This is a genomic window from Streptomyces sp. NBC_01546 (genome assembly GCF_045208355.1).
Classification (GTDB): domain Bacteria; phylum Actinomycetota; class Actinomycetes; order Streptomycetales; family Streptomycetaceae; genus Streptomyces.
The window spans coordinates 4,470,173-4,584,675 of sequence record NZ_CP109379.1; the positions used below are offsets into that span (position 1 = coordinate 4,470,173).

The 114,503-nt window shown below is 71.4% G+C and carries 100 protein-coding genes, 1 tRNA gene, 1 rRNA gene and 3 pseudogenes (2 of these 105 running past the window's edge); 53 read left to right on the top strand and 52 right to left on the bottom strand.

Going from position 1 to position 114,503, the window contains the following annotated elements:
- The 5 genes from topA to OHA89_RS20510 form a co-directional block, all read left to right on the top strand.
- A protein-coding gene (gene topA / locus OHA89_RS20490) for a type I DNA topoisomerase (protein ID WP_257555623.1) crosses the window boundary here: on the top strand, positions 1 to 1,646 show its 3' portion. Its footprint begins 1,177 nt before the window's first position; the window shows 1,646 of its 2,823 coding nt (coding positions 1,178-2,823); its start codon lies beyond the left edge, outside the window; the stop codon is at positions 1,644 to 1,646.
- 135 nt (positions 1,647 to 1,781) lie between these two features.
- Positions 1,782 to 4,958: a dTMP kinase gene (tmk, locus tag OHA89_RS20495; RefSeq protein WP_406366785.1), complete on the top strand. Its 3,177-nt coding sequence runs from the start codon at positions 1,782 to 1,784 to the stop codon at positions 4,956 to 4,958.
- 76 nt (positions 4,959 to 5,034) lie between these two features.
- Complete coding sequence (locus OHA89_RS20500; RefSeq protein WP_266609243.1) at positions 5,035 to 6,246, top strand: DNA polymerase III subunit delta'; 1,212 nt, start codon at positions 5,035 to 5,037, stop codon at positions 6,244 to 6,246.
- Positions 6,247 to 6,445: 199 nt separating this feature from the next.
- Positions 6,446 to 7,975 (top strand): alpha/beta hydrolase, encoded by a 1,530-nt coding sequence (locus OHA89_RS20505; RefSeq protein WP_406366787.1) that lies wholly within the window; start codon positions 6,446 to 6,448, stop codon positions 7,973 to 7,975.
- A 180-nt stretch (positions 7,976 to 8,155) separates the two neighbouring features.
- Positions 8,156 to 8,229 (top strand) — tRNA-Thr (locus tag OHA89_RS20510).
- Between the two features lie 103 nt (positions 8,230 to 8,332).
- Here the strand turns inward: OHA89_RS20510 and OHA89_RS20515 are convergent.
- The 15 genes and pseudogenes from OHA89_RS20515 to OHA89_RS20585 form a co-directional block, all read right to left on the bottom strand.
- Positions 8,333 to 8,620 carry an immunity 49 family protein gene (locus OHA89_RS20515; RefSeq protein ID WP_266609267.1) on the bottom strand — a complete coding sequence of 96 codons (288 nt, stop codon included), beginning with the start codon at positions 8,618 to 8,620 and terminating at the stop codon, positions 8,333 to 8,335.
- Between the two features lie 85 nt (positions 8,621 to 8,705).
- A pseudogene (locus OHA89_RS20520) lies at positions 8,706 to 8,873 on the bottom strand (hypothetical protein); the annotation flags it as partial.
- Positions 8,874 to 8,914: 41 nt separating this feature from the next.
- Positions 8,915 to 9,778 carry an immunity 49 family protein gene (locus OHA89_RS20525; RefSeq protein WP_266609268.1) on the bottom strand — a complete coding sequence of 288 codons (864 nt, stop codon included), beginning with the start codon at positions 9,776 to 9,778 and terminating at the stop codon, positions 8,915 to 8,917.
- A gap of 160 nt (positions 9,779 to 9,938) precedes the next feature.
- Entirely contained in the window at positions 9,939 to 10,814 is an 876-nt protein-coding gene (locus tag OHA89_RS20530) for an immunity 49 family protein (protein ID WP_266609269.1), read from the bottom strand.
- Positions 10,811 to 13,633 (bottom strand): hypothetical protein, encoded by a 2,823-nt coding sequence (locus OHA89_RS20535; protein ID WP_266609270.1) that lies wholly within the window; start codon positions 13,631 to 13,633, stop codon positions 10,811 to 10,813. The genes OHA89_RS20530 and OHA89_RS20535 overlap by 4 nt, the downstream gene beginning before the upstream one ends.
- Complete coding sequence (locus OHA89_RS20540) at positions 13,630 to 14,058, bottom strand: DUF6507 family protein (RefSeq protein WP_266609271.1); 429 nt, start codon at positions 14,056 to 14,058, stop codon at positions 13,630 to 13,632. Before OHA89_RS20540 ends, OHA89_RS20535 begins: the two co-directional genes overlap by 4 nt.
- Before the next feature lie 48 nt (positions 14,059 to 14,106).
- The gene (locus OHA89_RS20545) at positions 14,107 to 14,418 is read right to left on the bottom strand and encodes a pore-forming ESAT-6 family protein (protein WP_266607827.1); all 312 of its coding nucleotides are present in this window, start codon (positions 14,416 to 14,418) and stop codon (positions 14,107 to 14,109) included.
- A 57-nt stretch (positions 14,419 to 14,475) separates the two neighbouring features.
- The gene (locus tag OHA89_RS20550) at positions 14,476 to 14,808 is read right to left on the bottom strand and encodes a hypothetical protein (protein ID WP_266609272.1); all 333 of its coding nucleotides are present in this window, start codon (positions 14,806 to 14,808) and stop codon (positions 14,476 to 14,478) included.
- Between the two features lie 118 nt (positions 14,809 to 14,926).
- Positions 14,927 to 16,345: a DUF6177 family protein gene (locus tag OHA89_RS20555; RefSeq protein WP_266609273.1), complete on the bottom strand. Its 1,419-nt coding sequence runs from the start codon at positions 16,343 to 16,345 to the stop codon at positions 14,927 to 14,929.
- 92 nt (positions 16,346 to 16,437) lie between these two features.
- On the bottom strand, positions 16,438 to 20,412 hold the full coding sequence (gene eccCa / locus OHA89_RS20560; RefSeq protein WP_266609274.1) for a type VII secretion protein EccCa: 3,975 nt from the start codon (positions 20,410 to 20,412) through the stop codon (positions 16,438 to 16,440).
- 2 nt (positions 20,413 to 20,414) lie between these two features.
- Entirely contained in the window at positions 20,415 to 21,419 is a 1,005-nt protein-coding gene (locus OHA89_RS20565; protein ID WP_406366789.1) for a MinD/ParA family protein, read from the bottom strand.
- Positions 21,420 to 21,637: 218 nt separating this feature from the next.
- The gene (gene eccD, locus OHA89_RS20570; protein ID WP_266609275.1) at positions 21,638 to 22,993 is read right to left on the bottom strand and encodes a type VII secretion integral membrane protein EccD; all 1,356 of its coding nucleotides are present in this window, start codon (positions 22,991 to 22,993) and stop codon (positions 21,638 to 21,640) included.
- Positions 22,994 to 23,101: 108 nt separating this feature from the next.
- On the bottom strand, positions 23,102 to 23,497 hold the full coding sequence (locus OHA89_RS20575; RefSeq protein WP_266609276.1) for a hypothetical protein: 396 nt from the start codon (positions 23,495 to 23,497) through the stop codon (positions 23,102 to 23,104).
- A 164-nt stretch (positions 23,498 to 23,661) separates the two neighbouring features.
- Entirely contained in the window at positions 23,662 to 24,468 is an 807-nt protein-coding gene (locus tag OHA89_RS20580) for a hypothetical protein (protein ID WP_266609277.1), read from the bottom strand.
- Between the two features lie 8 nt (positions 24,469 to 24,476).
- Positions 24,477 to 26,006 carry a PQQ-binding-like beta-propeller repeat protein gene (locus OHA89_RS20585; protein WP_406366791.1) on the bottom strand — a complete coding sequence of 510 codons (1,530 nt, stop codon included), beginning with the start codon at positions 26,004 to 26,006 and terminating at the stop codon, positions 24,477 to 24,479.
- Between the two features lie 140 nt (positions 26,007 to 26,146).
- Here OHA89_RS20585 and OHA89_RS20590 point away from each other — a divergent pair, with 140 nt between their 5' ends.
- Together OHA89_RS20590 and OHA89_RS20595 are read left to right on the top strand one after the other, a co-directional pair.
- Entirely contained in the window at positions 26,147 to 27,364 is a 1,218-nt protein-coding gene (locus OHA89_RS20590; RefSeq protein WP_266609279.1) for a serine hydrolase, read from the top strand.
- Positions 27,365 to 27,441: 77 nt separating this feature from the next.
- Positions 27,442 to 27,915, top strand: coding sequence for a GNAT family N-acetyltransferase (locus OHA89_RS20595; protein WP_266609280.1), 474 nt, complete (start codon positions 27,442 to 27,444; stop codon positions 27,913 to 27,915).
- A 14-nt stretch (positions 27,916 to 27,929) separates the two neighbouring features.
- Here the strand turns inward: OHA89_RS20595 and OHA89_RS20600 are convergent, their stop codons facing one another.
- Positions 27,930 to 29,600, bottom strand: a complete 1,671-nt coding sequence (locus OHA89_RS20600; protein WP_406366793.1) for a bifunctional 3'-5' exonuclease/DNA polymerase — start codon at positions 29,598 to 29,600, stop codon at positions 27,930 to 27,932.
- Between the two features lie 71 nt (positions 29,601 to 29,671).
- On the opposite strand from OHA89_RS20600, the gene OHA89_RS20605 reads away from it, so the two are divergent.
- Both OHA89_RS20605 and OHA89_RS20610 read left to right on the top strand, forming a co-directional pair.
- Positions 29,672 to 30,850 (top strand): DUF2786 domain-containing protein, encoded by a 1,179-nt coding sequence (locus OHA89_RS20605; RefSeq protein ID WP_215141634.1) that lies wholly within the window; start codon positions 29,672 to 29,674, stop codon positions 30,848 to 30,850.
- Positions 30,851 to 30,985: 135 nt separating this feature from the next.
- The gene (locus OHA89_RS20610) at positions 30,986 to 31,231 is read left to right on the top strand and encodes a DUF397 domain-containing protein (RefSeq protein WP_266609281.1); all 246 of its coding nucleotides are present in this window, start codon (positions 30,986 to 30,988) and stop codon (positions 31,229 to 31,231) included.
- A gap of 123 nt (positions 31,232 to 31,354) precedes the next feature.
- Here OHA89_RS20610 and OHA89_RS20615 read toward each other — a convergent pair whose 3' ends face one another.
- On the bottom strand, positions 31,355 to 31,843 hold the full coding sequence (locus tag OHA89_RS20615; protein ID WP_406366794.1) for an ATP-binding protein: 489 nt from the start codon (positions 31,841 to 31,843) through the stop codon (positions 31,355 to 31,357).
- Positions 31,844 to 32,191: 348 nt separating this feature from the next.
- On the opposite strand from OHA89_RS20615, the gene OHA89_RS20620 reads away from it, so the two are divergent.
- From OHA89_RS20620 to OHA89_RS20660, 9 genes and pseudogenes are all read left to right on the top strand, one after another.
- Entirely contained in the window at positions 32,192 to 33,070 is an 879-nt protein-coding gene (locus tag OHA89_RS20620; protein ID WP_215141630.1) for a helix-turn-helix transcriptional regulator, read from the top strand.
- Between the two features lie 89 nt (positions 33,071 to 33,159).
- Positions 33,160 to 34,617 carry an aldehyde dehydrogenase family protein gene (locus OHA89_RS20625; protein WP_215141628.1) on the top strand — a complete coding sequence of 486 codons (1,458 nt, stop codon included), beginning with the start codon at positions 33,160 to 33,162 and terminating at the stop codon, positions 34,615 to 34,617.
- A 41-nt stretch (positions 34,618 to 34,658) separates the two neighbouring features.
- Positions 34,659 to 36,740: pseudogene (gene mrdA / locus OHA89_RS20630) on the top strand (penicillin-binding protein 2); the annotation flags it as partial.
- A gap of 94 nt (positions 36,741 to 36,834) precedes the next feature.
- Positions 36,835 to 37,347: a DinB family protein gene (locus OHA89_RS20635; RefSeq protein WP_406366795.1), complete on the top strand. Its 513-nt coding sequence runs from the start codon at positions 36,835 to 36,837 to the stop codon at positions 37,345 to 37,347.
- A gap of 24 nt (positions 37,348 to 37,371) precedes the next feature.
- Positions 37,372 to 38,007: a PadR family transcriptional regulator gene (locus OHA89_RS20640; protein WP_266609283.1), complete on the top strand. Its 636-nt coding sequence runs from the start codon at positions 37,372 to 37,374 to the stop codon at positions 38,005 to 38,007.
- 53 nt (positions 38,008 to 38,060) lie between these two features.
- Positions 38,061 to 39,026, top strand: a complete 966-nt coding sequence (locus OHA89_RS20645) for an ATP-binding cassette domain-containing protein (protein WP_406366798.1) — start codon at positions 38,061 to 38,063, stop codon at positions 39,024 to 39,026.
- A complete protein-coding gene (locus OHA89_RS20650) occupies positions 39,023 to 39,823 on the top strand; it encodes an ABC transporter permease (protein WP_266609285.1) in 801 nt (266 codons plus the stop codon). Before OHA89_RS20645 ends, OHA89_RS20650 begins: the two co-directional genes overlap by 4 nt.
- A 95-nt stretch (positions 39,824 to 39,918) precedes the next feature.
- Positions 39,919 to 40,677 (top strand): MerR family transcriptional regulator, encoded by a 759-nt coding sequence (locus OHA89_RS20655; RefSeq protein ID WP_257555649.1) that lies wholly within the window; start codon positions 39,919 to 39,921, stop codon positions 40,675 to 40,677.
- 119 nt (positions 40,678 to 40,796) lie between these two features.
- Positions 40,797 to 41,453, top strand: a pseudogene (locus tag OHA89_RS20660) (DedA family protein); the annotation flags it as partial.
- A gap of 108 nt (positions 41,454 to 41,561) precedes the next feature.
- Here the strand turns inward: OHA89_RS20660 and OHA89_RS20665 are convergent.
- Together OHA89_RS20665 and OHA89_RS20670 are read right to left on the bottom strand one after the other, a co-directional pair.
- Positions 41,562 to 43,205 (bottom strand): threonine/serine exporter ThrE family protein, encoded by a 1,644-nt coding sequence (locus OHA89_RS20665; RefSeq protein WP_406366800.1) that lies wholly within the window; start codon positions 43,203 to 43,205, stop codon positions 41,562 to 41,564.
- A gap of 142 nt (positions 43,206 to 43,347) precedes the next feature.
- A complete protein-coding gene (locus OHA89_RS20670) occupies positions 43,348 to 43,842 on the bottom strand; it encodes an inorganic diphosphatase (protein ID WP_008742522.1) in 495 nt (164 codons plus the stop codon).
- 169 nt (positions 43,843 to 44,011) lie between these two features.
- On the opposite strand from OHA89_RS20670, the gene dacB reads away from it, so the two are divergent.
- The 6 genes from dacB to folE all read left to right on the top strand — a co-directional run bounded on the left by dacB (position 44,012) and on the right by folE (position 51,525).
- Positions 44,012 to 45,475 (top strand): D-alanyl-D-alanine carboxypeptidase/D-alanyl-D-alanine-endopeptidase, encoded by a 1,464-nt coding sequence (gene dacB / locus OHA89_RS20675; protein WP_406366801.1) that lies wholly within the window; start codon positions 44,012 to 44,014, stop codon positions 45,473 to 45,475.
- 38 nt (positions 45,476 to 45,513) lie between these two features.
- Positions 45,514 to 46,653: a zinc-dependent metalloprotease gene (locus tag OHA89_RS20680; protein WP_266609288.1), complete on the top strand. Its 1,140-nt coding sequence runs from the start codon at positions 45,514 to 45,516 to the stop codon at positions 46,651 to 46,653.
- Positions 46,654 to 46,897: 244 nt separating this feature from the next.
- Positions 46,898 to 47,968: a tRNA lysidine(34) synthetase TilS gene (gene tilS / locus OHA89_RS20685; protein WP_406366803.1), complete on the top strand. Its 1,071-nt coding sequence runs from the start codon at positions 46,898 to 46,900 to the stop codon at positions 47,966 to 47,968.
- A 65-nt stretch (positions 47,969 to 48,033) separates the two neighbouring features.
- Positions 48,034 to 48,594 carry a hypoxanthine phosphoribosyltransferase gene (gene hpt / locus OHA89_RS20690; RefSeq protein WP_406366805.1) on the top strand — a complete coding sequence of 187 codons (561 nt, stop codon included), beginning with the start codon at positions 48,034 to 48,036 and terminating at the stop codon, positions 48,592 to 48,594.
- 209 nt (positions 48,595 to 48,803) lie between these two features.
- Positions 48,804 to 50,840, top strand: coding sequence for an ATP-dependent zinc metalloprotease FtsH (ftsH, locus tag OHA89_RS20695; protein WP_257555655.1), 2,037 nt, complete (start codon positions 48,804 to 48,806; stop codon positions 50,838 to 50,840).
- A 76-nt stretch (positions 50,841 to 50,916) separates the two neighbouring features.
- Complete coding sequence (gene folE, locus OHA89_RS20700) at positions 50,917 to 51,525, top strand: GTP cyclohydrolase I FolE (protein ID WP_215141601.1); 609 nt, start codon at positions 50,917 to 50,919, stop codon at positions 51,523 to 51,525.
- A 23-nt stretch (positions 51,526 to 51,548) separates the two neighbouring features.
- Here folE and OHA89_RS20705 read toward each other — a convergent pair whose 3' ends face one another.
- The 6 genes from OHA89_RS20705 to OHA89_RS20730 form a co-directional block, all read right to left on the bottom strand.
- The gene (locus OHA89_RS20705; protein WP_257555657.1) at positions 51,549 to 52,037 is read right to left on the bottom strand and encodes a DUF3180 domain-containing protein; all 489 of its coding nucleotides are present in this window, start codon (positions 52,035 to 52,037) and stop codon (positions 51,549 to 51,551) included.
- Positions 52,038 to 52,091: 54 nt separating this feature from the next.
- Positions 52,092 to 52,700, bottom strand: coding sequence for a 2-amino-4-hydroxy-6-hydroxymethyldihydropteridine diphosphokinase (gene folK / locus OHA89_RS20710; protein WP_215141597.1), 609 nt, complete (start codon positions 52,698 to 52,700; stop codon positions 52,092 to 52,094).
- The gene (gene folB, locus OHA89_RS20715) at positions 52,697 to 53,056 is read right to left on the bottom strand and encodes a dihydroneopterin aldolase (RefSeq protein WP_215141595.1); all 360 of its coding nucleotides are present in this window, start codon (positions 53,054 to 53,056) and stop codon (positions 52,697 to 52,699) included. The genes folK and folB overlap by 4 nt, the downstream gene beginning before the upstream one ends.
- Positions 53,057 to 53,187: 131 nt before the next feature.
- A complete protein-coding gene (locus OHA89_RS20720) occupies positions 53,188 to 53,631 on the bottom strand; it encodes a nuclear transport factor 2 family protein (protein ID WP_215141593.1) in 444 nt (147 codons plus the stop codon).
- A 22-nt stretch (positions 53,632 to 53,653) separates the two neighbouring features.
- Complete coding sequence (folP, locus tag OHA89_RS20725) at positions 53,654 to 54,526, bottom strand: dihydropteroate synthase (protein ID WP_266609292.1); 873 nt, start codon at positions 54,524 to 54,526, stop codon at positions 53,654 to 53,656.
- Positions 54,527 to 54,609: 83 nt separating this feature from the next.
- Positions 54,610 to 56,460 carry a phosphatidylglycerol lysyltransferase domain-containing protein gene (locus tag OHA89_RS20730; RefSeq protein ID WP_266609293.1) on the bottom strand — a complete coding sequence of 617 codons (1,851 nt, stop codon included), beginning with the start codon at positions 56,458 to 56,460 and terminating at the stop codon, positions 54,610 to 54,612.
- A 154-nt stretch (positions 56,461 to 56,614) separates the two neighbouring features.
- Between OHA89_RS20730 and OHA89_RS20735 the strand changes: the two genes are divergently transcribed.
- Entirely contained in the window at positions 56,615 to 57,724 is a 1,110-nt protein-coding gene (locus OHA89_RS20735; protein ID WP_257555660.1) for an esterase family protein, read from the top strand.
- A gap of 100 nt (positions 57,725 to 57,824) precedes the next feature.
- Here the strand turns inward: OHA89_RS20735 and OHA89_RS20740 are convergent, their stop codons facing one another.
- Positions 57,825 to 58,793 carry an ABC transporter ATP-binding protein gene (locus OHA89_RS20740; RefSeq protein WP_257555661.1) on the bottom strand — a complete coding sequence of 323 codons (969 nt, stop codon included), beginning with the start codon at positions 58,791 to 58,793 and terminating at the stop codon, positions 57,825 to 57,827.
- Between the two features lie 162 nt (positions 58,794 to 58,955).
- Between OHA89_RS20740 and OHA89_RS20745 the strand changes: the two genes are divergently transcribed.
- The 4 genes from OHA89_RS20745 (at position 58,956) to OHA89_RS20760 (ending at position 62,490) form a co-directional block, all read left to right on the top strand.
- Entirely contained in the window at positions 58,956 to 59,678 is a 723-nt protein-coding gene (locus OHA89_RS20745) for an ABC transporter permease (protein ID WP_266609294.1), read from the top strand.
- Between the two features lie 4 nt (positions 59,679 to 59,682).
- On the top strand, positions 59,683 to 60,357 hold the full coding sequence (locus tag OHA89_RS20750) for an ABC transporter permease (protein ID WP_215141581.1): 675 nt from the start codon (positions 59,683 to 59,685) through the stop codon (positions 60,355 to 60,357).
- 46 nt (positions 60,358 to 60,403) lie between these two features.
- On the top strand, positions 60,404 to 61,390 hold the full coding sequence (locus OHA89_RS20755; protein ID WP_266609295.1) for an ABC transporter substrate-binding protein: 987 nt from the start codon (positions 60,404 to 60,406) through the stop codon (positions 61,388 to 61,390).
- A 98-nt stretch (positions 61,391 to 61,488) separates the two neighbouring features.
- Complete coding sequence (locus OHA89_RS20760) at positions 61,489 to 62,490, top strand: hypothetical protein (protein WP_266609296.1); 1,002 nt, start codon at positions 61,489 to 61,491, stop codon at positions 62,488 to 62,490.
- 52 nt (positions 62,491 to 62,542) lie between these two features.
- Here the strand turns inward: OHA89_RS20760 and OHA89_RS20765 are convergent, their stop codons facing one another.
- The 3 genes from OHA89_RS20765 to OHA89_RS20775 are packed head-to-tail and all read right to left on the bottom strand — an operon-like array spanning position 62,543 to position 64,819.
- Positions 62,543 to 62,758 carry a hypothetical protein gene (locus tag OHA89_RS20765; RefSeq protein ID WP_257555666.1) on the bottom strand — a complete coding sequence of 72 codons (216 nt, stop codon included), beginning with the start codon at positions 62,756 to 62,758 and terminating at the stop codon, positions 62,543 to 62,545.
- Between the two features lie 28 nt (positions 62,759 to 62,786).
- The gene (locus OHA89_RS20770; RefSeq protein WP_266609297.1) at positions 62,787 to 63,629 is read right to left on the bottom strand and encodes an arylamine N-acetyltransferase; all 843 of its coding nucleotides are present in this window, start codon (positions 63,627 to 63,629) and stop codon (positions 62,787 to 62,789) included.
- A gap of 47 nt (positions 63,630 to 63,676) precedes the next feature.
- Positions 63,677 to 64,819, bottom strand: coding sequence for an NADH-quinone oxidoreductase subunit D (locus OHA89_RS20775; RefSeq protein WP_215147912.1), 1,143 nt, complete (start codon positions 64,817 to 64,819; stop codon positions 63,677 to 63,679).
- A 31-nt stretch (positions 64,820 to 64,850) separates the two neighbouring features.
- On the opposite strand from OHA89_RS20775, the gene OHA89_RS20780 reads away from it, so the two are divergent.
- Together OHA89_RS20780 and OHA89_RS20785 are read left to right on the top strand one after the other, a co-directional pair.
- Positions 64,851 to 65,342, top strand: coding sequence for a PH domain-containing protein (locus tag OHA89_RS20780; protein WP_266609298.1), 492 nt, complete (start codon positions 64,851 to 64,853; stop codon positions 65,340 to 65,342).
- The gene (locus tag OHA89_RS20785) at positions 65,339 to 66,670 is read left to right on the top strand and encodes a PH domain-containing protein (protein WP_406366812.1); all 1,332 of its coding nucleotides are present in this window, start codon (positions 65,339 to 65,341) and stop codon (positions 66,668 to 66,670) included. The genes OHA89_RS20780 and OHA89_RS20785 overlap by 4 nt, the downstream gene beginning before the upstream one ends.
- A gap of 49 nt (positions 66,671 to 66,719) precedes the next feature.
- Here the strand turns inward: OHA89_RS20785 and OHA89_RS20790 are convergent, their stop codons facing one another.
- Together OHA89_RS20790 and OHA89_RS20795 are read right to left on the bottom strand one after the other, a co-directional pair.
- Positions 66,720 to 67,394, bottom strand: a complete 675-nt coding sequence (locus tag OHA89_RS20790) for a response regulator transcription factor (protein ID WP_215147906.1) — start codon at positions 67,392 to 67,394, stop codon at positions 66,720 to 66,722.
- 17 nt (positions 67,395 to 67,411) lie between these two features.
- Positions 67,412 to 68,614 (bottom strand): sensor histidine kinase, encoded by a 1,203-nt coding sequence (locus OHA89_RS20795; RefSeq protein WP_215147904.1) that lies wholly within the window; start codon positions 68,612 to 68,614, stop codon positions 67,412 to 67,414.
- Between the two features lie 107 nt (positions 68,615 to 68,721).
- Between OHA89_RS20795 and OHA89_RS20800 the strand changes: the two genes are divergently transcribed.
- On the top strand, positions 68,722 to 69,711 hold the full coding sequence (locus OHA89_RS20800; protein WP_266609300.1) for an SAM-dependent methyltransferase: 990 nt from the start codon (positions 68,722 to 68,724) through the stop codon (positions 69,709 to 69,711).
- A 69-nt stretch (positions 69,712 to 69,780) separates the two neighbouring features.
- Here OHA89_RS20800 and OHA89_RS20805 read toward each other — a convergent pair whose 3' ends face one another.
- From OHA89_RS20805 to OHA89_RS20840, 8 genes are all read right to left on the bottom strand, one after another.
- Positions 69,781 to 71,331, bottom strand: coding sequence for a M28 family metallopeptidase (locus OHA89_RS20805; RefSeq protein WP_215147893.1), 1,551 nt, complete (start codon positions 71,329 to 71,331; stop codon positions 69,781 to 69,783).
- A gap of 129 nt (positions 71,332 to 71,460) precedes the next feature.
- Positions 71,461 to 72,585 carry a DUF5937 family protein gene (locus OHA89_RS20810; RefSeq protein WP_266609301.1) on the bottom strand — a complete coding sequence of 375 codons (1,125 nt, stop codon included), beginning with the start codon at positions 72,583 to 72,585 and terminating at the stop codon, positions 71,461 to 71,463.
- A 153-nt stretch (positions 72,586 to 72,738) separates the two neighbouring features.
- Positions 72,739 to 73,473, bottom strand: a complete 735-nt coding sequence (locus OHA89_RS20815) for a GntR family transcriptional regulator (RefSeq protein ID WP_266609302.1) — start codon at positions 73,471 to 73,473, stop codon at positions 72,739 to 72,741.
- 87 nt (positions 73,474 to 73,560) lie between these two features.
- Positions 73,561 to 74,370, bottom strand: coding sequence for a type III pantothenate kinase (locus OHA89_RS20820; RefSeq protein ID WP_215147887.1), 810 nt, complete (start codon positions 74,368 to 74,370; stop codon positions 73,561 to 73,563).
- Between the two features lie 3 nt (positions 74,371 to 74,373).
- Entirely contained in the window at positions 74,374 to 75,345 is a 972-nt protein-coding gene (gene nadC / locus OHA89_RS20825) for a carboxylating nicotinate-nucleotide diphosphorylase (protein WP_266609303.1), read from the bottom strand.
- A gap of 2 nt (positions 75,346 to 75,347) precedes the next feature.
- Positions 75,348 to 77,108, bottom strand: coding sequence for an L-aspartate oxidase (locus OHA89_RS20830; RefSeq protein ID WP_266609304.1), 1,761 nt, complete (start codon positions 77,106 to 77,108; stop codon positions 75,348 to 75,350).
- Complete coding sequence (panC, locus tag OHA89_RS20835; protein ID WP_257555676.1) at positions 77,105 to 78,097, bottom strand: pantoate--beta-alanine ligase; 993 nt, start codon at positions 78,095 to 78,097, stop codon at positions 77,105 to 77,107. The genes OHA89_RS20830 and panC overlap by 4 nt, the downstream gene beginning before the upstream one ends.
- Positions 78,094 to 79,005: a Rossmann-like and DUF2520 domain-containing protein gene (locus OHA89_RS20840; RefSeq protein ID WP_266609305.1), complete on the bottom strand. Its 912-nt coding sequence runs from the start codon at positions 79,003 to 79,005 to the stop codon at positions 78,094 to 78,096. Before OHA89_RS20840 ends, panC begins: the two co-directional genes overlap by 4 nt.
- 99 nt (positions 79,006 to 79,104) lie before the next feature.
- Between OHA89_RS20840 and OHA89_RS20845 the strand changes: the two genes are divergently transcribed.
- The 7 genes from OHA89_RS20845 (at position 79,105) to OHA89_RS20875 (ending at position 83,271) form a co-directional block, all read left to right on the top strand.
- Positions 79,105 to 80,271, top strand: a complete 1,167-nt coding sequence (locus OHA89_RS20845; protein ID WP_266609306.1) for a low specificity L-threonine aldolase — start codon at positions 79,105 to 79,107, stop codon at positions 80,269 to 80,271.
- 322 nt (positions 80,272 to 80,593) lie between these two features.
- On the top strand, positions 80,594 to 80,782 hold the full coding sequence (locus OHA89_RS20850; protein ID WP_266609307.1) for a DUF397 domain-containing protein: 189 nt from the start codon (positions 80,594 to 80,596) through the stop codon (positions 80,780 to 80,782).
- Between the two features lie 67 nt (positions 80,783 to 80,849).
- Positions 80,850 to 81,446 carry a hypothetical protein gene (locus OHA89_RS20855; RefSeq protein ID WP_215147873.1) on the top strand — a complete coding sequence of 199 codons (597 nt, stop codon included), beginning with the start codon at positions 80,850 to 80,852 and terminating at the stop codon, positions 81,444 to 81,446.
- Between the two features lie 14 nt (positions 81,447 to 81,460).
- Complete coding sequence (locus tag OHA89_RS20860) at positions 81,461 to 81,628, top strand: hypothetical protein (protein ID WP_215147871.1); 168 nt, start codon at positions 81,461 to 81,463, stop codon at positions 81,626 to 81,628.
- A gap of 108 nt (positions 81,629 to 81,736) precedes the next feature.
- Positions 81,737 to 82,225, top strand: coding sequence for a BlaI/MecI/CopY family transcriptional regulator (locus OHA89_RS20865; RefSeq protein WP_266609309.1), 489 nt, complete (start codon positions 81,737 to 81,739; stop codon positions 82,223 to 82,225).
- A gap of 11 nt (positions 82,226 to 82,236) precedes the next feature.
- Positions 82,237 to 82,767: an amino-acid N-acetyltransferase gene (locus tag OHA89_RS20870; protein WP_215147867.1), complete on the top strand. Its 531-nt coding sequence runs from the start codon at positions 82,237 to 82,239 to the stop codon at positions 82,765 to 82,767.
- Positions 82,768 to 82,932: 165 nt separating this feature from the next.
- A complete protein-coding gene (locus tag OHA89_RS20875; RefSeq protein WP_215147865.1) occupies positions 82,933 to 83,271 on the top strand; it encodes an Lsr2 family protein in 339 nt (112 codons plus the stop codon).
- Here OHA89_RS20875 and OHA89_RS20880 read toward each other — a convergent pair.
- Entirely contained in the window at positions 83,250 to 83,837 is a 588-nt protein-coding gene (locus OHA89_RS20880; protein WP_266609310.1) for an SCO3374 family protein, read from the bottom strand. The two genes, OHA89_RS20875 and OHA89_RS20880, sit on opposite strands and share 22 nt — an antisense overlap.
- A gap of 462 nt (positions 83,838 to 84,299) precedes the next feature.
- Between OHA89_RS20880 and OHA89_RS20885 the strand changes: the two genes are divergently transcribed.
- Together OHA89_RS20885 and OHA89_RS20890 are read left to right on the top strand one after the other, a co-directional pair.
- Positions 84,300 to 86,825, top strand: coding sequence for an ATP-dependent Clp protease ATP-binding subunit (locus tag OHA89_RS20885; protein ID WP_215147861.1), 2,526 nt, complete (start codon positions 84,300 to 84,302; stop codon positions 86,823 to 86,825).
- Positions 86,826 to 87,364: 539 nt separating this feature from the next.
- Entirely contained in the window at positions 87,365 to 88,027 is a 663-nt protein-coding gene (locus OHA89_RS20890) for a M23 family metallopeptidase (protein WP_406366820.1), read from the top strand.
- 22 nt (positions 88,028 to 88,049) lie between these two features.
- On the opposite strand, the gene OHA89_RS20895 is transcribed toward OHA89_RS20890, so the two are convergent.
- From OHA89_RS20895 to OHA89_RS20925, 7 genes are all read right to left on the bottom strand, one after another.
- The gene (locus OHA89_RS20895) at positions 88,050 to 89,255 is read right to left on the bottom strand and encodes a LamG-like jellyroll fold domain-containing protein (protein WP_266609312.1); all 1,206 of its coding nucleotides are present in this window, start codon (positions 89,253 to 89,255) and stop codon (positions 88,050 to 88,052) included.
- A 70-nt stretch (positions 89,256 to 89,325) separates the two neighbouring features.
- Positions 89,326 to 90,642, bottom strand: coding sequence for a two-component system sensor histidine kinase CseC (gene cseC / locus OHA89_RS20900; protein ID WP_215147855.1), 1,317 nt, complete (start codon positions 90,640 to 90,642; stop codon positions 89,326 to 89,328).
- Positions 90,639 to 91,352: a two-component system response regulator CseB gene (cseB, locus tag OHA89_RS20905; protein ID WP_266609313.1), complete on the bottom strand. Its 714-nt coding sequence runs from the start codon at positions 91,350 to 91,352 to the stop codon at positions 90,639 to 90,641. The genes cseC and cseB overlap by 4 nt, the downstream gene beginning before the upstream one ends.
- A 67-nt stretch (positions 91,353 to 91,419) precedes the next feature.
- Complete coding sequence (locus OHA89_RS20910) at positions 91,420 to 92,061, bottom strand: hypothetical protein (protein ID WP_215147920.1); 642 nt, start codon at positions 92,059 to 92,061, stop codon at positions 91,420 to 91,422.
- 38 nt (positions 92,062 to 92,099) lie between these two features.
- Positions 92,100 to 92,660: a SigE family RNA polymerase sigma factor gene (locus OHA89_RS20915; protein WP_215147851.1), complete on the bottom strand. Its 561-nt coding sequence runs from the start codon at positions 92,658 to 92,660 to the stop codon at positions 92,100 to 92,102.
- Between the two features lie 195 nt (positions 92,661 to 92,855).
- Positions 92,856 to 93,758: an A/G-specific adenine glycosylase gene (locus OHA89_RS20920; protein WP_263862069.1), complete on the bottom strand. Its 903-nt coding sequence runs from the start codon at positions 93,756 to 93,758 to the stop codon at positions 92,856 to 92,858.
- Between the two features lie 42 nt (positions 93,759 to 93,800).
- The gene (locus tag OHA89_RS20925) at positions 93,801 to 94,409 is read right to left on the bottom strand and encodes a phosphatase PAP2 family protein (protein WP_266609314.1); all 609 of its coding nucleotides are present in this window, start codon (positions 94,407 to 94,409) and stop codon (positions 93,801 to 93,803) included.
- Positions 94,410 to 94,568: 159 nt separating this feature from the next.
- On the opposite strand from OHA89_RS20925, the gene OHA89_RS20930 reads away from it, so the two are divergent.
- Positions 94,569 to 95,363 carry a hypothetical protein gene (locus tag OHA89_RS20930; protein WP_257555685.1) on the top strand — a complete coding sequence of 265 codons (795 nt, stop codon included), beginning with the start codon at positions 94,569 to 94,571 and terminating at the stop codon, positions 95,361 to 95,363.
- A 205-nt stretch (positions 95,364 to 95,568) separates the two neighbouring features.
- Here the strand turns inward: OHA89_RS20930 and disA are convergent, their stop codons facing one another.
- The gene (gene disA, locus OHA89_RS20935) at positions 95,569 to 96,693 is read right to left on the bottom strand and encodes a DNA integrity scanning diadenylate cyclase DisA (RefSeq protein WP_215147836.1); all 1,125 of its coding nucleotides are present in this window, start codon (positions 96,691 to 96,693) and stop codon (positions 95,569 to 95,571) included.
- Between the two features lie 138 nt (positions 96,694 to 96,831).
- Positions 96,832 to 98,232 carry a DNA repair protein RadA gene (gene radA, locus OHA89_RS20940; RefSeq protein WP_257555686.1) on the bottom strand — a complete coding sequence of 467 codons (1,401 nt, stop codon included), beginning with the start codon at positions 98,230 to 98,232 and terminating at the stop codon, positions 96,832 to 96,834.
- A 170-nt stretch (positions 98,233 to 98,402) separates the two neighbouring features.
- Here radA and OHA89_RS20945 point away from each other — a divergent pair, with 170 nt between their 5' ends.
- Positions 98,403 to 100,130 (top strand): BACON domain-containing protein, encoded by a 1,728-nt coding sequence (locus OHA89_RS20945; RefSeq protein WP_266609315.1) that lies wholly within the window; start codon positions 98,403 to 98,405, stop codon positions 100,128 to 100,130.
- Here the strand turns inward: OHA89_RS20945 and OHA89_RS20950 are convergent.
- Positions 100,127 to 101,044 (bottom strand): hypothetical protein, encoded by a 918-nt coding sequence (locus tag OHA89_RS20950; protein WP_257555688.1) that lies wholly within the window; start codon positions 101,042 to 101,044, stop codon positions 100,127 to 100,129. The two genes, OHA89_RS20945 and OHA89_RS20950, sit on opposite strands and share 4 nt — an antisense overlap.
- A gap of 63 nt (positions 101,045 to 101,107) precedes the next feature.
- On the opposite strand from OHA89_RS20950, the gene OHA89_RS20955 reads away from it, so the two are divergent.
- From OHA89_RS20955 to ilvD, 4 genes are all read left to right on the top strand, one after another.
- On the top strand, positions 101,108 to 102,046 hold the full coding sequence (locus OHA89_RS20955) for a Ppx/GppA phosphatase family protein (RefSeq protein ID WP_266609316.1): 939 nt from the start codon (positions 101,108 to 101,110) through the stop codon (positions 102,044 to 102,046).
- A 125-nt stretch (positions 102,047 to 102,171) separates the two neighbouring features.
- On the top strand, positions 102,172 to 103,005 hold the full coding sequence (locus tag OHA89_RS20960; RefSeq protein WP_257555690.1) for a sugar phosphate isomerase/epimerase: 834 nt from the start codon (positions 102,172 to 102,174) through the stop codon (positions 103,003 to 103,005).
- Entirely contained in the window at positions 103,002 to 103,619 is a 618-nt protein-coding gene (locus OHA89_RS20965; RefSeq protein WP_215147803.1) for a TetR family transcriptional regulator, read from the top strand. The genes OHA89_RS20960 and OHA89_RS20965 overlap by 4 nt, the downstream gene beginning before the upstream one ends.
- A 127-nt stretch (positions 103,620 to 103,746) precedes the next feature.
- Complete coding sequence (gene ilvD, locus OHA89_RS20970) at positions 103,747 to 105,597, top strand: dihydroxy-acid dehydratase (protein WP_257555691.1); 1,851 nt, start codon at positions 103,747 to 103,749, stop codon at positions 105,595 to 105,597.
- Between the two features lie 34 nt (positions 105,598 to 105,631).
- Here the strand turns inward: ilvD and OHA89_RS20975 are convergent, their stop codons facing one another.
- Positions 105,632 to 107,785, bottom strand: a complete 2,154-nt coding sequence (locus OHA89_RS20975; protein ID WP_406366826.1) for a protein kinase domain-containing protein — start codon at positions 107,783 to 107,785, stop codon at positions 105,632 to 105,634.
- Positions 107,786 to 107,890: 105 nt separating this feature from the next.
- Between OHA89_RS20975 and OHA89_RS20980 the strand changes: the two genes are divergently transcribed.
- From OHA89_RS20980 to proC, 5 genes are all read left to right on the top strand, one after another.
- The gene (locus OHA89_RS20980; protein WP_257555693.1) at positions 107,891 to 108,193 is read left to right on the top strand and encodes a peptidase; all 303 of its coding nucleotides are present in this window, start codon (positions 107,891 to 107,893) and stop codon (positions 108,191 to 108,193) included.
- 59 nt (positions 108,194 to 108,252) lie between these two features.
- Entirely contained in the window at positions 108,253 to 108,780 is a 528-nt protein-coding gene (locus OHA89_RS20985) for a hypothetical protein (RefSeq protein WP_257555694.1), read from the top strand.
- A gap of 54 nt (positions 108,781 to 108,834) precedes the next feature.
- Positions 108,835 to 109,635 (top strand): ABC transporter ATP-binding protein, encoded by an 801-nt coding sequence (locus tag OHA89_RS20990; protein ID WP_406368538.1) that lies wholly within the window; start codon positions 108,835 to 108,837, stop codon positions 109,633 to 109,635.
- Complete coding sequence (locus OHA89_RS20995) at positions 109,632 to 110,369, top strand: ABC transporter permease (RefSeq protein ID WP_215147792.1); 738 nt, start codon at positions 109,632 to 109,634, stop codon at positions 110,367 to 110,369. The genes OHA89_RS20990 and OHA89_RS20995 overlap by 4 nt, the downstream gene beginning before the upstream one ends.
- Before the next feature lie 127 nt (positions 110,370 to 110,496).
- Positions 110,497 to 111,306 carry a pyrroline-5-carboxylate reductase gene (proC, locus tag OHA89_RS21000; RefSeq protein ID WP_215147790.1) on the top strand — a complete coding sequence of 270 codons (810 nt, stop codon included), beginning with the start codon at positions 110,497 to 110,499 and terminating at the stop codon, positions 111,304 to 111,306.
- 59 nt (positions 111,307 to 111,365) lie between these two features.
- Here proC and trpS read toward each other — a convergent pair whose 3' ends face one another.
- A complete protein-coding gene (gene trpS / locus OHA89_RS21005; protein ID WP_266609320.1) occupies positions 111,366 to 112,364 on the bottom strand; it encodes a tryptophan--tRNA ligase in 999 nt (332 codons plus the stop codon).
- 916 nt (positions 112,365 to 113,280) lie between these two features.
- Between trpS and OHA89_RS21010 the strand changes: the two genes are divergently transcribed.
- Positions 113,281 to 114,503, top strand: a 16S ribosomal RNA gene (locus OHA89_RS21010) (it continues 302 nt past the right edge of the window).

The following is a 114,503-nucleotide window of genomic DNA, read 5'->3' on the forward strand; positions in this document are numbered from 1 at the left end:
CGGCCGAGACGGGCCTGACGGGTGACCAGTTCCGCCTGTACGAGCTGATCTGGAAGCGGACCGTCGCCTCCCAGATGAAGGACGCGGTCGGCAACAGCGTCACCGTGAAGATCGGCGGCCGGGCGAGCGACGGTCGGGACGCCGAGTTCACCGCCTCCGGCAAGACGATCACCTTCCACGGCTTCATGAAGGCCTATGTGGAGGGCGCGGACGACCCGAACGCCGAGCTCGACGACCGCGAGAAGCGCCTGCCGCAGGTCGCGGAGGGCGACGCGCTCGCCGCCGAGGAGATCACGGCGGACGGCCACTCGACCAAGCCGCCGGCCCGCTACACCGAGGCCTCGCTGGTCAAGGAGCTGGAAGAGCGCGAGATCGGCCGCCCGTCGACGTACGCGTCGATCATCGGCACGATCCTCGACCGCGGCTACGTCTTCAAGAAGGGCACGGCGCTCGTGCCGTCCTTCCTGTCGTTCGCCGTGGTGAACCTCCTGGAGACGCACTTCGGCCGGCTGGTCGACTACGACTTCACCGCGAAGATGGAGGACGACCTCGACCGCATCGCGCGGGGCGAGGCCCAGTCCGTGCCGTGGCTGAAGCGGTTCTACTTCGGCTCGGAGGACGCGACCGAGGTCGTGCCCGCCGACGGTGACCACCTCGGCGGTCTGAAGGAGCTGGTCACGGACCTGGGCGCGATCGACGCCCGGGAGATCTCCTCCTTCCCGGTCGGCGAGGGCATCGTGCTGCGGGTCGGCCGCTACGGGCCGTACGTCGAGCGGGGCGAGAAGGACGCGGAAGGCCACCAGCGGGCCGACGTACCGGACGACATGGCTCCGGACGAGCTGACGGTCGAGTACGCGGAGGAGCTGTTCGCCAAGCCGAGCGGCGAGTTCGAGCTCGGCAAGGACCCGGTCAGCGGGAACGAAATCGTCGCCAAGGACGGTCGCTACGGGCCGTACGTGACGGAGATCCTTCCCGAGGGCACGCCGAAGACGGGCAAGAACGCGGTCAAGCCGCGGACGGCCTCGCTCTTCAAGTCGATGTCCCTGGACACGGTCACGCTCGACGACGCGCTGAAGCTGATGTCGCTGCCGCGGGTGGTCGGCGCGGACGCGGAGGGCGTGGAGATCACGGCCCAGAACGGCCGCTACGGCCCGTACCTGAAGAAGGGCACGGACTCGCGGTCGCTGGAGACCGAGGACCAGCTGTTCTCGATCACGCTGGACGAGGCGCTGGCCATCTACGCGCAGCCCAAGCAGCGGGGCCGGGCCGCGGCCAAGCCGCCGCTGAAGGAGCTGGGCACGGACCCGGTCAGCGAGAAGCCGGTGGTGGTCAAGGACGGCCGCTTCGGGCCGTACGTGACGGACGGCGAGACGAACGCGACGCTGCGGCGGGACGACGACGTCGAGACGATCACGCCGGAGCGGGGCTACGAGCTGCTCGCGGAGAAGCGGGCGAAGGCCCCGGCCAAGAAGACGGCGAAGAAGGCCCCCGCCAAGAAGGCCCCGGCGAAGAAGGCGACGGCGACGAAGGCCGCTGCCGCGAAGAAGACGACGGCGGCCAAGAAGACGACGACCGCGGCGAAGAAGACCACGGCCAAGAAGACGGTCGCGAAGAAGGCTGCGGCCGCCCCGGCGGCGGACGAGTAGCCTCCGCACCCGGCCCCCGAACCCCTCCCCGGGGTGCGGGGGCGGGGCGGAGCCCCGGAGAGGTGGGGCCGGGGTCACACCGGACCTTGTCCACAGGCCTCCGCAACGGCCAAGCGCAGCGGATAGGCTGGGCGGATGACGCGAGCCGAGCAGCCAACGGTCGTGACCGCCCCGGCGAACCCCACCTACGACGAAGCCCTAGCCGCGGATTCCCGCGAGCGTGCGGTGCGCGCACTGCTGCGCACCCCCAGGCTGCGCCGGCTGTGGAGCGCCCAGCTGGTGAGCGGCATCGGTGATGCCCTCGCCCTGCTGGTGCTGGTGCTGCTGGCCCTTCAGGCAGCCGTCTCCGAAGGAGCCTTCGGCGGCGGCTACCGGGGCGCGGCCCTCGCCGTGGCCGTCGTCTTCGGGGTCCGGATCCTCGCCACCCTGTCCTTCGGCGCGGTCCTGCTGGGCCCGCTCTCCGGTCTGCTCGCCCCAGGCGGCAAGCTGGACCGCCGCTGGACGATGATCGGCGCCGACGGGGTCCGGCTCGGGCTCTTCGTCGTCGCCCCGCTGTGGCTCGACTGGATCCCGGCCCACGCCCTCACCGCGCTGCTGGCCACCGTCTTCGTCGCCGGCGCCGCCGAGCGGCTGTGGACCCTGGCCAAGGAGAGCGCCGCTCCCGCCCTGCTGCCCGTGCCGCCGCCGGAGGGAGCGACCGTACGGCCGCTGCCGGACCACCTGGACGCGCTGCGGCGGCTGACCCTGCGTACTTCCTTCGCGGCGCTCCCGATCGCCGCGGCCGCGCTGCTCGCCGCCACCCTGGTCGGCAAGGCCCTCGGGCTCGGCGTCGACTGGTTCGCCGCGAACCAGGCCGCGCTCGGCTCGTACGTGGCCTCCGGCCTCTTCGCGGCGTCCGTGTCGCTGCTGCTGCCGCTGGTGCTGCCGGGGGCGAAGACCCCGCGGCCCCGTTCGCCGCTGGAGGGCCTGCGTGCCCCCAAGACCGGCGACCGGCCCGACAAGGGCCGTACCGGAGTCATCCCGCTGCTGGTCCTGGCCTGCGCGGCGGTCGCCGGAGCGGTGTCCTGCGCCGTGGCCGTGGCCGTACTGCACGCCCTCGACCTCGGCGGAGGCCCGGCGGCCTTCGCGCTGCTCGTCCTCGCGCTGGTCGGCGGCACCGCCGCCGGCATCCGGGCCACCCAGGCCGGCAAGGTGCTGCCCGCCCTGTCCCGGCGCCGCCTGCTGGCCCTCGCCATAGCGGTGGCCGGGCTCGCGCTGCTGCTGACCGGACTGGTCCCCGACACGGCGACCGTGCTGTTCCTGTCGCTGCTCGCCGGCACCGCCGCGGGCGTCGCCGCCAACACCGGCCACACCCTGCTGGACCAGGAGACCGAAGAATTCCGCCGGGCCCGGGTCACCGAGCACCTGCACGCGGTCGTACGGGTGGCCGTGGCGCTCGGGGCCGTCGTCGCCCCGGTGCTGGCCGCGCTGATCGGGCCGCACCGGCTGGGCGGGGGCGAGGTCGTCTTCGCACACGGCGGCGCCGCCTTCACCCTGATGCTGGTCGGCGCGCTGCTGCTGCCGGTCGCGGCCGTGGTCCTGGCCAAGGCCGACGACCGCGGCGGCGTCCCCCTGCGGCGCGACCTGCGCGAGGCGCTGCGCGGCGGGGAGCCGGTGCAGGCGCCGTCCGGCACCGGGTTCTTCATCGCCCTGGAGGGCGGCGACGGAGCCGGCAAGTCCACCCAGGTCGAGGCGCTGGCCGACTGGATACGGGGCAAGGGCCACGAGGTCGTCGTGACCCGCGAGCCGGGGGCCACCCCGGTCGGCAAGCGGCTCCGCTCGATCCTGCTCGACATCTCCTCGGCCGGGCTGTCGAACCGTGCTGAGGCACTGCTGTACGCCGCCGACCGCGCGGAGCACGTGGACACGGTGGTGCGCCCGGCCCTGGAGCGCGGCGCGGTGGTCATCTCGGACCGCTACATCGACTCCTCCGTGGCCTACCAGGGCGCGGGCCGCGACCTCTCCCCGACCGAGATCGCCCGGATCTCGCGCTGGGCCACCGGCGGGCTCGTCCCGAACCTGACCGTGCTGCTCGACGTATCGCCGGAGGCGGCGCGCGAGCGGTTCACGGAGGCTCCGGACCGGCTGGAATCGGAGCCGGCGGAGTTCCACCAGCGGGTGCGGTCCGGATTCCTGACCCTGGCCGCCTCCGACCCAGGCCGCTACCTGGTGGTCGACGCGGGCCAGGACCCGGACTCGGTGACCACCGTCGTACGGCACCGGCTGGACCGGATGCTCCCGCTCTCCGAGGCCGAGGTGGCCGCCCAGGCGGAGGCCCGGCGCCTCGCCGAGGAGGAGACCCGGCGCAAGGCGGAGGCGGAGGCCGCGCGCAAGGCGGAGGAAGCCCGGCTGAAGGCCGAGGAGGAGGCCCGCCTCGCGCGTGAGGCCGAGGCGGCCCGGATCAAGGCCGAGGCGGAGGCCGCCCGCAAGGCGGAGGAGGAGCGGATCCGCGCCGAGGAGGAGGCCCGGGCCCGGGCCGAGGCCGAGCGGCTGCGCGCGGAGGCCGAGGAGAAGGCACGGGCGGCCGAGCAAGAACGGCTGCGCCGGCAGACCGAGGAGGAGGGCCGGCTGCGGGCCGAAGCCGAGGAGCGGCGGCTGGAGAAGCAGCGGCGGGCCGAGGAGGCCCTGCTGAAGGCCGAGGAAGCGCGTCGGCTGGCGGCGGCAGCGGCTGCCGAGGCGGCGGCCCAGGCGTCGGCTGCCGCGGCGGCTTCGGCGGCTGCTGCGGCTCCGGCTCCGGCTGCGGCTCCGGCTCCGGCTGCGGCTCCGGCTGCTCCTGCTCCTGCCGAACCGGCTCCGGCTGCTCCGGTTGCTCCTGCTCCGGAGGCGGACGGTCCGCATCCGGACGACGCCGTCACGCTCGAGACCCCGGCGCTCAGGCGGGTCGTCCAGCCCGACGACATCACGCAGACCGTCCCCGTCCCGAAGGTCGACACGACGAAGCCGCCGGTGCGGCCGACCGACGAGACGGCCGTACTGCCCCCCGTACGCCCGCAGGCCTCGCGGCCCACGGCGCGGCGCACCGAGGAGAACCCGGCCGACCGGGTGCCGCCCGGCATCTTCCGGGACTCCGGCAGCGCCGGCGCCCCCGGCGAGGACCGGACGCGGGAGCTCCCGCTCCTCGGCGACGACGGCCGCCCCCGTAGGCCGCGTTCGGACTGGGCCGAGGAGACCCCGCTGGACGATCTGCCGACGCTGGCGGACGAACTGCTGGGCCGCCACCGGGACGACGAGTACGGCGACGACGGTGAGCGGGGCCCGCGCCGCGGGCGCTGACCTGGGCGGGACCGGATTGTCAGTGCCGCGCGCCACAATGGGTGCACGCAGAGTGAAGTGAAAGGTGGTGGGCGGGATGCCCGTATGGGACGACCTGGTGGGACAGGAGCGGGTCCAGAAGCAGCTCGCCGCCGCCGCCCGCGATGCCGACGCCCTGGTCACGGCGATCACGGACGGGACGGCGCCGCCCGCCGCGTCCAAGATGACCCACGCCTGGCTGTTCACCGGGCCGCCCGGCTCGGGGCGGTCCACCGTCGCCCGGGCCTTCGCGGCCGCCTTGCAGTGCACCAGCCCGGACCGCGCCCTCGGGGGCGAGCCGGGCTGCGGGTTCTGCGACGGCTGCCACACCACCGTGATCGGCACGCATTCGGATGTGGAGATCGTCCGGACCGATCTGCTGTCGATCGGTGTGAAGGAGACCCGCGAACTGGTGCGCCGGGCACAGCTTTCCCCGGCCGTGGGCCGCTGGCAGGTCATCGTCCTGGAGGATGCCGACCGGCTCACCGAGGGTGCGGGCAACGTGATCCTCAAGGCCGTGGAAGAGCCCGCTCCGCGGACGGTGTGGCTTCTGTGCGCTCCCTCGCTGGAGGACGTGCTGCCCACGATCCGCTCCCGCTGCCGGCACCTGACCCTGCGCACCCCACCGGTCCACGCCGTGGCCGAGGTGCTGGTCCGGCGCGACGGCATCGAGCCTTCCGTCGCCGCGGCCGCCGCCCGCGCGACCCAGGGGCACATCGGCCGGGCCCGCAGGCTCGCGACCGACGAGGCCGCCCGCTCCCGCCGCGCCACCGTGCTGAAGCTCCCGCTCCGCGTCGATGACGTGGGCGGCTGCCTCAAGGCGGCGCAGGAGCTCGTCGACGCCGCCGCCGAGGACGCCAAGCAGGTCGCGGAGGAGGTCGACACCAAGGAGACCGAGGAGCTGAGGGCCGCGCTCGGCGCCCAGGCGGGCGCCGGCAGCCGGATGCCGCGCGGCACGGCGGGTGTGATGAAGGAGCTGGAGGACCGGCAGAAGCGCCGCCGCACCCGGACCCAGCGCGACAGCCTGGACCTGGCGCTGACCGACCTCACCGGCTTCTACCGGGACGTGCTGGCCCTGCAGCTCGGCTCGTCCGTGGCCATCGCCAATGAGGAGATACGGCAGGACCTCGACCGGATCGCCCGCGCCTCGGGTCCCGAGCGGACCCTGCGCCGGATCGAGGCGATCATCGCCTGCCGGGAGGCCCTGGACCGCAATGTGGCCCCCCTGCTCGCGGTCGAGGCGATGACGATGTCCCTGCGCGCGGGCTGACCGGTACCGGCCCAGACGTCCACTTCCGGTTGACCGGCTCACCCGTACGGGCGGACCGGCCGCCTGAGCCGGGACAGGCCCCGTCCATGCCCGCTCCGAGCCCGGTCCGTGCCCCGCCCGGTACGGGCCGCGAATGGCGCGGGGCCGCCCGGTGCAGGGCCGCGGCCTGCCCTCCGCCGACAGGACGTAGGCTCCGGGGATGGACACCAGGCGCCTGCTGCGTACCACCGGGACCGTGATCGCAGCCGCCGGGCTGCTGCTCGCCGGATGCACCTCCGGCGAGTCGGCGGAGCCCCGGGCGTCCGCATCCTCCGATCCGGCGGCGCTGCGCCCGTACTACGAGCAGAAGCTGAGCTGGCGCGACTGCGGTGTCCCCGGGTTCCAGTGCTCGACCATGAAGGCCCCGCTGGACTACGCGAACGCCGGCTCCGGCCAGGACGTCGACATCGCGGTGGCCCGCCGCCAGGCCACCGGTCCGGGCAAGCGGCTCGGTTCCCTGGTGGTCAACCCGGGCGGCCCGGGCGGATCCGGCATCGGGTACCTCCAGGCGTACGCGGGGATCGGCTATCCCGCGCCCGTCCGCGCCCGGTACGACATGGTCTCCTTCGACCCGCGCGGGGTGGACCGCAGCAGCCCCGTCGAGTGCCTCACCGGCCCGGCGATGGACAAGTACACACAGGTGGACCAGACGCCGGACGACGCGGCCGAGCGGGCCCAGCTGGTGGCGGCCTTCAAGGAGTTCGCCGCCGGCTGCCAGGCGCGCTCGCAGCGGATCCTGCCGCACGTTTCGACCGTCGACGCGGCCCGCGACATGGACCTGCTGCGCGCGGTGCTCGGTGACGAGAAGCTCACGTACGTCGGCGCCTCGTACGGCACCTTCCTGGGGGCCACGTACGCGGATCTCTTCCCGGGCCGGGTCGGCCGGCTGGTCCTGGACGGCGCGATGGATCCCGCCCGCCCGGCGGTCGACCTGAACCGGGACCAGACGGCGGGCTTCGAGACGGCCTTCACCGCCTTCGCGAAGGACTGCGCGAAGCAGCCCGGCTGCCCGCTCGGCAAGGGCAGCCCGGACCAGGTGGCGGCGCGCCTCAAGGAGTTCCTCCGCAAGGTCGACGCCCAGCCCGTTCCGACCGGGGAGGCGGACCGCCCGCTGGGCGAGGCCCTCGCGACGACGGGGGTGATCGAGGCGATGTACGACGAGGGCGCCTGGCCGCAGCTGCGCGAGGCGCTGACGGCGGCGATGGACGGCGACGGGTCGTCCCTGCTTGCCCTCGCCGACAGCTACTACCAGCGCGAGCCGGACGGCAAGTACCCCAACCTGATGTTCGCGAACGCCGCCGTCAACTGCCTGGACCAGCCCCCGGCCTTCACCGGCCCGGATGCGGTCGAGTCCGCCCTGCCGTCCTTCGAGAAGGCCTCCCCGGTCTTCGGGGAGGGCTTTGCCTGGGCCTCGCTGAACTGCACGTACTGGCCGGCGAAGGCCACGGGCACGGCGAAGCCACTGACCGCGAAGGGCGCCGCGCCGATCCTGGTGGTCGGCACCACCCGCGACCCCGCGACCCCGTACAAGTGGGCCCAGGCCCTGGCGGGCCAGCTCGAGTCGGGCACCCTCCTCACGTACGACGGCGACGGCCACACGGCGTACGGCCGCGGCAGCGACTGCATCGACACCTCGATCAACCAGTACCTCCTGGAGGGCAAGGTCCCGGCGGACGGCAAGAAGTGCTGAAGCCGCTCCGCTCCCAGTGCCCGGCCCCTGTGGTCCCTCCGGGGCCACAAATATGTCCAAATATGTGATGTACCTCCCACCCCGCAGAACCCGGTTCAGGGCACCCTCCGACACCCTGTAGACTTGGCGCCGCTGCTGATGAGAGCACCTCTTCGAGGGAATACTTGTCTGACCAGCGGTGCCGCCTTAGCTCAGTTGGCCAGAGCAACGCACTCGTAATGCGTAGGTCTCGGGTTCGAATCCCGAAGGCGGCTCTGTAGAAGCCCCAGGACTCACTCGCCGTGACCTGGGGCTTTTGCTATTTCCGGGTACGGAGGCCGGGCCCACCGGGCGAGGGAGGCCGCTCGGGGGCACCCGTCAGGCGTCCACCTCGCTGGCCCAGTCGAACTCCAGCAACTCCTTCGGCTCCTTCGGCAAGTACTCGGACTCGACCTCGATCGGCATGCCGGCGTCACGGGCCATACAGGCGATGGCGAGCGGGCCGAGGGCGACCAGACCCTCACCGCTCCGGGACCGGGCCTCGATCGCGGCCCAGTACTCCTTGTGCCACGTGAGAGCCTCGGCCAACGCCTCGTTGAACAGCTCGCTCTCCTGGCTCAGATAGCGGTGGAAGAGATTGAGCGGCGGATACAGGATCTTCAGCATCAGCTCCTTGTCCGCGATCCGTATGTGCGCGGTCCGTGCCGTCGACAGCGCGGACCAAGGTGTCCCATGTCTCCTGCCGGCCGAACCAGCGGTTCTGGAGCGTCTCGATCCAGGCGTAGGGGTACTCGTCGAACTCCGCCGCGGACTCCCGGAGGAACGAGACGGGGACCCGCGCCAGCTGGTTCACCCGGTCGTCCTCCGACGTCTCGAGCCCTGCCAGCGCCTCCTCGGCGCTCTCGGCGACCGGTGCCATGGCCTCGGCCGCGTTGTCCGTGCGGATCGCGTGGCGGGGGATCACGTGGGGAACTCGCCGCCCCAGCTGCGCTGGAGGAGGTGTTTGGGGAGGTAGTCGGATTCGACTTCGATCGGGATCTTGCCGTCGTGGGCCAGGCAGGCGATGGCGAGGGGGCCGAGGGCGATGGTGCCGTCGATGTCGGCTTTCCGGTCCTCGTTGAGGGTCCAGTAGGCCTTGTGCAGCTTCAGTGCGTCTGCCAGGGCGGGGCTGAAGCCTGCCTCGTCTTTGCGCACGAAGTGGTAGAAGAGGTTGATCGGCGGATAGAGCACGCCTTGCAGCAGGTCGCGTGGAGCGACTCGTACCACTTCGGGGTTCGAGGCCTCGATCGTGGCGATGAGCTTGTCCACGAGGCCCGGACGCTGGAGCCAGTAGGTCTGCAGCACATCCACCCAGTGGTAGACGTACTCGTCGTACTGCCCCTCCGGGGAACGCAGTCGATCCAAGGGGATCTCGCACAACTGTGTCATCCGCGTCTGGTCACGGCAGATGACGGCCAGCCAGAATGCCGTCAGCCAGTTCCCCGCATCGGCCGGCGGCAGAGGGCCGACCGCCGGAAGGGTCCGCAGCTTGCGGTTGATGCGGCACTCGACGGAACCCTCGCTCACACCCGTCACGGCAAACAGGGCCGAACCCAGCTGCATCGCGTTGACCATGGCTTCCCACGTCTCCACAGCCGCCGCCCGCGGGTCGATGACACAGCGAGCGCGCAGAGCCAGAAGAGAGGAGTTGAACGCGAAATCGATCACGCCGGTTGACTCTTCGAGACTGTCGATTCGCCGGGCCATCCGCTCGCCGAGCCGCTCGGCAAACTGCTCGGCATCGGGGCCGCCCGGTATGGCGTGTCGGTGAACGCTTGCGGTCACGTGTCGAACTCTCCCACCCAGGAACGGTCCAGGGGCCGGAGCGGAAGGTAGTCGGACTCGACCTCGTCCGTGCGGAATGCGTGGCGTGCGACGGCGGTGGTCATTTGGGTGTCTTCCGTGGGTTGTGGCGTCAGGTGTGTGCTGCCCGCGGGTTTGCGCGTTACGCGTCGAACTCGCCGCGCCAGGCGAAGTCGAGGAGGGCCTCGGGGAGGTAGTCGGTCTCGACCTCGACCGGGATGCCGTTGGCCTTGGCCAGGCAGGCGATCGCCAGCGGAGCGAGGGCCACGATCCCCAGGATGTTCTCGGTGCGGTCCTCGTCGGCGGTCCAGTACTCCTTGTGCCAGCGGACGGCGTCGGCCAGGGCGTCGTTGAAGCCGGCGGTGTCGTTGCGCAGGTAGCGGTAGAGCATCATGATCGGCGGGTACCGGAGCTTGGTCATCGTCTCCGCGTCGACGACGCGGGCGTGCTCGGGAGCGCTCAGGTCCACGGCGCGCACCAGGTGCGTGCGCAGGTCGTCACGGCGGAGCCAGAAGCTCTGGAGGGTCTCCACCCAGGCGTAGGTGTACTCGTCCAGGGCTCCGCCGAAGTCGCGCAGCAGAGACACCGGGATCCGGGCCAGCATGTCGAGGCGGGCTGCTTCACGGCAGATGATCGCGAGGTAGAAGGCGTTGAGCCAGGTGTTCGCGTTGAGGTAGGTCTGCGGCCCGGTGGTGGCGAGGTGGCGCTCCTCCTCGCGGATCTTGCAGGTGACCGTTTCCCGGTCAGGAGCGGCGGCGGCGAAGACGGCCGAGTGCACCTGCATGGCCAGCAGCCAGGACTCCCAGGTCTCCAGCATGACGGCACCGGGGTCCCCGACACAGCGGACGAATGCGACGTTCAGCGACCTCATGACTGCGCCCGACCTGGAGTTGTGCGAGGTCTCGAACTCCTCCAGCGAATAGGACAGCGACCCCTCCATGGCGGGAACCACCGCCGCCATCTCGTCCTTCTGATAGTCCTGGCGCGGCACGATCACGGACGCTGTCTCCTTTGTCATATCTTGAAGAATTCGAGGACGGCCCCAGCGTACTTACTGCCGCCGTCCGTGGCCTTCACCATGGCGTACTCCAGGTTTTTGCCGTCCAGGGCCCTCGTGAGCTCATCGGCAAGGGCCTGGTTCGTCCATACCTTGCCCGAGGCATCGGTCACCTTCAGATTCGGCCGGAGTTCCATCTCGGCGATGATGGTCCGCAGGTACGGCTCGGTGCCCTGCTTCACCATGAAGCCTTCGGCCGGACCGACGCCCTTGCGCCAGAGGAGGCCGGAAGAGGGCGCCTTCGCCTCGATGATCATCAGCTTGCCGTCCGGACGACGGTACAGCTGGTCGAACATGTTGGCGCCGTTGGGCGTCTTCGGCAGCGGCTGCTCCACCGAACCGGGGAACTTCTCCGGGACCACGTGCAGCCGCGCCGCGTCCTCGCCCAGGCGCTCCGAGAACGAGGTGTTGTTGGAGGTGTTCTCGCCCCACCGCGGGGTCATGCGCGTGTCGAAACGCTCCTGCGCTTTCGCCAGATCGTCCAGCGTATCGGCGGTGGGCGAGGCCTTGTGCGCGCGCTCGGCGTTGGCGAGTTCCACCGAGGCCTTGCGGTCCTTGGCGACGTCGTCGAGGTGGTCGATCGCGGGATGGGCCTCGTCGCGGACGAATGGATCACGGCCGAACTTGGTCTCGGAGCCGAGGGACGGAAGGCTGTTCTTGGAGATCCAGGCCCCGTCGCTGTCCTTGGCCAGGATCGGCAGCTCGACGCCGTCGATCTTGGTGTGGATGCTGTGACGGTGCCCGTCCGACCGGTAGTACTGGTCGAACCAGCTCTTGTCGGGGTCGTTCGCCCTCTGTATGAACTCGTCCTGCTTGGCCTTGACCTGCTCGGGCGTCATCTGCTGCCCGGAACCGGGGTGCGTCGGCTGGCCGTCGTGACCACCCGCCGGGGTCGTCCCGTCACCCGCCCGGGCCGCGTCGTCACCGAAGCCCGGGATGTCGTCGAAGCCGCCGGGTCCGTGGCCGCCCAGCGGGCTGTGGGTGCCGCCCGCACCAGGGCCGTCCGGGTGGGTGGCGCCTGAGCCCGGGCCGTCCGGGTGGGTGCCGGCTGTGGACGGGGTGTCCGGGTGGGAGCCGCCGGTGGGCTGGTTCAGGTCGTTGCGCGGCATGTTGTCCGGGGCGTGGCCGCCGGGGGTGCCGTGGTCGCCTGCGCGGCCCGTGGGGGTGTTGTCGAAGCCGCCCGTGCCGTGTGCGCCGTTGTCCATCGCGTGGACCGGGTCGGAGATGTTGCTGCCGAGGTGGATGTCGCCGCCGCGGCCGCTGACGCCGACGAGTTCGCGTTCCGGGACCTTGGCCGTGGCCGGGGAGTCCGTCTTCGGGGCGTCGACGCGCGGGGTGTCCGCGCCTGCGCCCGGGGTCTTCTCGGGCGGGGATTCCTCGCCGCGCTGGAAGAGGCTGCCGTCTTCCTTGTACAGGTTGCCGGCACCGTCGACGTACTTCGCCGGGGTGTCGTCGAAGGGCAGCTTGACCGTGCCCGGCGGCAGGGTGGCGGTGCCCTCGGGGAGCTTGATGTTGCCGTCCGGGAGCTTGATCGCGCCGTCCGGGATCGCCGTGCCGTTGGGGAGGTGGATCGCCCCGTCGGGCAGCATCACGGCGCCGTCGGGCAGGGCGACCGCGCCGTCCAGGTTGATGTTCGGCGCCTCGATCTTGCCCATGCCCTTCAGGCTGGCCATGACATCGCCGATCTTCGAGATGCCCGCGCCCGCGCCCTTGAACATGTACGTCATCGGGTCGATCGCCCGGCCGGCCTTGCCCGCGAAGGACAGCGCCTTCGCGACCGCGCCCGCCTTGCCGGCGCCCGAGGCCGCGCCGCCCGCGCCGCCGGTGAAGACCGTGGTCAGGACGTTGAAGGTGACCGCACCGGCAGCCCGGGACGGGTTGGAACCCCACTGGTCCCAGGCCAGGAGCGCTTTGCCGGTCTCCTTCATCGCCGTGCGGGAGTCGCGCAGCCAGGAGGGCAGTTTGTCCTCGGGGGCCGCCATGAAGAGCGGGCCCACACCCGGGATCATGGCGATCCCCAGACCGGTGCCCAGCTTGGCCAGACCCGTCCAGGACTGTTTGAAGGTGTCCCAGCCCTGAAGTCCGACGAGGCCGCCCAATCCCTTGAGGGTGCCCCACACGCCGTCGACGATCACGCCCTTGCCGAACTCCCAGGCGTGCTCCCACACCTGCCACGCGGGGATGGACTCCTCCACCGCGTCACCCCAGGGCAGGGACTTGGACTGCTTCAACGCCTCCGCGTCGTAGCCGTACATGTCCTTGGCGTTGGAGCCGTCGTTCACCTTCAGCGGCGCGCCGCCGACCAGGGCGACGATCTTCGCGTAGGCGGCCCGTTCCACTTCCTGGAACTGGGTCCACACCTCGGCTATCTCGTTGCGGCGATCGAGGTTCTCGTCGATCAGATCGCCGTCTTCACGCCACTTCTTGTCCTTGTCCGTCTTCTCGCGGAACGTTTCCGCTTCCCGCTTGAGGTTCTCGAGCTTCTTGATGATGGGTGCGGCGTCGCGGGAGTACGTGCCGAGGGCGCCGGCGATCGTGCACATGTCGGAGCTGAGCTTCAGGCCCAGGTCGGAGACCGGCTTCGTCGTCGCGAACAGCTGGTCGGCTTCAGGCGCCTGGTAGAACGCCTGGATCCCGCCGAAGCTGGTGTGGACGTCCGACGCCTTCGTCGAGACGGCGGCCCCGCCCGACGAGATCGCCTTCACCTTCTCGTCGAGGGTCGGCAGATGGCCCGTGAAGACCGGCACCTCAGCCGGGTCGACCGGCGCGTTCCCGCTCACTTCTTGGCCCCCGTCTTCTCACGCAGGAATTCAAGGTTCACGGACTTGGCCGCGTCCTGCGCCTCCTTGGCCTGGTCGAGATCGCCTTCCAGGTACTCGTTCGTCGCCGTCACCGCGCCGAGGATGCACGCCTCGATCCGCTCCGCCATCGACTTGAACTCCGGCTTGCGGACAGTCAGGTACTCGCCCAGCGCGGCCGCGACCGGGCCCAGCGCCTTCTGCGTGAGGTGCGGCTGGCCGACCGGAACGGGGCCCGCCAGTTTCGTCTCCGCCTGAGAGCCAGGGACGGCGGTTCCCGCGGCCTGCGCCGCCTCCGACATGGCGGTGAGCAGGGCGTTCAGGGCCGTCTCGAGCTCGCCGGCGTTCGTGCCGACGGTCTTCAACTGGCCCTGCACACCCTGCGGCTTAATGTCCCACGACGTCATCAACGACCCCCCGTACAACCAACCAACTGACCTACGTCACCGGCCTGTTCAGCCGATCTTGTCGACCGCGGCCCGCGCCCGCTGAAGCGTCTGCTGCGCCGTCACGTCGTTCTTCTCCAGCGTCGTGTTCAGCAGCTGGATGATGTTCTTGACCTCCTGCGAGGCGTTCTTCCACCGCAGCTCCTTGGCGTGGTAGTCATCCGCCACACCATCCGCCGCGAAGTCCGTCATCGCCGCCGCCACCTGCGCCTCACGCGCCGCGATCACCTGCTCCAGCTGACCGATGACCGCCTTGATACCGCCCTGCACCTCCGTCGAGGCACCCAGGTCATACGCCCGACGATCCGTCCCACTCGCCATCACAACCACACTCCCCGCGAAGACAACTCAAAAGACCCAGAAGAAGACGAGCAGGGCTCAGCGGCCACGGAAGCGGGCGCCGTCGAAGTTCGCCGCGCCCTGCTGCTGCCGCGCGTTCTCACCCTGCTCCTGGTCACCCGACCCGAACGCCTGCTCCATCCCCGACTGACCGCCGAGAATCGCCGCCAGCGAAGCGTTCAGCTCCTTCGCGATGCCATCCGCACGCAGCTTGAACGAGTCGAACGCCACCTTGCCCTGCCCCTGGAACTTGCCCTCCAGCGGCTGCGCCGCAGCCACCAGCTGCTTGATCAGCGACCCCAGGTCCGTATTCGAATTACGTGACCCGGACATCAGGTTCGTCAGAACCTGCGTCCCCATGTCGAACTTCATCCCACTCCCCCGTACTCTCGAACGCTCTTACGTATGTCCAGTTTCCATCAACTCACATCGCTGCTGCAACCAGCAACGGGCCACCTGTGACCCACCCATGACAAACCACCAGGGCTCTTCACGCGCCCTTCAGATGCCTGACCAGCTGCTCGAAGACGCTCCACCCCGACAGGTCCGACGGGTCCCCCGGCAGCGGGTAGTAGTAGGCGGGGCGGGTCTTCGGCCCCAGCCGCACCGGCTGTTCGGCCAGCGGCGTACGCCGGGCCCGGTCGTCCGGCATCCCCCGGACCTCCTCCGCACCCAGGACGAAGGCCAGCGGTACGCCCGGCCCCTCGAAGCGCGGCGGCACCAGCAGGTCGCGGCGTGCTTTGCGGAGCTGTACGAGCATGGACTGGAGGTGGTGGCGCGTAACGAGCGCTTCCGCGGTGCGCTGAAGCGCGTCCAGCGGCAGTTCCTCCCCGGCGCCGTAGCCGAGCGCCAGCGTCACGTCCTCCTCGACGCCCGCCTTCGTACGGCTGACCCGCACCGTGGCCAGGCCGGGCCGGCCGGGGCTGCCCACCACCACGAACCATGTCGGCTCGGGGGCCCGCGAGAACGCCACATCGGTCAGCCGGCCGGGGGACCAGGGCAGGTTGGCCGGTTCGGCCGTCCCCCACCCCGCCGGGGGCTCGCCGGTCAGCTCGCGCCACACCGTCTCCAGGGCCCCGCCGAGGACCAGCCGGTCGTCCGCGGGGTGGATGGTGCGGAAGGTGACGGCCAGCTGCCGCTCGGCCGTGTTCACGGCCTCCTTGTAGGTGGCGGCGACCTGGGTCCGCGGGTCGTCCTCGGTGGCGTCCTCGGACACCACGGTGGCGAACATGCCCTCCTGCCAGCGCAGCACCGCGCCCGAGAGGCCGTCGTAATAGCCCTCCCGCCCGTCCTGCACGACCCACCGCGACGGCCACTCCGGCATGTTCGCCAGTACCGCCGGGGACAGCATCGTCCCGGGCGGGGTGACGACCTGCAGGCCCCGCTCGGCGGCCGCGGCGGCCCGGAAGGCGTCGGAGAGCCAGGCCGTCATGGCGACGACCGGGCGGTCCATGATGACCACGGCGACGCTGTGGGTCAGCACGTCGACGGCGGGCTGCGCGGCGGCCGGCGTCGGCGCGACGCTGACCCCGTCGGTCTGCACCACGCCCAGGTTGTGCGCCGCCTCCGGCGGCCAGGCGGTCCCGCCTGCCAGGGTGGTGAGGCGGGCCGCGAAGGTCCCCGCGAGGCGCTCGGCGTCCGGGACGCCGGTGGTGGCGCGGGCCTCCGTCCACCAGTACGGAACCCGGGGCGCGGTGGCGCCGAGCAGCCGCTCGGCTTCCCCCTCGACCTGCACCAGCAGCGGCGCCTCGACCGAGACCAGCGGCCGCCCCTGCTCGTCGCAGAGCTGTACGACCGCCCCCTCGCCCGTCGTGTTCACCAGCTTGTCCGGGCCCCCGGAGAGGAGGCCCGTGAGCACCGCCCACGGGTCGGGCATCTTCGGGGTGAGGGCTATGACGTCCTTGGTCATGAGGTCGTACGGTCCTTCGCAGTCCGATATACGGGGGACGGGGCGGGGGCAGGGGTGGTCGCGGGAGCGGGGGCAGGGGCGGTCGCGGGGCGCTATTCGGGCGTGTACACGGTCTGGATCAGGCGGTTGGACTGACCCCGGCGGATGAGCACACCGCGGCCGGCGGGCTGCTGGGAGGCGTACACCCCCGGGAACAGCTGGCCCTCGCCCCGGTCGCCCGCCATGACGACCGCCGAGGCCCCCGATTCGCGCAGGCCCTGCACCAGCGGCTCGTACATCCCGCGCGAGGCGCCCGCGACGCGGCGCGTCAGGACGAAGTGCAGCCCGATGTCCGCCGCCGACGGGATGTACGGGACGAACGGGGCGAGCGGCGTCTGCCCCGCGGTGGTGAGCACGTCGTAGTCGTCGACGAGGACCACGATCCGCGGTCCGCCGCCCCAGCTGCCCGGCTCCAGGTCCTCCAGGGGGGCGCTGTCGTCGGGCATGCGCCGTTCCAGCTCGGTGGCGATGCCCGCGGCCAGCCCGGCGCACATCTTGGCGTTGTAGGCGTAGCCGCCGTTGAACTCCTCCGGGACCACACCGCGCAGGCTGCGCCGCGGGTCCATGATGGCGAAGACCAGCTCGTCCTCGCCGTAGCGGTCGATGAGACCGCCGGCGATCGTCTTCAGCAGGTTCGTCTTGCCGCACTCGCTGTCGCCCATGACCAGCAGGTGCTGGTCGTGCTGGAACAGGTCGAGGAGTACGGGCGCCAGCGCGGTCTGGTCCAGGCCGATCGGCACCCGCTTGGGCTCGGAGACCGGGCCCGGCAGCAGGTGCGGCTCCAGCAGGTGCGGCAGCACCCGTACCGGCTGGGCGGCGTCGCCGCTCCAGGTGGCGCGGATCGTACGGGCCGTGCGCTCCAGCACCGCGCCGAGCTCGGAGGTGTCGCGGAGGCCGTCCGTACGGGGCAGGGCCACCTGCGCGAAGAGCTTGCCGTCGGTGAGGACGCGGCCGGGCTCGTCGGGCGACAGGGTCTCGGCGAGCTTGCGCTCGATGCTGGACTCGCCGGGGTCGTTGAGGCGCAGCTCGACGCGGGTGCCGAAGTTCGACTGGGTGGCGATGCGCACGTCGTTCCAGCGGAGCATGCCCGCGACGACGTGGATGCCGTAGCCGCCGCCGCGCTTGAGGATGTCGACGACGGCGTCGTCGAGCTCCTCGAAGTCGTCGCGCAGCGCGCCGAAGCCGTCGATGACGAGGACGATCTCGGCGGAGGCCAGCTGGGGCAGCCGGCCGCTCGCGTGCAGGGTGCGCAGCTGCTCGACGGAGTCGATGCCGTGCTCGCGGAAGAGGTCCTCGCGCAGGGCGAGCATGGTGCGTACCTCTTCGACGGTACGGGCGGCGCGCTCGCGGTCGGCGCGCCCCGCGATCCCGCCGACGTGCGGCAGGCCGGACAGGGCCTGGAGGCCGCCGCCGACCAGGTCGAGGCCGTAGACGCCGACCTCCTGCGGGGTGTGGGTCAGCGCGAGCGAGAGGACCAGGGTGCGCAGCAGGGTGGTCTTGCCGGACTGCGGGCCGCCGATGACGGCGGCGTGGCCGCCCGCGACGGTGAGGTCGAGGTACCACTCGCCCTGCCACTGCTTCGTCGGGTCGTCGAGCAGGCCGAGCGGCACGGTGAGCCGTCCGCGCCGCTTGGAGAGCTGCATTCCGCGCGCGCCCACGTCGAGGGGGCCGGCGACCGTGTCCAGGGAGATCGCGTCCGGCAGCGGGGGCAGCCAGATGCGGCGCACCGGAGCGGCGGCGTTCTCCAGCTGTTCGACGATGACGCCCATCTCGGTCGGCCCGGTCTCGCGGCGGCGTGCGGAGGGCTCCTGACCGCCCGTGCTCTCCGGCTTGGACAGGGTGTTGAAGGCCTCGTACTCCAGGGCGAGGGGGCCGGTGTCCTCGTCCTCGGCCCGCTGTACGGGGCCCCGGTAGGCGCCGGAGACGTAGCTGGCCTTGAACCGCTCGTAGTGGCTGGTGTCGACCTTGAGGTAGCCGAAGCCGGGCAGCGGCGGGAGGTGGAAGGCGTCCGTGGTGTCCAGGACCGTACGGGACTCGTCGGCGGAGAAGGTGCGCAGGCCCAGCCGGTAGGAGAGGTACGTGTCCAGGCCCTTGAGCTTGCCGCCCTCGATGCGCTGGCTGGACAGCAGCAGGTGCACGCCGATGGAGCGGCCGATGCGGCCGATGGACAGGAACAGGTCGATGAAGTCGGGCTTGGCGGTGAGGAGTTCACCGAACTCGTCGATGACGACGAACAGGTGCGGGAGCGGGTCCAGGTCGGGCCGGCGTTCGGCGCGCAGCGCGGCGTAGTCACCGATGTCGGCGATGTTGCCCGCGTCCTTGAGGACCTGCTGGCGGCGCTTGACCTCGCCGGCGAGCGAGGCGTGGACGCGCTCGACGAGACCGGCCTGGTTCTCCAGGTTGGTGATGACTCCGGCGACGTGCGGCAGGTCCGCGAACGGTGCGAAGGTGGCGCCGCCCTTGTAGTCGACGAGGACCAGGGCGAGGTCCTCCGGCGGGTGCGTGGCCACCAGGGCGAGGACGAGGGTGCGCAGCAGCTCGGACTTTCCGGAACCGGTGGCGCCGACGCACAGGCCGTGCGGGCCCATGCCCAGCTCGGAGGATTCCTTCAGGTCCAGCAGCACGGGCTCGCGGGAGTCGCTGATGCCGATGGGCACGCGCAGGAAGGCGCGTTCGCCGCGCGGGGCCCACATGCTCGGCAGGTCGAGGCGGGCCACGTCGTCGATGCCGAGCAGGTCGGCGAAGTCGACGGGCCCGGACAGCGGGGCGTCGATGAGGGACTCGGCGGACAGGCGCAGTGGGGCGAGCATCCGGGCCAGGCCCTCGGCGAAGGGGATGCCGACCTCGTCCACGGTGCCGTGGGCGCTGATGGGCTCGTCCTGGCGCAGGTCCTCGATGAGCACCTGGTCGCCGTCGACGGTGATCCGTACGCCGACGTGTCCGGGCTCCTGGACCCGCTGTTCGAGCAGGTGGAGGACGGTGACGCCCATCTCGCGCAGGCCGACCGCGTCGTCGGGGCGCGGCAGTTCGACGGCGTCCTCACCGTGTCCGTCGGTCACGACGAGCAGCCGGGACGACATGGCCAGGGCGTCCTTGCCGGACAGTCCGCGGCGCACCTCGGCGGCGTAGGAGGCGCGGCGGCGCAGTTCCGGGCCGACCTGACGGGCGAGCTGGGCCGCGGAGGGGGCGATGCGGCGGGCGGCGACGGGGCCGTCGAGCTGCTCGGTGTCGAGCAGGTGCGGCATCCACTTGGCCCACTCCCAGTCCGGGAGCCGGTCGCCGGGCACGGCCAGCGCGATCGCCACGTCGTCGGGGGCGTGCAGGGCGGCGGCCTGGACCAGCAGGGCGCGTGCGACGCGCAGGCAGTCCTCGCGGGGGCCGATGACACTGATGTTGCCGACGCGGTCGAGCGGGACGGTGAGCGGGAGTTCGGTGCCGTTGCGGAAGCGGGCCGTCAGCGCCGACGCCTCGTTGAGCATGAACTGGTCGGGCGGGGTGAGGACGGAGGATCCCTGCTGGCCGATCTGCAGATCCCGTACGGGCATCTCGCCGGTGCCGACGCGCACGCGCAGGAAGTCGCCGTCGATGCGGCGGCGCTCCCACAGCCGGGCCGGGTCGCGGACGATGTCGTACAGGGCGTGCGGCGACGGGTTGAGCACGTCCGCGTGCTCGCCGCGTTCGCGCTCCTCGCCCGCGAGTTCCTCGCGCAGGTCCTCCAGGTAGGCGAGGTAGGCCTCGCGCTGGGTGCGGCGGGTGCGCTGGGCCTTGCCGCGCTGCGAGAAGACGAGCGCGAGGGAGCCGATGATGGTGACGACGAGGATCAGCGCGCCGAGCCCGGCGAACTGGCTGTTGCGGACGACCGTCATCATCACGACGGACGACATGACCCCGGCCACGGGCAGCAGCGACATCGCGATGTTGCCCGCCTTGCCCTCGGGGAGGTTGGGCGGGGCCTCGATGGTGCGTGCGGCGGGGGTCGCCGGGGGCCTGATGGTCCGCGCCGGGCGGTGGATCAGTCGGGTACTCATCGTCAGTGGCGCTTCTGGGAGAGCTGGAAGACGTCCGCGGCGAGCCGGGCGGCGGTCTGCCTGGTCGAGTGGGCGAGCAGTTCGGTACGGATGTGGCCGCCGTCCGCCAGGTGGCGGTCGTACGGCAGGACGTGGACGCTCGGCCCGGCGGCCTGCAGGGTGCGGACCGCCTCGGCGAGGTCGATTCCCGACTGGGGCGCCTGCTCGGTGAGCACGACGACGGTGCTCGCCATCACGTGCGGCGGCAGACCCTGCATCCACTGGAGGACCGCGTACGTGCTGGCGACGCCGTCCAGGGTGGCGGGGGTGGTCAGGACGCGGGCCTGGGAGGCGGAGAGCGCGACGCGGGCGACCTCGGCGGGCAGCGTCTCGCAGTCGACGACGGTCACCCCGAAGTAGCGGCGGAGCGCGACCATGGCCCGCTCGTAGGACCGGGTGTCGAGCATCGCGCCGATCTGGCCCTGGCTGCCGGGCAGCAGCCAGGCGTTGTCCCGGAGCTGGACCAGGTAGCCGGTGACGTCGAGCAGCGACATCTGGGGCTCGACGATGTCCGCGACGTCGCCGGTGGTCCAGCGCAGGGTCTCGGCGCCGAGCCGGATCGGCAGCGAGCCGAGGGCCGGGTCGGCCTCGACGAAGAGGACGGGGTCCTGCCGGTAGTGCGCGTACGTGGTGCCGAGCAGGGCCGCGACCGTGGACTTGCCGGCGCCGCCGCGGATGGAGGTGACGGCTATCTGGCGGCCGGTGGTCACGGGCTGCTGGAGCAGTTCGGCGGCACGGGTGGCCTCGGCCACCTCGCGGGCGGCGGACGAGGAAACGGTCCTGCGTACGGCGCGCACGGCGCGGGTGGTGAAGGGCTCACCGTGCCGCGGCTTGCGGCCCGCCCCGGCGAGGTTCTTGTCCACCGCGGGCCGGGACTCGGGCGCACGGGCTCCCTGCCCGCGCCCTCCGGAGGCGTACGCGGCCTGCGGCTGCGGCTGGGCCTGCGGCTGGGGGTAGCCCTGGGGCACGCCCGCGGCCGGGGCGGCCGGCGCTCCGGCCGGCCCTGGTGCGGGTACCCGTACGCGGGATCCGCGGCGCCCGCGGCGGGGGCCTGCGCGCCGGGACCCGGCATCGGCTGCGGACCGCCCGGACCCTGGGCCGAAGGCTGCGCTCCGCCCCTGAGGTCGCGCAGGACGTCGCCCTGCCAGTTGTCTCCGTTAGGCATGTCTGCCCCTGCCCCTCTTCCTCAGAACTTGTTGAGCAGCTGCCCGTACACGCCGAACACCCCGACGGCGAGCGGGAAGAGTCCCACCATGCCCACCGATTCGATGAGGTCGGCCGTGCGCCGCAGCCGGACCTGCACGTGCTCCGGCGGCTGTACCGCGAGGACGAGCAGCGGCAGCAGCGCCGCCGCGCCCAGCACGGCCAGCGGTGCGGCGCCCCCGCCGTGCCCGGTCCACAGCATCACGAGGCGTACGACGAGCAGCGCCGAGGCGGTGATCAGCGCCACGACCTCGGCGACCAGCGGGAACGCCCGCGCCCTGGACAGGAGCACCACGGCGACGAGCGCCGGCAGTGTCACCGTCCACACGGAGGGCTTCTCGGCCAGCGTCAGCAGCCAGCCGGCGGCCGCCGCCGAGATCGCCGTGGCGATCGTCGCGAGCGCGAGCCCGCGGTGCGTGGCGGCGAGCGCGTTGCCCACCTCGTGGCGGCTGACGGAGGCGCCGCCCGAGCGGCGGTCGTCGAGCGCGGTGAGCCCCGAGGCCATCAGGGCGAGCCGCGGCAGCATGCCGAGCAGCACCACGGAGAAGAGGACCATGACCGCGCCGAGCCGGGCCGGGTCGCCCTGGACGGCGGCGACGGCTTCCCACAGGGCGGTGATCACGGTGGTGGCCACGGCGCCGATGAGCCCGCCGCGGCCGAGCGGCGAGAAGTAGCCGAGCAGCACCAGTGTCAGGACGAGCGCGCCCGCGACGGCGGCGAGCCGCGCGATGCCCGACCAGTGGTAGGCGTCAGCGGCGGTCCACGCGGTGAGGACGCCCAGCCCGCCCGAGGCGAGCAGCAGGGCCGTGGCCAGGCCTCGGTTGCCCTGCCCGATGCGGGAGATGAGGGCGCCGGCCGCCATCAGGACGAGCGTGACCGCGGTCAGGGCGCCGGCCAGCGATTCGAGCGCGAACTCGCGGCGGGCGAGCAGCGCGGCGGTCACCATGAAGGCGACGGTCGCCACGCCCGCGCTGCCCCGCCGGGCGGCGGGACGCCAGCGCCAGGCCTGCAGATCGAGGTCGTCGGCCACCAGGTCGGTGACGTCGTGGACCACGGGGGCCGGCGGAGCGGAGTGGCTTCTGACGAGGCGCAGGACGGCACCGTCGGCTATCCCGGCCGACGAGAGCGTGCTGTCGTGCGGCAGCGCGGAGCCGTCCGTCGTGATCAGCTGACGGGTCAGCGGGCGCGATGCGGCCCGGTCGTCGAGCAGCTGCAATATGTCCGGGAGCAGCTGCCCGATCGGGGTGTCGGAGGGCAGGACCATGTCGGCCCGGCGCCGCTCGCCGACCAGGGTCACCCGGCTCAGTTGCGCCCGGGAAGTCGTTGCTGTGCTCACCACTTACGGGAACCTATCATCGCGGGATTGCGACCTTTCGGGGCAAGGGGGGACATGGCGCTGCTGCCGGACTGTGAACTCTCCCGGATCTGCACGCCTCTGCTTCTTCCTCTACGACTGCGTCGGCTTGGGCGACTTGGCCGTGTGCGAGGGCGTGGGCTGTGAAGTCTTGGGCGATTTCGGCGGCTTCGACGGGGACGGGCTTGCCGCACCGGACGGCTGCTGCGACTTCGACGGCTGCCCCAGCGGCTGCAGCTGGCTCTGCTGTTGCTGTTGCTGCTTCTGCTGTTGCTCGGCCTTCTGCTTCGCGAGCGTGTGCTGGACGAAGGACCACCCGACGCAACCGGCGCACAGGACGGCCGCGATGGCGATCCCCGCGAACAGCTTTCCGAGCCGCTCGTCCGCCGTGCGCCGCGCCCGCTGTGCGCCGAAGAGCAGGGCGTCCCTCATCCTGCGGCGGCGTACCGCCACCGATTCCAGAAGCTGGCTGTCGTAGTCCCGTGCCATCCGTCGTCCGTTGCCTCAGTCTCGGCTCGTCGAGCGCCAACCACCGCTCCGGGGCGCGGCTGCTGCGCGTGCGCCATACGAAGTCCCCCGTGTTTTGCCTCTGCAACATAGAGCATGCACCGGCATCGAGCACATCCGGACCGGGGAGTGAACGCCAGCGGCGGTTACAGGGGGGTTTGCTCCTTGGGGTCGCCGGAGAGGCGGACGGTGCTCAGGATGCGCATGACCAGGTCGTCGCCGACCGCGCCGGGGACGCCCGTGCGGCCGTAGAAGTTCCAGGCGACGAAGCCGCCCTTGGAGTTCTTGAAGCCGAAGACGATCGCCTGGCCGTCTCCGGCGCAGCGGTTGGTCTGCTTGACCCCCGCGGAGCGGGCCTTCACGTACGTTCCCTCGACTCCGGACTTCGTGCGGTACTTCACCGGCTTGTCCCAGGTGACGAGGCTCTTGTCCGGCTGGGTGTAGGCGGCGTAGACCCAGGTCGGCGCGTTCTTCTCGGCGATCTCGGCGGTGTCCTTCGCCCCTTCGGCGCCCTTGGTGCCGGCGGCGCCGAGCTTGACGTCCGTGATCCGGCCGTCGCCGTCGGCGTCGATGCTGCACCACTTGGACTTGTAGAAGGCGGGTGCCGTGTGCCCGATGAGGAGCTTGTCCGGGTCCTTGCGGTCCGTGTGGCCGCTGAAGACGCTGGGCGCGAGGACCTCCCAGTCCGGCGGGACGTCGAACGCGGTGCCGTGCTCGGGGTTGACCACGGTCTTCCAGCCCGCGACGAGCGGCTTCGACGGGTCGGACACCGGTGGGGGGCCCTCGTCCTTCTGCCGGACGACCACGACGGCGGTGACGGCGGCGGCGACCGCCACCGCGGTCAGGACACAGATCCCGATGACGGTCCGCCGCCGCCCTTTCGGCGGCTGGGGCTGGGGCTCCTGCGGCCATTGCGGTGGGCCGAACTCGCCTTGCCGGTACTGGTTCTGCATGGTTCCCCCTACTTGCCGAAGGACAGGATCGCGCGGCTCGCGACTCCGGGCTCGGGGCTGGCCACCCTGCCGTTGAGCAGGAACAGCCGTCCTCCCGCCCAGGCGATGCGGACCCCGTGGTCGTAGATGACGCCCTCGGCCCCGGCGGCCGCCGCCGGGCTCTGCAGGAGCGGTTGCGAGGAGCCGTCGGCCGGTGCGAGGGACACGACCGAGCCGGTTTCGCCGCTGCCGGGCCGGACGTAGACGACGATCCTGCCGTCCTCGACGGCGAGCGGCCACACCGTGCGGTCCTTCGGCTGCTCGGCCGTGCGCCACTTCTCCTTGCCCGTGTTCAGGTCGACGGCGACGACCTGGCGGGTGTCGTCGATGCCGAGGTCGGGGCCGGTCTTGCCCGCTCCGATGTACAGCGTGTCGGCGTCGGCCACGGCGGCGTAGCACTCCTGGTAGCCGGTCGAGTTGCCCCATCCGTTGCACCGGCCGCTGACCCCGAACCCGGCGTCGCTCTGCGAGCGGACCTTTCCGTCGGGCGTGAACGCGGTGATGTTCCAGGTCTTCTTTTCCTTGTTGTACGCCGCGACCACCAGCGGGTCCACGGAGAGCACCCGGCCGACGTTCCATCCCTTCTCGTACGTGTGGCTCCACTTGGAGCCGCCCGTGGCCGGATCCAGCTCCTCGACCATCGACCGCGCGGACCCGACGGGTTCCTTCGGGGCGAAGCAGTTGCGGAGGCTGATCAGCCGTGAGCCCCCGGCGAACGCGCTCGGGGAGCAGCCGTTCGTGTTCGACGTACCGAAGAGCTTCCTGCCGTCGGTGACCGAGAAGCCGCTCATGACGGCCGACCGGGCGACGGCCACGGTGTCGCCGGCGATGGCCATCTCGAACTCCAGCGAGCTGTCGTAGGAGTTCTCCTGCGGCACCGGTGCCTTCCAGCCCGCCGTACCGGTGGTGAGGTCGATCTGCTGGAGCTGGGTGCAGTGCGCCGTCGCCGAGTCGCTCTCCTTCACGCCCACGACCAGCTTGCCGGTGGCGGACGGGGCCCGCGGAACCCCGCACAGCGGCGTCTGCAGCGGGAGCTTCCACTTCTCCTGGCCGTCGGCCACCGCATAGCCGGTGACCTCCTTGTACATCGCCTTGACCACGATGTCGCCCACCCGCCAGGGGCCGTACTGCGAGGCTCCCGCCCCGACGACCTCGGTCTGGTTGTCACGCAGCCAGACCCGCGCCTCGCCGGGCTGGATGCCGGCATTGGGGTCGTAGACGCCGGAGCCGACGCCGGAGCCCTTGCCGTCGCCCTGGTCGACCGAGGGCGAACCGGACGGCACGGCCGACTCCTTGCCGTCCTGTGCCGCGGGCTTGCCGCGGTCACCGCCGACCGCGAGGTACACGCCGCCGCCGAGGACGAGCAGTACGCCGGCCAGCACCGCCAGGACGATCGCCGTCCGGCCACTGATCCGGCGGCCCCCGCCGCCACCGGTCCCACTGGGCTGGGGCTGGAAGGGTTCGGGGGGCGGCCCGAAGCCGGCAGGTGTCTGGTTCATGGCACGAGTGTGGCCGATCCGGAAGTCTTTCTAGAATAGATTTTTAGACGACTTGCCCCCGGGCCGCCGAGTCGCCCGGGGGAGGGGGCCGGGCTACGTTGGAGGGTGGATCCTTCTCTCCACGTGGCAGGAGGCCGGGCATGACGACACGGTGGCGCAGTGCGGTGGTGGGAGCGGCCGCGGCGGGGCTGCTGCTGGTGCCCCTGGGCGTGGGAGCCGGAAACGCGGGGGGCACGGCGGGCCTCGCGCCCGCCGTCGCGGCGGCCGCGACGCCCGCTGCCGAGGACTTTCCCCAGCTGACCCCCGCGGTGGCCGCGCAGCTGGACGAGGCCGTCAAGCAGGTCATGACCGAGGCGAAGGTGCCCGGGGTGATGGTGGCCCTGTCGGCGCCGGGCAAGGGCGAGTACGTACGGTCCTTCGGTGTCGCGGACAAGGCGACGGACGCACCGATGACCACCGACCTCTACATGCGGATCGGCAGCGTGACCAAGACGTTCACCGTGACCGCCCTGCTGCAGCTGGTCGACGAGGGCAAGGTCGGGCTGGACGACCCGATCGGTAAGTACGTGGACGGCGTCCCGAACGGGGACCGGATCACCCTGCGCGAGCTGGCGGGGATGAGGAGCGGGTTGTTCAACTACTCCGAGGACGAAGGCTTCTTCAAGGCCCTGACGAGCGATCCCCGGCGGCCGTTCACCCCGCAGGAGCTGCTCGGGTACTCCTTCAAGCACCCGGTGCTCTTCGAACCGGGCGCGAAGTTCCTCTACTGCAACACCAATCTGATCCTGCTCGGGCTGGTCGTGGAGAAGGTGACCGGGCAGAAGCTCGACGATTACGTCAACCGGGAGGTCGTCGCGGCGGCCGGGCTGAAGCACACCATGTTCCCGGCCGGCGCGGAGTTCCCGAGTCCGCACGCCCACGGCTACACGGACCAGACGGCCTCCGGGAAGACCGAGGACGCCACGAACTGGAACCCCTCCTGGGGCTGGGCGGCCGGAGCGATGAACTCCGACCTCACCGACATGCGGAGCTGGGCGAAGACGCTGGCCACAGGTTCCCTGCTGACCCCCGCCACCCAGGCCGAGCGGCTGAAGGTGACCCCGGCGCTCCCGGGCACGGGCTACGGCCTGGGCATCTTCAACGTCCAGGGCTGGATCGGGCACAACGGCTCCCTGCCCGGCTACGAGGCGCTGGTGGTGTACATGCCGCAGACGCAGGCCACGATGGTGGTGCTGCTCAACACGGACATCGGCTACGAGGGCTCGGAGCCCAGCACGCTGTTCGGTGAGGCGATCACGAAGGTCGTCACCCCGGAGCACGTGTTCTCGCTGCCCGCCCAGCCCGTCTCCGGCAACTGACCCGAGGCGCTGTCTCTCTGTCCGATCCCGCGCGCACAATGGTGCCGGCGCGCGGGAGCGGACTTGAGGAGATGTGGATGAGCGGTCAGGCAACAGGGTCCCGGGTCGCGGTACGCACCGCGGGCGAGGCGGACCTCGAGGTGGCGGCGGAGCTGTTCCGCGGCTACCTGGAGTTCTACGAGGTCGACGTGAAGGACGCGGAGCGGCCGCGCGCCTTCCTGGCGGAGCGCCTCGCGAACGACGAGTCCCAGGTCCTGCTAGCCGATGTCCCGGGCGCCGGGACGGTGGGATTCGCGCAGGTCTACCGGACGTTCTCCTCGCTCTCCATGCGGCCCGTGTGGGTCCTGGGCGACCTGTACGTCGCCCCCTCCGGCCGCCGCACCGGCGCGGGCCGGGCCCTGCTGCACGAGGTGTTGCGGCGGGCCCGCGAGGCCGGGGTGGCCGGCGTGCAGCTGGAGACCGCGTACGACAACACCGTCGCGCAGGGGCTGTACGAGGCGGAGGGCTTCGTCCGCGAGGGCTTCCACGTCTACTTCCACGAACTGGGCTGAGCGACGCGCAGCGGTCACTTGGCGTCGGCGTAGCACTCCACGACCGCCGTCGTGAACGGGAACCGGACCGGGGTGTCGCCGAAGGCGATCCGGCCGGCCCGGTCACCGGCGGCGCGGATGGCCTCGGCGACGGCCGCGGCCTCCTCGGCCGGGCAGTGCACGATCACCTCGTCGTGCTGGAAGAACACCAGCTCGGCGCGCATCCCGGCCAGGGTCTGCCGCAGGCCCGCGAGCAGCAGCAGGGCCCAGTCGGCGGCGCTGCCCTGTACGACGAAGTTACGGGTGAACCGGCCGCGGGCCCGGGTGTTGGTCGAGGCGTAACTCGGGGTCCAGGCGTCCTCCCGGTCCTGCGGGATCCCGGCCTCGCCCTCGTCCGGGGTCTCGGCGGGCGGCGGGCAGGTGCGGCCCAGCCAGGTCCGTACGAGCCGGCCCTCCTCGCCCGCCTTCGCCGCGTCGTCCACGTACGCCACGGCCCGCGGGAAGCGGCGGCGCAGTGCGGCCAGGTTCTTCAGGCCGTCCCCGGAGGTCTGCCCGTAGACGGCGCCCAGGACGGCGATCTTGGCCTTGTCGCGGTCGCCGGAGAAGCCCTGCCGGGAGACGGCGGTGTAGAGGTCCGCAAGTTCCCCGGCCACTTCCATGAAGGCGGGGTCGCGGGAGATCGCGGCGAGCACCCGCGGCTCCATCTGGTCGGCGTCGGCCACCACCAGCCGCCAGCCCGGGTCGGCGACGACGGCCCGGCGGATCACCTTGGGGATCTGCAGGGCCCCGCCGCCGTTGGTGACCCAGCGGCCGGTGAGGGTGCCGGCCGGGATGAACTCCGGGCGGAAGCGGCCGTCCCGCACCCAGTCCGCGAGCCAGCTCCAGCCGTGGGCGGTGTAGATCCGGTACAGCTTCTTGTACTCGATCAGCGGCTCGACGGCGGGGTGGTCCAGCTCCTGGATCTCCCAGCGGCGGGTGGACTTGAGTTTGATCCCGGCCTCGGCGAAGGCCTTGATGACGTCGGCGGGCAGGTCGGGGCGCACGCGCCGGCCGAAGGCGGCGGAGATCCGGTCGGCCAGCTCGGCGAGGCGGCGGGGCTCGCCGCCGCCCGCGTACCGCTCGCCGAGCAGCTCGGTCAGCAGGGCGCGGTGGACGTCGGCCCGCCAGGGCAGGCCCGCGCGGTTCATCTCGGCGGCGACGAGGAAGGCCGCGGACTCGGCGGCGGTGAGCAGCCGCATGCGGTCGGGATGGGCGGTGGCGCCGATCCGTCTCGCCTGGTCGGCGTGGACGGCGAGCAGGGCGTCGAGGGGTACGGGGGTGGCGGGCCGCGGATCGAAGAGGGAGTCCTGGGCGCCGGGTTCGGCGGCGCGCTGTGGCGGGTCGGGCGGTACGGGGGCGTTGGTGAGCCGGGCCCAGGCGGCGGCGGCCGAGCGGGGCTCGCCGAAGCGGCCCTCGTGGCCGAGGAGCAGCAGCTCGGCGTCCTCGACGTCGTAGCAGCGCTCGACGCGGGCGCCGGCGGCGAGCAGGCGGGGGTACACGGCGGCGGTGGACCGCCAGACCCAGCGGGTGCCGGCCGGTGCGGCGCGGATGGCTTCGGCGGGGTGGCGTACGCGGATCCGGGATCCGGCGCCGGGGTCCACGGGCGCGGCGTGCCACAGCCCCTCGCCGTCCTCGGCGAGTCCCCACCGACCTGCGCTTTCGCTCACGCAGCGAGTGTCCCACCGGGGTCTGACAGCCGCCGGGAAGGGGACACGGAGGACATGCCAAGCTGAGAGGTGTGAGAGACCTTGCCGAGACCGTCGACCGAGCCTTCGCCGCCGCCCTCTACGCCCAGGACGACACCGGGCTGGACACCGGGGCGTCGCTGCTGGTCGCCGAGACCGAGCGGTGGGCCGCTGTCGGCCGGGAGCTGCTGGGGCGCGGGGAGGCGTACGTACGACAGGGCTGGGAGCGGGGCTGGCAGCCGGCCGACGTGCTCCGGCTGGTCCGCCGGGACCTCGAGGAGCGGCACCTGCGGATCACCGGGGACCTGATCGCCGCCGAGGCGCGCCGCTACGCCCGGCTCCCCGAGCGCTGGACCGATGCCGAGGTCTGGTGGGGCGAGGACGGGGCGTACGCCGACCGGCTCGCGCAGCGCGAGCGGACGGACCGGTTCACGCTGGCCACCGCCTTCCTGGAGGTGTTCCGGCTGCTGATCCGGCTGCCGTCGATCGAACCGGTGGGCCCCCTGCCCGGCGACCCGGCGGACGCGCTCGTGGAGCACGCGCACATCGAGCCGCGCATGCTGGGCCGGATCCGCGCGCTGCTCGCGAAGGCGGAGGCGACCACCTTCCCCGAGGAGGCGGAGGCGCTCAGCGCCAAGGCCCAGGAGCTGATGGCCCGGCACACCGTGGACGAGGCGCTGCTCGCGGCCGGCGGCAAGGGCCCGGCCCAGGTGCCCGGCGCCTGCCGGATAGGCGTCGAGCCGCCGTACGAGGAGGCCAAGGCGGTGCTGCTCGACGCGGTGGCCACCGCCAACCGCTGCCGGGCGGTGTGGAACAGCGGCTTCGAGTTCTCCACGGTGGTCGGCTTCGAGAGCGACCTGGAGGCGGTGGAGCTGCTGTACACCTCGCTGCTCGTGCAGGGCACGGCGGCGATGACCCGCGCGGAGGCCGCGCAGCGCTCGGGCGGGCGCAAGCGGACGAAGACCTTCAGGCAGTCCTTCCTGCTCGCGTACGCCAGCAGGCTCGGCCAGCGGCTCGCCGAGACGGCCGAGCACACGGCGAGCGAGGCCCCCGGCAACCTGCCGGCCCTGGTCGCCCGGGACGTGGCGGTCACCTCCCGGGCGGAGGAGATGTTCCCGCGGACCACGACGACCCGGCTGCGCGGCGCCACCGACCACGCGGGCTGGGAGGACGGCACGGCGGCCGCGGATGCCGCCCATGTGGCCCGCCGAGGCAAACCGCTACCGCGCTGACCGGGGCTCCGCCCCGGCCGGGACCGCTCTGTGACCAGGGAAGCACCGCGCGTGCACGTGCATCTGCCCATGCATACGCCAATGAACACAGCTATGATCCGGTGCAGTTGACATCTGCACTATCGGGGGCTTCCTGTGGACCACGCGTACAACGGGATGGCAGCTGCAGAACTCGCTTCCATGTTTGAGCTGACCTGGCAGAAGAGCAGACACAGCAACTCGCAGGGATCCTGCGTGGAGTTCGCGAAACTGCCCGGCGGCGATGTCGCCATGCGCAACTCGCGCTTTCCGGACGGCCCGGCGCTCGTGTACACGCCGGCCGAGATAGAGGCCCTGCTCCTGGGCGTCAAGGACGGCGAGTTCGATCACCTGATCGGCTGACGGAACGGCGCACCCCATCAAGCCATGCACGTGCACTGGCCGGGACTGATCACTGAGATCAGTCCCGGCCAGTTGTCGTGTTCAGGGCGGGTGGTTCCGGCTCGTTCCCCGCTCGCTCCCCGCTCAGTCCTGGAGCAGGAACAGCGCCCAGACCACCTTGCCGGTCAGCCGGCCCGCGAGCGGGTGCCAGCCCCAGCTGTCGCTGTACGAGTCCACCAGGAACAGCCCGCGCCCGGACTCCAGGTCGCAGTTCTCCTCCGTGCGCTCGGGGGAGAAGGAACCCCCGGGCCGGTCCTCGCTGGGGTCGCGCACCGCGCATACCAGCCGGGTGCTCCACCGCATCAGGTGCAGCCGTACCGCCGGCTCCGCCTCGCCGCCCGCACCCCGCGAATCCTCAGGCAGGGCATGGCGAAGCGCGTTGGTGACGAGCTCGGAGACTACGAGGGCGACATCGTCGAACCGCTCGTCGAGACCCCACTGGGACAGCGTCGACCGGCAGAAGGTGCGTGCTCCGCGCACGGCTTCCAGCCGGGCGGGCAGGGCGCAGGACGCGGACCCGGAGACAGCCGTGGGGTCGACCGGGGGAAGCCCCTGCCGTAACGGCTCGAGCATGGTCGATCCATTCGTCCCCATGCGAGGCACTCCCGGGATTCGCGGACGAAGCGGCGGCCTCGTCCAAAGAGAACTGCGGGGTGGGTCCGGCGCCGGCGCGAACAGCACGCAGGTGCGCGGGGACCATCGTTCCGAATGGGAGAGCCGGATGCAAGGGCAGATGCACGTGCACGCGCCGGACCTGTCCACTCCCGTGACGGTTCTTGCTCATTTCTTCCTACGCATACTTACGGACTTCTTTTCCAGGAGCCTGGATTCCGTTACAGAACGAGTACGGGCCGATGCGTTTTGGTGGCAGACTGCGGGCCCTGGGGTACGGGGGCCCCGCGCGCACGCATGCCAATTGCGATGGGGAGGGCAGTACTAGTGACCGCAGAAGCGAGCGGTTCTGTGGTGCGCCGCATCCTCCTGGGCTCCCAGCTCAGGCGACTCCGAGAATCCCGCGGCATCACCCGTGAGGCGGCCGGCTACTCGATCCGCGCATCCGAATCGAAGATCAGCCGCTTGGAGTTGGGAAGGGTGAGCTTCAAGGCCAGAGATGTGGAGGACCTCCTCACGCTCTACGGAGTCACGGACACCGCCGAGCGCGAGTCCCTGCTGGGACTGGTCCGCGAGGCCAACGCGACGGGCTGGTGGCACAGTTACGGCGACGTGCTGCCCGGCTGGTTCCAGACGTACATCGGTCTGGAGGGCGCGGCCTCGCTCATCCGCATCTATGAAGTCCAGTTCGTCCACGGCCTGTTGCAGACCGAGGCCTACGCCCACGCCGTCGTCAGCCGCGGCATGCCCGGCGCCACCCCCGCCGAGATCGACCGCCGCGTCGCGCTGCGCCTGGAGCGCCAGAAGGTCCTCGTCTCCGAGAACGCGCCGGTCTTCCACGCCGTCCTCGACGAGGCCGCCCTGCGCCGCCCGTACGGCGACCGCGACGTCATGCGCGGTCAGCTGGAGCACCTCATCGAGGTCTCCCAGCGGCCCAACGTGCAGCTCCAGGTGATGCCCTTCTCCTTCGGCGGCCACGCGGGCGAGAGCGGAGCCTTCACCCTGCTGCGCTTCCCCGAGTCCGACCTCCAGGACATCGTCTATCTGGAACAGCTCACCAGCGCCCTCTACCTGGACAAGGACGAGGAAGTGGGGCAGTACGGGCGGGCGATGGAGCGGCTCCAGGCAGACTGCCCCGACGCGGACCGGACCCGGGATCTTCTCCGCGGTCTGCTCCAACTGTCTTGATTCGAACGTACTATGACTCCTGATCAGTGCATGACGACCGATCGGTCTCCGGTGCAGCGCACGGGTGCGCGCTCGCAGTAAGGGATGGCATGTCCATATTCAGCGACCTGGCTCACCAGTACATCGACGGCGAATGGCTGGCCGGTACCGGTTCGTGGGACATCATCGACGTCAACCCGTACAACGGGGAGAAGCTCGCGGCCATCACGGTGGCCACCGTCGAGCAGGTGGACCAGGCCTACCGCGGCGCCGAGCGCGCCCAGCGCGAATGGGCGGCCACCAGCCCTTACACCAGACGCGCGGTCCTGGAGCGCGCCCTGCGGATCACCGAGGAGCGCGAGAAGGAGATCATCGAGGCGATGATCGACGAGCTCGGCGGGACCCGTCCCAAGGCCGAGTACGAGGTCCATCTCGCCAAGGAGTTCATCCGCGAGGCGATGCAGCTCGCCGTCCGCCCCGAGGGCCGCATCCTGGCCTCGCCGGTCGAGGGCAAGGAGAACCGGGTCCAGCGCCTCCCGGTCGGCGTGATCACCGTGATCAGCCCCTTCAACTTCCCCTTCCTGGTCACCCTGAAGTCGGTCGCCCCGGCGCTCGCGCTGGGCAACGCGGTGGTGATCAAGCCGAACCAGAACGCGCCCGTGGTCGGCGGCGGGGTCATCGCCAAGATCTTCGAGGACGCGGGACTCCCGGCCGGGCTGCTGAACGTCCTGGTCACCGACATAGCCGAGATCGGCGACGCGCTCCTGACCCACCCCGTCCCCAAGGTCATCTCCTTCGCGGGCTCCGACCGCGTGGGCCGGCACGTCGGGGCGGTCGCCGCCCGCCACTTCAAGCGGACGGTCCTGGAGCTCAGCGGCAACAGCGCACTCGTCGTCCTCGACGACGCCGACCTCGACTACGCGGTGGACGCGGCAGTCTTCAGCCGCTTCGTCTACCAGGGCCAGGTCTGCATGGCCGCCAACCGGATCCTGGTCGACGCCGCCGTCGCGGAGGAGTTCACCGAGAAGTTCACCGCCCGCGTGCGCGGCCTGAAGACGGGCGACCCGCACGAGGCCGACACCCACATCGGCCCGCTGATCAACTCCTTCCAGGCCGACGCCCTGACCGCGCTGGTGGACCAGGCCGTGGAAGCCGGCGCGCAGGCGCTCGTACGGGGTTCTACGCGCGGCAACCTGGTCGAGCCGACCGTACTGGCCGGCCTCCCCGAGGACTCGCCGCTGCTGGGCCAGGAGATCTTCGGCCCGGTGGCGCTGCTGGTGGTCTTCGACGGCGAGGACGAGGCCGTACGGCTGACCAACGCCACCCCCTACGGCCTGAGCGGGGCGGTGCACACGCGGGACGTGGAGCGCGGCGTCCGCTTCGCGCAGCGGATAGAGACGGGGATGATCCACGTCAACGACTCCACGATCGGGGACGAACCGCTGGCCGCCTTCGGCGGCGAGAAGGCCTCTGGCCTGGGCCGTCTCAACGGTGAGGCCACCGTGGAGGCCTTCACCACCCAGAAATGGATCTCGGTTCAGCACGGGCGCAGCCGCTTCCCGTTCTAGACTCAACCGGGCGTACGTGGAGCCGCCCGGGGGAGTGCAAGTTGAGCAACATACCCGAGACCGGCCGGACCCCTCGGGTCCAGAACCGGCTCGTCGTCATCCAGATCGTGGTCTTCTCGCTTCTGCTCACCCTGGGCGGACGGCTCTGGTACCTCCAGATACGCAATGGCGAGGAGTACACGGACGAGGCCAAGAACAACCACGTCCAGCGGGTGGTCCAGCCCGCCGTGCGCGGCTCGATCCTGGACTCGCGCGGGGTGCCGCTCGCCGACAACGCGACCCACCTGGTGGTGTCCGCCAACCGCACCGAGCTGCTGACCATGAAGGACCGCGGCAAGGACGTGCTCACCCGCCTCGCGGGAGTCCTGGGCATGGACCCGCAGGAGGTCGTCGACAAGGTCCGGCTCTGCGACTCCAAGACCCCGCAGCCCTGCTGGAACGGCTCGCCCTACCAGCCGATCCCGGTCAGCGACGAGGCCACCACCGAGCAGGCGCTCCAGATCCACGAGCACGCCGAGGACTTCCCCGGCATCACCGCCGAGCCCACCGCCATGCGCCGCTACGCCGCACCCGACGAGGCCAACACCTCCCAGGTGCTCGGCTACCTCTCGCCGGTCACCGACGAGGAGATCGGCAAGGCGAAGAACTCCGACTCCCCCTACCTGCGCTCCGACCAGGTCGGCCGCTCCGGCCTGGAGCGCACGTACGACAAGGAGCTGCGCGGCAAGGCGGGCATCACCCGCTACGAGGTCGACAACCTCGGCCGGGTCATCGGCCAGGGCGAGACCGACAAGGCGCTGCCCGGCTCGAACGTCGTGACCTCGATCGACTCCCGGGTGCAGGCGGTCGCCGAGAGCGAGCTGAACAACGCGATGATCGAGGCCCGCAAGACGTACGACAAGAACACCCGCAGGAACTACGAGGCGGACTCGGGCGCGGTCGTGGTGATGGAGTCCAAGACCGGCCGCATCGTGGCGATGGCCTCGAACCCGACCTACGACCCGAACGCCTGGGTGGGCGGCATCTCCGGCAAGGACTACGCGGCCCTCACCGACAAGGAGTCGAACTACCCGCTGCTGAACCGGGCGATCCAGGCCCAGGCGGCGCCGGGCTCCATCTTCAAGGTGGTCACCTCGACCGCCGCGGTCAATGCCGGGTACCCGTTCAACAACCGCTACCCCTGCCCCAGCTCGTACTCGGTCGGCAGCCAGACCTTCACCAACTTCGAGTCGCAGGGCCACGGCGACATCACCATCGGCCGGGCCCTGGAAGTCTCCTGCGACACCGTCTACTACGCCATCGCGGACCAGGAGTGGAAGAAGGACGGCGGGATCAACCCGAAGAAGAACCCGGGCGACTGGTTCCTCAAGACCGCCCACGAGTTCGGGCTGGGCAAGCGCACGGGCATCGACCTGCCGAACGAGGTGCCCGGACGGGTCCCCGACCGGAAGTGGAAGCAGGACTTCTTCGAGGCGAACAAGGAAGCCTGGTGCCGGGACGGCAAGAAGAACGGCTCCTTCGCCGAGAAGATCGCCTACGAGAACTGCCGCCAGGGCAACCAGCTGCGTGAGGGCGACGCCATCAACTACTCGATCGGGCAGGGCGACACGCTCGTCACCCCGGTCCAGATGGCCTCCGTCTACGCGGCCATCGCCAACGGCGGCACGCTCCACCAGCCCAGCGTCGGCAAGGCGATCGTCAGCGCCGACGGCACGTCGGTCCAGGAGATCGCGCCGAAGGAGCAGGGCAAGCTGCCGATGGACGCCAAGACCCGCGACAACATCGACGAGGCCCTCGCCGGCGTGGCCACCACGGGCAGCGCCGCCTGGCGCTTCGGCGGCTGGCCGCAGAAGCAGATCCCGATGCACGCCAAGACGGGCACCGCCGAGGTCCAGGGCAAGCAGACCACCTCGTGGTTCGCCTCCTACACCGAGGACTACACGATCATCATGACGATCTCCCAGGGCGGCACCGGCTCGGGCGCCTCGGGACCGGCGGTCCGCAAGATCTACGAGGCGATGTACGGGCTCGACCCGACGGGCAAGCAGGACCTTTCCAAAGCCCTGCTGCCGCAGCCGGCCACCGCCCTTCCGGTGCTCCGGCCGGAAGCCGAGGACGCCCCGAAATGACAGCCCATTGAGGACAGAAGCTGACCGCAAGGCTCCGTAACTTGGTTCTTGTCAGCAGGAAGCACACCGACACCGAAGGCGGTAGATCATGGCTCAGGTTTCCATGGAGATCCCCGGCGACGAGCGCGGCACGCTCCTCGCCTTCGTCGAGGCCCAGCGGGCGGCCCTGCGCGAATCGGCGCTCGGACTGAGCGAGGAGCAGGCCGCGAGCCGTCCCACCGCCAGCGAGCTGTCCCTGTCGGGGCTGCTCAAGCACGCAGCCGAGGTCGAGCTCAACTGGCTGCGGATGGCCCAGCAGCGGCCCAACGAGCGGCAGCGCTCGCGGGAGGCCTGGGGCGAGGCCTTCAGTCTGGCCGAGGGCGAGTCCATGTCGTCCGTCCTGGCCTTCTGGGACGGGGTCACGCGGGAGCTGGAGACCTTCATCCTGGCCGTGCCCAGCCTCGACGACGTTTTCCCGCTGCCTCCGGCGCCCTGGTTCCCGAAGGACGCCAAGGTCTCGATGCGCTGGCTGCTCCTGCACCTGGTGGAGGAGTACGCCCGGCACGCGGGCCACGCGGACATCGTCCGCGAGACCCTCGACGGGACCAAGGCCATGGGCTGACCACTGGCTTAGTAGCCTGGCCCCATGTCAGCGATCCGGCTTCTCGTCCTCGGCGCCGTCCGACAGCACGGGCGGGCGCACGGGTACCAGGTGCGCAACGACCTCGAGTTCTGGGGCGCGCACGAGTGGTCCAACGCCAAGCCCGGATCGATCTACCACGCGCTCAAGCAGATGGCGAAGCAGGGAGTCCTGCACGCGCACGAGGTGGCGCCCAGCGCCGCCGGCGGGCCGCCGCGCACCGAGTACGAGGTCACGGACGCGGGGAACGCGGAGTACTTCAAGCTGCTGCGCGAGGCCCTGGCGGCGTACGACCAGAAGACGGACGTGCTGTCCGCGGCGATCGGCTTCATGGTCGATCTGCCGCGGGCCGAGGTGCTGGAACTGCTCGGCGAGCGGCTGTCGAAGCTGGCGGGCTGGCGGTTGGCGGTGACGGAGTACTACACGCCGGAGGCCGGCCCGGGGCAGCTGGGGCACATCGGCGAGATCATGCACATGTGGGTCCACTCCGCGGACGCCGAGGCGGAGTGGACGCGGGGCCTGATCGCCCGGATCGAGGGGGGCGCGTACTCCTTCGACGGCGAGGGCGGCGAGCCGTTCGTCGGGGTCCTGGCGGACGGCGAGGAGAACCCGTTCGCGCAGTCCGACCCTCCCTGTCCGTAATCAAATTTGACTAGCTCACTTCGGGGCATTACCTTGCGAGCTGCTATTCAAGTTTGACTAGTGAGGGGTTCGACGCGTTGGCGATCTTCGTCGAAGGTGTCCACAAGCGGTACGGCGACAAGCACGCCCTGGCCGGGCTCGACCTGGAGGTGGCCCGCGGCACGGTCCACGCGGTGCTCGGCCCCAACGGGGCCGGCAAGACCACGGCAGTCCGGATCATGAGCACCCTGCTGCGCCCCGACGAGGGCGTGGTGCGGGTGGCGGGTCACGACGTACGGACCGGCGCGGCGGCCGTCCGCTCCCGGATCGGACTGCTCGGCCAGCACGCGGCGCTCGACGAGGAACTGGACGGGCGGCAGAACCTGGAGATGTTCGGCCGCCTGTACCACCTGGGCGCCCGGCGGGCCGCCCGGCGGGCGGACGAGCTGCTGGAGCGCTTCGGCCTCGCGGACACCGGCCGCAAGGCGGTCAACAAGTACAGCGGCGGAATGCGGCGCCGGCTCGACCTCGCGGCGTCCCTGATCACGGATCCGGAGGTGCTGTTCCTGGACGAGCCGACCACCGGACTCGACCCGCGCGGCCGCGCCGAGGTGTGGAGCGCGGTCCGCTCCCTGGTCGGCGGCGGCACCACCGTCCTGCTGACCACGCAGTACCTGGAGGAGGCCGACCAGCTGGCCGACCGCATCGCGCTGATCGACGCGGGGCGGGTGGCGCGGGAGGGCACGGCGGACGAACTGAAGGCCCTGGTCGGGGCCGACCGGATCGTCGTCGTCCTGCGGGACGCGGCGCGGCTGGCGCAGGCCGCGGCGCTGCTCCCGGACCCGACGGTGGACCCGGACTCCGCGACGCTCAGCTTCCCGGTGAAGGACCGGATGGCGGGCCTGACCCTGACCCTGCGGGCGCTGGAGGACGCGGGCATCGAGGCGGAGGACCTCTCGGTCCGGCGGCCCACGCTGGACGAGGTCTTCCTGCACCTGACGGACCGGACCGGCCGTACGGAGAAGGAGGTGGCGGCATGAGTGCGACGTGGGCGGTCTCGGACTCCTGGACGATGACCCGGCGCGAGCTGGCGCACTGGGCACGGCAGCCGGTGCAGGTGGTCGTCGGACTGGTCTTCCCGGTGATGCTGCTGCTGATGTTCGGCTTCCTGGTGGGCGGCGGCCGGGGGATCGACGGCGAGTACGTCGACTTCCTGGTGCCCGGGATGCTCGCGCTGACCATGGCCTTCGGGCTGGAGTCGACCATGACGGCGGTCACCCGGGACCTGGAGAAGGGGGTGATCGACCGCTTCCGGGCCATGCCGATGTACTCCTCGGCGGTCCTGGTCGGCCGCAGCGTGGCGGACATGATCCAGTCGGCGGTGGGCCTCGTCGTCCTGGCGGGGGTCGGACTGCTGCTCGGCTGGCGCTGGCACGGCTCGGCGGCGGCCGTCCTGGCGGCCTTCGCGTTGCTCCTGCTGCTGCGCTTCGCGATGCTGTGGATCGGGATCCACCTGGGCATGGTCGCGGGCCGGCCGGAGATGGTGCAGGCGGTGCAGATCCTGGTGTGGCCGGTGGGCTTCCTGTCCAACGCCTTCGCCACCCCGGAGTCCATGCCGGGCTGGCTGGGGGCGGTGGTCGAGTGGAACCCGATGTCGGCGACGGCGACGGCGGTCCGTGACCTGTTCGGCAGCCCGGCGGCGGCGTCCGCGTCGACGGCGACGTCGTCGTCCTGGGCCTTCGAGCACGCCGGCCTGCTGGCCGTGCTCTGGCCGCTCCTGCTGCTGGCGGTCTTCTTCCCGCTGGCGGTGGGCCGCTTCCGGGGGCTGAGCAAGTAGCCGTCCGGGCGGGCTTGCACCTCACGCGGCGTGAGGACCCACAGTGAAGGGCGTACCCAACCGGACGTCGAGGAGGGAAGAGGAGGGAAGCGGACATGGGCTACTCCGTGGGCCAGGTCGCCGGATTCGCCGGAGTGACGGTGCGCACCCTGCACCACTACGACGAGATCGGTCTGCTCTCGCCGAGCGGCCGCAGCCACGCGGGTCACCGTCGGTACGACGACGCCGACCTGGACCGGCTGCAGCGGATCCTGTTCTACCGGGAGCTCGGCTTCCCCCTCGACGAGGTCGCGGTCCTGCTGGACGACCCGGAGACCGATCCGCGGGAGCATCTGCGCCGGCAGCATGCCCTGCTGAGCGACCGGATCGCCCGGCTCCAGCAGATGGCCAAGGCCGTTGAGCACGCCATGGAGGCGAAGAAGATGGGCATCAACCTCACGCCCGACGAGCGGTTCGAGGTCTTCGGGGACTTCGACCCCGACGAGCACGCCGCCGAGGCCGAGGAGCGCTGGGGCGGCACCGACGCGTACAAGGAGTCCGCCCGCCGGACCGCCTCTTACACGAAGGAGGACTGGCAGCGGATCATGGCCCAGGCCGAGGGCATCAACCGGAGGTTCGCCGCCCTGCTCGACTCGGGCGCGGACCCCGAGTCCGAGGAGGCCATGGACCTCGCCGAGGAGCACCGCGGCTGGATCAACGGCAGCTACTACTTCTGCACGTACGAGATCCACACTTGCCTCGGTGAGATGTACGTCGCGGACGAGCGGTTCACGGCCTACTACGACGCCGTCCGGCCGGGCCTGGCCGTGTTCGTGCGGGACGCGATCCTGGCCAACGCGGTCCGCAAGGCGTAAGCGGAACGTCACGCACGCGACCCCCTCCGGGCTCTGGAACCGGGTGGGGGTCGTGTGCGTTGATAATTGAGACCGCCCGCCCCGCAGCACGCCCCCCGATCCAGGAGAGTCCGGAACCCGTGTACACGATTGCGCTCGGCCCTGAGTGGCTGTCCCCGGACTATCTGATTTCGCACTTCGGACTGATCGGCATCCTGGTCATCGTCTTCGCGGAGTCGGGACTCTTCGCGTTCCTGCCCGGCGACTCGCTGCTGTTCACGGCGGGTCTGCTGGTCGCCAACGGCGAGTACATCAAGCAGCCGCTGTGGCTGGTCTGCACGCTGATCGTGGCCGCCGCGATCATCGGCGACCAGGTCGGTTACATGATCGGCAAGTTCTTCGGGCCGAAGCTCTTCAACCGGCCGAAGTCCAAGGTCTTCAAGCGGGAGAACCTGGACAAGGCGCACGAGTTCATGGACAAGCACGGCCCGAAGGCCATCGTGCTCGCCCGCTTCGTGCCGATCATCCGCACCTTCGCCCCGATGGTCGCGGGCGCCGGCTCGATGAAGTACCGCACCTTCCTGACGTACAACGTCATCGGCGGCATCGGCTGGGGCGCGGGCATCACGATCGCGGGCTACTGGCTCGGCCAGATCGAATTCATCAAGACCAACGTCGAGGCGATCCTGGTCCTGATCGTCCTGCTCTCGCTCATCCCGGTGATCTTCGAGGTGCTGAAGGCCCGCAAGGAGAACAAGGCGCAGGCCGCCGAGGCCCCGCTCGAGGCCGAAGGTCAGACCCCGGGCCAGCGCGGCCGCCACGCGAAGCGCTAGCCGGTCCGGCCATCACGTACGCCCCCGCAGGCCCGCCAGAGCCTGCGGGGGCGTACGTGTACCCCCGGGTGCCTAGAACCCTCGCGTCCGCTTCGCCGCACGGCGCTTCGCGGCGCTGGCCGCCCCCGGGATCCGCATGAACAGCCGGGAGGTCTCCGACCCCAGGTTGACGCCGATCGCGATGGCGAGGGCGATGGCCGCGGCGTTCACCAGCGAGCCGAGGCCCTCGTTCAGCCGGTCCTCGGCGATCAGGAGCAGCCCGTAGTACGTCGCCGAACCCGGCAGCAGCGGGCCGATGGCCGCGGTCGTGTACGGCAGGGCGGAGGCGAAGCGGTAGCGGGAGAAGAGCTGCCCGAACAGGCCCACCAGCCCGGCGGCGATGGCGGTGGACGGCACGGGCGGGATGCCGCCCGCGTAGCGCAGGGCTCCGAAGGTCACCCAGGCGACCCCGCCGTTGAGGGTCACGATCAACACCGTGGACCGTTCCTGCTGGAGCAGGATCGCGAAGGTGAAGACCAGCACCATCGAGGCGGCGATCTGGATCAGCGGCCGCTGCTGGATCTGGAGGACCTCCTCCGGCCGCGGGGAGGCGTCGAACTGCAGGCCGACGTAGAGCACGACCAGCACGCCCATGATGATGCCGATGAAGAGGTACATGACCTCCAGCAGCCGGGCGGAGGCGGTGATGTAGAAGCCGGTCAGCCCGTCCTGCACGGCCGCGACCAGGGCCCGCCCGGGCAGCAGCGCGAACAGACCACCGGTGATCACGGCGGAGGCCTTGACGTCGATCCCCGTCATGTTCAGCGCCACCCCGATCGCGGCGGGCGGCATGGCCGCGACCACGAACTGGTAGAACTCCGGCAGCCCGCGCCCGGCGCACAGCCAGGCCAGCCGGTCGCCGAGGACCGCCCCGAGCGCCGCCGCGAAGAACACCAGCACCCCGCCGCCGACCAGGGTGGAGGCGGCCCCGGCGAGCAGTCCGGCGGAGGCGGTGAGCATCCAGCCGGGGTACGGGTGGCGGTTGCGGCGGATCTCGGCGAGGCGCCGGTAGGCCTCCTCCAGCGAGACGTCGATCTCGTGGGCGCTGATGTCGTCCACCAGCTGGTAGACGGCCGAGAGCCGGTTGTAGTCGGTGCCGCGGCGGCGCACGGTCCGGTTCGCCGACACCGGGTCGTCCACCAGCGAGGGCTGGTGGGTGATCGACAGCAGGGTGAAGGTGACGGTGGGCTCGCAGCGGTCCAGCCCGTAGGAGCGGGTCACCGCGAACATCGCGGCCTCCACGTCCTCGGCGCCCTCGCCGCCCGCGAGCAGGAGCTCGCCGATGCGCAGGGTCAGGTCGAGCACGCGGCCCACGGCGGGCCCGGTCTCGGTATGCCGCTGCACGAGGTCCGGTACGGGCCGTACGTCCACCGGCATGCGCAGCATCGTGCGCATCCGGTCCTGCCAGGGGGACTCCTTCATCCGGACGACGGGGAAGCCCTGGCCCGGGGTGTAGGCCGACGGCGAGTGCGCCGCGCGGTAGGTGGCCGGGGTCGCGAAGGCCGAGCCCTCCTCAGGCTCGGGCTGCACCGGCTCAGCGCCCGCCGGGAGCGCGAACTCCGAGGTCGGCTGATCGTCCTCCGGTGCCTCGGGCTCCATCCCGGGCGGCGGCGTGAAGGCGCTGTGCGCCTCGTCGGACTGGGGCTTCCTGTCCTCGGCCCCGTCGGCCTCCGCCACGCGTCCTCCACTCAGTGATCACCGGCGGTATCAGTATGCGGAACCGTTTCCTCCCCGCGCACACGCAGCCGGCTCCGAACGCACGGCGGGCGGCACCCCACAAGGGGTACCGCCCGCGAAGTCACCTGCTGCCGAAGCAGCGTCAGTGGTGGCCGCCCTGCGCCTCGAGGCGCTTGTACGAGGCCTCGATCTCGGCCTCGGCCTCGGTGCGGCCGACCCAGTTCGCACCCTCGACCGACTTGCCCGGCTCCAGGTCCTTGTAGACCTCGAAGAAGTGCTGGATCTCCAGGCGGTCGAACTCGGAGACGTGGTGGATGTCGCGCAGGTGCTCGACACGCGGGTCGGAGGCCGGCACGCACAGCAGCTTGTCGTCGCCGCCCGCCTCGTCCGTCATGCGGAACATGCCGATGGCGCGGCACTTGATCAGGCAGCCCGGGAAGGTCGGCTCGTCAAGGATGACCAGCGCGTCCAGCGGGTCGCCGTCCTCGCCGAGGGTGTTCTCGACGAAGCCGTAGTCGGCCGGGTAGCTGGTCGAGGTGAAGAGGCGACGGTCCAGACGGATCCGGCCGGTCTCGTGGTCCACCTCGTACTTGTTCCGCGAACCCTTGGGGATCTCGATGGTGACGTCGAACTCCACGTCCTGCTCCTCCATGATCAGCTTCAGCAGTCCGAATGCTTCGAGACCGCACTTGATTCAAATACGCGCGCGTCCGGCCCAGCCTCCCAGCTACCGCTGGGAGGTACCCCCAGCCGGGTGGGGTGCCATGCTCGCGGCAAGACGCAGTGGTTAAGTGTCCCTCACGCATATGTGTGATCGCGAAAGGGGCTGGTCCGAGGTGCCATTGATCAAGACGTGGCAGCTCATCGCGGGCTCGGCCGCCGCCGGCCTCGCCCTGTCGGTGGCAGTGGTGACCGCCGCCGGTCCATGGGACTCCGGCCAGCGTAAGGCCGAGCGGGACAGGGCCGCCTCCTGGGGCCCTACGGGTGGCGCAGATCACGGTGACGGCCCCGGCTCCGGATCCTTCCCGCAGGCCGCTCCCAGCGCCCCCGGGGTGCTCGGCGCGATCGGCCCCGGCGCCCCGCGCCAGGCGGCGGCCGCCCCCGAGGGCCTCGCCGCCGTGCTGCGGCCGCTGCTCGCCGACCCCGCGCTCGGCACCGTCCGTACCGCCTCCGTCGTCGACACCGCCACCGGGCAGGTGCTCTACGAGTCGGGCGCGCGGGACGCGATGACCCCCGCCTCCACCATCAAGATCGCCACGGCAGCGGCGGCGCTGGCCGCCCTGGGGCCCGAGCACCGGATCCGGACCGCCGTCGTGCCCGGCGCCGCTCCCGGACAGATCCTCCTCCTCGGCGGCGGCGACCCCTCCCTCACCGCCAAGAAGAAGAGCCCCGCCGGATCGGGCGGCAGCCTCGTCGCCCTCGCCGCCGACACCGCCCGGGCGCTCAAGGCCGCCGGCACCGACAGCGTGAGCGTGGGCTACGACGACAGCCTGTACACCGGGCCCGTCCGCCACCCGATCGGCGACAACCCCAACATCGCTCCCGTCACCGCCCTGACGGCCGACGAGGGCCGCCCCGACGACTCCACCTCCGGGCCCGTGGCGCGCACCGGCGAACCCTCCGGGGACGCCGCCCGCGCCTTCGCCGCCCTGCTGGCCGAGCGCGGCATCAAGGTCACCGGCGAACCCGCCCGGGCCAAGGCGCCCGCCGACGCCCAGCCGCTGGCGGCCACCCTCTCCACCCCGCTGGCCGGCCTCGTCGAGCGGATGCTGACCAACAGCGACAACGACATCGCCGAGGCCCTCGCCCGGCAGACCGCCCTCGCCTCCGGCCTGCCCGCCAGCTTCGAAGGCGGCGAGAAGGCCGTCACCGCCAAGCTCGCCGCCCTCGGCGTCGACGTCTCCGGCTCCCGCTTCGCCGACGGCAGCGGACTCAACCGGGCCGACAAGGTCAGCAGCGGCCTTCTGACGGGCCTGCTCACCAAGGCCGCCGACCCGCAGCGGCCCGAGCTGCGGCCCGTCCTCACGGGCCTGCCCGTCGCCGGATTCACCGGGACCCTGCGCGGCCGCAACGCAGGCAGCTCCCCGGCCGCCGGCCTGCTCCGCGCCAAGACGGGCACCCTGACCGGCGTGAACTCCCTCGCGGGCACCGTCGTCGACCGCTCCGGCCGCCTCCTGGCCTTCGCCTTCCTGACCGCCAACAGCGCGGACGGCCCGGCCGCCGAGAAGAGCCTCGACAAGCTGGCCGCCGCGGTCGCGGCCACGCCGTAAGGGGTCCGCCCGCGGGCCGGTCCACGTACGGTTGACGCATGACGAGCATCGGTGGTGCGGAGATGGTCGACTGGAACCTCGCGGTGGCGACCGCGACCCGGCTGGTGCGGCCCGGCCCGGAGGTCAGCCGGGACGAGGCCCGGGCCGTCGTCGCCGAGCTGCGCGGACACGCCAGGACCTCGGAACGGCACGTACGCGAGTTCACCCGGATGATCCCCGACGGGACCGTAATCAACGACACCCCGGTCCTGGTCGTCGACCGGGCCGGCTGGGTCAAGGCCAACGTGGCCGGCTTCCGGCAGCTGCTCCAGCCGCTCCTCGGCAAGATGCAGGACCGCCGCGCGGGCACCCCCGGCGCGACCGTCTTCGGCGCGGTCGGCGGCAAGGTCACCGGCGTCGAGCTGGGCATGCTGCTGAGCTTCCTGGCCTCCCGGGTCCTCGGCCAGTACGAGACCTTCGCGCCGGTCTCCCGCGAGCTGCCCGGCTCCACCGCCGGCGGCGGCCGGCTGCTGCTCGTCGCCCCGAACATCGTGCACGTCGAGCGCGAGCTGGACGTGACCCCGCACGACTTCCGGCTGTGGGTCTGCCTGCACGAGGAGACGCACCGTACCCAGTTCACGGCCGTCCCGTGGCTCCGCGACCATCTCGAAGGCGAAATCCAGACGTTTCTCGGCGCCACCGAAGTGGACCCGATGACCGTCCTCGAGCGCCTGCGCGAGGCCGCCCAGTCCTTCGCGGGCGCCCGCCCCGACGCCGAGCGGGGCGACGAGGGCCGCTCCCTCGTCGAGATCGTGCAGACCCCCGAGCAGCGGGAGGTGCTGGGCCGGCTGACCGCCGTCATGTCCCTGCTGGAGGGCCACGCCGACTTCGTGATGGACGGGGTCGGCCCCCAGGTGGTGCCCTCGGTCGCCGAGATCCGCGAAAAGTTCCAGCAGCGCCGGGCCAGCGGCGCCGGCCGCCTCGACGCCGCCCTGCGCAAGGTCCTCGGCCTCGACGCCAAGCTGCGCCAGTACCGCGACGGCGAGCGCTTCGTGCGCGCCGTCGTCGGCCAGGTCGGCATGGACGGCTTCAACCGGGTCTGGACCTCCCCGAACACATTGCCGACCAAGGCCGAGATCGCCAGGCCGGCGGACTGGGTGGCCCGAGTGCACCGCAAGGGGAGCGAAGAGAGCGAATAGGCGTGACGCAGGGGGCGTAAACATGTCTCCTTGGGGGAAGCAGCATCACCCGTCCGAGGGACCGTGGGCCGTGGAAGGGCGTGCGATGCTCGGGGAACGGCTCGGCTCTGTCACCATCGACGCACTCTGAGTGACATACCCGCCCCTGCGGGGGCCGCCCGACAGCACCCCCGACGCTCCACCCCCCAACGCTCCACACCCCGAAGCCTCCGAGGCATCCGAACTCCATCGAAGGGCACCGGACATGGGTCCCCATCCTGCGGTCGCGGCGATACGCCTGGCGGTCCGCCGCGCACTCCACGACGTCCTCACCGATCTCACCGACCACCCCCGCACTCCGTCCCGGCGGGCCCCCGGCGCCGCCCCCCACACCCCGGCCGGCAACCCGCCACTCGTCCTCGTCGCCTGCTCCGGCGGCGCCGACTCCATGGCGCTCGCGTCCGCCCTGGCCTTCGAGGCACCCAAACTCGGCATCCGGGCCGGCGGCATCACCGTCGACCACGGGCTCCAGCCCGGCTCCGACCTCCGCGCCGCCGAGGTCGTCATCCGCATGTCCGCCCTCGGCCTCGACCCGGTGGAGTCCGTCGCCGTGCGCGTCGGCCGCGACGGCGGACCCGAGGCCGCCGCACGCGACGCCCGCTACGGCGCCCTGGACGAGGCCGCCGACCGGCTGGGCGCCACCGCCGTGCTGCTCGGCCACACCCGGGACGATCAAGCCGAAACCGTCCTGCTGGGCCTCGCCCGCGGCTCCGGCATCCGCTCCCTGTCCGGGATGCCGGAAGTCTCGGGCGGTCCCGGGCTCTCGGGCCGCAGCCACCGCTACCGCCGCCCCTTCCTCCAGGTCGACCGGCAGACCGCCCGCAAGGCCTGCATGGTCCAGTCCCTCCCCGTCTGGGACGACCCGCACAACATCGACCCCGCCTACACCCGCTCCCGCCTGCGCCACGAGGGACTGCCCGCCCTGGAGAAGGCGCTGGGCAAGGGGGTCGTCGAGGCACTGGCCCGCACCGCCCAGCTCTCCCGCGACGACGCCGACGCCCTGGACGCCTGGGCCGCCGAGGCGGAGACCGGCGTACGGGACGAGGACGGCCGTCTGGAGTGCGCCAAGCTGTACGCCCTGCCCCCCGCCGTCCGCCGCCGGGTGCTGCGCAGGGCCGTGGTCGCCGCCGGTTCCCCCGCGGGCTCCCTCTTCGCCCGCCACATCGAGGAAGTCGACCGCCTCATCACCGGATGGCGCGGTCAGGGCGCCATCAACCTGCCCGGCCGGGTCGAGGCCCAGCGGCAGGGTGGCAGACTGGTCATCCGGCAGGGCTGATTGGTGCTGAAACACGGCTGAGTCCTCCGGGGGCATCCCCGGAGCCCCGGTCGACAACGAAAGTGATGCGGGTGGACGAGAAGGACATGGGCGACGACCTCCAGTCGGTGCTCATCACCAAGGAAGAGATCGACGCGAAGCTGGCCGAGCTGGCCGTGAAGATCGACGCGGAGTACGCGGGCAAGGACCTGCTCATCGTCGGCGTCCTCAAGGGCGCGGTGATGGTGATGGCGGACCTGGCGCGTGCCTTGTCCACCCCGCTCACCATGGACTGGATGGCGGTGTCCTCGTACGGCGCCGGGACCCAGTCCTCCGGAGTGGTACGGATCCTCAAGGACCTGGACACCGACATCAAGGACAAGCACGTCCTGATCGTCGAGGACATCATCGACTCCGGCCTGACGCTGTCCTGGCTGCTGTCGAACCTGGGCTCGCGCCAGCCGGCCTCCCTCGAGGTCGTCACGCTGCTGCGCAAGCCCGACGCCGCGAAGGTCGCGATCGACGTGAAGTGGGTCGGCTTCGACATCCCGAACGAGTTCGTCGTCGGCTACGGCCTCGACTACGCGGAGAAGTACCGCAACCTGCCGTTCGTCGGCACGCTCGCCCCGCACGTCTACGGCGGCTGAGACAGTCCTCGACGGGGGCGGCCGAACCGGCTGCCCCGACAGGGGAACCCTGGAACGATTCCCGCCGTTGGAGCAGGGGAAGGCGGGTCTGTCAGCCGTCCCACGAGGCCGCGGGTGACAATACAGGGGTACATTCCGAAGAACAGTCTTTACTCACAGCAGCATTTACCTACGGGCAGGAGGGACGGGGTGCCTGGCGCCCCGTATGGATGGACGTGAAGCGATACTTCCGTGGGCCGGTCATGTGGATCGTGCTGGCCGTCCTCGCCGTGGTCGTGTTGATGAATGTCGTCGGCTCCGGCGGCGGCTACAAGTCGGTGGACACCAGCGAGGTCATCAAGGCGATCAACAGTGGCCAGGTGGAGACAGCGAAGCTGACCACCGGCGACAGCCAGATGATCAAGATCGAGCTGGCCCAAGGCCAGAAGCTCGGCAAGCACGACGGCACCAAGTTCCAGGCCAACTACATCGGGGATCAGGGCGTCCAGCTCGCCCAGAACCTCCAGACCAAGTACGAAGCCGGTCAGATCCCGGACGGGTACTCCGTCACTCCGGACAAGACCAGCCCGTTCCTGAGCGTGCTGCTCTCGCTCCTGCCCTTCGTCCTCATCGTCGTGGTCTTCCTGTTCCTGATGAACCAGATGCAGGGCGGCGGCTCCCGGGTCATGAACTTCGGGAAGTCCAAGGCCAAGCTCATCACCAAGGACACCCCGAAGACCACGTTCTCCGATGTGGCGGGCGCGGACGAGGCCGTCGAGGAACTCCACGAGATCAAGGAGTTCCTCCAGGAGCCGGCGAAGTTCCAGGCCGTCGGCGCCAAGATCCCCAAGGGCGTGCTGCTGTACGGCCCGCCCGGCACCGGTAAGACCCTGCTCGCGCGAGCCGTCGCGGGCGAGGCCGGTGTCCCCTTCTACTCGATCTCCGGTTCCGACTTCGTCGAGATGTTCGTCGGTGTCGGTGCCTCGCGTGTCCGCGACCTGTTCGAGCAGGCCAAGGCCAACGCCCCGGCGATCGTCTTCGTCGACGAGATCGACGCCGTCGGCCGGCACCGCGGTGCGGGTCTCGGCGGCGGTCACGACGAGCGCGAGCAGACCCTCAACCAGCTGCTGGTCGAGATGGACGGCTTCGACGTGAAGGGCGGGGTCATCCTGATCGCCGCCACGAACCGTCCCGACATCCTCGACCCGGCGCTCCTGCGCCCGGGCCGCTTCGACCGGCAGATCGCGGTCGACCGTCCCGACATGCAGGGCCGTCTGGAGATCCTCAAGGTTCACCAGAAGGGCAAGCCGGTCGCCCCGGACGTCGACCTGGGCGCAGTCGCCCGTCGTACGCCCGGCTTCACCGGTGCCGATCTCTCCAACGTCCTGAACGAGGCCGCGCTCCTCACGGCCCGCTCGGACAAGAAGCTGATCGACAACCACTCGCTGGACGAGGCGATCGACCGCGTCGTGGCGGGCCCGCAGAAGCGGACCCGGATCATGTCGGACCGGGAAAAGAAGATCACCGCGTACCACGAGGGCGGACACGCCCTGGTCGCGGCGGCTTCCCCGAACTCCGACCCGGTCCACAAGATCACGATCCTGTCCCGCGGCCGGGCACTGGGCTACACCATGGTCCTGCCCGACGAGGACAAGTACTCGACCACGCGCAACGAGATGCTCGACCAGCTGGCCTACATGCTGGGCGGGCGCGCGGCCGAGGAACTGGTCTTCCACGACCCGACCACGGGCGCGGCGAACGACATCGAGAAGGCCACCGCCACGGCGCGGGCCATGGTCACGCAGTACGGCATGACCGAGCGTCTCGGTGCGATCAAGTTCGGCGGCGACAACACCGAGCCGTTCCTGGGCCGCGAGATGGCGCACCCCCGGGACTACTCGGAGGAGGTCGCGGCGCTGGTCGACGAAGAGGTCAAGAAGCTCATCGAGACCGCGCACAACGAGGCCTGGGAGATCCTCGTCGAGAACCGCGACGTTCTCGACAACCTGGTCCTCGCGCTGCTGGAGAAGGAAACGCTGAACAAGGAGCAGATCGCCGAGATCTTCTCCACGATCGTGAAGCGTCCGGCCCGCCCCGCGTGGACCGGCTCCTCCCGCCGCACCCCCTCCACCCGTCCGCCGGTGCTCTCTCCCAAGGAGCTCCAGCTGACGAACTCGGCGAACGGCACATCGGCGACCACCGCCGTCACGCCGGTCTCCACGGAGAAGGGCATCGAGGTGGCTCCTGAGGACCGCCCCGAAGTCTGATCCACCCGGAATGGAAGCCGCGCCCCCCAGGTTCTAGCCTGGGGGGCGCGGCACTTTTCACAGGAACGAGGAAGCAATGACGGACCCAGTGACCCTGACCGGCGACGAGGGCACGATCGGCGTGTTCGACGAGAAGCGCGCCGAGGCGGCGGTCCGTGAGCTCCTCATCGCGGTCGGCGAGGACCCGGACCGCGAGGGCCTTCTGGAGACCCCGGCGCGCGTGGCGCGGGCGTACAAGGAGATATTCGCCGGCCTCTACCAGAAGCCCGAAGAAGTCCTGACGACGACGTTCGACCTCGGCCACGACGAGATGGTCCTGGTGAAGGACATCGAGGTCATGAGTTCGTGTGAGCATCATCTGGTCCCGTTCCACGGCGTGGCCCACGTCGGCTACATACCGTCCACCGACGGCAAGATCACCGGCCTGTCGAAGCTGGCCCGCCTGGTGGACGTGTTCGCCCGCCGCCCCCAGGTGCAGGAGCGGCTGACCACGCAGATAGCGGACTCCCTGATGGAGATCCTGGACCCGCGCGGGGCCATCGTGGTCATCGAGTGCGAGCACATGTGCATGACCATGCGCGGCGTCCGCAAGCCCGGCGCGAAGACCATCACCTCGGCGGTCCGCGGCCAGCTCCGCGACCCCGCCACCCGCAACGAGGCGATGTCCCTGATCATGGCCCGCTGACGGCTGGGAGCCGCCCGGACGGCCTAGGCGGCCGTCGCGGGGGCTTTGCCCGGGTCGTCGTCCTCCGGGAGCTTCAGGACGTGTTCCAGGAAGAGGGCGGCGGCGATGACCGCCGCGCCCGCCAGGACCGAGAAGGCGGCGTACCAGGCCTGGTCGCGGCGGGCGGGGACGTCGAGGGAGTCGGTCAGCAGGAAGACGCCCACGCCGCCGTACGCGCCCGCGACGAGGGCCGCGACCAGGGCGCTCGCCTGGCCGAAGACCACCGCGCGGGCCGCCATCAGCGGCTCCACGCCCTTGGCCCCCGGCCGCCGCTCGCGCTGGGCCTTGAGGCGGGAGCGCATCGACAGTGCCGTCGCGAGCAGGATCGCGGCGATGACGCCCAGCACGATCGGCGCGGCCAGCGGAACGCCCGGCAGGGTGCCGTACGCGTTCCACAGGCGGGCACCCGCCCAGGACAGGATCCCGGCGACGACGAAGATCCCCGCCAGAACCCCCGGCCTCAGTTGCTTCACGTGCCCGTTCCCCGCTTTCCGCACTGATCCGTCAGGCAGTCCACAGGGTAACGATTACTCGGGCAGGCGGAGTTCCAGGTCGGGGCGCGGCGTGATGCCGGTGCGGCCGATTCCGGCCAGGAGCGCGTCGACGCCGCCGTGGCCCGGGAGCTGGGCCTCGGGGTCGATGTCGTGCCAGGGGGCCAGCACGAAGGCGCGCTGGTGGGCGCGCGGGTGCGGGAGGGTGAGGACGGGGTCCTCGGAGACCACCTCGGCGTACGAGATGATGTCGACGTCGATCGTGCGGGGGCCCCAGCGTTCCTCGCGGACGCGGTCGAAGGCCTCTTCGATGGCCTGGCCGCGCTCCAGGAGCGAGGACGGGGGCAGTGTGGTCCGCACCTTGACGACCGCGTTGAAGTACGCGGGCTGCGAGCCGGGCTCGACGCCCCACGGCTCGGTCTCGTAGACGGGGGAGACGGCCTTGACCCGCAGGCCCGGGGTGTCGCCGAGGGCGTCGATGGCGCCCTGCAGGGTCTCCAGCCGGTTGCCGAGGTTCGCGCCGAGCGCGATCACGGCCCATTTGGGGTTGGACAGGGTGACGTCCGCCGCGTCGACCTTCTCGACGACCGAGGCGGGTACCGGCTGGACGGTGGGGTCGCTCTGTGCGTTCAGTCCGTTGTTCATGCGCGGCTCCGGGTGATCGTGATGGTCACGTCGTCGAAGGGGACGGTGATGGGCGCGTCCGGCTTGTGGACGACGACCTCCACCTCAGCCACCGCTTCGTGCTTGAGGCACTGCTGGGCGATCCGCTCGGCAAGGGTTTCGATCAGGTCGACCGGCTCTCCCTGGACCACGTCGACGACCTCCTCGGCGACGACCCCGTAGTGCACGGTCTTCGCCAGGTCGTCTCCGGCCGCCGCAGGGCGGGTGTCGAGGTGCAGCACCAGGTCGACGATGAAAGTCTGGCCCTCCTCGCGCTCCCGGGGGAAGACGCCGTGGTGCCCGCGAGCCTTGAGGCCGCGCAGCGCGACACGATCCACGCGAATCACTCCTGCTTTCGTAGGTTCTTCCGGTCCCGGGACTCCCCGGGGCCATGGGCCTACGCCGAGTGCGGTCGGCGTCGTCCGTCTTCGAATTTACCTGCGAAACACCTCGGACCCTGCCGGAGGGGTCAGGAGGCGTCCTCCTCCTCGTCCTCGTCGGACTCCGTGAGCACCGGTGAACCGTGGTGGGACCAGAGCCGCCAGCCCTCGGATGTGCGTCGGAACACATTCGTGGCGACGACCAGCTGGCCTACGAGCGGGCCGAGCTCCCCGCCGTCCTCGGCGGGGCCGCCGCTGAGGATGTTCTCCGTACAGGTCACCAGGGCGGTGTCGCCGATGACGGCCACCTTGATGTCGGTGAGGAAGAACTGGATGTAGTCGGTGTGGGACATGATCAGCGCGTACGAGCGCAGCACCTCGCCGCGGCCCGAGAGCACCGGCCATCCCGGGTGCACGCAGGAGATCTCGTCATCGAGCCAGAGCGCCGACAGTGAGTCGAAGTCCCCCCGCTCCATGGCCTCGTAGAAGGCCGTGTTGACCTCTTCGACCGCTTCGATGTCGGTTCTGCTCACAGGGCTCCTTCTCGGTCGGTGGTCACAGCGCTCCTTCCACGGCCCGGGCCACCCGAACCGCGTCCGCGGTCGCCCGTACCTCGTGGACCCGTACGGCCCAGGCGCCCTGGTGGGCGGCGATGGCGGAGACGGCGGCCGTGGCGGCGTCGCGCTCGCGGGCGGGCGGCGGGGCGGCGTCGGCCGCGCCGGCCAGGACCCGGCCGAGGAAACGCTTCCGCGAGGCGGCGACCAGCAGCGGGAAGCCGAGGGCGCGCAGCTCGGGCAGGTGGGCGACGAGGGCGAGGTCGTGTTCGGCGTTCTTGGCGAAGCCGAGGCCGGGGTCGACGAGGAGCCGCTCGGGGGCGATTCCGCCGGCCACGACCGCGTCGATCCGGGTCCGGAGCTCGGCGGTGACCTCGGCGAGCACGTCCTCGTAGACGGCGAGGCTGTTCATGCCGTCGCTGAAGCCGCGCCAGTGCATCACCACGAAGGGCACCTCGGCGGCGGCGACCGCGGGGATCATCCCGGGGTCGGCGAGCCCGCCGCTGACGTCGTTGACCAGGAGTGCGCCGGCGGCGACGGCCCGGGCGGCGACGGAGGCGCGCATGGTGTCCACGGAGACGGTGACGCCCTCGGAGGCGAGGCCGCGGACCACGGGGACGACCCGGCGCAGCTCCTCCTCCTCGTCGACGCGGGAGGCGCCGGGCCGGGTGGATTCGCCGCCGACGTCCACGAGGTCGGCGCCCTGGGCGACGAGGTCGAGGCCCCGTTTGACGGCCGCGGTGGTGTCGAACCAGCGGCCGCCGTCGGAGAAGGAGTCGGGGGTGACGTTGACGACGCCCATGACCCCGCAGCGGTCCCAGTCCGGCAGACCTGCGACCCGGCCCCTGCCGGTGGCTCCGCGCTTGGTGTTCATAGGTCCAAGGGTAGGGCTGACCTGGATACGGCAGGGCCCCGGCGCCTCTCGGGCTGCCGGGGCCATGGCCGGACCACGGGCGCTTACGCGGCCTGGACCTCGCGTTCGGCCTGCTTGGGGACCGCCGTCATGTGGTTGTGCGTGCAGGTGCGGACGGGCTTGGGGCGGCGGCGGCTGGCGAAGAGCCGGGGCAGTGCCAGCGTGACGAAGCCCTCGGCCTGCATGGCGGCGAAACCGATGCGGGGCAGGTCGCGGGTGGTGCGGAAGACGACGAAGCGGGGCTCCCAGCGGGGGCGGAACTTCGCGTTGAACTTGTACAGCGACTCGATCTGGAACCAGCGGGACAGGAAGACCAGCAGGTTCCGCCACATCCGCAGCACGGGGCCGGCGCCGATCTTCTCGCCGCGGGCGAGGGCCGAGCGGAACATCGCGAAGTTCAGGGAGACCTTCTCGATCTTCAGCGAGGGGGCGGCTTCCAGGGAGGCCACGATCAGCAGTTCGTTCATGCCGGGGTCGGCGGCGCGGTCGCGGCGCATCAGCTCCAGCGACATGCCGTCGGAGCCCCACGGGACGAAGTGCAGGACGGCCTTCAGGTCGCCGAAGGGGCTGGTGTCGCCCTCCTCGACGCGGTGGGCGGTGGCGATGAAGCAGTCGCCGTCGCCCGGGTCGCCGACCCGGCCCAGTGCCATGGAGAAGCCGCGCTCGGTGTCGGTGCCGCGCCAGGCCTCGGCGGCGCCGCGTACCTGCTCGAGCTCGGTGTCGGTGAGCTCGCTGACCCGGCGGACCTTGGTGGTGTAGCCGTTGCGCTCGATGCGCTTCACCATCTGGCGGACATTGCGCATGGCGCGGCCCGACAGGGAGAAGTCTTTGACATCGACAATCGCCTCGTCACCCAGCTCCAGCGCGTCCAGGCCGGTCTCGCGGGTCCAGACCTCGCCGCCGGTCTCGCTGCATCCCATGACGGCCGGGGTCCAGGAGTGGGCCTTGGCCTCCTCCATGAACCGCTCGATGGCGCCGGGCCAGGCCTCGACGTCGCCGATGGGGTCGCCGGAGGCGAGCATCACGCCGGAGACGACGCGGTAGGTGACGGCGGCCTTGCCGCTGGGGGAGAAGACGACGGCCTTGTCGCGGCGGAGCGCGAAGTGGCCGAGGGAGTCGCGGCCGCCGTGCCTGGCGAGGAGCTCGCGCAGCTTGTCCTCGTCGTCCGCGGTGAGCCGCGCGGCCGGGTGCTCGGGGCGGAAGGCCAGGTAGATGGTGGTGAGCGCGGTCAGCATGCCGAGGGCGCCGAGGGAGTACCCGACGGTCCAGGAGACCCGGCCGGCGTAGTCGACGGGGCCCTCGAAGCCGAAGAGTCCGTAGACCACGTGCGTGATCTGCTCGTACAGGCCGGGGTTGCCGACGACCTTGCCCGGGTGGACGTTGACGATGACCAGGCCGAGGCCGATGGAACCGGCGCTCATCAGCACGAAGTTCGCGAGCGCCTTCCAGCGGCTGCGCGGGTCGGGCAGGGCCTTGAATTCACCCTGGTGCCGCAGGAGCAGGGCGAGGAGCACCGCCGCGATGACCACGCCGATGACCGAGTGCCGGTAGGTGAACTGCGCCACGGCGCCCGCGGGCAGCAGTACCACGGCGGCCCGCCAGGCCCGCCGCTTGTGGCGCTTGAGGCCGTGGGCGAGCAGCAGGAGCAGCACGCCCGCGCTGATGGACATGGCTGCCGCGAAGGGGCCCAGGGAACCGGGCAGCACCTCGGTGACGGCGTGGAACCGGCTGTGCCGGAACCGCGGGAAGACGCCCGCCGCGACGTCCAGAAGGCCGACGATCATGACGGCCGTACCTACGAGGCCGGGCACGGTCTCCGGTCGTGGCCCGCGGAGGATTCGGCGGACCCGCTTCGGAACCTGTCCGGACTTATCGCCATCTATCCTGCTAGACATCGCTTCCCGTTGCTCCGCGAGAGATCATGTGGCCGAAGGCCGCGACAGCCTCCGGGGTGTGTGGTGCGTCCATTAGGACGACATCGACGGGGAGCGGGTTCACTCTTCCGTCGGAAATTTCCAGTCCTGCCATCAGAAAGTCGACTGACTGCTCATGGGTCTCACCAGTAATACGGTTCTGGCGCTGGCCGTCCTCGCCGGTGTGCTGCTCTTCGCGGCCACCGTCTGGTTCTGGCCGAAGCTCTCGGGCCGCACCTGGCGCGCGTTCGCCGGCCGGATCGGCCTCCTGCTGGCGACCCAGCTGGCGCTGTTCTCGGCTGTGGGTCTTGCGGCTAACAAGTCGTTCCTCTTCTACGGGTCCTGGGCCGACCTGTTCGGCCAGGAGACGTCCATCGGCAAAGTCGTCGACCACTCGATGAGCAGCAAGGACATCAAGGTCATCGACAAGCAGAAGCTGGACGTGCCCGGAGGCGGCAAGCCGCAAGTGGGCGGTCAGATCCTGAAGGTTGCCATATCCGGGCAGAAGTCGAAGATAACGAGCCCCGGCTACGTCTGGCTCCCGCCGGAGTACTTCCAGCCGCAGCACAAGGACGAGAACTTTCCGGCGTCCATCGTACTGACCGGCTACCCGGGCACCGCCGAGAACCTGATCAAAGGGCTCGACTACCCCATGAAGGCCTTCAGCCTGTCCAAGGCGGGCAAGATGAAGCCGATGATCCTGGTCATGCTGCGGCCGACCGTCGCGCCGCCGCGTGACACCGAGTGCGTGGACATAGCCGGCGGCCCGCAGACCGAGACCTTCTTCGGCGAGGACCTGCCGCAGGCCATCCAGGACACCTTCCGGGTGGGCAAGGAGCCCAAGAACATGGGCTTCATCGGGAATTCCACCGGCGGCTACTGCGCTCTGAAGATCGCCGCGCACTACCCGCAGACCTTCGGCGCCGCCGCGGGTCTGTCCGCGTACTACGAGGCTCCCGACGACCCGACGACAGGCGACCTGTTCCGCGGGGACGACAAGCTGAAGCAGCGTGCGAACGTCCTGCACAGCATCCAGAACAAGAAGCCGACCGGTACGTCCTTCCTCGTCACCAGCAGCGAGACGGGCGAGCCGAACCTCGGCGACACCAAGAAGTTCATCAAGCTGGTCAAGGGCCCGGACCGGGTCTCCTCGATCATCCTCGACAGCGGCGGCCACAACTTCAACACGTGGCGCCGTGAGATCCCGCCGATGCTGATGTGGATGAGCGGTCGCATCCAGGCCTGACGGCCGGGCGGCGTGGCAGCAGGGGGAAGGGCCCGACTCCGGTCGGGCCCTTTCGCTTTGCCTCCGGCGGCCGTGCCTCCTGCCGCTGCGTCTCCTGCCGCTACGCCTCTTGCAGCTGGGCCCGGCGCAGGGCCCGGTGGACGCCCTCCGGGGTCAGTACGCCGACCAGTTCGCCGGAGTCCGGGTCCGTGACCCCGATCCGGCCCGAGTCCTCCTGGAGCAGGGCCGCCAGCGCCTCGCGCAGGCTCGCCCCCAGTTCCACGGCCGCCGCCGGGGCCGGGGACCTGCCGTCCGCCTCCGCCAGATCGGCCGCCCCGACCGCGGTGACCGCGAGCCGCTTGAGCCCCCGGTCGGCGCCGACGAAGGAGGCCACGTAGTCGGTGGCCGGCGCGGCGAGCACCGCCGCCGGGCTGGCGAACTGCTCGATGGTGCCCGCCCCGTAGACCGCTATGCGGTCGCCGAGCCGGATCGCCTCCTCCAGGTCGTGGGTGACCAGCAGGATCGTTTTGCGCACCGTCTTCTGCAGTGTCAGGAACTCGTTCTGCAGCCGCTCGCGCACCACCGGGTCCACCGCGCCGAACGGCTCGTCCATCAGCAGCACCGGCGGATCGGCGGCGAGCGCGCGGGCCACGCCGACGCGCTGGCGCTGCCCGCCCGACAGCTGCTGCGGGTACCGGCCTCCGTACACGGCCGGGTCCAGCCCCACCAGTTCGAGCAGCTCCGCCGCCCGCGCGCGGGCCTTGGCCTTGGGGGTGCCGATCAGCTGCGGCACGGTCGCCGTGTTCTCCAGCACCGTCTTGTGCGGGAAGAGCCCGACCTGCTGGATGACGTACCCGATCCGGCGGCGCAGCTCGACCGGGTCGGCGGCGGAGATGTCCTCGCCGCCGAGCAGGATCCGGCCGGAGGTCGGCTCGATCAGGCGGTTGACCATTTTCATCGTGGTCGTCTTGCCGCAGCCGGACGGTCCCACGAGCGTGACCAGCTCGCCTTCCGCCACCTCGAAGGACAGGTCCTCGACGGCTGTCGTCCCGTCGGGGTAGCGCTTGGTCACATGCTCGAATCGGATCACATCGCCATCCTCCCCTAACCCCGCGGCCACTTTGGCGAAGGGTTTATTAGGAGAGTGTTACGCGACTGCGAAGGATTCAGGCCATTGTCGGTGCCGGGGGTTAGGGTCACCCGTGGCCGCGTCTTCGGAAAGACGTGCGATCGGTAGCAGGGGGTGAGGAGCATGGCCGGGCAGAACTGCCTGGTGGCGAACGACTGGATCTGCTGGGAGTACGTCTCCTCCCGCTCCCAGGAGCTCACCGACGCCACCCTCGAACATGTCTGGATCACAGGCGTGTCGGTGCTCATCGGCATCGCCGTGTCCCTTCCGCTCGCCCTGCTGGCCCGTCGCGGCCGGCGCTGGGCGGCGCCCGTGCTCGCCTTCACCACCCTGCTCTACACGGTCCCCTCGCTCGCCATGTTCTCCCTGCTGCTGCCCGTGTTCGGGCTCTCGGCATCGCTGGTGGTGACCGGTCTGGTGCTGTACTCGCTGACCATCCTGGTCCGCAATGTGCTGGCCGGCCTGGAAGCCGTCCCCGAGGAGGTACGGGAGGCCGCGCGCGGCATGGGGTACGGCCCCGGGCGGCTGCTGTGGCAGGTCGAACTGCCGCTGGCGCTGCCCGCGCTGCTCGCCGGGGTCCGGATCGCGACCGTCTCCACGGTCGCGCTGACCACGGTGGGCTCCATCGTCGGCAAGGGCGGCCTCGGCAATCTCATCGCCCCGGCCGTGAACAGCTCCTTCAAGGCCCAGGTGCTCACCGCCTCGGTGCTGTGCGTGCTGCTCGCGCTCGTGGCCGACCTGCTGCTGCTCGGCGTACAGCGGCTGCTCACGCCGTGGACCCGTACCGCACCTGCCCCACGTACCGCCCGATCCGGCCGGTCCGCCCGGTCCGTGAAGGAGGCCTGAGGTGATGGGCGTACTGGGAGAGGCCGGGGGCTGGCTGGCGAACGGCGCCAACTGGTCGGGGGAGAGCGGTGTCTGGCACCGGCTGGGCGAGCACGTCTACGTCAGCGGGATCGCCCTCGCGATCGCCTGCGCGCTGGCACTGCCCGTCGGGCTGTTCCTCGGCCACCTCGGCAAGGGCGGCGCCCTGGCCGTCAACGTCTCCAACATCGGCCGCGCCGTGCCCGTCTTCGCGGTGCTGGCCCTGTTCATGGTCTCCCCGCTGCGCAACGCGGGCTATCTGCCCACCATCGCCGCGCTCGTGCTGTTCGCCATACCGCCGCTGCTGACGAACGCGTACGTCGGCATGCGCGAGGTGGACCGCTCGGTGGTGGAGGCCGCCCGGGGCATGGGCATGTCCGGCGGCCAGCTCTTCTTCCGGGTGGAGCTGCCGCTCGCCCGCCGCCTGGTCATGACCGGCCTGCGCTCGGGCGCCGTCCAGGTCATCGCCACGGCCACGATCGCGGCGATGGTCGGCCAGGGCGGTCTCGGCCGGATCATCACCGCCGGGTTCAACACCTACAACACCGCGCAGGTCGTCGCCGGCGCCCTGCTGGTGGCGGCGCTGGCCCTGCTGGTGGAGGGCGTCCTGGTGGCGGCGGACCGGCTGCTGCCGCGACCGGCGGACGCGCCGTCCGGCTGATCCCCTTCCCTCGCCCCATTCCCCCCGCCTCGAACGGAGAACTTCCATGAGCAAGACCACGCGCGTCCTCGGCGCGTCCCTGGGCGGCCTCGCCCTGACGGTGTCGCTGGCCGCGTGCGGCGGCGACAGCCTGGAGAAGAGCAAGGACGGCGACTCGGGCTCCGCCGCGTCCTCCTCCGGGGGCGGCAAGGGTGCCCTGGTGATCGGCGCCGCCGGGTTCACCGAGTCCAACGTGCTGGCCGAGCTGTACGCGCAGGTCCTCAAGGACGCGGGCTACAGCACGTCGATCAAGACGGTCAACAACCGCGAGCTGTACGAACCGTCGCTGGAGAAGGGCGAGATCGACGTCGTCCCGGAGTACGCGGCCACCCTCGCGGAGTTCCTGAACGCCAAGGTGAACGGCCCCAAGGCGCCGGAGGAGAAGCCGGTCGCCTCGAGCGACGTGGCGGCGACGGTGGCGGGCCTGGAGAAGCTCGCGGCGCCGCTCGGCCTGAAGGCGCTGCCCGCCGGCGGGGCGGTCGACCAGAACGCCTTCGCGGTGACCAAGGAATTCGCCCAGAAGAACAACCTGAAGTCGCTTTCCGATCTTGGGAAGTCCGGACTGAAGGTGAAGATCGCGGCGGGTGACGAATGCGCCGTCCGCCCCTTCTGCGCTCCCGGACTGACGAAGACTTACGGAATCCAGGTTTCCGGTATTGACCCCAAGGGTGTCGGCACCCCGCAGGCCAAGCAGGCGGTGAAGGACGGCGCGGACCAGCTGGTGCTGACCACCACCACCGACGCCACGCTCGACGGCTACGGCCTGGTCCTGCTCGAGGACGACAAGAAGCTCCAGAACGCCGACAACGTGCTTCCCGTGGTCAACGCCAAGGACGCGGGCGCCCCCGAGGTCGCGGCCGCGCTCGACAAGCTGACCAAGGCGCTCACGACGGCCGACCTCGTCGACCTGAACCGCAAGGTGGACGCCGAGCGCGCCAAGCCGGCGGACGTCGCCAAGGCCTACCTGGAGTCCAAGGGCCTTCTCACCAAGTAGCGGTTACCGGGTTGATGGAGAATTGTGGGTCAACTGCCCGGCAAGAGATTGCCGGGCGGGTATCCCACATGGCCTCCACGCCCTGTAAATTTCAGGCCATGCCCCGTGGACGCCACCGCAATCCAGAACCCCTGCACCGGCTTCTCACGCCGACGACGGTCGCCGGCGTGTCCCTCGCCAGTGCCGGAGCGGCCTGGCTTCTCGCGGAACCAGTAGCGCTGAGGCTGCTCGTGGCCCTCACGGCGACCGCCGGGGTCGCGGGCGCCGTCGTGATGCGAGCCTGGGACCGCTCGGCCGGCCGCCGCGTCGCGGAGCTCGCGCGCGAGCGGGTCAAGGACGAGTGGAAGACGGACGAGCGGATAGCCGAGCTCGAATCCGACCTCGAAGAAGCCCGGCTGCTGCGCGCCAGGCTGGACGCCAAGCTGCGTGCCAAGCGCGTCGAACTGGCCGGGCTGCGCGGCGAGCACGCGGCGCTGCTGCGGCGGTACGCGACCGCCGAGACCGAGCGCGCGAGCGCCCTGGAGGGCCGCCGACTGCTGGCCATCGAGGCCACCGCGAGCCCGGCCGCGGCTCCCAAGGAGCTCACGGCGGCCTCCGAGGAGCGCACCGCGGCGGGAGCGCCCACCGCGGTCGGCTACGCCAAGGCCCATGCGGCCCTGAGCGCGCTGGCCCGCAGGGCGCACACCCGCGCGCTGCCGGCGGGCGCGCCCGCCTCCGCGGCCCCGGTCCCGGCCCGTCGGCCGGCCGCGGCGGTGGCACCGTATGCGGCGCAGCGGCGGACCGCCTCCCGCGTCGAGGGCGGCTTCGACTTCTTCGGCACCAAGAACGCGGAACAGGCCCGCGCGGCGATCGAGGCGGTCCAGAACGAGGACCTGGCCGACGTGGTCGGCGCTGAGGCCCTCGCGGTCCACGAGGCGGAGTCGGCACGGACCGCGGCCGACGAGCCGGCCGACGAGCCGGTCACCGATGCGGCCGCCGAGCCTGCCGCCGAAGCGGCGCCGGACGAGGAGCCCGCGGCGGGCGGCCAGGTCATCGACCTGACGGCCCACGACGAGACCGAGCCGATCGACGTGGCCCGGCTGCGCACCGCGATCTCCTAGCCCCCGGCCGGCTTGACGTCGAACAAGTTTTCCACAGCCTGTGGACAGGGGCTCAGAACAGCGGCAGCTGCCCCGGATGCGGCCCCAGGACGAAACCGTCCAGAGTCGGAGCCGACGCCCCGAGGATCACCCGGGCCCGCGAGCCGGGGCAGGACACCAGATCGCCGCGCTCCCGCCCGGCCGGCGGATCGTGGCGGGCGATCCGGCCGGCGGTCACGGCGCAGTCGCGGCCGCAGGCGGGGCAGGCGCGGCGTGGTGAGTGGGACATGCCCCAAGTCTGCCCTGCCGCACCGACATCAGGCCGGCCGGGACGCCAGCCACGCCTCGTGGGCCTGGTTCACGCGGGCCCACAGCGCGGCCCGGTCCACCGGGGTCAGATCGTCGAGCTCCCGTCCGAAGACCCCCGCCAGCACGTCGAAGAACTCCTCGGGGCCGCCCAGTTCCCGGTCGACGGGTCCCTTGTGGGGGTCGATGCGGCTCAGCACCCGGCCCCGCAGCAGGTCTATGCCCGTCGCGTCGCGGCGCAGCAGCGACAGGGTCCGTATGAACGAGGAGTCCGGCGCGGTCGACAGCCGCGCGTGCTCCTGGGCGAAGTCGGCCATCACCGCCGGGGCGGAGCGGAAGTTCATGACGGGGAACGGGCCGCCGGTGTTGTGGAGGGTCCAGCCCTGCTCGGCGCCCTCGAGCCGCGTCAGACGGTAGAGGAACCCGCTCTGTTCGTAGCTGCCCTCGCGCAGCGGCAGCGGTTCGTGCGGGCCGTCACCGAGTCCGGCGTCGACGAAGTAGGCCTCGCCGTCGATGCGTACGGTCAGCGTCAGGTGGTTGCCGTTGACCTCCCGCGCGTCGGGCTCCTCGGACACCCCGCCGACGTGGCGGGTGACGTCGTAGCCGAGCGAGTCGAGCAGCGCGCCGAAACCGCCGTTGAGGTGGAAGCAGTAGCCGCCCCTCCCGGCGCCGAAGCGGCGGGCCGACAGCTCGGGATCGATGCCGGGCGGCCGGCCCAGCTGGATGTCGATGTTCTCGTACGGGACGCGCTCGAGGTGGGCGCGCTGGAGGGCGAAGAGCCCCTCGGCGGACGGGGTGTGGGGTCCGGTGATGCCGAGCCGTCGCAGATAGTCGGCGAATATGCCAGTGGTCATCGGCCCAGCCTACGAGCCGGATCCCCGGTCACATCCGTTTTTCATGGCTACTTGTCGATGTCGCCGACCACGAAGAACAGCGAGCCCAGGATCGCCACCATGTCCGCGACCAGCTGCCCGGGCAGGAGCACGGCGAGGGCCTGGATGTTGTTGTACGAGGCGCTGCGCAGCTTCAGCCGGTACGGGGTCTTCTCGCCCTTGGAGACGAGGTAGTAGCCGTTGATTCCGAGGGGGTTCTCGGTCCAGGCGTACGTGTGGCCCTCGGGGGCCTTCAGGACCTTGGGCAGGCGCTGGTTGACCGGGCCCGGCGGGAGCTCGGCCATCCGGTCCAGGCAGGCCACGGCGAGGTCGAGCGCGTTGTGGGTCTGGTCCAGCAGGACCTCGAAGCGGGCCAGGCAGTCGCCCTCGGTGCGGGTGACCACCTTGAGGACGTCCTGGAGCTCGCCGTACGCGAGGTACGGCTCGTCGCGGCGCAGGTCGAAGTCGACGCCGGAGGCGCGGGCGATGGGGCCGGAGACCCCGTACGCGTGCACCGCCTCGGCGGACAGGACGCCGACGCCGCGGGTGCGGCCGCGGAAGATCTCGTTGCCGCGGACGAGCTTGTCGTAGACGTCCATGCGGGTGCGGACGTCGGCGATGGCCTCGCGGGCCCGGCCGAGCCAGCCGGCCGGGAGGTCCTCCTTGAGGCCGCCGACGCGGTTGAACATGTAGTGCATGCGGCCGCCGGAGATCTCCTCCATGACGGCCTGGAGCTCTTCGCGCTCGCGGAACGCGTGGAAGATCGGGGTGATCCCGCCCAGTTCGAGCGGGTAGGAGCCGAGGAACATCAGGTGGTTCAGCACCCGGTTCAGCTCGGCGAGCAGCGTCCGCATCCACACGGCCCGCTCGGGGACCTCCATGCCGAGCATCCGCTCGACCGCCATGACCACGCCGAGCTCGTTCGAGAACGCGGACAGCCAGTCGTGGCGGTTCGCGAGCATCACGATCTGCCGGTAGTCGCGGGCCTCGAACAGCTTCTCGGCGCCGCGGTGCATGTAGCCGACCACCGGCTCGGCGCTGACGATCCGCTCGCCGTCCAGGACGAGGCGCAGGCGCAGCACGCCGTGCGTGGAAGGGTGCTGGGGGCCGATGTTGAGCACCATGTCGGTGCTCTCCGCCGCCCCGCCGATGCCGACCGTGGTCTCCGTCATGCGGGCATTGTCTCAGCCCTACGCTTGAGGGATGGAAACGGGGACGACGGGTGAGACGCGGGAGCCCGAGTGGGTGGGTCTGCCGGGCGGGCTGCTCGCGCTGCGCCGCATGCTGCTGGTGCTCTGGTCGGTGGTCGCGGCGGTGGCGACCGGGGTAGTCATGGGCCTGTCCGTCGGCCCGGTCTGGGCCCTCCTGGGGGTGGTCTGGCTCCTCGTCCTGGCCTGGGGCTGGGTGCTGATCGGCCGGAACTGGCGGTCCTGGCGGTACGCCGAGCGCGCGGACGACCTGCTGATCAGCCGGGGCGTGCTGTGGCGGGAGCAGACCGTGGTCCCGTACGGGCGGATGCAGCTGGTCGAGGTGACCTCGGGCCCGGTGGAGCGGCGCTTCGGGCTGGCCTCCGTACAACTGCACACGGCGGCGGCCGCGACGGACGCCAGGATCCCGGGCCTGGTGCCGGCCGAGGCGGAGCGGCTGCGCGACCGGCTGACCGAGCTCGGCCAGGCAAGGTCGGCCGGCCTGTGACCGAGCCCGTGTCCAGCCCCGAGCAGCGGCTGCATCCCTTCACCCCGCTGCGCCGCGCGTGGGTGCCGATCGCGGCGACCGTCGGCGTGGTCCTCCAGCAGGGCGAGAAGGCACAGGCGTGGATAGCGGACCAGCCCGCCGTGCTGCGGATCCTGGCGCTGGCGGCCCTGGTCCTGGTCTTCGGCCTGTACGGGTTCTTGAGCTGGTGGTTCACGCACTACTCCGTGACCGACACGGAGCTGCGCATCCGCACCGGACTGCTGTTCCGGCGCGCCGCGCACATCCGCCTCGACCGGATCCAGGCGGTCGACGTCACCCGGCCGCTGCTGGCCCGCCTCGTGGGGGTCGCGAAACTCCGCCTCGACGTCATCGGCACCGAGGACAAGGACGAGCTGGCCTTCCTTTCCGAGAAGGAGGCCGTGGCCCTGCGTGCCGAGCTCCTGGCCCGGGCGGCCGGGTTCGCCCCCGAGGAGGCGGTGCGCCTGGGCGAGGCCCCCGAGCGAGAGCTGCTGGGCGTGCGCCCGCGCGATCTCGCCGTGTCGCTGCTGCTGAGCCTCGGCGTCTGGGCGGCGCTGGCCGGCGGGCTCGTCGCGCCGGTGATCGTGTGGTGGCTCAGCTCCAACCCGTGGGCGGCCGTCGTCACCCTGCTCCCGATGCTCGGCGCGGTCTGGGCCGGCAGCGCGGGCCGGTTCCTCGCCGAGTACGACTGGCGGGTCGCCGAGTCCCCGGACGGACTGCGCCTGGACCACGGACTGCTGGACCGGGCCCACGAGACCGTGCCGCCGGGTCGTGTACAGACCGTACGGATCGTGGAGCCGCTGCTGTGGCGGCGGCGCGACTGGGTCCGCGTGGAGCTGGCCGTGGCGGGCTCGAAGAACGAGGTCCTGGTCCCGGTGGCGTCGCGGGCCGCCGCGCACGCCGTGATCGCCCGGGTGCTGCCGGGGGTGGACCTGGCGGCCCTGTCGTTCAGCGGTTCCCCGGGGGCCGGTTCGCGCTGGGTGGTCCCGGTGTGGTGGAAGGGCTACGCCCTGGCCGTCTCCCCGGACGTGTTCGCCGCCCGGCACGGCCGCCTGTGCCGCCGTACGGAGATCGTCCCGCACGCCAAGGTGCAGAGCGTCCGCCTCACCCAGGGCCCCTGGGAGCGGGCCCGCGGGGTGGCCGACGTGCACGTGGACACCGGCGCGAACGGCACGGTCACCGCCCGGCTGCGGGCGGCGGCCGAGGCCGCCGAGCTGCTGCGCGCCCAGGCGGCCCGCTCGCACACCTCGCGCGCCACGGCCCGTCCGGACCGGTGGATGACGGCGCCGGAAACCGAAGCGGGGGCGTAGGGCCAACGGCGACGGCCCGAGAGGGACCGTCGTGATCGGGCGGAACCGGTCAGGCGGAACCGCCGCCCGCGCGGACCAGGCCCGTCTCGTACGCCAGGACGACGACCTGGACCCGGTCGCGCAGGCTCAGCTTCGTCAGGATGCGGCCCACGTGGGTCTTGACCGTCGCCTCCGACAGGACCAGCCGGGCCGCGATCTCGCCGTTCGACAGGCCCTGGGCCACCAGCAGCATGACCTCGCGCTCGCGCTCCGTCAGCCGCTCGATCTCCTTGTTCTGCGGCTCCTGCGTGGTCGACGGCAGCATCGGGGCGAAACGGTCCAGCAGCCGCCGCGTCGTGGACGGGGCGACCACCGCGTCGCCGCTGTGCACCGAGCGGATCGCCGCCAGCAGCTCGGCCGGGGGCACGTCCTTCAGCATGAAGCCGCTCGCGCCCGCCTTCAGCCCGGAGAACGCGTACTCGTCCAGGTCGAAGGTGGTCAGGATGATGACCTTCGGGTGCTCCTCCGGCTCACAGATCCGCCGCGTCGCCTCGACCCCGTCGAGCCTCGGCATGCGCACGTCCATCAGCACCACGTCCACCTTCGTGGCCCGCAGCACCTCAAGCGCCTCCAGGCCGTCGCCCGCCTCGGCGACGACCTCCATGTCCGGCTGGGCGGCGAGCACCATCCGGAAGCCGGTGCGCAGCAGCATCTGGTCGTCGACCAGCATCACTCGGATGGACATCCGTTACCTCGTCCTCTTCAACTCTTCTTCAGGGGAAGCAGCGCACTGATCCGGAAGCCGCCGCCGGGCCGCGGCCCGGTGTCCAGGGTTCCGCCGACCATACCGATCCGCTCGCGCATGCCGATCAGGCCGTGCCCGGCGCCGTCGGCGCCGCCGTCCTCGTACAACTCGTGTGCCGCGCCCCGCCCGTCGTCCTCGACCAGCAGGCCGAGCCCGTCGTCGAAGTAGACCAGCCGGACGCTCGCCGTCGCGTCGGGGCCCCCGTGCTTGCGCGTGTTGGTCAGCGCCTCCTGCACGATCCGGTACGCGGTCAGCTCGACGCCGCTGGGCAGCCGCCGCGGCGCGCCCTCGACCTCGAAGTCCACCGCCAGCCCCGCCGCCCGTACCTGCTCGACCAGGACCTCGATCTGCTCGACGTCCGGCTGGGGCACGTAGTCCTCGGACTCCTGCGGCTCACCGGTGCGCAGCACGCCCAGCAGCCGGCGCATCTCGGCGAGGGCCTGGCGGCCGGTGCCGGAGATGGTCTGGAGGGCCTCCTTCGCCTGCTCGGGAGCCACGTCCATGACGTACGCCGCCCCGTCCGCCTGGACCACCATCACCGAGACGTTGTGCGCGACGACGTCGTGCAGCTCGCGGGCGATCCGGGCGCGCTCGCCGGCCACGGCCACCTTCGCCTGGGCCTCGCGCTCCTTCTCCAGCCGCTGGTTCCGCTCGATGAGCTGGGCGTAGTAGGCCCGGCGGGTGCGCAGGGAGTCGCCCATCACCCAGGCGAGGACGAACGGGACGATCATGAAGAGGGCGAAGAGGACGTTGTCGACCTCGTTCGTGCCCTTGTCCACGCCGTGCCGCAGGAAGTAGAGCGGCGCGGCGGCCAGCCCCCAGCCCAGCGCGGTGCGCGAGACCCAGCGCGGGACCTCGCTCGCGGCGACGGTGAACAGGATCACGAACATGGCGACGTCGTAGAACCCCGCGACGATGCCCAGGGCCAGCTGGTAGACCCCCGCTCCGAGGGTCAGCCAGAACATCGCCTGCGTCCACCTGCGCCGCAGTGCCACGGCCGTGCTCAGCGCGACCACCACGGGGACGGCGGCCAGCTTCATGGAGCCGCCGATGGAGGTCTCGGACACGACGTTCAGCATCGAGACCCCGAAGAGGAGGACAGCCCAGAAGCTGTCGACGCCCGTCGGGTGTCTGCGGAGGAAGTCGTAGAGGCGCTGCACGTAACCCAGAGTAGGGAACGCAGATAGGTGCTGGAGTCAACCAGAGGTTCCAACCTCGCCCTGGGGGCGTACTCCCCAAGGTGGAGGGTGAGCATAGCCTTCGTGTGATGAGCACCCAGGGTGGATACGCGACTCCGGTCCGGTGGGGCAGTGCGATGGAAAACGCGCTGTACGGGCCCGGCGGCTTCTACGTGCGGCCGGACGGGCCCGGCCCCGCCGGGCACTTCCGCACCTCCGTGCACGCCTCGGGGCTGTACGCGGGTGCCGTGGCCCGGCTGCTGCGGTGGGTCGACGCGCAGCTCGGCCACCCGGCGGAACTGGACCTGGTCGACGTGGGCGCCGGGCGGGCCGAGCTGCTGGCCGGGGTGCTCGCCGCGCTGCCGGCCGAGGTGGCCGCGCGGGTGCGTCCGTACGCCGTGGAGCGCGCGGAGCGGCCCCCGGGGCTCGATGCGCGGATCCGCTGGGTCGCGGCGCCACCCGAACGGACGACGGGGCTGCTCTTCGCCAACGAATGGCTGGACAACGTGCCCCTCGACGTCGCGGAGGACGGGCGGTACGTCCTGGTCGCGCCGGACGGTACGGAGAGCCCCGGCGGCCCGCTGGACGGCGCGGACCTGGCCTGGCTGGAGCGGTGGTGGCCCGGCGGCGGCCGCGCCGAGATCGGCCGGGCCCGCGACGAGGCCTGGGCGACGGCGGTGGCGAGCCTGGAGCGGGGCCTGGCGGTGGCGGTGGACTACGCCCACACCCGGGACGCGAGGCCCCCGTACGGCACGCTGACGGGCTTCCGCGGCGGCCGGGAGGTCCCGCCGGTCCCGGACGGCAGCTGCGATGTCACCGCCCACGTGGCACTGGACGCGTGCGCGGGACCGGACTCGGTGCTGCTGACCCAGCGCGAGGCGCTGACCGCCCTCGGAGTCTCGGGCACCCGCCCCCCGCTGGCCCTGGCCTCCACGGACCCGGCGGGCTACGTCCGCGGCCTCGCCTCCGCGGGAGAAGCGGCGGAACTGACCTCGCGCACGGGCCTGGGCGCCTTCGGCTGGCTCGTCCAGCCGGTCGGCATCCCGGCCTGGACCGGCGAGGACGCGCAGGCGAGATGACAGGAGGGGGCGGGATCCCTTCCGGGACCCCGCCCCTCCGCCAGATCTTCAGACCTTCAGAGCTCGTTCCTACTGAGTGACCTCGTCGTGGCCCTCGTGCAGGCCGCCGCCGCCCGTGCTGCCGCCGGGCGTCGGCACGGAGACGACCGGCTTCGAGAGCGGGGCCAGGTCGAAGGCGTAGTGGCCGACCGCGTTCGCGATGACGTCGACGTTGATGTCGAGCGCCTTCTGGTCGATGTTCGTGATGTCGTCACCCTTGGCGTGGTAGTTCACGTCGTAGGCGACACCCGCCTGGCCGCCGAACTTCGCGGCCTCCTCGGGCGTCTTGATGCCCTCGGCGCCCGTGAACGTACCGCCGGACGGGATGCCGACCTCGATGAACGGGCCGTAGTCCGAGCGGCCGGAGAAGTCCGTGCCCGCGTGCGGGATGCTCTTGGAGTCGAGGAAGTCGGTGATCCCCTTCTCCAGCTGGGCGGAGCCCTCCGGGCCGGGGCCCGCGCCCACGCCGTCCGAGTCGTCGCCGTCGTAGACGAAGTACGCGGAGTTCGGCGAGGCGATCATGTCGAAGTTCAGGTAGAGCTTGATCTGCTTCTTCTGCTCCTCCGTCAGCCCCGCGACGTACGCCTCGGAGCCGAGCAGGCCGTACTCCTCCGCAGACCACCAGGCGAACTTGACCTTGTTCTTGATCTTCGTCTGGCTGCCGGCGAGGCGCTGCGCGACCTGGAGGATGCCGGCCGAGCCGGAGCCGTTGTCGTTGATGCCCGGGCCCGCCGCGACCGAGTCGAGGTGCGCGCCGAGGAAGACAGTGTTGTTCTCGTCGCCGCCGCGGGTCTCCGCGACCACGTTGTACGTCTTGCGGTTCTCGCGGAACTGGCGGATGTCGAGGGTGATCTCGACCGGACCGGCCGCGGCGTCGGCGGCGAGCTTCTCGCCGTCGGCCTGGGTGATGCCGCCGGTCGGGACCTTGCCCGCGTTCGCGTCGCCGAGGGTGCCGTTCAGGGCCCCCGCGGTGTTGTTGTAGATGACCGCGCCGACCGCGCCGGCCGCCGCCGCGTTGGCCTGCTTGACGGCGAAGGTGCAGCCGCCGCGCTTGACCAGGGCGATCTTGCCGGTGAAGGCACCGGCGGCGAAGTCTCCGGGCTCGCAGCCGTTCGTACCGTCCGCGTCGACCGGCGCGACGGCGACCTGGGCCGTCACGCCCTCGGCCGGGGTGCTGGCCGTGTAGGTCATCAGGTGGATCGGGACGTCGCGCCCGTTCGCGCCGTTGACCGTCAGCTTCTCGGCGATGGTCTCGACGTACACGAAGTCGAACTCGTTCTTCGTGACCTCGTAGCCGGCCGCCTTCATCACGGCCTCGATGTACTTCGCCGACTGCACGTGCCCCTTGGAACCGGCCACGCGCGTGCCGTTGTTGTAGTCCGCGATCGACTGCAGGACCTTCAGGTGGTTGTACGCGCCCTTGCCGGTCGCGTCCTTGACCAGCTTCCTGGCCAGCGCGTCACCGCGTGCGGCGTCACTCTGCGGGCTCGTGGCGCCGGCCGGCCCGGCGAGCAGCAGCGGGGAGACGAGGGCCGCGGCCGCCAGGGCGGCGGTCGCAGCGGCTATACGGCGTGAGGGCATGCAAGGTCCTTCCACGGCAAAAGTGCGAGCAGGGCCAAACGGTGGACGCACGTTATGCAGCAAAGAGCCGCTCTGGCCAGAGTTTTAGCTGATTCCGGTTTATGAAATCCGTATATCGGCGAACTTCGCCTAGCGCAGGATGCCCTCGATGAAGTCCGAGCCGATGCGTGCGACCACGGGCAGATCCAACTGATGCTGGGCATACCGGCCTTGGCGTCGTGTATGGATCAGACCGGCCTTTTTCAGGACGGCCAGATGCCGTGACACCTCCGGCGCGGTGATCCCGTACACGGTCGCCAGCTCGCTCGTCGTGTACGGGGCCCGGGCCAGGCTCCGGCACAGCATCATCCGCATGGGATGCGCCAGCGCCTCCATCCGCCGCTGGAGCAGCTCCACCGATCCGGGCGGGGAGCCCAGTTCGGGGGTGCCGAGCGGATAGTGGACCACGGGACGCCAGCCCGGTGCGTGCAGCACCAGCAGATGCGGCCAGCCGAAGTTGGTCGGTATGAAGACCAGGCCGGTGCCTATTCGGTGGTCGGTGGCGGTCGTCGATCCGTCCACCATCTTGTCGGCGGTGATGGTGGTGCGGCCCTCGTCGACGCCGAGCGCCGCCGAGACCTCCTTCAGCGCGGCCGGCAGCCCCTTGCGGCGCAGCAGCTCGGTCTTGTGCCGGGCGTCGGCGCTCTGCGCGGGCTCGACGAGCTTCCAGGTCGCGGCGAAGAACGCCTCGTCGCAGTCCTCGATGAGCCGCCGCATCCACACCCGGACGGCGGCGGTGTCGTCCAGCAGCCGGATGGAGAAGTCCAGCTGGCGGGGGCCGCGGGCGGCGGCCGTCTCCAGCGCCTTGGCCCGGGCTGCGGGGTCCTTGAGCGGGGAGGGCCCGCCGCCGTCGTTGTAGGTGGCGAGCCAGCAGTGTTCCAGGGCGGCCGTCACGAACCGGTCGTCGTCCATCCGGTCGAGTACGTCGAGCTCCTCGGCCAGGGTCGCGCCGGGCAGGCCGGTCCCGCCGGGGACTCCGGCGAAGGGCATGAAGATGTCGGAGAAGGAGCTGCGCCACATGAACTCGGCCTCCAGCAGCCGGTCAGCGAGGCACGGATCGAGCGCGGCGGCGGTGGCGGCGGTCCAGGAGGCGAGCCGGGGGTGGTGGGCGGGCTGCGAGAGCGCGTGCAGGGCCATGCAGAGCTCGGCGAGCGGCGAGGGCGTGAAGGAGATCCGCTCGGCGGGGAGCCCGGCGATGTCGATGGTGACGCTCATCAGGCCATTCTGCCGGGGCGCTCCGCTGGGTGTGCGGGGGACAGGGCCGCATGGGTGCGGGTCCGCTGCTGGGGCTCCGCCCCAGGCCCCGCGCCTCAAACTCCCCCAGCTACCGCTGGGAGGGGCCCCCAGGCGGGGCTGAAACGGCTGCGACTAGGCGTACGTGATCTCGTACGCGACTTCCGCGCGGCGGTCGGCGATCACGATGTCGGCGGTTTCCACCGGGCGGCCGTCCGACGCGTAGTGGGTCCGCTCGATCTCGGTGATCAGGTCGCCGACGCTGATGTTGAGCAGGTTGGCCTGTGTCTGGGTCGCGCGCGCGGGGCGCGGGATCTCGGTCGCCGACACGACCGTCACCCCGATCGACCGCATCCGCTCGATCACCCCCGCCCCCTTGAGCGGCCCGCTCTCCGGCAGGACGACGGGGGTGCGGTCCGTGACCGCCATCGGTTCCCAGGACTCGCAGGTCTCCACCGGCCGCCCCTCGGCCAGGAAGGCGTACGAGGTGTGCACGCACGGGTCGCCCGTGGAAATGGCCAGCCGCCCGGCGATGCGCTCGGGCGCCGGGGTGCGGGCCTTGGAGCGCGCCTGCCAGGTCCCGCCGCCGTTGTCGCGGCCGCCCGGGCCGCTCAGCCGGCGCAGCCGGGAGCGGGGGATCCGCATCCGCTTGCGCGGGACACGGATGTAGGTGCCGGACCCGGCGCGGCCCTCGAGGAAGCCCTCGATGATCAGGAGCTCCATCGCGCGCTGCGCGACGTACTGCCCCACCGCGTACTCCTCGGCGAAGCGCGCCCGGGACGGCAACCGGGCGCCGACCGGCCACTCGGCGGCCAGGATCCGCTTCCGGAGGGCGTCGGCAATCTCCAAGTACGCCGTGTCACGGGGCATTTGGTCACATTAACAGCGCCGCCCCGCCCGTGCCCCGGCTTCCCCGCTCGCGCGGGTGAAGCCGGGGACACCCGTACGCCCGTCCCCCTACTCGAAGTTGGGGGCGTTGCGCTCGTACACCAGGCGCAGGCCGATCAGCGTCAGCCACGGCTCGTGGTCGTCGATCACCGAGGACTCGCCCAGCACCATCGGGGCCAGCCCGCCGGTGGCGATGACCCGGACGTCGTCCGGGTCGCCGTTCGGGCCGGCCAGCTCCTTGGCCATCCGGGTCACGACCCCGTCGACCTGGCCCGCGAAGCCGTACACCACGCCCGACTGCATCGCCTCGACCGTCGACTTGCCGATCACGTTGCGCGGGCGGGCCAGCTCGATCTTCCGCAGCTGGGCGCCTCGTACGCCGAGGGCCTCCATCGAGATCTCGATGCCCGGGGAGATCACCCCGCCCACGTACTCGCCCTTCGTGGACACCGCGTCGAAGGTGGTGGCCGTACCGAAGTCGACCACGATCGCCGGGCCCCCGTAGAGCTCGACCGCCGCGACCGCGTTGATGATGCGGTCCGCGCCGACCTCCTTCGGGTTGTCCATGAGGATCGGCACGCCCGTCTTGATCCCGGGCTCCACCAGCACCGCCGGCACGTCGCCGTAGTAGCGGCGGGTGACCTCGCGCAGCTCGTGCAGGACCGACGGCACCGTCGAGCAGATCGCGATGCCGTGGATCCCGTCGCCCAGCTCGCTGCCGAGCATCGGGTGCATGCCCATCAGGCCCTGCATCAGCACGGCCATCTCGTCGGCCGTGCGGCGCGGGTCGGTCGAGATGCGCCAGTGCTCGACGATCTCGTCACCGTCGAACAGGCCCAGGACCGTATGGGTGTTGCCTACGTCGATGGTGAGGAGCACGGGTTACACCGCCTCGCGCAGATCGAGGCCGATGTCCAGGATCGGGGAGGAGTGGGTCAGCCCGCCGACGGCCAGGTAGTCCACCCCGGTCTCCGCGTACGCCCGGGCGGTGTCCAGGGTCAGGCGGCCCGAGGACTCCAGCACGGCGCGGCCGGCGACCAGGGCCACGGCCTCGGCGGTCTGCGCGACCGTGAAGTTGTCCAGCAGGATCAGGTCGGCGCCGGCCTCCAGGACCTCGCCGATCTGCTCCATCGTGTCGACCTCGACCTCGATCGGGACCTCCGGGAAGGCCTCCCGTACGGCCTTGAAGGCCTGCGCGACGCCGCCCGCGGCCACCACGTGGTTGTCCTTGACGAGCGCGGCGTCCGACAGCGACATGCGGTGGTTGACGCCGCCGCCGCAGCGCACCGCGTACTTCTCCAGCGCGCGCAGCCCCGGCGTGGTCTTGCGGGTGTCGCGGACCTTCGCCGAGGTGCCCTCCAGCACGTCCGCCCAGCGGCGGGTGGCGGTCGCGATGCCCGACAGGCGGCACAGGATGTTCAGCGCGCTGCGCTCCGCCGTGAGCAGGTCGCGGGTGCGCGAGCGTACGGACAGCAGCACCTGCCCGGCCTTGACGGTGTCGCCGTCCTCCGCGTGCCGCTCCACCTCGAAGGCCTCCGTGCAGACCACGGAGAACACGGCCTCGGCGATGCGCAGTCCGGCCACGACGCCGTCCTCGCGCGCGACGAAGTCGGCCACGGCCTCCGCGTCCTCGGGCACCGTGGCGACGGTGGTGACGTCCACCCCGCCGTCCAGGTCCTCGGAGAGCGCCATGTGGGCGATGTCCTCGACCTCGACGGGGTCCAGCCCGGCGTCCTCCAGCAGCTGGGCCAGCGCCGGGTCCAGGCCGGTCTCCTCGCCGTCACCGCAGGCGCAGTCGTCGCCGCAGCCGCCGTCGTTCTGGTCGATCAGGGGAAGTTCGTCGGGGGTGCTCACGGTCACTGCTCCAGGCTCTGGGTGCTGAGGGGTACGTGCACGGACGGGAAGTCCGCGGAGTCGGTGGGGGTGACGACCAGCGCCCGCTTCTCGGTCGCCGACAGCCGGACGACCAGATGGCGGCGCCAGGCGGCATCGTCCCGGTCCGGATGGTCCTCGCGCCAGTGGCAGCCGCGGGTCTCCACGCGCCGCTGCGCGGCGGCGACCAGCACCCGGGCCACGCACAGCAGGTTCGTGGCCTCCCAGGTGTCCACCCCCGGTTCGGCGGTCTTGCCGTGCGCTTCGAGGTTGTTCAAGGCGGTCGCGTACAGGCCCTCGAGGGCCTCGGCGGCCGTACGCAGCGACTCGGCCGAGCGCAGCACGCCCGCGCCGTCCGTCATGATCCGCTGGATCTCGTGCCGCGCCTCGGCGGGCTGCAGCGGGCCGGTCGCGGGTACCGGTATGCCGGGGCCGTTGCCGGAGAGCGCCTGGGAGGCGATGTCGTCGGCGATGCGCTCGGCGAAGACCAGCCCCTCCAGCAGGGAGTTGGAGGCCAGCCGGTTCGCGCCGTGCACACCGGTGCAGGCGACCTCGCCGCACGCGTACAGGCCCGGGACGGTGGTGCGGCCCTGCAGGTCGGTCCGTACGCCGCCGGAGGCGTAGTGCGCGGCGGGCGCGACCGGGATCGGCTCGGTCACCGGGTCGATGCCGTGGGAGCGGCAGGCGGCGAGGATGGTCGGGAAGCGCTGCTCCCACATCTCGGCGCCGAAGTGCCGGGCGTCCAGGTACATGTGCTGCGCGCTCTGCTCCTGCATGCGCCGCATGATGCCCTTGGCGACGATGTCGCGGGGGGCCAGTTCGGCGAGCTCGTGCTGGCCGACCATGAAGCGCACCCCGTCCGCGTCGACGAGGTGGGCGCCCTCGCCACGGACCGCCTCCGAGACGAGGGGCTGCTGGCCCTCGGCGTCCGGGCCGAGGAAGAGCACCGTCGGGTGGAACTGCACGAACTCCAGGTCCGAGACCTCGGCCCCGGCGCGCAGTGCGAGCGCCACTCCGTCGCCCGTGGACACCGACGGGTTGGTGGTCGCGGAGAAGACCTGGCCCATGCCGCCGGTCGCGAGGATCACGGCGGGCGCGTGGACGGCGCCGACGCCGTCGTGCTGGCCCTCGCCCATGACGTGCAGCGTGACCCCGGCCGTACGGCCCCGCGCGTCCTGGAGCAGGTCCAGTACGAGGGCGTTCTCGACGGTACGGATCCCCGCGGCCTGCACGGCCTCGACGAGCGCCCGGGAGATCTCGGCCCCGGTGGCGTCGCCGCCCGCGTGCGCGATCCGGCGCCGGTGGTGGCCGCCCTCGCGGGTCAGTTCTATCTCCCCGGTCTCCGCGGAGGTGTCGAAGACGGCGCCCGTGGCCATCAACCGCCGTACCGCGTCCGGGCCTTCGGTGACGAGCAGCCGGACGGCCGCCTCGTCGCACAGGCCCGCGCCCGCGACCAGCGTGTCGTCCAGGTGCTGCTCGGGGGTGTCGCCCTCGCCGAGGGCCGCGGCGATGCCGCCCTGGGCCCAGCGGGTGGAGCCGTCGTCGAGCCGGGCCTTGGTGACCACGACCGTACGGCGGCCGGCGGCGGCGCAGCGCAGCGCCGCGGTCAGCCCCGCGACGCCGGAGCCGACGACCACGACGTCGGCGTCGACGGACCAGCCGGGGGCGGGCGCGTGCAGCCGTATGCCGGTGCCTGCGCCTGCGCCCGCGCCGTCCGACGGGAGGCCTCTGCCTGGGGTGCTCACGAGTGTGCTCCGAATTCCAGTGGGATGTTGTCGATCAGCCGGGTCGTGCCCACCTTCGCGGCGACGGCCAGCACGGCCTGCCCGGTGAACTCGGGCGCGGCATCGGTGAAGTCCTGCGGGTCCACCAGCGCCAGGTAGTCCAGTACGAGCGGCGGCTCGTGGCGGCCCGCCTCCACCAGGACGTGGTGCGCGGCGGCCCGTACGGCGTCCGGCAGCCCGGTGCCCGCCGCCGAGACGGCGTGCGCGTCGGCGGAGGCGCGGATCTCGCCGAGCTTGGCCAGCGCGCTGGCCCGCTCGTCGCTGGCCGGGCTGGCCTCGGCGCGGGCGCGCAGCGCCGCCTGCGCGGCGAGCCGGTCCTGCCCGGCGAACAGGGCGCGGGACAGGGCCAGGGCGGTGCGCCGCTCGGCGGGGGAGAGGTAGCGGTTGCGGGACGACAGCGCGAGCCCGTCCTCCTCGCGGACGGTCGGTACGCCGACCACCTCGACGGGGAAGTTCAGGTCGGTCACCATCCGCCGGATCAGGGCCAGTTGCTGCGCGTCCTTCTGGCCGAAGAGCGCCAGGTCGGGCCGGGTGAGGTGGAGCAGCTTCGCGACGACGGTCAGCATGCCGTCGAAGTGGCCGGGGCGGGTGGCCCCTTCGAGGCGCTCGCCCATGGGGCCGGCGCTGATCCGCACCTGGGGGTCGCCGCCCGGGTAGACCTCGTCGACGGCGGGGGCGAACACCGCGTCGGCGCCCGCTTCTTCGGCGATCAGCCGATCGGCGTCGAGGGTGCGGGGGTAGCGGTCGAGATCCTCGTTCGCCCCGAACTGCAGGGGGTTGACGAAGACGGTGACGACGACCTGGCCGCCCGGTCCGGCCTGCTCGCGGGCGGAGCGGATCAAGGTGGCGTGGCCCTCGTGCAGGGCGCCCATGGTCATCACCACGGCCCGGCGGCCGGTGCGCGGGAGCTGGTGCAGCTCCTCCGCGGTGTGCAGCAGCAGCCCGGTCACTGGTCGCTCCCGTCGGGATCGGTGTCCGCGAGGACACCGAGCAGGTCCTCGGCGAGCTCGGGCTTGAGCAGTCCGTGCGCGAGGGCCCGGTCGGCGGTGGTGCGGGCCATCGCCAGGTACCCGGCGACCGCGCCGGGCGCGTGCTTGCGCAGCTCCGAGACGTGCGCGGCGACCGTACCGGCGTCGCCGCGGGCCACCGGGCCGGTCAGGGCCGCGTCGCCGGAGCGCAGGGCGTTGTCGAGGGCGGCGCCGAGCAGCGGGCCGAGCATCCGGTCGGGGTGCTCGACCCCGGCCTTGCCCAGCAGCTCCATCGACTGGGCGACCAGGGTGACCAGGTGGTTCGCGCCGAGGGCGAGGGCCGCGTGGTAGAGCGGACGGTTCTCCTCCGCGATCCACTCGGGCTCCCCGCCCATCTCGATGACCAGGGCCTCGGCGGCGAGCCGCAGCTCGGCGGGGGCGGTGACGCCGAAGGAGCAGCCGGCCAGCCGCTGCACGTCGACCTCGGTGCCGGTGAAGGTCATCGCGGGGTGCAGGGCCAGCGGCAGCGCGCCCGCGCGGCGCGCCGGGTCGAGCACGGCGGTCCCGTACCGCCCGGAGGTGTGGACGAGGAGCTGCCCGGGCCGGATCGCACCGGTCTCGGCGAGGCCCTCGACCAGGGACGGCAGCGCGTCGTCCGGCACGGTGAGGAGGACCAGGTCGGCCTTCTCGAATACCTGTGCGGGCGTTACGAGGGGCACGTCGGGCAGCATCCGCGCGGCGCGGCGCACCGAGGCGTCGGAGACGCCGGACACGGCGACGGGCAGGTGCCCGGCGTGCTGGAGCGCGCGGGCCAGCGCGGGGCCGACCCGGCCGGCTCCGACGACGCCGATCGTCAGCCGGGCAGGGCGTGGCTGCTGTGATGGATTCACGCGGGGAGGGCCTTCCGTTCCAGTCCGCGGGGGGTACCGGACGATACGCCGCCATGCTAGCTCCTGGGCTCTTTGGCCGGTCGGCGATGATCGTGAGCCATGAGCGACGACAACGAGGTTGCAGAGCGGGAGAACGAGCTCGAGGACGAGCGCGCGGACGAGCGTGAGAAGCGGCAGGTGGCGGCCTGGCGGGCGGCGGAGCACAAACTGTCGCACTGCCTGCGCGAACCCACCGTGGCGGAGCTGCTGGCGCCGCTCGCCGAAGCCCCGTACGACATGGACCAGCCGGCCGACGTCTACGGGAACGGCGTGGTCGCCGAGCTGGAGCGGCGGGTCGCGCGGCTGCTGGGCACGGAGGACGCGGCGTTCTTCCCGAGCGGGACCATGGCGCAGCAGGTCGCGCTGCGCTGCTGGGCCGGGCGGACCGGGAACCCGGTGGTGGCGCTGCACCCGATGAGCCACCCCGAGCGGTGGGAGGGGGACGCCCTCTCGACGGTCTCCGGGCTCCGGGTGGTGCACCCGACGACGGAGGCCCGCCAGCCGTCGGCGGCGGAGGTCTCGGATCTCGCGGAGCCGTTCGGCACGCTGATGCTGGAGCTCCCGCTGCGGGACGCGGGCTTCGTCCTCCCCTCCTGGGAGGAGCTGGAGGCGCTGGCCGACGCGGCCCGGGAGCGGGAGGCGGTGGTCCACTTCGACGGGGCCCGGCTGTGGGAGTCCACGGTGCACTTCGGCCGCCCGCTGGCGGAGATCGCGGCGCTCGCCGACTCGGTGTACGTCTCGTTCTACAAGTCGCTCGGCGGCCTGAGCGGGGCGGCGCTGGCCGGGCCGCGGTCGTTCGTGGAGGAGACCCGGGTCTGGCGCCACCGGTACGGCGGCCAGATCTTCCGCCAGTTCCCGCAGGCCCTGGCCGCGCTGGCCGGGCTGGAACGGGAGCTGCCGCGGCTGCCCTCGTACGTGGCGCAGGCGCGGATGGTGGCCGGTGCGCTGGGCCCGGCCTTCGCGGCGGCCGGGATCCCGTGGTCCCGGATCCACCCGGAGCGGCCGCACACGCACCAGTTCCAGGTCTGGCTCCCGTACGACCCGGACCACCTGACGGAGGCGGCCCTGCGCACGGCGGAGGAGACGGGGCGCGTCCTGTTCCGCCGGTGGTCTGCGACGGGCGTCCCGGGCCTGGCGATGACCGAGGTCGAGGTCACGGAACCGGGCCTGTCCTGGACCCCGCCCGACGTCGCCGCGGCGGCGTCGGCCTTCGCGGCCCGCCTGTAGCCCAGGCCGAGCGCCGCTGTCGGGGGCTCCGCCCCCGAACCCCCGCGCCTCAAACGCCGGCGGGGGCTGGATTTTGGCTGATGCCTTCCGCCTGGCGCGGGCCGGATTGCCCGCAGGGCAATTTCAGCCCCGCCGGCGTTTGAGGCGCGGGTCCGGGCAGAGCCCGGTTTCGGGAAGGGGCGGGGTGGGGGCATCGCCCCGCGCAGCGGTACGCCCGACCCCGGCCGGGAACCGGCGAATCACCGAATTGCGTTAAAACCACCGGCACGGACCGGCCACGGGGATACCGTCCCCCCACTGGAACATCCCGCGAGGAGACACCATGACCGCTCAGCCCATGTGGCAGAAGTCCTCGTTCTGCGGCGAGGGAGAAGACGCCTGCGTCTACGTCTCCGCCGCCCCCGGCACCCTCGTGCGCGTCGCCGACCGGGCCGACCCCGCCCACCTCGTGCTCGCCACGACCCAGGCCGCCTGGACCGATTTCCTGGCCGCGGTCAAAGAGACCGGCTGAGGGAACCGCCGCGCCGCACCCGCACGCCCTCAGGGGATTTTGTCCGATTAGCGCGTATCTTCGGCCCATGCCCACGCCCTACGGATCCCGCGGCGGCATGGCGTTCAGTGCCGCTGAGCTGCACGTGCTCAGGCGCTCGCTCGCCCACGCCCTTCAGTCCTCCTCGGCCCCCCTCCAGGCCTCGGAGGTCCAGGACTGCCTGCGCCTCGCGCAGTCGGTGGACGACGTGGTCCAGGAGGCGGCCCGGCTCAGAGCCTTCCTGCTGGAGGATCTGGCCCGCTACCGGGGCGCACTGCCCGGCAGCCTCTCCGGGTACCTGGAGCTGCTCCAGGACGCCCTGGCCGCCGGGTACGAGCCGGCGCCCGACGACCTGGCCGCGCTGCGCGCCCTGCGGGCCAACCCGGTCGCCGCCGCGCTGCTGGACCGGGCCCAGGCCGTCGCGGAACGCTCCGTACGGCGGCGGCTGTCGACCGCCCCCGCGCCCCGGACCCGGCTGCTGGCCCTGGCCGGCGGCCGGGAGGAGCCGCGGCCGGGCCCGAAGCCGCAGCCCAAGGAACCGCCGCACCCCGAGCAGCCCCCGCGGCCGATCCCGACCCCGGGCGAGGTGTTTCCGCCGCGCCGCAAGCCCACTCCGCCCCCGGCGGAGGGACGGGCCGCCGGCTAGCTACGCTGAGGGGCATGGACTACGTTTCCGCGCTCGTGCCCCCCATCGTGATGGCCGCGTTCTTCATCGCTCTCGTCGTGACGATCGTGAAGAGCCAGGGCGGCGCCAACAAGGCCAAGGAGGACGCGGCGGTGGATGCCGTGATCGCCCGGGCCGAGGCCGCCCGGCAGCCCGGCAAGTAACCGACTCCTCCCGGGGTCCTCCGCCGAAGTCGGGGGGCCCCGGATTTTGTCGCGCGTTGCCGAGTGAATAGTCGGGCAATTACCCACAAGCCGCACTATCGTGCTGTTGTGCCTCGCCCCTTGGGAGAACTCGAAGACGCCGTCATGACGCGGGTGTGGCAGTGGAACCGCCCGGTCACCGTTCGGGAAGTGCTGGAAGACCTCCAGCAGGAACGGTCCATCGCGTACACCACGGTGATGACCGTTATGGACAATCTTCATCAGAAGGGCTGGGTCCGCCGGGAAGCGGAAGGCCGCGCCTATCGATATACGGCGGTCTCCACCCGCGCCGCATACTCGGCCGCACTGATGAACGAAGCGTGGTCGACGAGCGACAACCCCGCGGCCGCCCTCGTCGCCTTCTTCGGCATGATGTCCGCGGAACAGCGGGAAGCCCTCCGGGACGCCGTTCGGATCGTCCAGCACGACGACGAAGCGGCCGAAGCGGCCGAGGCCGCCGGAGCAGCCGGAGCGGCGGAGTCCGCCCCGGAGTCCGCCCCCGAGTCCGCGAACGCCGAAGGGGACTCCGCCGAGCGTACGGGGGGACCGGGGCGATAGCGTCCGGGGCCATGGGAGAGTTTTCCGCTGCACATGCAGAAACAGTGACGATCCGCCGTGCCCGCACCGGTGATGTTCCCGCGCTGCGCCGCCTGCTCGACCAGTACGTGCAACAGCGGATCCTGCTCGACAAAGCCCCGGTCGTCCTTTACGAGGACATCCAGGAGTTCTGGGTCGCGGAACGCGACTCCGACGGCCAGGTGGTCGGCTGCGGCGCTCTCCACGTGATGTGGGAAGACCTCGCCGAAGTCCGTACTCTCGCCGTCGACCGCGACCTGAAGGGCGCCGGCGTCGGTCATCTGGTGCTGGAGCAGTTGTTGCGGACGGCCCGCACGCTCGGGGTGAGCCGGGTTTTCTGTCTGACCTTCGAAGTGGACTTCTTCGCGAAGCACGGCTTCGTCGAGATCGGCGAGACCCCGGTCGAGACCGATGTCTACATGGAGCTCCTGCGTTCCTATGACGAGGGTGTCGCCGAGTTCCTCGGTCTCGAACGAGTGAAGCCGAACACCTTGGGCAACAGTCGGATGCTTCTGCACCTCTGATCGATGGCCCTGGCTTTTCCGGTGCTCCGTGCACCTGTGGCCTATGTCCGAATCGCGCACGTTTCCCGCCCTGTTGCGGTCTCGAACCTCTCCCCGGGGGTTTGTGTTTTCCAGGCAAAAGCGGTTTCCTTTCCGCGTACTGCTTTTCGATGAAAGGAAATCCCGGTGGCACAGAAGGTTCAGGTCCTTCTTGTCGACGACCTCGACGGTGGCGAGGCGGACGAGACGGTGACGTTCGCTCTGGATGGCAAGACCTACGAGATCGACCTCACCACCGCCAACGCTGAAAAGCTCCGCGGTCTGCTCGACCCGTACACCAAGGGCGGCCGCCGCACCGGTGGGCGCGCGACCACGGCCCGCGCCAAGGGCCGCGCCTCGGCCACGACCGGTAACCCGGACACCGCCGAGATCCGCGCGTGGGCGAAGGAGAACGGTTACAACGTGAACGACCGCGGCCGCGTACCGGCCGAGATCCGCGAGGCCTACGAGAAGGCCAAGGCCTGACCGCACGGAGTCGCACGGCGCCGGAGGCGCGCGCGGTGGCATTCCGTCGCCGCTGCCGCCACCAGGCGTACGAGATCGGGCCCGCGTGCGGGCCCGGCGCCCCGCCCGGGGAGACCCGGCAGGGCCGGCAGCAGTGCCTCACACCCCTGCTCGGGGGGCCGCAGCCACACGGCGGCCTCCCGAGGGCCAGGGGGCGGTCCCGGGGGAGCCGGGGCGGTGATCCGGCCACCCGCACCCAGGGCGGCGAGATCCAGGGCGACCCCGCCCCACTCCAGCCAGTCGAGCAGCCCGTCGAGCTCTTCTGCGCTCCCCGCGGCCACCAGGAACCGCATCCTGCGGCCCATGAGCGCCACCGGGCCCGTGTCGACAGGCCTGCGCAAGAGCGCCGCCCCCGCATCGGACGGCAGCTCCAGGACGTCGAACCGGGACCCCGTGACGAGCTGGACGGGCGGGCCGTCCGTCACCGGCCAGCCGAGCACCCGCTCGTACCAGGAGGCGTACGCGGCCTCCTCGGCCGGGACGCGGGGCAGCGGGACGGTGGGGGCTCCGACGGTGCTGAAGGCCATGCCCTGAGCAACTTCCCCGGCGCCCCCGGGTTACGGGCAGGGTGACACACCGCACGCGAACCAATGCGGAACGTAAACATCCGCGGGGGTGGCGTCCCACATTCGGGACGGAACTGTGTTCGCCCTTAGCGGAGGGAACCGGTGTCACCGGCATGGAGTGTCAGTCCTTACGGGTAAGACATTCCTAGTGGATCGGGGCGACACGCTGATTTGACCGGCTCCCGTTCGCCATCGGCGTACACGCATGACGGGTATCTGCCTGGCCTGCGGGAACATCGTCTCGCACCATCGGGTTGGAGCAGTTGTCGGCTGTTCGCGCCGGTTTTCCTCGCTGATGTGGGGGTGACCGCAGACGGATGTCGGCAGTTGGAATGAGCTGTCCCGCCCCGCGGGACTAGCATGCGGAAGGACAGGGCGGGGACCGACCCCGAACTGCCCGACCGCTCTGAGGAGCGATAAACGATGTTCGAGAGGTTCACCGACCGCGCGCGGCGGGTTGTCGTCCTGGCTCAGGAAGAAGCCCGGATGCTCAACCACAACTACATCGGCACCGAGCACATCCTCCTGGGCTTGATCCACGAGGGTGAGGGTGTCGCCGCTAAGGCCTTGGAGAGCCTCGGGATTTCGCTCGAGGCTGTTCGCCAGCAGGTTGAGGAGATCATCGGTCAGGGGCAGCAGGCCCCGTCCGGCCACATCCCCTTCACCCCGCGGGCGAAGAAGGTCCTGGAGCTTTCGCTCCGAGAGGCCCTCCAGCTCGGCCACAACTACATCGGCACCGAGCACATCCTGCTCGGCCTGATCCGCGAGGGCGAGGGCGTCGCCGCCCAGGTCCTCGTGAAGCTGGGCGCCGATCTCAACCGAGTCCGGCAGCAGGTCATCCAGCTGCTCTCCGGCTACACCGGCGGAGGCAAGGAGTCGGCCACGGCAGGCGGCCCGGCCGAGGGCACGCCCTCGACCTCGCTCGTCCTGGACCAGTTCGGCCGCAACCTCACCCAGGCAGCCCGCGAATCCAAGCTCGACCCGGTCATCGGGCGCGAGAAGGAGATCGAGCGGGTCATGCAGGTGCTGTCCCGCCGTACCAAGAACAACCCGGTCCTCATCGGCGAGCCCGGCGTCGGCAAGACCGCCGTCGTCGAGGGGCTGGCCCAGGCGATCGTCAAGGGCGAGGTCCCCGAGACCCTCAAGGACAAGCACCTCTACACGCTTGACCTCGGTGCCCTGGTCGCCGGTTCCCGCTACCGCGGTGACTTCGAGGAGCGCCTGAAGAAGGTGCTCAAGGAGATCCGCACCCGCGGCGACATCATCCTGTTCATCGACGAGCTCCACACCCTCGTGGGTGCGGGTGCCGCCGAGGGCGCGATCGACGCCGCCAGCATCCTCAAGCCCATGCTGGCCCGTGGTGAGCTCCAGACCATCGGTGCCACCACGCTGGACGAGTACCGCAAGCACCTCGAGAAGGACGCGGCCCTCGAGCGCCGCTTCCAGCCGATCCAGGTGGCGGAGCCTTCCCTCCCCCACACGATCGAGATTCTCAAGGGCCTGCGCGACCGTTACGAGGCCCACCACCGCGTCTCCATCACGGACGAGGCCCTCGTCCAGGCGGCGACGCTGGCGGACCGGTACATCTCGGACCGCTTCCTCCCGGACAAGGCGATCGACCTGATCGACGAGGCCGGCTCCCGGATGCGCATCCGCCGGATGACCGCGCCGCCGGACCTCCGCGAGTTCGACGAGAAGATCGCGGGCGTGCGCCGCGACAAGGAGTCGGCCATCGACTCCCAGGACTTCGAGAAGGCGGCCTCCCTCCGCGACAAGGAGAAGCAGCTCCTTGCCGGGAAGGCCAAGCGCGAGAAGGAATGGAAGGCCGGCGACATGGACGTCGTCGCCGAGGTCGACGGCGAGCTCATCGCCGAGGTCCTCGCGACCGCGACCGGCATTCCCGTCTTCAAGCTCACCGAGGAGGAGTCCTCGCGACTGCTCCGCATGGAGGACGAGCTCCACCGTCGGGTCATCGGCCAGAAGGACGCCATCAAGGCGCTCTCCCAGGCGATCCGCCGTACCCGTGCGGGTCTGAAGGACCCGAAGCGCCCGGGTGGCTCGTTCATCTTCGCCGGCCCGTCCGGTGTCGGTAAGACCGAGCTCTCGAAGACGCTCGCCGAATTCCTCTTCGGCGACGAGGACGCGCTGATCTCCCTCGACATGTCGGAGTTCAGCGAGAAGCACACGGTTTCCCGACTCTTCGGTTCGCCCCCCGGTTACGTGGGCTACGAAGAGGGCGGCCAGCTCACCGAGAAGGTGCGCCGGAAGCCGTTCTCTGTCGTCCTCTTCGACGAGGTCGAGAAGGCCCACCCGGATATCTTCAATTCCCTTCTCCAGATTCTGGAGGACGGTCGCCTGACCGACTCCCAGGGCCGGGTCGTGGACTTCAAGAACACGGTCATCATCATGACGACCAACCTGGGTACCCGGGACATCTCGAAGGGCTTCAACCTGGGCTTCGCGGCCCAGGGCGACACCAAGACCGGTTACGAGCGGATGAAGGCGAAGGTCAACGAAGAGCTCAAGCAGCACTTCCGGCCCGAGTTCCTCAACCGCGTCGACGACACGGTCGTCTTCCACCAGCTCACCGAGGAAGACATCATCCAGATCGTCGACCTGATGATCGCGAAGGTCGACGAGCGCCTGAAGGACCGCGACATGGGCATCGAGCTGAGCGGTGACGCGAAGCTCCTGCTCGCCAAGCGCGGCTACGACCCGATCATGGGTGCCCGGCCGCTGCGCCGGACCATCCAGCGCGAGATCGAGGACCTGCTGTCGGAGAAGATCCTCTTCGGCGAGCTGCGTCCCGGTCAGATCGTGGTCGTCGGCAAGGAGGGTGAGGGCGACGACGCCAAGTTCACCTTCCGCGGCGAGGAGAAGTCGGCCCTGCCGGACCTCCCCCCGATCGAGGCCACGGGCTCCGGCCCGGACCTGTCGAAGGGCGCCTAGCCCCTGGGGCAGGCAGCAGTACGAAGGGGCGGCCCGGAACCCAAAAGGTTCCGGGCCGCCCCTTTCTGCTCGTATGAGGCCTGGACAGCCCTCAGGCGTGGATCGCCGCCCGCCTCCTCGCCCGGTGGGAGCGGGCGCTCGCCCGGGGCCCGTAAGGCCTCCAGGACCCCCGAGGCCAGCCGGATCCCCAGCAGCGATGCGTCCACGACGCTGGCGCGTAGTGCGGGTTGCCTGCCGAAGGTCCCGGAACGGCCGGGCGGAGGCCCTGAGCCGGTGACAAGCCGCACAGGGCAAATCGGACCTACTAGGAGCTTTCGTAGATCCAAACGTCCGATTTGCCCTACGGCCGACCCAGTGGGGACAGGGTCAACAGGGCTGACATCCCCCACCGTATCTACGAGCTCCGGTAGTAATCGGGACGTTTGGGGATGTCAGGGGGCGCGGGTTACCAAGGTTGGGCAAGCCCGGCACACGGCTCAGCGTGCCGGGTCGCTTGATGCCCGAACCCGTCCTTGTTCCCGGCCCCGGAGGTCTTCTTCATGTCCGCGAAGCGCGTCATCACCCCTCGTACCCGTATTGCCGTCGGCGCAACCGCTCTCGGTGCGGCGCTGGCCCTCGGGGCCGGGACGACCGCCGCCTTCGCCGACACGACGCAGACCGCCCTGACCGGCACCGCCGAGCTGGTGGCCGAGCAGGCCGTGGCCCAGGCCGCCGACGCTGCCAAGACGGCGGCCGCCGCGAAGAAGGCGACCGCTGCGAAGAAGGCGACCGCTGCGAAGACCGGCCTGTGGGACAAGCCGGTCGCGAAGTACACGCTGTCCGCGACCTTCGGCAAGGGCGGCAGCATGTGGTCGCACAAGCACTCCGGCCAGGACTTCGCCGTCCCGACCGGCACCCCGGTCAAGGCCGCGGGCGTCGGCACCGTCGTGAAGGCCGGCCCCAACGGCGGCGGCGACGGCCCCGCGTACGGCAACGCCATCGTGATCAAGCACGCGAACAACACGTACTCGCAGTACGCGCACCTCTCGAGGATCCAGGTCAAGATCGGCCAGAAGGTCTCCGCCGGCAAGCAGATCGCGCTGTCCGGCAACACCGGAAACTCCAGCGGCCCGCACCTGCACTTCGAGATCCGGACCACCCCGAACTACGGCTCGGCCGTCAACCCGGTGGCCTTCCTGCGCACCGTCGGCGTCACCATCTGACCTTCCGGTCTCCGGACAGGACCTACGTGAGCAGCCAGGAGTGCGACGGCTTCGTCGTCGCACCCAGCTTGCCCTCCTTGTACGCGGCCGCCTGCTCCGGCGAGAACGCCGACTCGTAGATCCGGATGTTGTGCATGGCCCCCTGCCACGCGCCGGTCCAGATGTTGTGGTGCCGGGAGCGGCCCAGCTGCAGCGGGCCGGGAGCCTGCCAGATGCCCGGCACCGCGGCCTCTCCCGCCTTCTTGCCGTCCACGTAGAGGGCGATGGTCTTCTTCTCCGCGTCGTACGAGCCCATCAGCATGGTGGGGGTCTTGACCATGTTGAGCCCCTCGGCGACGACGGTCTGCGTGGTCGCCGCAGCGCCCTTGTCACCGGTCTGCACGCGGAAGATCCATGCCTGCTTGCCGTTCACCTCGTTGATGCCGAGCTCGAATGAGAACGACTCGCCGTCGCCCTGGCTCACCGCGATCCGCGAGCCCTTGGCGGCCGAGTTGTAGAGGCGGGCCGTGACGGTGAAGCTCTTGGACACGTCCACGGCCTGCTCCGAGGCCTGCGCGTAGGAGTTCGCCGTCCCCTTCGAGACGATCTGGAACCGCTTGCCCACCGGTCCGACCGTTGTGTCGGAGCCCAGCCGGATGCCGATCTTCCCGTTGCTGTCGCGCAGCAGCGTCGGGTCACCCTCGACGGTGGCGGAGTACGGCGCCGGCGACTTCGACCCCGAGGGGTCGCCCGGTGAGGCGGACGCGGACGCCGAGGGGTCGTCGCCCCCGTTCTGCGGGTCGTCACCGTCGCGGCCCAGCAGGAAGAACGTTCCGCCACCGGCCAGCAGCGCGAGTACGGTCACCCCGCCGCCCAGCATCCACAGCCGCTTCTTGCGCCGCTCGGCCGCGGAGCGGTCGGCCATGGCCTCCCAGTCCGGCTGATCGCCGCCCGGCGCCCCCGGTATGCCCGGCTGGGCCGCCGGTGACCACGGCGCCTGCTGCTCGCCGGGGTCCTGCCGGTAGGGGTCGGGCTGGTACGGGTTCGGCTGCCCGGGCTGCGGGTAGCCGTAGCCGCCGCCGTCCTGCGCGGGCTGCCCGGGCGGGAAGCCGTACCCGCCCTGGGCGGGCTGCCCGGGCGGGAAGCCGTAGCCGCCCTGCGCGGGAGGTCCCGGCGGGAACCCGTAGCCACCACTCCCCGGGGCGGGCTCGGGCTGCGGGTTGCTCTGGGGATTCGTGCCGTCGGTCATGTCACGGATGCTAAGTCACGGACCAGTCGGACCGTACGGCCCGGTACCGATCCGGACACCGGGACAGCCCTTAGCCGTGCGGCAGCTTGATCACCGGGAAGCTGCCCGTCGCCGTCGGCGCGTGCTCCGGCAGCCACAGCACCGCCACCGCGCCCGCCGCCGCGCCCTCGCGGTCCGAGCCGCCCGGAGCGGCCACGTTGCGGAAGGTCAGCCGGGCTCCGAGCACCCGCGCCTGCCCCTCCGCGATGGTCAGCCCCAGCCCGTGCCCCACGCCCGCGCGGTCCGTAGACCCGGTCCGGAACCGGCTCGGCCCCTCGCGCAGCAGTGCCTCCGGGAAGCCCGGCCCGTGGTCCCGGATCCGCACGACCCGGCCCTCCACGTCGACCTGGACCGGCGGCCGCCCGTACCGCGCAGCATTGGCCAGCAGGTTTCCCAGGATCCGCTCGAGGCGCCGCGGGTCGGTGCTGACGATCTCGTCCGCCACGACCCGTACCGACGCCTCCGGCATCAGCGCCGTCACCCGCCGGCTCACGAACTCGCCCAGCGCCACGTCCTGGAGCTCCGCCCGCTCGGACGCGCTGTCCAGCCGGGCCACCTCCAGCACGTCCTCGACCAGCACGCGCATCGCCTGCGCCCGGTCCCGTACGAGCTCGGTCGGCCGGCCCGGAGGCAGCAGCTCCGCCGCCGTCAGCAGGCCCGTCACCGGCGTCCGCAGCTCGTGCGCGATGTCCGCGGTCACCCGCCGCTCGGCCTCCAGCCGCTGCTGGAGGGCGTCGGCCATGGCGTCCACGGCCCGGGCGAGGTCGTCCGTCTCGTCCCGTACGACGCCCCCGACCGCGTCTCGCACCCGTACCTCGGGATCGCCGTGCGCCACCCGCTGCGCGGCCGCCGCGGCCTTGCGCAGCCGGCGCGAGATCTGACCGCCGATGAGCACGCCCAGTGCCGAGCCGCCGACCACAACGGCCACGGAGCCGACGACCAGCGCCCGGTCCAGGTCGCGCACCATGTTGGCGCTCTCCCGGAACTGCGTGTGCAGCGAGAGCACCTGCCCGTTCTCGAGCGGCACCGCGGCCCACACCTCCGGCGCCCCCTTGTGGGTCTCCTGGACGTACGTGCCGCGCCGCCCGGAGCGCGCCTTCTCCCGCAGCGGGGTGGGGAGGTCGGGGTCGTTGAGCTTGGCGCCCATGGGCGGCTTGCGCCCGGCTTCGGCGTTGCGGGAGATGAACTGCACGCGGTCGAGCTGCACCTCGCGGGCGCTCTCCAGCATCGACACCCGGGCAGCGCTGTGCACCACCAGGCTCAGCGCGAGCGCCGTGAGGGCGCCCACGGCGGCGATGGCGATGGTGATCTTCCAGCGGATCCCCGTGCGGAGGGTGAACCGTCTCATGCCTTGAGCTTGTATCCGAAGCCTCGGACCGTTTCGATCCGGTCCTGTCCGATCTTGGTGCGCAGCCGCTGGACGTGGACGTCGACGACGCGGGTGTCGCCGCCCCAGTCGTAGTCCCAGACCCGCTCCAGCAGCCGGTCGCGCGACAGTACGGTGCCGGGCGCGGAGGAGAACTCCAGCAGCAGCCGCATCTCGGTCGGGGTCAGCGCCACGGCCGCGCCCGCCTTGCGCACCTCCATGCCCTCGGTGTCGACCTCCAGGTCGCCGAAGGAGAGCACCCCGCGCTCGCCGTCCTGGCCCTCGTCGGAGGAGCCCGGGCCGCCGTTCTGGAGCCCGCCGGCGTGGCCGAAGCGGCGCAGCACCGCGCGGATCCGGGCGACGAGCACGGAGCCGTCGAACGGCTTGGTGACGTAGTCGTCGGCCCCCGCCTCCAGGCCCAGCACCACGTCGATGGAGTCGGCGCGCGCCGACAGCATGATCACCGGGACGGTGGACTCGTCGCGGATGCGACGGCACAGGCTCACGCCGTCCATGCCGGGGACCATCACGTCGAGCAGGGCGATGTCGGGGCGGTTCGCCCGGAAGGACTCCAGGCCGGACAGGCCGTCGGGCATGGCGGTGACCACGAACCCGTCGCGTTCCAGCGCCAGGGTCGTGGCCTCACGGATGACGTCGTCGTCCTCCACGAACAGGACATGGGTCTCGGCCATGCGGAAGCCTCGCCTCGGTTCTTCGGTTCTTCGGTACTCGGTTCTGCGGCAGTCGGGTCTTCCAGGGTCACTGTTTCTGGGTCACGGCCGGAGCGGGCTGGCTCCCGCCGTCGACCACGTTGCTGTAATCGGAGTGCACCCGGTCCTGCTCGGTGAACTTCTCCCCGTCCCAGCGGTACGTGATCACGTCCTCGCCCGACGGATAGGCGAGCGCGTCGCTCTTCCCGTAGACCTGCTTCGTGACCACCAGATCGCCCCGGTCGATCTCCGCGTAGACGGGCGGCTGCTCGTCCGAGAAGACATTCTCGTACGTCGCGCCGTCCGCGCGGTACACGTACGAACCGCGCCCCAGGGCGTCGGCACAGGACAGGACGTTGACCACGATGTCGACGACCGGGCTGCCGGTGACCTTCCCGTAGCTCACGTCCACCGGGTACTCCTTGCCCGTGCAGGGCTTGAGGTCCCGCTTGATCTCGGCGCTGACCTTGGGGTCCGCCTTCAGAAGCGCCACCGGGTCGACCTTGTTCAGCGGTTTGCCGGAAGCGGCTCCGGACGCCTCGGAGAAGCCCTCGGACGAGGAAGCCGACGGGGCGGTCTTGGCCACCGGGTCGGTCCGCGCGGGGCCGCCGTCGCGCAGGCCGGTGCCGCCCGTGGCGCAACCGACCGCGAACACGGCTGTGCCGACGAGGACGACCGTCCCCGCCGACATCAGGACCAGCGAACGTCTGCCGGTCAGTCCTTGGCCATTCAGGCCGCGCACCGCTCACGCCCCTCGTACCGGATGGTGTGGTCACCGCGTTCCAGCGCGCGCATGTCCAGGTCCCGGCTCTCCAGTTCCTGCCGCAGGCGGGCCAGCGCGCGATGCAGAGTGCTCTTCACGGTACCCGCCGACATGCCCAGTGCGGCGGCCGTCTCATCGGTGCTCATCTGCTCCCAGTGTCGCAGCACGACCACGCTGCGCTGTTTGGGCGCGAGCACCTTGAGGATGTCCATGAGCAGGGCGCGGTCGGCGCGCTGGTCGGAGCCGTCCTCGACGGAGGCGTCGGGGAGCTGTTCGGTGGGGACCTCTTCGAGCTTGCGGGCGCGCCACCACTCGGTACGGGTGTTGATCATGACGCGGCGGAGGTAGGCGTCGGCCAGGGACTTGTCGGCGATGCCGTCCCAGCGGCCGTAGGTGCGGACGAGGGCGGTCTGCAGGAGGTCCTGCGCGTCGGTGGGGTCCGGAACCAGGCGCCGGGCGCTGCGCAGCAGCGCGTCCTGCCGAGTGCGTACGTACTCTTCGAATTCGAGTACCTCGCCGTGCGCCATCTCAGACCGCCTCCGTTCCGTGCAACCGCTCGTCCGCTGCCTTACGGATCCGAAGGTACGGAGGGGTTGTCACGGGCCTGTGCGGGCCAGCCTTCGGTGGGCGCACGGACACCCATAGGTTGTGTAACAGCCCCCGTGAGCTGGGGTTTCGCGGTTGAAAGCGGAATCATCGACTCAACTTCGAGCCGGCCCCGGTCAGGTCTGCGGGAGCCGGTACAGGCTTCCCTCCAGCGGTTCCACCAGCCCGTCGGAGACCAGCCCGTCGAGCGCCCGGGCGCGCTGCACCGGCTCCTCCCAGACCGTGTCGAGCACGGCCTGCGGAACCGGTCCCACCGCCTCCCGGAGCACGGCGAGCAGCCGGCCCCGGACCTGACGGTCGGTCCCGGCGTACGTCTGCCCGCGCCGCGGCGGCCCCTCGTGCGCCGGCTTCCCGGCGAGCCGCCACGCGCACAGCCCGGCCACCGGGCAGCGGGCACAGTCGGGCTTCTTGGCGGTGCACACCAGCGCGCCGAGCTCCATCGAGGCCGCCGCCCAGCGGGCCGCGGTGTCCTCGTCCGCGGGCAGCAGGGCCCGGGCCAGGCGCCGTTCGGCGGCGGTGGTGGCGTTCGGCGGGTACTCGACCCCGGTGGCGGTGCGCGCGAAGACCCGCCGGACATTGGTGTCGAGCACGGCGTGCCGCTGCCCGTACGCGAAGGAGGCCACGGCCGCCGCGGTGTACTCGCCGATCCCGGGCAGGGCCAGGAGCTGTGCGTGTTCCCGCGGTACGTCGCCCCCGTGCCGCTCCGTTATCGCCACGGCCGCGCCGTGCAGCCGCAACGCCCGACGCGGGTAGCCGAGCCGCCCCCACGCCCGTACGGCCTCGCCGGGGGCCTCGGCGGCCAGGTCGGCGGGGCGGGGCCACCGGGCGAGCCACTGCTCGTACACCGGCAGGACACGGCTGACGGGGGTCTGCTGGAGCATGAACTCGCTGACCATGACCCCCCAGGGGCCGGCCTCGGGGCGGCGCCAGGGCAGGTCGCGGGCGTGCTCGTCGAACCACGCGATGACGGGGGAGTGCAGTGCGTGGGACTCGGGGGAGGAAACGGAGGATGCAGTCATGGCAGACGGCATCCTGGCACGTTTCGGGCCGAAGGGGGTGTCCTACCGCGCGGGGCCGGGGCCGGTGAACCAGACAACCGCCCGTACCCCGCTGGCCCGCATGGCGGCGACGATCCCGCCGACCGGACCCGCGAGCGCCAGGACGAAGAGGGCGGCCAGCGAACCGCCCAGCAGCAGGCCCATCGCCACGTCGTGCGGGTAGTGGACGCCGACGAAGACGCGGGAGAAGGCCATCAGCAGCGCGAGCGGGACGGTCAGCAGCGCGAGGCGGCGTACGGCCATGGCCAGCGCGACGGCGGCGGCGCCCGCCAGGGCGGAGTGGTTGCTGGGGAAGGACCAGTCGCCGCTCGCCGGGCACGTGACGAGCGAGGCCGCGGCCCCGGCGACGGCGCGGCAGGGCCGTTCCTCGTCCACGGTGGACTTCACGAGCTCCGAGGCGACGTACGCGACGGCGGTGGCCACCGGGGCGAGGACGGCGAGCGCGACGGTCCGGGGACCTGACTGCCCGCGCGAGCGCCACCAGACGGCCAGGAAGAGAACTCCGAAGAGCAGCAGCCCGTACTTCGTCCAGGCCTCGAACGCCGACTGCACCCAGGTGGGTGTGGAGTGGGCGAAATCGGTTATGTCGAGGTAGAGGCCTGTGCTGTCCATGGTCACCGACGGTACTCAAACCGGAATGACGCCCGCGTCAGACTCCTGGCCGATTCTCGGCGTCCCGGGTGCGCCCGCAGGATGATCATCGGCAGAACAAACCTGCCGCGCGGCATGGGGGGCGCCGATCGGGCCGCGGACTCTCGTAAAGTTCCGTCCGTGGGATCTCTGCGCAATCCGGTCGGGCCGCTCCCCTCCTCCATCTACTGGCGACGGAGGGCTGTGCTGGCGTCCGTCGTCGCGCTCCTCGCGCTCCTCGCCGTATGGACCGTCAGTTCCGGCGGGGGGAAGTCGAGTACGAACGGCAAGGGCCAAGGCCACCCGGACCCCCTCGCCTCGATCACCCCGGGCCCGGCGGGCACGGGGCCGGCGATCAGTCAGGCCCCGGGCGGACGCGCGGAGTCGGGCGGCAGTGGCACGGGCTCCGAGGGCGGAGGTTCCGCGGGCACGGGCAAGAACGGCGAACCGGGCGGCGGTACGGGTACCGGCGGCGCGGCCGGCGCGGGCCCGGGTGGCGGCGCGGCCCCCGTCCCGGCGGACCCGGCCCTGCCCACGTGCGCGCCGACGGCGCTGCAGTGGGAGGTCAAGAGCGTGAAGAACGAGTACGAGGCGAACGAGAAGCCCCGCCTCGAACTCGTCGCCCGCAACATCGCCGGCACCACGTGCAAGGTCGACCTCGGTCCGAAGCAGGCGGTCCTGAGCATCCTTCAGGCGACGAGCGGCAAGGCGGTGTGGTCCTCGGCGGACTGCCCGACGGGGCCGGGCAGCGCGTTCTTCCGCCTTCCCGCGCAGGGGGAGACGAAGCAGTCGCTCGAGTGGGACCGGAAGTTCAGCGCGGCCGACCAGTGCCAGTCGCCTCCGGCGGGGGCTGCGGGTCCGGACACGTACGTGGTCGAGGTCAAGTCCCCCGGCATGCCGGTGGCCCGGACCTCGTTCGTCCTGAAGCAGAACTAGCCCCGCGGCGCCGCTGCCGGGGGCCAGCCCCCGGACCCCCACGCCTCAAACGCCGGCGGGGCTGGATTTGGCTGGCGCAGGCCAGGAAGTGCGCGCCGCGCCATCGTGATCTCGGCGGGCTGGGTTGCCGCGCAGCGGCAATTCCAGCCTCGCCGGCGTTTGAGGCGCGGGGTCTGGGACGGAGCCCCAGCAGTGGACCCGCAGGTCAGACGTAGCGCTCGAGGATCGAGGACTCCGCCAGGCGGGACAGGCCCTCGCGGACGCTGCGGGCGCGCGCCTCGCCGACGCCGTCGACCGTCTGGAGGTCGTCCACCGACGCCGCCAGCAGCTTCTGCAGGCCCCCGAAGTGCTCCACGAGCCGCTCGATGATGGCCCCCGGCAGCCGGGGAACCTTCGCCAGCAGCCGGTACCCGCGGGGCGACACCGCCGAGTCCAGGGTCTCCGGGGACCCGGTGTAACCCAGTGCCTTCGCCACGATCGCCAGTTCCAGCAGCTCCGGATGCGTCAGCGCGTCCAGCGCCGGCAGCGCCTCCTCCACCGTGCGGGAACGCTTCGCCGTCGGCTCTGGCACGTAGTCCCGGATCACCAGCTCCCGCTCCTGCTCGATGCCGACCGTCAGCTCGTCCAGCTGGAGCGACAGCAGCCGCCCGTCCGTACCCAGTTCGACGACGTACTCGGCGATCTCGGTCGCGATCCGGCGGACCATTTCCAGCCGCTGCGCGACCGCGGTCACGTCGCGGACCGTGACCAGGTCCTCGATCTCCAGCGCCGACAGCGTGCCCGCGACCTCGTCGAGGCGCAGCTTGTACCGCTCCAGCGTGGCCAGCGCCTGGTTCGCCCGCGACAGGATCGCCCCGGACTCCTCCAGGACCCGCCGCTCCCCGTCCACGTACAGCGCGATCAGCCGCATCGACTGAGAGACCGACACCACCGGGAAGCCGCACTGCTTGGACACGCGGTCCGCCGTACGGTGCCGCGTTCCGGTCTCCTCCGTCGGGATCGACGCGTCCGGCACCAGCTGCACGCCGGCCCGCAGGATCTTGGTGATGTCCTTGTCCAGGATGAGCGCGCCGTCGAGCTTGCACAGCTCGCGCAGCCGGGTCGCCGTGAACTCCACGTCCAGGACGAACCCGCCGGTGCACATCGCTTCGACGCTCTTGTCCATGCCGAGGACGATGAGCCCGCCGGTGTTGCCGCGGACGATCCGTTCCAGGCCGTCACGCAGCGGCTGACCAGGTGCGACCGCGCTCAGCGAGGCGCGCATCATGGCCTCCTGCTTGGAGCTCGCGCCCGACTTGCCGGATGCTGCTGCCCCGTCCTTGGCTGCCACTGCACTCCTCCGGTCGCGGGTTGCGCCGCCTGCGTACGGCCGGGCGGACCATCCAGAAGTCTACCGGCGCGCGCTGCGGCCCCGCCGTGGCTTGTCCGGGTACGCCCCGCGCCGACCCCGTACGGACCCTCTGACCAGCTACTCCTTGGCCGCCGCACGGGACCGCCCGCGCGGCAGGACCCGCAGGGCGTCGCCCATGTCGGCGACCTCGGTCACCTTCATCCCGGCCGGTACCTTGCCCGGATCCGACGGCACCAGGGCGTGCGTGAAACCGAGCCGGTGCGCCTCCGCGAGCCGCCGCTGTACGCCGGTCACCCGGCGCACCTCGCCGGCCAGGCCGACCTCCCCGATGGCCACGAGGTTCTTCGGGAGCGGGACGTCGCTGGCGGCGGAGGCGAGGGCCAGGGCGATGGCCAGGTCGGCGGCCGGCTCGGTCAGCTTCACCCCGCCCACGGTGGCGCTGTAGATGTCCCGCTTGCCCAGCGCGGTGATCCGGCCGCGCTGCTCCAGCACCGCCAGCATCATCGAGACGCGCGAGGTCTCCAGGCCCGACGTGGTGCGCCGGGGGGAGGGGATCTGCGAGTCCACGGTCAGCGCCTGCACCTCGGCGACCAGCGGGCGCTTGCCCTCCAGGGTCACCGTCAGGCAGGTCCCGGGCACGGCCTCGGCGCGCCGGGTCAGGAACAGCCCGCTCGGGTCGGCGAGCCCGGTGATCCCCTCGTCGTGCAACTCGAAGCAGCCCACCTCGTCGGTGGCCCCGTACCGGTTCTTGACGCCGCGCACGAGCCGCAGCCGGGCGTGCCGGTCGCCCTCGAAGCTCAGCACCACGTCGACGAGGTGTTCCAGGAGGCGGGGCCCGGCGATGGCCCCGTCCTTGGTCACGTGGCCGACGAGCAGGGTGGACATCCCGCGCTCCTTGGAGGCGCGGATCAGGGCCCCGGCGACCTCGCGGACCTGGGCCATGCCGCCGGGCGCGCCGTCGATCTCGGGGGAGGCGACGGTCTGTACGGAGTCCAGGATGAGGAGGGAGGGCTTCACCGCGTCCAGGTGCCCGAGCACGGCCGAGAGGTCGGTCTCGGCCGCCAGGTAGAGGTGGTCGCTCAGCGCGTTGATCCGGTCGGCGCGCAGCCGCACCTGGCTCGCCGACTCCTCGCCCGTGACGTACAGCGTGCGGTGCTCGTCGCTGGCCGCCTTCGCCGCGACGTCGAGCAGCAGCGTCGACTTCCCGACGCCGGGCTCCCCGGCGAGCAGCACCACGGCGCCGGGCACGAGCCCGCCGCCGAGGACCCGGTCCAGCTCGTCCACGCCGGTGCTGCGCGCGGTCGCCGTCCGGCCGTCGACCTGCGCGATCGGCACCGCGGCGGTCGACACCCGGCCTGCGGCGGTGGTCCGCACGGCGGGTGCGCCCATCTCCTCGACGGTGCCCCACGCCTGGCACTCGGGACACCGCCCGAGCCACTTCGCGGTCGTCCAGCCGCACTCGGTACAGCGGTAGGACGGCCGGTCCTTGGCGGATGAACGAGCAGTGCGGGCAGCCATGCCGCTCACGGTAGCCGCCCGCACTGACAGCGCCGCACCGGTGCCCGCACCGGCGCCGGCAGCGCCGCTGACAACACCGCGGTCAGCGCCGCACCGATCTGTTCACCCGTAAGGGCTAAAAGCGGGAAAGGCTTCCGGGGGTCCACCGGCCCGCCGCCTACGGTCGCCAGGTGAACAGCAGCAGCCAGGCACACTCCTCGTCACGCTCCGGCGCACACCGGGCGCACGGGCGCACGCCCCTCGAGGGGGAGCCGCCGCCGGCCTTCCGGCACGAGCCCTACCTGGACGGCCTGTTCACGTACTGCCTGTCGGTCCTGTGCGACCACGACACCGCCACCGACGTGCTGGGCGACGTACTCGCCGTGGCCGACCGGCATCCCGGCCGCTGCCCCGACGAGGGTGACCGGCGGGCCTGGCTGTACGCCCTGGCGCGCTGGGGCTGCCTGCACCGGCTCGCGGAGCAGCGGCGCGTACGACAGGGAGCGCATTGCGCCCAGCGTGCGCCGGAGCACACGTACCCCGGTCGTGCGCCGGGTGGTGGTACGGAAGGCGACCCGTCCGGCGGGGCCCACCGCACGCTTGACGTGAGCGCGTACCGCCGTACCGAGCTGGCCCGGCTCGCCTGGCCGGAGGCCGCCGGGACCACGCCCGAACAGCGCGAGGCCCTGGAGCTCGCCGTCCGCCACCGTCTCGGTGTCACCGAGCTGGCCGCCGTCCTCGGCACGCCCCCGGCCGCCGCCCGGGAGCTCCTGTCCGGGGCCGCCTGCGAGGTGGAGCGCACCCGCACCGCCCTCTCCGTCGTGGAGACCGGCAGCTGTCCCAGCGTCTCCCGGCTCACCGGCGACGGGCAGGTCCTGCTCTCCACCACCCTGCGCGCCGAGCTCGTACGGCACGTCGACGACTGTCCGCGCTGCCGCCGCGTCGCCGAACGCGTGGGCGCCGGCGCCCCCTGGCCCGGCTCCGGCGGCATCGACACCGCCGCCCTCCCGCTCGTCCCCGCCCCCCGCACGGCCGTCCACGCGGCGATGCTCCGCTCCGGCGGCCGGGGGCGACGGCCCGCCCCGCGCTTCGACCGCACCGGCTTCCCGATGGACCCCAAGGACCGCGCGGCCCGCCGCGACCGGATGCGGGCCCGGGCGGTGACCACCACCGTGGTCGCCACAGTGGTCGCCGCGCCGGTCCTGGCGCTGTGGGCGGCGTACCGCGGCACGCCCAGCACCGGCGAACCCGTCGGCGACGCCGCCACGCGCATCTCCGCGAGCGAGTCCGACCTCCCGCTGCCCCCGCACGTCGGCGGGCGCCCGCTGACCGCATACGAGAACGCCGGGAACGCCGCCTCCACCACCGGCGGGCCCGGCTTCGCCCCGGGCAGCGCCGAGCCCGACGTCTCGGTCGAGGTCATCAGCACCGGGCCCCCACCGGCCGCCGACCGGGCCGGTGGCCCCGGCCGGCTCACCGTGGCCGCGTCCTCCCACGGAGCCACCACACTGCTCACCCTCACCGCGTCCGGCGGCGCCCCGGTGGACTGGCGGCTCTGGTCCGACGCGCCCTGGCTGCGCGCGAGCCGTACCGCGGGCACGCTGGCCCCCGGAGAATCGGTCACCCTGAGGATCGCGGTGGACACCGAAGCCCAGCCCGTGGGGGGCTGGACGGCCCGGGTGGGGGTGGATCCCGGCGGTGCCGTCGTCTCCATCCAGGGCCGCGGGCGCCCGGCCCCGACCCCGGAGCCGCCGTCGACCCCGGACCCGACGCCCACGCCGACCCCGACGCCGAGTCCCACGCCGACCCCGACGCCGACCCCGACACCCACGCCCACTCCGACCCCGACGCCCACGCCGACGTCAGGAGGAACGGTTTCCCCCGACCCCGGGCCGGCGCCGTCGGCTTCTTCGGCCTAGTCGACCGAGGTGGGGACCACCGGGTCGGCCGGGTGCGGGGCCATCGGCAGCAGCGAGGCGAGCCGCGCCTCGCACAGCTTCACCAGCTCCTCGTACGCCTCCTTGCCCATCAGCTCCGTCAGCTCGGCGCGGTACGACACGTACACCGGGTCCCCGGCGCCGTGCGCGGAGGTGGCCGACGTACACCACCAGTGCAGGTCGTGGCCGCCCGGACCCCAGCCGCGCCGGTCGTACTCGCCGATCGACACCTGGAGCACGCGGGTGTCGTCGGGCCGGTCGATCCAGTCGTAGGTGCGGCGGATCGGCAGCTGCCAGCAGACGTCGGGCTTGGTCTCCAGCGGCTCCTGGCCGCTCTTCAGCGCCAGGATGTGCAGCGAGCAGCCGGCCCCGGCGGGGAATCCCGGCCGGTTCAGGAAGATGCACGCGCCGTCCCAGCGGCGGGTCTGCTTCTCCCCGTCGTCGTCGGCTTGCGTCCACCCGGTCTCGCTGCCCACGTCGTGGAACTGCCACAGCTCGGGGGTCAGCCGGGCCACGTGCTGGGCGACGCGCTTCTCGTCGTCCTCGTCGGAGAAGTGCGCGCCGAGCGTGCAGCAGCCGTCGTCCGCCCGGCCCGCCTGGATGCCCTGGCAGCCCTGGCCGAAGATGCAGGTCCAGCGGGAGGTCAGCCAGGTCAGGTCGCAGCGGAAGACCTGCTCGTCGTCGGCGGGGTCGGGGAACTCCACCCAGGCGCGGGGGAAGTCGAGGCCCTTCTCGTCGGCGGCGAGTGCGGCGGCCTTCGCCTTGGCGGCCTTGGTGGCCTTGGCGGCCGTGGCAGCTTTGGTGCCGCCCTTGCTGCCGGCCTTGGCGTCCGTCGTGTTGTCGGTGCCCTTGTCGTTCTTCGACCGGGTCTTGTTGGCCTTCTTCGTATTTGGCACAAACCCAAGCCTAAGCGCCCCTTACCTCACCCCTCCGCGTTCCTCGCAGTAGCGTTTCCCCCTATGAGACTCGGTGTCCTTGATGTGGGTTCGAATACGGTCCATCTGCTGGTGGTGGACGCGCACCCCGGTGCGCGCCCGCAGCCGGCGCACTCGCACAAGGTGGAAATGCGGCTGGCGGAGCTCCTCGACGAGGGCGGCGCGGTCACACCCGAGGGCGTCGAGCGTCTCGTCTCGGTGATCGTCGACGCCGTGCAGGCCGCCGAGGACAAGGGGTGCGAGGACGTCCTGCCGTTCGCGACCAGCGCCGTGCGCGAGGCCACGAACGCGGACGAGGTGCTGGCGCGGATCAAGGCCGAGACCGGTGTCGACCTGCCCGTCCTGAGCGGTGAGGACGAGGCGCGGCTGACCTTCCTGGCCGCGCGCCGCTGGTTCGGCTGGTCGGCCGGGAAGCTGCTGGTCCTCGACATCGGCGGCGGCTCGCTGGAGATCGCGTACGGCATCGACGAGGACCCGTACGCGGCGGTCTCCCTCCCGCTGGGCGCGGGCCGCCTGACGGCGGGCTGGCTGCCGGGCGACCCGCCGGACGCGCTGGACATCCGGTCCCTGCGCAGGCACGTGCGGACGGAGATCGCGCGGACGGTGGGGGAGTTCAGCCGCTTCGGTACCCCGGACCACGTGGTGGCGACGTCGAAGACCTTCAAGCAGCTGGCACGCATCGCGGGCGCGGCCCGCTCGGCGGACGGCCTCTACGTTCAGCGGGACCTGAGCCGGAAGTCGCTGGAGGAGTGGGTCCCGCGGCTGGCCGCGATGACCACGGCCCAGCGGTCGTCCCTCCCGGGCGTCTCGGAGGGCCGGGCGAACCAGCTCCTGGCGGGTGCGCTGGTCGCGGAGGGCGCGATGGACCTCTTCGGCGTCGACGAACTCGAGATCTGCCCGTGGGCCCTGCGCGAGGGCGTCATCCTGCGCAGGCTGGACCACCTCCCGACGGGCAACGGCTGAGCGGAGCCGCGGGCGGGCCGGCCGGCGGGGCGGGGGCGCGGGACGGGGGCGGGACTGCGGGCGGGACTGCGGGCGGTACGGGGGCGGGACGCACCAGGCGGGCATCGGGCCCGTACCCTGTGTCCGTGGCAGAACCAGTCCGCGTCCCGACCGCGAAAGTCGCCCTGTCCACCGCCTCCGTCTATCCGGAGTCCACGGCGACCGCCTTCGAGATCGCCGCGCGCCTCGGCTACGACGGCGTCGAGGTCATGGTCTGGACGGACCCGGTCAGCCAGGACGTCGACGCCCTGCGCCGGCTGTCCGACCACCACCAGGTGCCGATCCTCGCCATCCACGCGCCGTGCCTGCTGATCACCCAGCGGGTGTGGTCCACCGACCCCTGGACCAAGCTCCAGCGTGCCCAGGCGGCGGCCGAGCGGCTCGGCGCGTCCACCGTCGTCGTGCACCCGCCCTTCCGCTGGCAGCGCCAGTACGCGCGGGACTTCGTCACCGGAATCTGGCGGATGGCCGACGAGACCGACGTCCGGTTCGCCGTCGAGAACATGTACCCCTGGCGCTACCGCGACCGCGAGATGCTCGCGTACGCGCCCGAGTGGGACGTCACCAAGGACGACTACCGGCACTTCACCGTCGATCTGTCGCACACCGCGACCGCCCGGGCGGACGCGACCGCGATGATCGACCGGATGGGCGACCGGCTCGCGCACGTCCACCTCGCCGACGGAAACGGTTCGGCGAAGGACGAGCACCTGGTCCCGGGCCGGGGTACGCAGCCCTGCGCCGAGCTGCTGGAACGGCTCGCCCACAGCTCGTTCGACGGGCACGTGGTGATCGAGGTCAACACGCGGCGTGCCATGTCCTCCGCCGAGCGCGAGGCCGACCTCGCCGAGGCGCTGGCCTTCACCCGCCTGCACCTGGCCACCTCGTCCGCGACGCGTGATGAGGTCCGGCGCCCGTGACCGAGCCCGTGAAGCGCCGCCGCGGCCCCGGCCGGCCCCGCCAGGACGAGGTCGAGGAAGGCCCCGGCACCCAGGAGCGCATCCGCCTCGCCGCCCGCTCCGAGTTCGCCGCGCGCGGCTACGACAAGACCTCCGTACGGGGCGTGGCCAAGGCCGCCGGCGTGGACCCGGCCCTGGTCCACCACTACTTCGGCAGCAAGGACGACCTCTTCGCCGCCGCCATCGAGCTGAGCATGGAGCCGGCGATGGTGGTCCCGGCGATCCTCGGCGAGGGCCCGGAGGGCATCGGGGAGCGGCTCGCCCGCTACTTTCTGGGGATCTGGGAGAACCCGGTCACCCGGGCGCCGCTGCTGGCCGTGATCCGGTCCGCGCTGACCCACGAGGCGGCGGCCGCGGTCCTGCGCCGCATCGTCCTGCGCCGCGTCCTGGAGCGGGTGGCCGCCGACCTCGACGTCCCCGACCCGACCTTCCGCGCCGAACTGGCCGCCTCCCACATGGTCGGCATCGCGATCCTGCGCTACGTGGTCCAGGTCGAGCCCCTCGCGTCCGCCGACCCGGACGACATCGTCGCCCTGGTGGCGCCCACCCTTCAGCGCTACCTGACCGAAGAATGAGCCGGCCGTCCCGGCATGCGGACTTGCTGTCCGTATCCCGGGCCGGGGGCGTAGCCTCGTAACTGATTCATATCTACAGTCGTGGCCGCGCTCCCAAGGCCGGCCGCACTCATGGGGAGTGAACCCGATGCCCGAGCTGAGGTCCCGCACCGTCACCCACGGCCGCAACATGGCGGGCGCACGCGCCCTTATGCGTGCGTCGGGCGTAGCGAGCGAGGACATCGGCAAGCCGATCATCGCGGTCGCCAACTCCTTCACCGAGTTCGTCCCCGGCCACACGCACCTGGCCCCGGTCGGCCGGATCGTCTCCGACGCCATCCGCGCGGCGGGCGCGATCCCGCGCGAGTTCAACACCATCGCGGTCGACGACGGCATCGCGATGGGCCACGCCGGCATGCTGTACTCCCTGCCCTCCCGCGACCTCATCGCGGACTCGGTCGAGTACATGGTGGAAGCCCACTGCGCCGACGCCCTGATCTGCATCTCCAACTGCGACAAGATCACCCCCGGCATGCTGATGGCCGCCATGCGCCTCAACATCCCGGTCGTCTTCGTCTCCGGCGGCCCGATGGAGGCCGGCCAGGCCACCCTCGTCGACGGCACCGTGCGCAAGCTCGACCTGATCGACGCCATGGTCGACGCCTCCAACGAGAACGTCTCCGACGAGGACGTCCTGCGCATCGAGGAGAACGCCTGCCCCACGTGCGGCTCGTGTTCGGGCATGTTCACCGCCAACTCGATGAACTGCCTCGCCGAGGCCATCGGCCTCGCCCTCCCCGGCAACGGCTCGGTCCTCGCCACCCACACCGCGCGCAAGGCCCTGTACGAGGACGCCGGCCGCACGGTCGTGGAGATCACCAAGCGCCACTACGAGCAGGACGACTTCTCGGTCCTGCCCCGCTCCATCGCGACCCGCGAGGCCTTCGAGAACGCCATGGCCCTCGACATCGCCATGGGCGGCTCCACGAACACGATCCTCCACCTCCTCGCCGCCGCCCAGGAGGCCGGCCTGGACTACGACCTCACCGACATCGACGAGGTCTCGCGCCGCGTCCCGTGCCTGTCCAAGGTCGCCCCGAACGTGGCGCCCGGCGGCACGTACTACATGGAGGACATCCACCGCGCCGGCGGCATCCCCGCCATCCTCGGCGAGCTGCACCGCGGCGGCCTCCTCAACAAGAACGTCACCACCGTCCACTCCGACGGCCTGGAGGACTGGCTGGCCGAGTGGGACGCCCGCTCCGGCACCGCCTCCGACACGGCGATGGAGCTGTGGCACGCGGCCCCCGGCTGCAAGCGCTCCGCGACCGCCTTCTCCCAGTCCGAGCGCTGGGAGACCCTCGACCTCGACGCCGAGGGCGGCTGCATCCGCTCCGTGCAGCACGCGTACTCCAAGGACGGCGGCCTCGCCGTCCTGCGCGGCAACATCGCGGCCGACGGCTGCGTCGTGAAGACGGCCGGCGTCGACGAGTCGATCTGGACCTTCGAGGGCCCGGCGGTCGTCTGCGAGTCGCAGGACGAGGCCGTCGACAAGATCCTGCGCAAGGAGATCAAGGCGGGTGACGTCGTCGTCATCCGCTACGAGGGCCCGCGCGGCGGCCCCGGCATGCAGGAGATGCTCTACCCGACCTCCTTCCTCAAGGGCCGCGGCCTCGGCAAGGTCTGCGCCCTGGTCACCGACGGCCGCTTCTCCGGCGGCACTTCGGGCCTGTCCATCGGCCACGCCTCCCCGGAGGCGGCATCGGGCGGCACCATCGCGGTCGTGGAGGACGGCGACCGGATCCGCATCGACATCCCGAACCGGTCGATCGAACTGCTCGTCGACGAGGCCACCCTGGCGGCCCGTCACGAGGCCCTCGGCGGCGTCTACGCCCCGAAGGACCGCGAGCGCAAGGTCTCCGCGGCCCTGCGCGCCTACGCGGCGATGGCCACCAGCGCCGACAAGGGCGCCGTCCGCGACGTCAGCCGCCTGGGCTGACCCGTCCGACCCGGCTTCCCGAACCCCGCCGCGCTCACCAGCCGGCGGGGTTCGCCGCGTCCACGGCGAACACGGACCCGTCGGGCGCACTCCCGAACACCCGCCCGTCCGCGACGACGGGCGCGGGGACGGTGGCCGTGTAGGTGCCCTGGCCCGTACCCATCCGGGGGTCCGTCTGCGCGACCAGCCGTCCGGCTCGGGCATCGACCGCGATCAGCCGGCCGTCGGCCGCCATCAGGTACAACCGTCCGTTGTCGACGACCGGCCGGGAGGCCGCGGCCACCGCCGTCTCCAGCCGCCACGCCTCCTTCTCGCCGGCGACCGCCGTCAGCGCACCCGAGATGCCGATCAAGTACACGACCCCGTCCGGTCCGACGGCCGACTCGGCCTGCAACTGCTCCACCGACAACGGGGTGCGCCGGACCGCCCGCGTGGCGAGATCGATGCGCACGACCGCGACGGTCATTCCCTGAAGGTCGCCGGCCAAGAGGTACAGACCGCCCTGTGCGACCCCGACCGGCTTGAGCAGCCCCGGTGCGCGCAGCTGCCAGCGCACCGTGCCGCCGGCCGGATCGACCGCCGAGACCTGCGAGGACTTGCCGTCGTCGGCGCGCGTCGCCACATACACGTCGAGGCTGCCGTCCGGCTGGTCGGGACCCGTGAACCAGACGGACCCCACCCGGCCCAGGCGCTTGCTCCAGCTCACGTTGCCGGTGGCCGCGTCGAGCGCCGTGACGGTCCCGTCCGCCCCGGCGGCCAGCACCTTCGAACCGGCGGGCAGCACGGTCGCGTTCTGCGCGATGTCCTTCTTCCACCGCGGTACGCCCGTTGCCGGATCCAGCGCCTGGAGCAGCCCGCTGCCGGGGGTCACGGCGAGGACGAGTCCGCCGCCCATGGCGGGAGCGATGGCAGTGGCGCCCGCCGTACGTGCGCCCGTGCCCGGTGCGGGGACCGACCAGGCGACGGCGCCGTCGGCCGGGTTCAGCCGGGCCGCGACGAGGCCGGGGGTCGAGCAGTACAGGGCTCCGGCCGCTGCGGCACACGCGGACACCGTGTTTCCGGGACCGCGGTCGCCGAGCGGCGCCGACCAAGGCGCCGGCGGTTGCGATCCCGTGGCCGAGCCCGACGGGTGCGCTGCCGTGTGCCCGCCGGGGTCTTCGCCGGCCGCGAACCGCGCGTACGTCCCGACGGCTCCGCCGGTCAGCAGCAGCGCGAGAGCCACCGCCACGGCGAGCCGCCGTGGCCGCCGCCCCGCCTGCGGGGCTTCGGGGGCCCGTACCCGCTGGTGCGTGGTGTCATCGGCGGCGGGAGGGAGCTGCGCCGAGACCGGCCGCCGGGGCTGCGGGATGAAGGCCTGGGTCTCCTCGCCCGTCGGGTACGCGGCGGCCCGCAGCTCGCCCAGCAGGGCGTCGGGGGTGGGCCGGTCGGCGGGGTCCTTGGCGAGGCAGCGCGCGATGACGGGCGCGAGGGAGGGCGGCACCCCGGCCAGATCGGGCTCGCTGTGCACCACCTGGTACGCGACGAGGTAGTGGCTGTCGGAGTCGAACGGTCCCCGCCCGGTCGCCGCGTGGACGAGTACGGCGCCCATCGCGAACACGTCCGCCGCCGGTCCGACCTCCCGCGGCCGCTGGAACTGCTCGGGCGCCATGAACGGGGGTGTGCCGATCAGCTTCCCGGTCTCGGTCCGCAGATCGCTGTCGGCGGGCCGGGAGATCCCGAAGTCGATGACCCGTACCCCGTCCGGCGCCATCAGGACGTTGCTGGGCTTCAGGTCCCGGTGCACGACACCGGCCCGGTGGATGTCCCGCAGCGCCTCCGCCAGCCCGGCGCCGAGCCGGGCCAGCCCCACGGGGCCGAGGGTCTCTTCCCGTACCTGCTCGGCGAGCGTGGGGGCGTCGATGAACAGGGTGGCCATCCAGGGCCGCTCGGCATCGGGGTCCGCGTCCACGACGGGTGCGGTGAAGGCCCCGCTCACCCGCCGGGCGGCTGCGACCTCCTGCCGGAACCTGGCCCGGAACTCCGGATCCGCCGCGTGCTGGGCGTGTACGACCTTGACCGCGAGCCGCAGCCCGGATGCGGAGGTGGCCAGATGCACCACCCCCATGCCACCGGAACCCAGGACGGATTCCAGCCGGTACTGCCCGGCGTACTCCGGAAAACCGGCCCGTTCCGCGCGCAGTGAGTGCACTGCCGACCACCCCCGCCGGAGCCTAGTCGATGGCGCATATGAACCGGTAAGGGCCTGCTACCCTGCGCGAGTTGCGGAGCGTCATGCTCAAGGGGGAGATTTTCGATGTCGGTTGAGAACGAAGCGAACCAGGTCCAGACCCTTGCCGAAGGATCCGGCTACAAGTCCTACCCGGTGGCGCCGGGTACCCAGCTCAATGTGCGCAGCGGCCCGGGCACCGGATATCCCGTCGTCAGCGTCCTGCCGCTGGGAGCCTGGGTGACGATCCGCTGCCAGTGCGCGGGCACCACCGTCTCGGGCCCGTACGGCACCACGAACCTCTGGGACTGCGTCGGCAACGGCCAGTTCGTCTCCGACGCCTACGTGAAGACGGGCAGCGACGGCTACGTCGCCGCACACTGCGGCTAGCCCGTCTGACACGTGAGACACGCCCGGCCCATCCGGCAAGGCGAGGGATAATCGCTGGTGTGAGCGACGACCAGCGAGACCAATCCCCCGCCGAGCCGGCCGAGGCCGCGGCACCCGCCGGGCCCGAGCCCGAGCCGATCCCGTTCTTCGGCACCACCTGGGTGAACCACGACGGCGGCTACGCCCTGCGCCGCGCCGGCATCGCCATCGGCGCGCTGGTCACCGCCGTCGCCGCCGCGCTGCTGCTCCGCCTCTCCTACGAGGGTCTGGAGCTCGGCAACGTCGGCCCCTTCCTCAGCATCTCCGTGGTCGTCCTCTTCGCGATCTCCAGCTCCATCGCCTTCGCCAAGACCTGGGAATCCTTCAGCCGCCGCCCGGCCCCCTCCTCCGACGAGGCCGCCCTCAAGGGCCTGAAGGCGATCGGTTTCATCGGCTCCCTCATCGCGTACTTCCTGCGCTGCCTCGTCGAGGCTCCGGGCGAGAAGCTGCGCCGCGCCGAGTACGAGAGTGCCGTGGCCGAATTCGCCCGCCGCCGCAGCACCCGTACCGGCAATCCGGCCGCGCGCCGCCCCAAGCGCAAGAAGTAGCCCACACCCGGAACGTTGACGCCCGGCACAGCCAGGAGCATTATTCATCACATGATGAATAACCCGCCTCCGGGAGCCCCGGGAGACCCGGCCGCCGTGCACGCCACCGGCCTGACCGTCCGCCGCGGCACGGGCCGAGCCCCCCGTACCGTCATCGACGCCATCGACTTCGACGTCCCCCGCGGCCGCATCACCGGCCTCCTCGGCCCCTCCGGCTGCGGAAAATCCACCCTCATGCGCGCCGTCGTAGGCACCCAGGCCCACGTCACCGGCACCCTCGACGTCCTCGGCCGCCCCGCCGGCCACCCCGAGCTCCGCTCCCGCATCGGCTACGTCACCCAGGCGCCCTCCGTCTACGACGACCTCACGGTCCGGCAGAACCTCGACTACTTCGCAGCGATCCTCGACCCCGGCCGAGCCGCCGCCGACCGCCGCGCCGCCGCCGTACGACAGGCCATCACCGACGTCGACCTCACCACCCACACCGACGCCCTCGCCGGAAACCTCTCCGGCGGCCAGCGCAGCCGCGTCTCCCTCGCCGTCGCCCTGCTCGGCACCCCCGAGCTCCTCGTCCTGGACGAACCCACCGTCGGCCTCGACCCCGTCCTGCGCCGCGACCTCTGGAACCTCTTCCACGAGATCACCCGCACCCGCGGCGCCACGATCCTCGTCTCCTCCCACGTCATGGACGAGGCCGAGCGCTGCCACGACCTGCTCCTCATGCGCGAGGGCCGCATCCTCGCCCAGGACACCCCCGACGACCTGCGCGCCCGCACCCACTGCGCCACCGTCGAGGAAGGCTTCCTCCGCCTCGTGGACGAGGCCAACGCACTCGCGAAGGAGACCCGGCGATGAACGGCGCCCGCACCACCGCCACCGCAGCCCGCGTCCTGCGCCAGCTCAGCCACGACCCGCGCTCCATCGCGCTGATGCTCCTGGTCCCCGTCCTGATGCTGACGCTGCTCCGCTTCGTCTTCGACGGCAGCCCCCGCACCTTCGACGGCATCGGCGCGTCACTCCTCGGGATCTTCCCCCTCATCACCATGTTCCTGGTGACCTCCATCGCCACCCTGCGCGAGCGCACCTCCGGCACCCTGGAGCGCCTCCTCGCCATGCCGCTCGGCAAGGGCGACCTCATCGCCGGCTACGCCCTCGCCTTCGGCGCCGTCGCCGTCGTCCAGTCCGTCCTCGCCACCGGCCTCGCCCTCTCGCTCCTCGGCCTCGACGTCGTCGGCTCCCCCTGGCTGCTCCTCCTCGTCGCCCTCCTCGACGCGCTCCTCGGCACCGCACTCGGCCTCTTCGTCTCCGCCTTCGCGTCCTCCGAGTTCCAGGCCGTCCAGTTCATGCCGGCGGTGATCTTCCCCCAGCTGCTCCTGTGCGGCCTCTTCGCGGCGCGCAACACCATGCAGCCCGTCCTCGAAGGCCTCTCCAACGTCCTGCCCATGTCCTACGCCGTCGACGGCATGAACCAGGTCCTCACCCACACCGACATGACCGCCGACTTCGTCCGCGACTCCGTCGTCGTCGCCGCCTGCGCCCTGCTCGTCCTCGCCCTCGGCGCGGCCACCCTCCGCCGCCGGACGCCCTGACGCGCCCTGACCCGCACGGTTCTGAGGCGAGGCCCGGCGACCACAGGCCGGACACCGGCCCGCCATTCCACCCACGGGTGCAAGGATGAGGGCGTACACCCAATCAGTTCGGCGAGGTGAATCGGGCATGACCCAGACAGTCGCAGTCCTCGGTACCGGCAAGATCGGCGAGGCCCTGCTCAGCGGGATGATCCGCGGCGGCTGGCCCGCCTCGAAGCTCCTGGTCACCGCCCGCCGCGCGGAACGCGCCGAGGAACTCCACGCCCGCTACGGCGTCGAGGCCGTCAGCAACGCCGAGGCCGCCAAGCGCGCCGACACCCTCATCCTCACCGTCAAGCCGCAGGACATGGGCAAGCTCCTCGAAGAGCTCTCCCCGCACGTCCCCGCCGACCGCCTGGTCATCAGCGGCGCCGCCGGCATCCCGACCTCCTTCTTCGAGGAGCGGCTCGCGCCCGGCACCCCCGTCGTCCGCGTCATGACGAACACCCCCGCCCTCGTGGACGAGGCCATGTCCGTCATCTCGGCCGGCAGCCACGCCACCGCCGCGCACCTCCTCCACACCGAGGAGATCTTCGGCGGCGTCGGCAAGACCCTGCGCGTCCCCGAGTCCCAGCAGGACGCGGCCACCGCCCTCTCCGGCTCCGGACCCGCGTACTTCTACTTCCTCGTCGAGGCCATGACGGACGCCGGGATCCTCCTGGGCCTGCCCCGCGCCCAAGCCCACGACCTGATCGTCCAGGCCGCCATCGGCGCCGCCGTGATGCTCCGCGACAGCGGCGAACACCCGGTCAAGCTCCGCGAGGCCGTCACCTCCCCGGCCGGTACGACGATCAACGCGATCGTCGAGCTCGAGCGGCACGGCGTACGCGCCGCGCTGATCGCCGCCCTCGAAGCGGCCCGCGACCGCAGCCGCGAGCTCGCCTCCGGCAACAGCTGAGACGCGCGTACGGGCCCCCGCCGCAGCGGGGGCCCGTACTCCGTTGCGCCGTCACCCCTTCACGGGGCGAGCAGCCCGATGGCCTCGTACGCCCGGTCCACCACCGGCCGCGCCAGCTCCCGGGCCCGCCTGGCACCCTCCCGCAGCACCTTGTCCACCTCCGCCGGATCGGCCGCCAGCTCGGCATGCCGCTCCCGCACCGGCCGCAGCAGCTCGACCACCGCGTCGGCGACATCCCGCTTGAGCGCGCCGTACCCGGTGTAGCCGTCGGCGAGGCGCACGGGATCCCCGCCCGTACAGGCGGCCAGGATGTCCAGCAGGTTCGCCACCCCGGGCCGCGCCTCCCGGTCGTGGACCACCCCGCCGTCCCCGCTGTCGGTGACGGCCCGCATCACCTTCTTGCGTACGACCTCCGGCTCGTCGAGCAGATAGACGATCCCCGTGCCGTTCGCGTCGGACTTCCCCATCTTCGAGGTCGGCTCCTGGAGGTCCATGACCCGGGCGGCCACCGCCGGATGCGTGGCCTTGGGCACCGTGAAGGTGTGCCCGTACCGCTGGTTGAAGCGCACGGCCAGATCCCGGGTCAGCTCGACGTGCTGCCGCTGGTCCTCACCCACGGGCACCTCGTCGGTCCGGTACGCCAGGATGTCGGCGGCCATCAGTACGGGATAGGTGAGCAGCGACAGCCGTACGCCGTCCCCGGCGGCCTGCGCCTTCGCCGCCTTCTCCTTGTACTGGATCATCCGGCGCAACTCGCCGTCGGTGGCGGTGCACTCCAGCAGGTACGCCAGCCGCGTGTGCTCGTCGACATGGCTCTGCACGAACAACGTGCACCGCTGCGGATCCAGCCCGGAGGCGAGCAACAGCGTCGCCGCCTGCCGGCTGAGCCGCCGTACCCGCGCCGGCTCGTGCTCGACGGTCAGCGCGTGCAGGTCGACGACGCAGAACAGCGCCTCTTCCGGCTCCTGGTCGGCGGCGACCCACTGCCGCACGGCACCCAGGTAGTTCCCCAGCGTCAGATGCCCGGTCGGCTTGACCCCGCTGAAGATCCTCGTCATGTCCTGCTCTCCCTTGTGTGAGTGGTGTCGAGGCCGCCGCGTCGGACGACCGAGCCACTCCCGGGGAGGGGAGAAACGAAAACGGCCGCCGAAGCGGCGGCCGTGAGCGCATGCGTGCTCGTGTTGCAGTCGGCCGCCGTCAGGCGGCCCACCAACGGAGGTTGAGCGTGAGCGCATGCGTAGTCATGGGCCCAGGGTAGCCGGAAGGGGATGGAGACGGGGTGAGATTCGGGCACCACGCACGGCCGGTCAGCCTGGGGTTGACACAGGTGTCCCCGATCCGTAAGGTTCTTCGAGTTGTCCGAAGTGAGCGCCGACCCCGGTCGGTCCCCGGACAGCCATCCCGCACTACACATTCGAACGAACGACGCACTTTGTCGTCCCGTTTTCATGCGTATTTGCGAATGAGGAATCTGCGTCCGAGGACGCTGCCGCCGATTAGGTTCGGGGGCAAGGAATCCGCTACTGTCTCACTCGCCGGAAGGGCCCAACAGCCCGGAAGGCAAACCCCGCTGACCGGGAGTCAGGCCCGAAAGGATCTGATAGAGTCGGAATCGCCGGAAAGGGAAAGCGCGAAAGCGCAGGACCTGGAAAGCGCCGAGGAAATCGGGCCCGAAAGAGTCTGATAGAGTCGGAAACGCAAGAACACAGAACGAAAGCCCGGAGGAAAGCCCGAGAGGGTGAGTACAAAGGAAGCGTCCGTTCCTTGAGAACTCAACAGCGTGCCAAAAATCAACGCCAAAAGTTGATACCCCGTCCATTTCGGTGGATGAGGTTCCTTTGAAAAAGACCTGTGAGGCTCCGTTTCGGGGTGCTTGCAGGCAATTACACAGCGAGGACGCAGTGGTCAGTCGGTCTTATTCCGACCATGACTGGCCCGCTCTACGTGATGTGTGCACCCGATTACGGGTAAACATTCATGGAGAGTTTGATCCTGGCTCAGGACGAACGCTGGCGGCGTGCTTAACACATGCAAGTCGAACGATGAAGCCCTTCGGGGTGGATTAGTGGCGAACGGGTGAGTAACACGTGGGCAATCTGCCCTTCACTCTGGGACAAGCCCTGGAAACGGGGTCTAATACCGGATACCACTCCTGCCTGCATGGGCAGGGGTTGAAAGCTCCGGCGGTGAAGGATGAGCCCGCGGCCTATCAGCTTGTTGGTGGGGTAATGGCCCACCAAGGCGACGACGGGTAGCCGGCCTGAGAGGGCGACCGGCCACACTGGGACTGAGACACGGCCCAGACTCCTACGGGAGGCAGCAGTGGGGAATATTGCACAATGGGCGAAAGCCTGATGCAGCGACGCCGCGTGAGGGATGACGGCCTTCGGGTTGTAAACCTCTTTCAGCAGGGAAGAAGCGAAAGTGACGGTACCTGCAGAAGAAGCGCCGGCTAACTACGTGCCAGCAGCCGCGGTAATACGTAGGGCGCAAGCGTTGTCCGGAATTATTGGGCGTAAAGAGCTCGTAGGCGGCTTGTCACGTCGGATGTGAAAGCCCGAGGCTTAACCTCGGGTCTGCATTCGATACGGGCTAGCTAGAGTGTGGTAGGGGAGATCGGAATTCCTGGTGTAGCGGTGAAATGCGCAGATATCAGGAGGAACACCGGTGGCGAAGGCGGATCTCTGGGCCATTACTGACGCTGAGGAGCGAAAGCGTGGGGAGCGAACAGGATTAGATACCCTGGTAGTCCACGCCGTAAACGTTGGGAACTAGGTGTTGGCGACATTCCACGTCGTCGGTGCCGCAGCTAACGCATTAAGTTCCCCGCCTGGGGAGTACGGCCGCAAGGCTAAAACTCAAAGGAATTGACGGGGGCCCGCACAAGCGGCGGAGCATGTGGCTTAATTCGACGCAACGCGAAGAACCTTACCAAGGCTTGACATATACCGGAAAGCATTAGAGATAGTGCCCCCCTTGTGGTCGGTATACAGGTGGTGCATGGCTGTCGTCAGCTCGTGTCGTGAGATGTTGGGTTAAGTCCCGCAACGAGCGCAACCCTTGTCCTGTGTTGCCAGCATGCCCTTCGGGGTGATGGGGACTCACAGGAGACCGCCGGGGTCAACTCGGAGGAAGGTGGGGACGACGTCAAGTCATCATGCCCCTTATGTCTTGGGCTGCACACGTGCTACAATGGC

Coding starts and splice junctions, on each gene's coding strand:
- OHA89_RS20890 (WP_406366820.1), top strand. CDS start 87,365: ATGTCCGCGAAGCGCGTCATCACCCCTCGTACCCGTATTGCCGTCGGC.
- OHA89_RS20595 (WP_266609280.1), top strand. CDS start 27,442: ATGAGCGGTCAGGCAACAGGGTCCCGGGTCGCGGTACGCACCGCGGGC.
- OHA89_RS20590 (WP_266609279.1), top strand. CDS start 26,147: ATGACGACACGGTGGCGCAGTGCGGTGGTGGGAGCGGCCGCGGCGGGG.
- OHA89_RS20555 (WP_266609273.1), bottom strand. CDS start 16,345: ATGACCAAGGACGTCATAGCCCTCACCCCGAAGATGCCCGACCCGTGG.
- cseB (WP_266609313.1), bottom strand. CDS start 91,352: ATGGCCGAGACCCATGTCCTGTTCGTGGAGGACGACGACGTCATCCGT.
- OHA89_RS20680 (WP_266609288.1), top strand. CDS start 45,514: ATGACGAGCATCGGTGGTGCGGAGATGGTCGACTGGAACCTCGCGGTG.
- OHA89_RS20765 (WP_257555666.1), bottom strand. CDS start 62,758: ATGTCCCACTCACCACGCCGCGCCTGCCCCGCCTGCGGCCGCGACTGC.
- OHA89_RS20845 (WP_266609306.1), top strand. CDS start 79,105: ATGAGCGACGACAACGAGGTTGCAGAGCGGGAGAACGAGCTCGAGGAC.
- OHA89_RS20620 (WP_215141630.1), top strand. CDS start 32,192: ATGGGGAGGGCAGTACTAGTGACCGCAGAAGCGAGCGGTTCTGTGGTG.
- OHA89_RS20650 (WP_266609285.1), top strand. CDS start 39,023: ATGAGTGCGACGTGGGCGGTCTCGGACTCCTGGACGATGACCCGGCGC.
- OHA89_RS20655 (WP_257555649.1), top strand. CDS start 39,919: ATGGGCTACTCCGTGGGCCAGGTCGCCGGATTCGCCGGAGTGACGGTG.
- OHA89_RS20955 (WP_266609316.1), top strand. CDS start 101,108: ATGAGACTCGGTGTCCTTGATGTGGGTTCGAATACGGTCCATCTGCTG.
- trpS (WP_266609320.1), bottom strand. CDS start 112,364: ATGACGAGGATCTTCAGCGGGGTCAAGCCGACCGGGCATCTGACGCTG.
- OHA89_RS20775 (WP_215147912.1), bottom strand. CDS start 64,819: ATGACGGAGACCACGGTCGGCATCGGCGGGGCGGCGGAGAGCACCGAC.
- OHA89_RS20640 (WP_266609283.1), top strand. CDS start 37,372: ATGTCAGCGATCCGGCTTCTCGTCCTCGGCGCCGTCCGACAGCACGGG.
- OHA89_RS20995 (WP_215147792.1), top strand. CDS start 109,632: ATGAACGGCGCCCGCACCACCGCCACCGCAGCCCGCGTCCTGCGCCAG.
- OHA89_RS20530 (WP_266609269.1), bottom strand. CDS start 10,814: ATGACAAAGGAGACAGCGTCCGTGATCGTGCCGCGCCAGGACTATCAG.
- OHA89_RS20895 (WP_266609312.1), bottom strand. CDS start 89,255: ATGACCGACGGCACGAATCCCCAGAGCAACCCGCAGCCCGAGCCCGCC.
- tmk (WP_406366785.1), top strand. CDS start 1,782: ATGACGCGAGCCGAGCAGCCAACGGTCGTGACCGCCCCGGCGAACCCC.
- OHA89_RS20550 (WP_266609272.1), bottom strand. CDS start 14,808: ATGAAGTTCGACATGGGGACGCAGGTTCTGACGAACCTGATGTCCGGG.
- OHA89_RS20815 (WP_266609302.1), bottom strand. CDS start 73,473: ATGCCCCGTGACACGGCGTACTTGGAGATTGCCGACGCCCTCCGGAAG.
- OHA89_RS20800 (WP_266609300.1), top strand. CDS start 68,722: ATGAGCACCCAGGGTGGATACGCGACTCCGGTCCGGTGGGGCAGTGCG.
- OHA89_RS20625 (WP_215141628.1), top strand. CDS start 33,160: ATGTCCATATTCAGCGACCTGGCTCACCAGTACATCGACGGCGAATGG.
- OHA89_RS20810 (WP_266609301.1), bottom strand. CDS start 72,585: ATGAGCGTCACCATCGACATCGCCGGGCTCCCCGCCGAGCGGATCTCC.
- OHA89_RS20980 (WP_257555693.1), top strand. CDS start 107,891: ATGTCGGTTGAGAACGAAGCGAACCAGGTCCAGACCCTTGCCGAAGGA.
- OHA89_RS20920 (WP_263862069.1), bottom strand. CDS start 93,758: ATGACTGCATCCTCCGTTTCCTCCCCCGAGTCCCACGCACTGCACTCC.
- folE (WP_215141601.1), top strand. CDS start 50,917: ATGACGGACCCAGTGACCCTGACCGGCGACGAGGGCACGATCGGCGTG.
- ftsH (WP_257555655.1), top strand. CDS start 48,804: ATGGACGTGAAGCGATACTTCCGTGGGCCGGTCATGTGGATCGTGCTG.
- OHA89_RS20750 (WP_215141581.1), top strand. CDS start 59,683: ATGGGCGTACTGGGAGAGGCCGGGGGCTGGCTGGCGAACGGCGCCAAC.
- OHA89_RS20585 (WP_406366791.1), bottom strand. CDS start 26,006: ATGAACCAGACACCTGCCGGCTTCGGGCCGCCCCCCGAACCCTTCCAG.
- OHA89_RS20760 (WP_266609296.1), top strand. CDS start 61,489: ATGCCCCGTGGACGCCACCGCAATCCAGAACCCCTGCACCGGCTTCTC.
- radA (WP_257555686.1), bottom strand. CDS start 98,232: ATGGCTGCCCGCACTGCTCGTTCATCCGCCAAGGACCGGCCGTCCTAC.
- OHA89_RS20635 (WP_406366795.1), top strand. CDS start 36,835: ATGGCTCAGGTTTCCATGGAGATCCCCGGCGACGAGCGCGGCACGCTC.
- OHA89_RS20500 (WP_266609243.1), top strand. CDS start 5,035: ATGCCCGTATGGGACGACCTGGTGGGACAGGAGCGGGTCCAGAAGCAG.
- tilS (WP_406366803.1), top strand. CDS start 46,898: ATGGGTCCCCATCCTGCGGTCGCGGCGATACGCCTGGCGGTCCGCCGC.
- OHA89_RS20925 (WP_266609314.1), bottom strand. CDS start 94,409: ATGGACAGCACAGGCCTCTACCTCGACATAACCGATTTCGCCCACTCC.
- eccCa (WP_266609274.1), bottom strand. CDS start 20,412: ATGAGTACCCGACTGATCCACCGCCCGGCGCGGACCATCAGGCCCCCG.
- OHA89_RS20870 (WP_215147867.1), top strand. CDS start 82,237: ATGGGAGAGTTTTCCGCTGCACATGCAGAAACAGTGACGATCCGCCGT.
- hpt (WP_406366805.1), top strand. CDS start 48,034: ATGCGGGTGGACGAGAAGGACATGGGCGACGACCTCCAGTCGGTGCTC.
- OHA89_RS20915 (WP_215147851.1), bottom strand. CDS start 92,660: ATGGCGCACGGCGAGGTACTCGAATTCGAAGAGTACGTACGCACTCGG.
- OHA89_RS20615 (WP_406366794.1), bottom strand. CDS start 31,843: ATGCTCGAGCCGTTACGGCAGGGGCTTCCCCCGGTCGACCCCACGGCT.
- OHA89_RS20880 (WP_266609310.1), bottom strand. CDS start 83,837: ATGGCCTTCAGCACCGTCGGAGCCCCCACCGTCCCGCTGCCCCGCGTC.
- OHA89_RS20755 (WP_266609295.1), top strand. CDS start 60,404: ATGAGCAAGACCACGCGCGTCCTCGGCGCGTCCCTGGGCGGCCTCGCC.
- OHA89_RS20580 (WP_266609277.1), bottom strand. CDS start 24,468: ATGCAGAACCAGTACCGGCAAGGCGAGTTCGGCCCACCGCAATGGCCG.
- OHA89_RS20505 (WP_406366787.1), top strand. CDS start 6,446: ATGGACACCAGGCGCCTGCTGCGTACCACCGGGACCGTGATCGCAGCC.
- OHA89_RS20860 (WP_215147871.1), top strand. CDS start 81,461: ATGGACTACGTTTCCGCGCTCGTGCCCCCCATCGTGATGGCCGCGTTC.
- OHA89_RS20735 (WP_257555660.1), top strand. CDS start 56,615: ATGGGTCTCACCAGTAATACGGTTCTGGCGCTGGCCGTCCTCGCCGGT.
- OHA89_RS20770 (WP_266609297.1), bottom strand. CDS start 63,629: ATGACCACTGGCATATTCGCCGACTATCTGCGACGGCTCGGCATCACC.
- proC (WP_215147790.1), top strand. CDS start 110,497: ATGACCCAGACAGTCGCAGTCCTCGGTACCGGCAAGATCGGCGAGGCC.
- OHA89_RS20910 (WP_215147920.1), bottom strand. CDS start 92,061: ATGTCGGCGGGGACGGTCGTCCTCGTCGGCACAGCCGTGTTCGCGGTC.
- OHA89_RS20850 (WP_266609307.1), top strand. CDS start 80,594: ATGACCGCTCAGCCCATGTGGCAGAAGTCCTCGTTCTGCGGCGAGGGA.
- OHA89_RS20540 (WP_266609271.1), bottom strand. CDS start 14,058: ATGACGTCGTGGGACATTAAGCCGCAGGGTGTGCAGGGCCAGTTGAAG.
- dacB (WP_406366801.1), top strand. CDS start 44,012: ATGTGTGATCGCGAAAGGGGCTGGTCCGAGGTGCCATTGATCAAGACG.
- cseC (WP_215147855.1), bottom strand. CDS start 90,642: ATGAGACGGTTCACCCTCCGCACGGGGATCCGCTGGAAGATCACCATC.
- OHA89_RS20790 (WP_215147906.1), bottom strand. CDS start 67,394: ATGTCCATCCGAGTGATGCTGGTCGACGACCAGATGCTGCTGCGCACC.
- OHA89_RS20745 (WP_266609294.1), top strand. CDS start 58,956: ATGGCCGGGCAGAACTGCCTGGTGGCGAACGACTGGATCTGCTGGGAG.
- ilvD (WP_257555691.1), top strand. CDS start 103,747: ATGCCCGAGCTGAGGTCCCGCACCGTCACCCACGGCCGCAACATGGCG.
- folP (WP_266609292.1), bottom strand. CDS start 54,526: ATGAACACCAAGCGCGGAGCCACCGGCAGGGGCCGGGTCGCAGGTCTG.
- OHA89_RS20885 (WP_215147861.1), top strand. CDS start 84,300: ATGTTCGAGAGGTTCACCGACCGCGCGCGGCGGGTTGTCGTCCTGGCT.
- OHA89_RS20515 (WP_266609267.1), bottom strand. CDS start 8,620: ATGCTGAAGATCCTGTATCCGCCGCTCAATCTCTTCCACCGCTATCTG.
- OHA89_RS20805 (WP_215147893.1), bottom strand. CDS start 71,331: ATGCCCTCACGCCGTATAGCCGCTGCGACCGCCGCCCTGGCGGCCGCG.
- OHA89_RS20780 (WP_266609298.1), top strand. CDS start 64,851: ATGGAAACGGGGACGACGGGTGAGACGCGGGAGCCCGAGTGGGTGGGT.
- OHA89_RS20730 (WP_266609293.1), bottom strand. CDS start 56,460: ATGTCTAGCAGGATAGATGGCGATAAGTCCGGACAGGTTCCGAAGCGG.
- OHA89_RS20545 (WP_266607827.1), bottom strand. CDS start 14,418: ATGGCGAGTGGGACGGATCGTCGGGCGTATGACCTGGGTGCCTCGACG.
- OHA89_RS20855 (WP_215147873.1), top strand. CDS start 80,850: ATGCCCACGCCCTACGGATCCCGCGGCGGCATGGCGTTCAGTGCCGCT.
- OHA89_RS20990 (WP_406368538.1), top strand. CDS start 108,835: ATGAATAACCCGCCTCCGGGAGCCCCGGGAGACCCGGCCGCCGTGCAC.
- folK (WP_215141597.1), bottom strand. CDS start 52,700: ATGAACAACGGACTGAACGCACAGAGCGACCCCACCGTCCAGCCGGTA.
- OHA89_RS20575 (WP_266609276.1), bottom strand. CDS start 23,497: ATGGCACGGGACTACGACAGCCAGCTTCTGGAATCGGTGGCGGTACGC.